At 36.3% G+C, this 115343-nt stretch carries 123 protein-coding genes, 1 riboswitch and 1 other annotated feature (1 of these 125 running past the window's edge); of the genes, 100 read left to right on the top strand and 23 right to left on the bottom strand.

Going from position 1 to position 115343, the window contains the following annotated elements:
- Positions 1-460: 460 nt before the first annotated feature.
- From ACFSUL_RS13265 to ACFSUL_RS13290, 6 genes are all read right to left on the bottom strand, one after another.
- Positions 461-568 (bottom strand): putative holin-like toxin, encoded by a 108-nt coding sequence (locus ACFSUL_RS13265; protein WP_377936156.1) that lies wholly within the window; start codon positions 566-568, stop codon positions 461-463.
- A 219-nt stretch (positions 569-787) separates the two neighbouring features.
- Positions 788-1102, bottom strand: a complete 315-nt coding sequence (locus tag ACFSUL_RS13270) for a DMT family transporter (RefSeq protein ID WP_377936158.1) — start codon at positions 1100-1102, stop codon at positions 788-790.
- Positions 1102-1431: a DMT family transporter gene (locus tag ACFSUL_RS13275; RefSeq protein WP_071411830.1), complete on the bottom strand. Its 330-nt coding sequence runs from the start codon at positions 1429-1431 to the stop codon at positions 1102-1104. The genes ACFSUL_RS13270 and ACFSUL_RS13275 overlap by 1 nt, the downstream gene beginning before the upstream one ends.
- A gap of 82 nt (positions 1432-1513) precedes the next feature.
- Positions 1514-2098, bottom strand: coding sequence for a TetR family transcriptional regulator (locus tag ACFSUL_RS13280; RefSeq protein WP_377936161.1), 585 nt, complete (start codon positions 2096-2098; stop codon positions 1514-1516).
- Positions 2099-2279: 181 nt separating this feature from the next.
- A complete protein-coding gene (locus ACFSUL_RS13285) occupies positions 2280-2708 on the bottom strand; it encodes a hypothetical protein (RefSeq protein WP_377937708.1) in 429 nt (142 codons plus the stop codon).
- Positions 2709-2759: 51 nt separating this feature from the next.
- The gene (locus ACFSUL_RS13290; RefSeq protein ID WP_377936163.1) at positions 2760-3764 is read right to left on the bottom strand and encodes a DUF3231 family protein; all 1005 of its coding nucleotides are present in this window, start codon (positions 3762-3764) and stop codon (positions 2760-2762) included.
- 641 nt (positions 3765-4405) lie between these two features.
- Between ACFSUL_RS13290 and ACFSUL_RS13295 the strand changes: the two genes are divergently transcribed.
- Both ACFSUL_RS13295 and ACFSUL_RS13300 read left to right on the top strand, forming a co-directional pair.
- Positions 4406-4708 carry an iron-sulfur cluster assembly accessory protein gene (locus ACFSUL_RS13295; protein WP_377936165.1) on the top strand — a complete coding sequence of 101 codons (303 nt, stop codon included), beginning with the start codon at positions 4406-4408 and terminating at the stop codon, positions 4706-4708.
- 546 nt (positions 4709-5254) lie between these two features.
- Positions 5255-5629, top strand: a complete 375-nt coding sequence (locus tag ACFSUL_RS13300; protein WP_377936167.1) for a nucleotide excision repair endonuclease — start codon at positions 5255-5257, stop codon at positions 5627-5629.
- A gap of 67 nt (positions 5630-5696) precedes the next feature.
- On the opposite strand, the gene ACFSUL_RS13305 is transcribed toward ACFSUL_RS13300, so the two are convergent.
- Entirely contained in the window at positions 5697-6899 is a 1203-nt protein-coding gene (locus tag ACFSUL_RS13305; protein WP_377936169.1) for a sialidase, read from the bottom strand.
- Positions 6900-7211: 312 nt separating this feature from the next.
- Here ACFSUL_RS13305 and ACFSUL_RS13310 point away from each other — a divergent pair, with 312 nt between their 5' ends.
- Positions 7212-7706 (top strand): flavin reductase family protein, encoded by a 495-nt coding sequence (locus ACFSUL_RS13310; RefSeq protein WP_377936171.1) that lies wholly within the window; start codon positions 7212-7214, stop codon positions 7704-7706.
- Between the two features lie 90 nt (positions 7707-7796).
- On the opposite strand, the gene ACFSUL_RS13315 is transcribed toward ACFSUL_RS13310, so the two are convergent.
- The 3 genes from ACFSUL_RS13315 to glcD form a co-directional block, all read right to left on the bottom strand.
- The gene (locus ACFSUL_RS13315; RefSeq protein WP_377936173.1) at positions 7797-8903 is read right to left on the bottom strand and encodes a CdaR family transcriptional regulator; all 1107 of its coding nucleotides are present in this window, start codon (positions 8901-8903) and stop codon (positions 7797-7799) included.
- Between the two features lie 110 nt (positions 8904-9013).
- Positions 9014-10345, bottom strand: a complete 1332-nt coding sequence (locus ACFSUL_RS13320; RefSeq protein ID WP_377936175.1) for a (Fe-S)-binding protein — start codon at positions 10343-10345, stop codon at positions 9014-9016.
- Positions 10342-11754, bottom strand: a complete 1413-nt coding sequence (glcD, locus tag ACFSUL_RS13325; protein WP_377936177.1) for a glycolate oxidase subunit GlcD — start codon at positions 11752-11754, stop codon at positions 10342-10344. Before glcD ends, ACFSUL_RS13320 begins: the two co-directional genes overlap by 4 nt.
- Before the next feature lie 219 nt (positions 11755-11973).
- Between glcD and ACFSUL_RS13330 the strand changes: the two genes are divergently transcribed.
- The 5 genes from ACFSUL_RS13330 to ACFSUL_RS13350 all read left to right on the top strand — a co-directional run bounded on the left by ACFSUL_RS13330 (position 11974) and on the right by ACFSUL_RS13350 (position 17620).
- Complete coding sequence (locus tag ACFSUL_RS13330; RefSeq protein WP_377936179.1) at positions 11974-12837, top strand: Cof-type HAD-IIB family hydrolase; 864 nt, start codon at positions 11974-11976, stop codon at positions 12835-12837.
- A 306-nt stretch (positions 12838-13143) separates the two neighbouring features.
- Positions 13144-14046, top strand: coding sequence for an N-acetylmuramic acid 6-phosphate etherase (gene murQ, locus ACFSUL_RS13335; RefSeq protein WP_377936181.1), 903 nt, complete (start codon positions 13144-13146; stop codon positions 14044-14046).
- A 307-nt stretch (positions 14047-14353) separates the two neighbouring features.
- Positions 14354-15217 carry a MurR/RpiR family transcriptional regulator gene (locus ACFSUL_RS13340; protein WP_377936183.1) on the top strand — a complete coding sequence of 288 codons (864 nt, stop codon included), beginning with the start codon at positions 14354-14356 and terminating at the stop codon, positions 15215-15217.
- Between the two features lie 37 nt (positions 15218-15254).
- Entirely contained in the window at positions 15255-16616 is a 1362-nt protein-coding gene (locus ACFSUL_RS13345; protein ID WP_377936185.1) for a PTS transporter subunit EIIC, read from the top strand.
- Positions 16613-17620, top strand: a complete 1008-nt coding sequence (locus ACFSUL_RS13350; RefSeq protein WP_377936187.1) for a MupG family TIM beta-alpha barrel fold protein — start codon at positions 16613-16615, stop codon at positions 17618-17620. Before ACFSUL_RS13345 ends, ACFSUL_RS13350 begins: the two co-directional genes overlap by 4 nt.
- Before the next feature lie 125 nt (positions 17621-17745).
- Here ACFSUL_RS13350 and ACFSUL_RS13355 read toward each other — a convergent pair whose 3' ends face one another.
- The 3 genes from ACFSUL_RS13355 to ACFSUL_RS13365 form a co-directional block, all read right to left on the bottom strand.
- Positions 17746-18444 carry a Dph6-related ATP pyrophosphatase gene (locus ACFSUL_RS13355; protein ID WP_377936189.1) on the bottom strand — a complete coding sequence of 233 codons (699 nt, stop codon included), beginning with the start codon at positions 18442-18444 and terminating at the stop codon, positions 17746-17748.
- A gap of 437 nt (positions 18445-18881) precedes the next feature.
- Entirely contained in the window at positions 18882-19766 is an 885-nt protein-coding gene (locus ACFSUL_RS13360) for a hydroxymethylglutaryl-CoA lyase (RefSeq protein WP_377936191.1), read from the bottom strand.
- Positions 19767-19885: 119 nt separating this feature from the next.
- Complete coding sequence (locus tag ACFSUL_RS13365; RefSeq protein ID WP_071411849.1) at positions 19886-20545, bottom strand: GntR family transcriptional regulator; 660 nt, start codon at positions 20543-20545, stop codon at positions 19886-19888.
- Between the two features lie 243 nt (positions 20546-20788).
- On the opposite strand from ACFSUL_RS13365, the gene ACFSUL_RS13370 reads away from it, so the two are divergent.
- The 6 genes from ACFSUL_RS13370 (at position 20789) to ACFSUL_RS13395 (ending at position 26573) form a co-directional block, all read left to right on the top strand.
- Positions 20789-21991, top strand: coding sequence for a CaiB/BaiF CoA transferase family protein (locus tag ACFSUL_RS13370; RefSeq protein WP_377936193.1), 1203 nt, complete (start codon positions 20789-20791; stop codon positions 21989-21991).
- Positions 21975-23435: a 3-isopropylmalate dehydratase large subunit gene (gene leuC / locus ACFSUL_RS13375; protein ID WP_377936195.1), complete on the top strand. Its 1461-nt coding sequence runs from the start codon at positions 21975-21977 to the stop codon at positions 23433-23435. Before ACFSUL_RS13370 ends, leuC begins: the two co-directional genes overlap by 17 nt.
- Positions 23435-24040, top strand: a complete 606-nt coding sequence (gene leuD, locus ACFSUL_RS13380) for a 3-isopropylmalate dehydratase small subunit (RefSeq protein ID WP_377936197.1) — start codon at positions 23435-23437, stop codon at positions 24038-24040. Before leuC ends, leuD begins: the two co-directional genes overlap by 1 nt.
- Before the next feature lie 66 nt (positions 24041-24106).
- Entirely contained in the window at positions 24107-24367 is a 261-nt protein-coding gene (locus ACFSUL_RS13385; RefSeq protein ID WP_377936199.1) for a hypothetical protein, read from the top strand.
- On the top strand, positions 24364-25878 hold the full coding sequence (locus ACFSUL_RS13390; protein ID WP_071411854.1) for a sodium:solute symporter family protein: 1515 nt from the start codon (positions 24364-24366) through the stop codon (positions 25876-25878). The genes ACFSUL_RS13385 and ACFSUL_RS13390 overlap by 4 nt, the downstream gene beginning before the upstream one ends.
- Before the next feature lie 98 nt (positions 25879-25976).
- Entirely contained in the window at positions 25977-26573 is a 597-nt protein-coding gene (locus ACFSUL_RS13395; RefSeq protein WP_377936202.1) for a flavin reductase family protein, read from the top strand.
- 619 nt (positions 26574-27192) lie between these two features.
- On the opposite strand, the gene ACFSUL_RS13400 is transcribed toward ACFSUL_RS13395, so the two are convergent.
- A complete protein-coding gene (locus ACFSUL_RS13400; RefSeq protein WP_377936204.1) occupies positions 27193-27558 on the bottom strand; it encodes a hypothetical protein in 366 nt (121 codons plus the stop codon).
- 890 nt (positions 27559-28448) lie between these two features.
- Between ACFSUL_RS13400 and ACFSUL_RS13405 the strand changes: the two genes are divergently transcribed.
- The 50 genes from ACFSUL_RS13405 to ACFSUL_RS13650 all read left to right on the top strand — a co-directional run bounded on the left by ACFSUL_RS13405 (position 28449) and on the right by ACFSUL_RS13650 (position 73712).
- A complete protein-coding gene (locus tag ACFSUL_RS13405; RefSeq protein WP_377936206.1) occupies positions 28449-30362 on the top strand; it encodes a PTS mannitol transporter subunit IICBA in 1914 nt (637 codons plus the stop codon).
- A 223-nt stretch (positions 30363-30585) separates the two neighbouring features.
- On the top strand, positions 30586-32673 hold the full coding sequence (locus ACFSUL_RS13410) for a BglG family transcription antiterminator (protein ID WP_377936208.1): 2088 nt from the start codon (positions 30586-30588) through the stop codon (positions 32671-32673).
- A 5-nt stretch (positions 32674-32678) separates the two neighbouring features.
- On the top strand, positions 32679-33821 hold the full coding sequence (locus ACFSUL_RS13415; RefSeq protein WP_071411859.1) for a mannitol-1-phosphate 5-dehydrogenase: 1143 nt from the start codon (positions 32679-32681) through the stop codon (positions 33819-33821).
- 278 nt (positions 33822-34099) lie between these two features.
- The gene (locus ACFSUL_RS13420; RefSeq protein WP_377936210.1) at positions 34100-34486 is read left to right on the top strand and encodes a DUF4181 domain-containing protein; all 387 of its coding nucleotides are present in this window, start codon (positions 34100-34102) and stop codon (positions 34484-34486) included.
- A gap of 799 nt (positions 34487-35285) precedes the next feature.
- Positions 35286-35840 (top strand): GNAT family N-acetyltransferase, encoded by a 555-nt coding sequence (locus tag ACFSUL_RS13425; protein ID WP_377936212.1) that lies wholly within the window; start codon positions 35286-35288, stop codon positions 35838-35840.
- Positions 35841-35863: 23 nt separating this feature from the next.
- Positions 35864-36457, top strand: coding sequence for a kinase (locus ACFSUL_RS13430; protein WP_377936214.1), 594 nt, complete (start codon positions 35864-35866; stop codon positions 36455-36457).
- Positions 36458-36498: 41 nt separating this feature from the next.
- Positions 36499-37380, top strand: a complete 882-nt coding sequence (locus ACFSUL_RS13435; protein ID WP_377936216.1) for a GNAT family N-acetyltransferase — start codon at positions 36499-36501, stop codon at positions 37378-37380.
- A gap of 75 nt (positions 37381-37455) precedes the next feature.
- Complete coding sequence (locus ACFSUL_RS13440; protein ID WP_377936218.1) at positions 37456-37983, top strand: DNA topology modulation protein FlaR; 528 nt, start codon at positions 37456-37458, stop codon at positions 37981-37983.
- A gap of 283 nt (positions 37984-38266) precedes the next feature.
- Positions 38267-38824, top strand: a complete 558-nt coding sequence (locus tag ACFSUL_RS13445; RefSeq protein WP_377936220.1) for a cysteine hydrolase family protein — start codon at positions 38267-38269, stop codon at positions 38822-38824.
- 806 nt (positions 38825-39630) lie between these two features.
- On the top strand, positions 39631-40836 hold the full coding sequence (locus ACFSUL_RS13450; protein ID WP_377936222.1) for an MFS transporter: 1206 nt from the start codon (positions 39631-39633) through the stop codon (positions 40834-40836).
- Between the two features lie 461 nt (positions 40837-41297).
- The gene (gene yiaA / locus ACFSUL_RS13455; protein ID WP_071411868.1) at positions 41298-41768 is read left to right on the top strand and encodes an inner membrane protein YiaA; all 471 of its coding nucleotides are present in this window, start codon (positions 41298-41300) and stop codon (positions 41766-41768) included.
- A 537-nt stretch (positions 41769-42305) separates the two neighbouring features.
- Positions 42306-43856: an IS1182 family transposase gene (locus ACFSUL_RS13460; RefSeq protein WP_377936225.1), complete on the top strand. Its 1551-nt coding sequence runs from the start codon at positions 42306-42308 to the stop codon at positions 43854-43856.
- A 345-nt stretch (positions 43857-44201) separates the two neighbouring features.
- Entirely contained in the window at positions 44202-45242 is a 1041-nt protein-coding gene (locus ACFSUL_RS13465; protein WP_377936227.1) for a putative glycoside hydrolase, read from the top strand.
- A 108-nt stretch (positions 45243-45350) separates the two neighbouring features.
- Complete coding sequence (locus ACFSUL_RS13470) at positions 45351-45539, top strand: hypothetical protein (RefSeq protein WP_377936229.1); 189 nt, start codon at positions 45351-45353, stop codon at positions 45537-45539.
- Between the two features lie 522 nt (positions 45540-46061).
- Positions 46062-46283, top strand: coding sequence for a DUF3951 domain-containing protein (locus ACFSUL_RS13475; protein ID WP_071411869.1), 222 nt, complete (start codon positions 46062-46064; stop codon positions 46281-46283).
- Positions 46284-46505: 222 nt separating this feature from the next.
- Positions 46506-46970 (top strand): GNAT family N-acetyltransferase, encoded by a 465-nt coding sequence (locus tag ACFSUL_RS13480; protein WP_377936232.1) that lies wholly within the window; start codon positions 46506-46508, stop codon positions 46968-46970.
- 120 nt (positions 46971-47090) lie between these two features.
- On the top strand, positions 47091-48170 hold the full coding sequence (locus tag ACFSUL_RS13485; RefSeq protein WP_377936234.1) for a site-2 protease family protein: 1080 nt from the start codon (positions 47091-47093) through the stop codon (positions 48168-48170).
- A 217-nt stretch (positions 48171-48387) separates the two neighbouring features.
- Positions 48388-49092 carry a UDP-N-acetylmuramyl pentapeptide phosphotransferase gene (locus tag ACFSUL_RS13490; RefSeq protein ID WP_377936236.1) on the top strand — a complete coding sequence of 235 codons (705 nt, stop codon included), beginning with the start codon at positions 48388-48390 and terminating at the stop codon, positions 49090-49092.
- 426 nt (positions 49093-49518) lie between these two features.
- A complete protein-coding gene (locus ACFSUL_RS13495) occupies positions 49519-49863 on the top strand; it encodes a hypothetical protein (protein WP_377936238.1) in 345 nt (114 codons plus the stop codon).
- A gap of 596 nt (positions 49864-50459) precedes the next feature.
- On the top strand, positions 50460-50918 hold the full coding sequence (locus tag ACFSUL_RS13500) for a DUF523 domain-containing protein (protein ID WP_377936240.1): 459 nt from the start codon (positions 50460-50462) through the stop codon (positions 50916-50918).
- 263 nt (positions 50919-51181) lie between these two features.
- On the top strand, positions 51182-51637 hold the full coding sequence (locus ACFSUL_RS13505; RefSeq protein ID WP_071411874.1) for a GNAT family N-acetyltransferase: 456 nt from the start codon (positions 51182-51184) through the stop codon (positions 51635-51637).
- 169 nt (positions 51638-51806) lie between these two features.
- Entirely contained in the window at positions 51807-52409 is a 603-nt protein-coding gene (locus tag ACFSUL_RS13510; RefSeq protein ID WP_377936242.1) for a hypothetical protein, read from the top strand.
- Positions 52410-52597: 188 nt separating this feature from the next.
- Positions 52598-52981 (top strand): VOC family protein, encoded by a 384-nt coding sequence (locus ACFSUL_RS13515; protein ID WP_377936244.1) that lies wholly within the window; start codon positions 52598-52600, stop codon positions 52979-52981.
- 152 nt (positions 52982-53133) lie between these two features.
- Positions 53134-53319, top strand: coding sequence for a hypothetical protein (locus tag ACFSUL_RS13520; protein ID WP_377936246.1), 186 nt, complete (start codon positions 53134-53136; stop codon positions 53317-53319).
- An 84-nt stretch (positions 53320-53403) separates the two neighbouring features.
- A complete protein-coding gene (locus ACFSUL_RS13525) occupies positions 53404-54246 on the top strand; it encodes an aminoglycoside adenylyltransferase domain-containing protein (RefSeq protein WP_377936248.1) in 843 nt (280 codons plus the stop codon).
- Positions 54247-54442: 196 nt separating this feature from the next.
- Positions 54443-54982, top strand: a complete 540-nt coding sequence (locus ACFSUL_RS13530) for a hypothetical protein (protein ID WP_377936250.1) — start codon at positions 54443-54445, stop codon at positions 54980-54982.
- A 207-nt stretch (positions 54983-55189) separates the two neighbouring features.
- Complete coding sequence (locus ACFSUL_RS13535; protein ID WP_071411880.1) at positions 55190-55750, top strand: GNAT family N-acetyltransferase; 561 nt, start codon at positions 55190-55192, stop codon at positions 55748-55750.
- 143 nt (positions 55751-55893) lie between these two features.
- Positions 55894-56103 carry a hypothetical protein gene (locus tag ACFSUL_RS13540; protein WP_071411881.1) on the top strand — a complete coding sequence of 70 codons (210 nt, stop codon included), beginning with the start codon at positions 55894-55896 and terminating at the stop codon, positions 56101-56103.
- A 128-nt stretch (positions 56104-56231) separates the two neighbouring features.
- Positions 56232-56552, top strand: coding sequence for a hypothetical protein (locus ACFSUL_RS13545; RefSeq protein ID WP_377936253.1), 321 nt, complete (start codon positions 56232-56234; stop codon positions 56550-56552).
- Positions 56553-56634: 82 nt separating this feature from the next.
- On the top strand, positions 56635-57108 hold the full coding sequence (locus tag ACFSUL_RS13550) for a VOC family protein (protein ID WP_071411883.1): 474 nt from the start codon (positions 56635-56637) through the stop codon (positions 57106-57108).
- A gap of 345 nt (positions 57109-57453) precedes the next feature.
- Positions 57454-57660, top strand: a complete 207-nt coding sequence (locus ACFSUL_RS13555; RefSeq protein WP_071411884.1) for a hypothetical protein — start codon at positions 57454-57456, stop codon at positions 57658-57660.
- 54 nt (positions 57661-57714) lie between these two features.
- A complete protein-coding gene (locus tag ACFSUL_RS13560) occupies positions 57715-57912 on the top strand; it encodes a hypothetical protein (protein ID WP_377936256.1) in 198 nt (65 codons plus the stop codon).
- A gap of 159 nt (positions 57913-58071) precedes the next feature.
- Positions 58072-58845, top strand: coding sequence for a TerC family protein (locus ACFSUL_RS13565; RefSeq protein ID WP_071411886.1), 774 nt, complete (start codon positions 58072-58074; stop codon positions 58843-58845).
- Positions 58846-59119: 274 nt separating this feature from the next.
- Complete coding sequence (locus tag ACFSUL_RS13570; protein WP_071411887.1) at positions 59120-59437, top strand: hypothetical protein; 318 nt, start codon at positions 59120-59122, stop codon at positions 59435-59437.
- A 169-nt stretch (positions 59438-59606) separates the two neighbouring features.
- Entirely contained in the window at positions 59607-60167 is a 561-nt protein-coding gene (locus ACFSUL_RS13575; protein ID WP_071411888.1) for a GNAT family N-acetyltransferase, read from the top strand.
- Between the two features lie 564 nt (positions 60168-60731).
- A complete protein-coding gene (locus ACFSUL_RS13580) occupies positions 60732-60983 on the top strand; it encodes a hypothetical protein (protein WP_377936259.1) in 252 nt (83 codons plus the stop codon).
- A 167-nt stretch (positions 60984-61150) separates the two neighbouring features.
- The gene (locus ACFSUL_RS13585; RefSeq protein WP_377936261.1) at positions 61151-61474 is read left to right on the top strand and encodes a hypothetical protein; all 324 of its coding nucleotides are present in this window, start codon (positions 61151-61153) and stop codon (positions 61472-61474) included.
- Positions 61475-61728: 254 nt separating this feature from the next.
- Positions 61729-62250, top strand: a complete 522-nt coding sequence (locus ACFSUL_RS13590; RefSeq protein ID WP_377936263.1) for a DUF5412 family protein — start codon at positions 61729-61731, stop codon at positions 62248-62250.
- A 49-nt stretch (positions 62251-62299) separates the two neighbouring features.
- Entirely contained in the window at positions 62300-62530 is a 231-nt protein-coding gene (locus ACFSUL_RS13595; RefSeq protein ID WP_071411892.1) for a hypothetical protein, read from the top strand.
- A 235-nt stretch (positions 62531-62765) separates the two neighbouring features.
- Entirely contained in the window at positions 62766-63257 is a 492-nt protein-coding gene (locus tag ACFSUL_RS13600) for a DUF4306 domain-containing protein (protein WP_071411893.1), read from the top strand.
- A gap of 620 nt (positions 63258-63877) precedes the next feature.
- Positions 63878-65509, top strand: a complete 1632-nt coding sequence (abc-f, locus tag ACFSUL_RS13605; RefSeq protein WP_377936266.1) for a ribosomal protection-like ABC-F family protein — start codon at positions 63878-63880, stop codon at positions 65507-65509.
- Positions 65510-65599: 90 nt separating this feature from the next.
- Positions 65600-65854 (top strand): hypothetical protein, encoded by a 255-nt coding sequence (locus ACFSUL_RS13610; protein WP_377936268.1) that lies wholly within the window; start codon positions 65600-65602, stop codon positions 65852-65854.
- Positions 65855-66483: 629 nt separating this feature from the next.
- Positions 66484-67029, top strand: a complete 546-nt coding sequence (locus ACFSUL_RS13615; RefSeq protein ID WP_084778284.1) for a MarR family transcriptional regulator — start codon at positions 66484-66486, stop codon at positions 67027-67029.
- A 19-nt stretch (positions 67030-67048) separates the two neighbouring features.
- Positions 67049-67271, top strand: a binding site (T-box leader).
- A gap of 46 nt (positions 67272-67317) precedes the next feature.
- Positions 67318-68562 (top strand): tyrosine--tRNA ligase, encoded by a 1245-nt coding sequence (gene tyrS, locus ACFSUL_RS13620; RefSeq protein ID WP_377936270.1) that lies wholly within the window; start codon positions 67318-67320, stop codon positions 68560-68562.
- A 676-nt stretch (positions 68563-69238) separates the two neighbouring features.
- A complete protein-coding gene (locus ACFSUL_RS13625) occupies positions 69239-69496 on the top strand; it encodes a hypothetical protein (protein WP_071411897.1) in 258 nt (85 codons plus the stop codon).
- Positions 69497-69837: 341 nt separating this feature from the next.
- Positions 69838-70872 carry a DUF2332 domain-containing protein gene (locus tag ACFSUL_RS13630; protein ID WP_377936272.1) on the top strand — a complete coding sequence of 345 codons (1035 nt, stop codon included), beginning with the start codon at positions 69838-69840 and terminating at the stop codon, positions 70870-70872.
- 75 nt (positions 70873-70947) lie between these two features.
- Complete coding sequence (locus ACFSUL_RS13635; RefSeq protein ID WP_377936274.1) at positions 70948-71244, top strand: hypothetical protein; 297 nt, start codon at positions 70948-70950, stop codon at positions 71242-71244.
- Between the two features lie 45 nt (positions 71245-71289).
- Positions 71290-71481 carry a hypothetical protein gene (locus ACFSUL_RS13640; RefSeq protein ID WP_377936276.1) on the top strand — a complete coding sequence of 64 codons (192 nt, stop codon included), beginning with the start codon at positions 71290-71292 and terminating at the stop codon, positions 71479-71481.
- 154 nt (positions 71482-71635) lie between these two features.
- Entirely contained in the window at positions 71636-72238 is a 603-nt protein-coding gene (locus ACFSUL_RS13645; protein ID WP_377936278.1) for a dihydrofolate reductase family protein, read from the top strand.
- A 238-nt stretch (positions 72239-72476) separates the two neighbouring features.
- Entirely contained in the window at positions 72477-73712 is a 1236-nt protein-coding gene (locus ACFSUL_RS13650; RefSeq protein ID WP_377936280.1) for an MFS transporter, read from the top strand.
- On the opposite strand, the gene ACFSUL_RS13655 is transcribed toward ACFSUL_RS13650, so the two are convergent.
- Positions 73650-74459, bottom strand: a complete 810-nt coding sequence (locus tag ACFSUL_RS13655; protein ID WP_377936282.1) for a helix-turn-helix transcriptional regulator — start codon at positions 74457-74459, stop codon at positions 73650-73652. The genes ACFSUL_RS13650 and ACFSUL_RS13655 overlap by 63 nt on opposite strands.
- 270 nt (positions 74460-74729) lie before the next feature.
- Here ACFSUL_RS13655 and ACFSUL_RS13660 point away from each other — a divergent pair, with 270 nt between their 5' ends.
- The 13 genes from ACFSUL_RS13660 to ACFSUL_RS13720 all read left to right on the top strand — a co-directional run bounded on the left by ACFSUL_RS13660 (position 74730) and on the right by ACFSUL_RS13720 (position 87291).
- On the top strand, positions 74730-75026 hold the full coding sequence (locus ACFSUL_RS13660) for a nucleotide pyrophosphohydrolase (RefSeq protein ID WP_377936284.1): 297 nt from the start codon (positions 74730-74732) through the stop codon (positions 75024-75026).
- A gap of 380 nt (positions 75027-75406) precedes the next feature.
- Positions 75407-76240 carry an MIP/aquaporin family protein gene (locus ACFSUL_RS13665; RefSeq protein WP_071411908.1) on the top strand — a complete coding sequence of 278 codons (834 nt, stop codon included), beginning with the start codon at positions 75407-75409 and terminating at the stop codon, positions 76238-76240.
- A gap of 25 nt (positions 76241-76265) precedes the next feature.
- On the top strand, positions 76266-77951 hold the full coding sequence (locus ACFSUL_RS13670) for a propanediol/glycerol family dehydratase large subunit (protein ID WP_377936287.1): 1686 nt from the start codon (positions 76266-76268) through the stop codon (positions 77949-77951).
- 19 nt (positions 77952-77970) lie between these two features.
- Entirely contained in the window at positions 77971-78558 is a 588-nt protein-coding gene (locus ACFSUL_RS13675) for a propanediol/glycerol family dehydratase medium subunit (protein WP_377936289.1), read from the top strand.
- A complete protein-coding gene (locus ACFSUL_RS13680; protein WP_071411911.1) occupies positions 78558-78980 on the top strand; it encodes a diol dehydratase small subunit in 423 nt (140 codons plus the stop codon). Before ACFSUL_RS13675 ends, ACFSUL_RS13680 begins: the two co-directional genes overlap by 1 nt.
- A gap of 2 nt (positions 78981-78982) precedes the next feature.
- On the top strand, positions 78983-80824 hold the full coding sequence (locus ACFSUL_RS13685; RefSeq protein WP_377936292.1) for a diol dehydratase reactivase subunit alpha: 1842 nt from the start codon (positions 78983-78985) through the stop codon (positions 80822-80824).
- Positions 80817-81131, top strand: coding sequence for a glycerol dehydratase reactivase beta/small subunit family protein (locus ACFSUL_RS13690; protein ID WP_377936293.1), 315 nt, complete (start codon positions 80817-80819; stop codon positions 81129-81131). Before ACFSUL_RS13685 ends, ACFSUL_RS13690 begins: the two co-directional genes overlap by 8 nt.
- A gap of 54 nt (positions 81132-81185) precedes the next feature.
- Entirely contained in the window at positions 81186-81611 is a 426-nt protein-coding gene (locus tag ACFSUL_RS13695) for a GlcG/HbpS family heme-binding protein (protein ID WP_377936295.1), read from the top strand.
- A 109-nt stretch (positions 81612-81720) separates the two neighbouring features.
- Positions 81721-83241 (top strand): aldehyde dehydrogenase, encoded by a 1521-nt coding sequence (gene adh, locus ACFSUL_RS13700; protein ID WP_377936297.1) that lies wholly within the window; start codon positions 81721-81723, stop codon positions 83239-83241.
- A 357-nt stretch (positions 83242-83598) separates the two neighbouring features.
- Positions 83599-84369 carry a response regulator transcription factor gene (locus ACFSUL_RS13705; protein ID WP_377936299.1) on the top strand — a complete coding sequence of 257 codons (771 nt, stop codon included), beginning with the start codon at positions 83599-83601 and terminating at the stop codon, positions 84367-84369.
- A 102-nt stretch (positions 84370-84471) separates the two neighbouring features.
- Positions 84472-85692 carry a sensor histidine kinase gene (locus ACFSUL_RS13710; protein WP_377936301.1) on the top strand — a complete coding sequence of 407 codons (1221 nt, stop codon included), beginning with the start codon at positions 84472-84474 and terminating at the stop codon, positions 85690-85692.
- Between the two features lie 896 nt (positions 85693-86588).
- Positions 86589-87008 (top strand): FosM family fosfomycin resistance protein, encoded by a 420-nt coding sequence (gene fosM / locus ACFSUL_RS13715; protein WP_377936303.1) that lies wholly within the window; start codon positions 86589-86591, stop codon positions 87006-87008.
- A 91-nt stretch (positions 87009-87099) separates the two neighbouring features.
- A complete protein-coding gene (locus ACFSUL_RS13720; RefSeq protein ID WP_377936305.1) occupies positions 87100-87291 on the top strand; it encodes a hypothetical protein in 192 nt (63 codons plus the stop codon).
- Positions 87292-87685: 394 nt separating this feature from the next.
- Here ACFSUL_RS13720 and ACFSUL_RS13725 read toward each other — a convergent pair whose 3' ends face one another.
- A complete protein-coding gene (locus ACFSUL_RS13725; RefSeq protein WP_377936307.1) occupies positions 87686-87871 on the bottom strand; it encodes a hypothetical protein in 186 nt (61 codons plus the stop codon).
- A 360-nt stretch (positions 87872-88231) separates the two neighbouring features.
- Positions 88232-88429, bottom strand: a complete 198-nt coding sequence (locus ACFSUL_RS13730; RefSeq protein ID WP_071411919.1) for a hypothetical protein — start codon at positions 88427-88429, stop codon at positions 88232-88234.
- Between the two features lie 570 nt (positions 88430-88999).
- Here ACFSUL_RS13730 and ACFSUL_RS13735 point away from each other — a divergent pair.
- From ACFSUL_RS13735 to ACFSUL_RS13825, 19 genes are all read left to right on the top strand, one after another.
- Positions 89000-89323: a hypothetical protein gene (locus ACFSUL_RS13735; protein ID WP_377936310.1), complete on the top strand. Its 324-nt coding sequence runs from the start codon at positions 89000-89002 to the stop codon at positions 89321-89323.
- Positions 89324-89511: 188 nt separating this feature from the next.
- The gene (locus ACFSUL_RS13740; protein ID WP_071411922.1) at positions 89512-89694 is read left to right on the top strand and encodes a hypothetical protein; all 183 of its coding nucleotides are present in this window, start codon (positions 89512-89514) and stop codon (positions 89692-89694) included.
- Positions 89695-89931: 237 nt separating this feature from the next.
- A complete protein-coding gene (locus tag ACFSUL_RS13745; protein WP_071411926.1) occupies positions 89932-90129 on the top strand; it encodes an ATPase in 198 nt (65 codons plus the stop codon).
- 157 nt (positions 90130-90286) lie between these two features.
- Positions 90287-91105, top strand: a complete 819-nt coding sequence (locus ACFSUL_RS13750; protein ID WP_377936313.1) for a GNAT family N-acetyltransferase — start codon at positions 90287-90289, stop codon at positions 91103-91105.
- 134 nt (positions 91106-91239) lie between these two features.
- The gene (locus ACFSUL_RS13755) at positions 91240-91587 is read left to right on the top strand and encodes a hypothetical protein (protein WP_377936315.1); all 348 of its coding nucleotides are present in this window, start codon (positions 91240-91242) and stop codon (positions 91585-91587) included.
- Between the two features lie 458 nt (positions 91588-92045).
- Positions 92046-92315: a GNAT family N-acetyltransferase gene (locus ACFSUL_RS13760; protein WP_377937709.1), complete on the top strand. Its 270-nt coding sequence runs from the start codon at positions 92046-92048 to the stop codon at positions 92313-92315.
- A gap of 144 nt (positions 92316-92459) precedes the next feature.
- Complete coding sequence (locus ACFSUL_RS13765) at positions 92460-92963, top strand: hypothetical protein (RefSeq protein WP_071411931.1); 504 nt, start codon at positions 92460-92462, stop codon at positions 92961-92963.
- A 167-nt stretch (positions 92964-93130) separates the two neighbouring features.
- Positions 93131-93550: a DUF4181 domain-containing protein gene (locus tag ACFSUL_RS13770; RefSeq protein WP_377936318.1), complete on the top strand. Its 420-nt coding sequence runs from the start codon at positions 93131-93133 to the stop codon at positions 93548-93550.
- A 107-nt stretch (positions 93551-93657) separates the two neighbouring features.
- The gene (locus tag ACFSUL_RS13775; protein WP_377936320.1) at positions 93658-94344 is read left to right on the top strand and encodes an alpha/beta fold hydrolase; all 687 of its coding nucleotides are present in this window, start codon (positions 93658-93660) and stop codon (positions 94342-94344) included.
- A gap of 193 nt (positions 94345-94537) precedes the next feature.
- Positions 94538-95083 carry a DinB family protein gene (locus ACFSUL_RS13780; RefSeq protein WP_377936322.1) on the top strand — a complete coding sequence of 182 codons (546 nt, stop codon included), beginning with the start codon at positions 94538-94540 and terminating at the stop codon, positions 95081-95083.
- Positions 95084-95207: 124 nt separating this feature from the next.
- The gene (locus tag ACFSUL_RS13785) at positions 95208-95489 is read left to right on the top strand and encodes a hypothetical protein (protein ID WP_377936324.1); all 282 of its coding nucleotides are present in this window, start codon (positions 95208-95210) and stop codon (positions 95487-95489) included.
- 252 nt (positions 95490-95741) lie between these two features.
- Positions 95742-96362, top strand: a complete 621-nt coding sequence (locus ACFSUL_RS13790; RefSeq protein ID WP_377936326.1) for an HAD family hydrolase — start codon at positions 95742-95744, stop codon at positions 96360-96362.
- 882 nt (positions 96363-97244) lie between these two features.
- A complete protein-coding gene (locus ACFSUL_RS13795) occupies positions 97245-97496 on the top strand; it encodes a metal-sensing transcriptional repressor (RefSeq protein ID WP_377937711.1) in 252 nt (83 codons plus the stop codon).
- A 13-nt stretch (positions 97497-97509) separates the two neighbouring features.
- Positions 97510-99894, top strand: a complete 2385-nt coding sequence (locus tag ACFSUL_RS13800) for a heavy metal translocating P-type ATPase (protein ID WP_377936328.1) — start codon at positions 97510-97512, stop codon at positions 99892-99894.
- Positions 99895-99923: 29 nt separating this feature from the next.
- Positions 99924-100130, top strand: coding sequence for a copper chaperone CopZ (copZ, locus tag ACFSUL_RS13805; RefSeq protein WP_084778295.1), 207 nt, complete (start codon positions 99924-99926; stop codon positions 100128-100130).
- A gap of 259 nt (positions 100131-100389) precedes the next feature.
- Positions 100390-101007, top strand: a complete 618-nt coding sequence (locus tag ACFSUL_RS13810; RefSeq protein ID WP_377936330.1) for a nitrite reductase — start codon at positions 100390-100392, stop codon at positions 101005-101007.
- A gap of 144 nt (positions 101008-101151) precedes the next feature.
- Complete coding sequence (locus tag ACFSUL_RS13815; RefSeq protein ID WP_377936332.1) at positions 101152-102579, top strand: MFS transporter; 1428 nt, start codon at positions 101152-101154, stop codon at positions 102577-102579.
- A 560-nt stretch (positions 102580-103139) separates the two neighbouring features.
- Positions 103140-103224: riboswitch (cyclic di-GMP riboswitch) on the top strand.
- A gap of 84 nt (positions 103225-103308) precedes the next feature.
- On the top strand, positions 103309-104691 hold the full coding sequence (locus ACFSUL_RS13820) for a DUF5667 domain-containing protein (protein WP_377936334.1): 1383 nt from the start codon (positions 103309-103311) through the stop codon (positions 104689-104691).
- 239 nt (positions 104692-104930) lie between these two features.
- Positions 104931-105590 (top strand): hypothetical protein, encoded by a 660-nt coding sequence (locus tag ACFSUL_RS13825; RefSeq protein ID WP_377936336.1) that lies wholly within the window; start codon positions 104931-104933, stop codon positions 105588-105590.
- 74 nt (positions 105591-105664) lie between these two features.
- Here the strand turns inward: ACFSUL_RS13825 and ACFSUL_RS13830 are convergent, their stop codons facing one another.
- A complete protein-coding gene (locus ACFSUL_RS13830; RefSeq protein ID WP_377936338.1) occupies positions 105665-106609 on the bottom strand; it encodes a hypothetical protein in 945 nt (314 codons plus the stop codon).
- A 689-nt stretch (positions 106610-107298) separates the two neighbouring features.
- Between ACFSUL_RS13830 and ACFSUL_RS13835 the strand changes: the two genes are divergently transcribed.
- Positions 107299-107724: an ATP-binding protein gene (locus ACFSUL_RS13835; protein ID WP_377936340.1), complete on the top strand. Its 426-nt coding sequence runs from the start codon at positions 107299-107301 to the stop codon at positions 107722-107724.
- 103 nt (positions 107725-107827) lie between these two features.
- The gene (locus tag ACFSUL_RS13840; RefSeq protein ID WP_377936342.1) at positions 107828-108136 is read left to right on the top strand and encodes a SpoIIE family protein phosphatase; all 309 of its coding nucleotides are present in this window, start codon (positions 107828-107830) and stop codon (positions 108134-108136) included.
- Between the two features lie 271 nt (positions 108137-108407).
- On the opposite strand, the gene ACFSUL_RS13845 is transcribed toward ACFSUL_RS13840, so the two are convergent.
- The 5 genes from ACFSUL_RS13845 to ACFSUL_RS13865 form a co-directional block, all read right to left on the bottom strand.
- Entirely contained in the window at positions 108408-108551 is a 144-nt protein-coding gene (locus ACFSUL_RS13845; RefSeq protein ID WP_377936344.1) for a hypothetical protein, read from the bottom strand.
- 99 nt (positions 108552-108650) lie between these two features.
- Positions 108651-109670, bottom strand: a complete 1020-nt coding sequence (locus ACFSUL_RS13850; protein ID WP_377936346.1) for a DUF3231 family protein — start codon at positions 109668-109670, stop codon at positions 108651-108653.
- 539 nt (positions 109671-110209) lie between these two features.
- Complete coding sequence (locus ACFSUL_RS13855) at positions 110210-110629, bottom strand: hypothetical protein (protein WP_377936348.1); 420 nt, start codon at positions 110627-110629, stop codon at positions 110210-110212.
- A 57-nt stretch (positions 110630-110686) separates the two neighbouring features.
- Entirely contained in the window at positions 110687-110902 is a 216-nt protein-coding gene (locus ACFSUL_RS13860) for a helix-turn-helix domain-containing protein (protein ID WP_377936350.1), read from the bottom strand.
- Between the two features lie 10 nt (positions 110903-110912).
- Positions 110913-111389 (bottom strand): DUF2975 domain-containing protein, encoded by a 477-nt coding sequence (locus tag ACFSUL_RS13865; RefSeq protein ID WP_377936352.1) that lies wholly within the window; start codon positions 111387-111389, stop codon positions 110913-110915.
- Positions 111390-112613: 1224 nt separating this feature from the next.
- Between ACFSUL_RS13865 and ppsA the strand changes: the two genes are divergently transcribed.
- The gene (gene ppsA, locus ACFSUL_RS13870; RefSeq protein ID WP_377936354.1) at positions 112614-115214 is read left to right on the top strand and encodes a phosphoenolpyruvate synthase; all 2601 of its coding nucleotides are present in this window, start codon (positions 112614-112616) and stop codon (positions 115212-115214) included.
- Positions 115215-115310: 96 nt separating this feature from the next.
- Positions 115311-115343: the 5' end (the start) of a class I SAM-dependent methyltransferase gene (locus tag ACFSUL_RS13875; RefSeq protein ID WP_071411961.1), read on the top strand. Its footprint extends 564 nt past the window's final position; the window shows 33 of its 597 coding nt (coding positions 1-33); the start codon lies at positions 115311-115313; the stop codon falls past the right edge of the window.

Below are 115343 nucleotides of genomic sequence, written 5' to 3' on the forward strand. Positions count from 1 at the left end.
GGGAAGGTTGCGTGTTTTATTTTGCCTTCTATTGTGTGTTAACCCCAACAAATATTATAGAGCCTATTTTTTTAATCTTACCAATTCACCATAAAAAGCCCCTGTTAGCTTGGTTACTATCCATTGTAATTATATTATCTTTGTTGAGTACCTTTGGAGTGAAAATCAGTGATATGAAATAGATAGGTTATTATTGATTAGGAGAAGGACAAATGCCATCTTTTTTATAGCGGTTTAGAATTAGAAGCAAGCGATTAAACGTAGTCAGGTAGACTTTTATGTTACTCTTTACCTCATCATTTCGTTTTAGTATAATGAAGGGGAACTTGAATAGTCTAGAAAAGAGAAGTTTTGGCGGGAACCAAAACTTCTCCACACATACAACAGCCTGCTAGATGAACAGCAGTCTAGCAAAGGATAAGTAAACCTACCCTCTAGTCGCCAAACTGAACAGGGTGGGTTACTTTTTTATTGTAAGAGCAATTATCGCGATTATTAATGTAATTACCGCTACAAATAAAGATCCGAATCCAATAACTATTTGGAACACATCACTTACAGCAACCATTTCAGCAACACCTCCTTCCATTGGAGGTGCCAGCTGCTGCCCACCCTGCTATGCTATTGTGCTTTTATTATAACATAAACAATACTAAATCAGGAACTAATGTTCGCATTTAGGCCTTCTGACCGATTTCTTTCTGCAGTTTGGTAATTTGGTATACTATTATTAATTTAATATAAAATGGGAATTACCAAAGGATAATGCTGCCCAATTTAATAAATTTTACGACGTCATCCTCAAACCAATAACCCCTACTAAAATAAGTGCAAGTGAGATAAATTGGGAAATGCTAAATCGTTCTTTAAACCATAGAATTCCGACTATCGTGATGCCGATACTGCCAACACCGGTCCATACTGCATATGCAACTCCAGCAGAGAGTACTTGCATCGCGCTCGCTAGACAGTAAAAGGAGAAGATAAATCCAACTGTCATTACGATGATTGGCCATTTTTTTCTTGTACCGTCCATGTATTTCATTGCAACCGTAGCAATAACTTCCTCCATGCCAGCTAAAAATAGTAGTCCCCAAACCATTACTGCTCACCTCTTGTTTTCTCGTTTTTCGTGAATGTTTTCATGCCGATGATTCCTGCTAATAAAACCATTAGAAAGAATAATTGACTAATAGAGTAGGGCTCACCTAAAAAGATTCCGACGAAATAAGTGCCAACTGTTCCAATCCCTACGAATACCGTGTAAGCTGCTGCGACAGGAATCGTTTTATAGGCACGAATGAGTAAAATGAAACTTATTAAAATTAAAACAATGGTCGTAACCCAGTCTAGAAGGGTGTCGGCATGTTTTAAACCGGAAGCCCAGATAATTTCTAAAATCCCAGCAATTATTACGAATAACCAATTCATATTTACACCTCTCACTAATTGAATGAACGTCAGTCATTTTTGAAACAAACAAAAAAGTATTGGAAAATCTCCAATAACTTCTTTATCCTCTAAATAGCGATCTTTTTATAAAATTAAATATTTCATTTTTGACTACATTCAAGCTATTATCCTGCTCGTGACTTATATAAAACCGCTCAGACGCATTTTCAATAAGGTTGATAATCGTTCTGGCCGTCCATTTTACATTAATATCGTTAATTATTTCATTGTTATGAATAGCTGTATTTATAATATCCTCAAGCCATTCATAATAAGGCTGGTAGATCGATTCCCATTTCTCCATGGAATAATCGATAGCAAGCCCGGAATAACAGAGGACAATAACGTCTTTGTACGCATCTGTTATCTTAAAGGTTTCATCAATCACTACTTCTAAAACGTCCCAAAAGGTTTCTTTTCCTTGAATCTCATCCTTAACTGCTTCAAGCGTTATTGTAAAGAGATTATCCGCAATCGCTGGTATTAAAGCCTTTTTGGAGGAGAAATATAAATAAAAAGTTCCTTGTGCAATCCCAGCCTTTTTTACGATAGCTGAAATCGATGTCTTATCAAGCCCTTTTTCAGAAATAACATCAATAGCGGCTTGTAAAATTTTATTATATTTATCATCAGAACTTCTTGCCATAGCGTTAATCCCTCTTTTCAAAATGAATGACTATCATTCATTTTAACGTACGGCATAAGAAAATTCAACAAAGAAGAGGTGCGAGGGGGGGAATCAGCAGAGAACTTTCACTTTATTATATTGGTTAGTTTTATCCTATTAACCATACAAACCATCCTTTTGATAGTAAAAGGATGGTTTGTTAAAACGTTTTATTTAAGCTTTTTTTAACAATCAATCCGATAATTACTCCAGGAAAAACAAACAACATTGGGAGCCAAACAGGACCCAATACCATTCCAAATATCGTTAAGTTAGATGAAAAGGTTAACCCGACAGTTACAAAAAAAGCAGTGAAAACATACGGGAGGTAAGAATTAGAATCTTTCCCTCCGCCTGCATCTTTAACGGCATCCCACATAGAAAAGAAGTACAAACAGGGATAAAACATCAACCACTGATAATTTGCCTGTTTTATTGCCTCACCAATTTCTCCATGAAAACTTAGGAGTATAATCTGGTTAAAATTAGCTTGTACATTAATTAAAAATTCCAGTATCAATAAAACTGCGCCTTTAAAATATTTTCCGTTTAAAAACTGCCCAAACCCAGGAAGGGCGATGCTCCACATTAGTTTTTCAATTATGCTCTTATTCACTCAACATATCCAGGAATTGTTTTACTACACTTCTTTAGCAATTTCTTTTCTATTAGGAGCAAGTGGGGGCTGTTCTAACCATTTATTTTGTACCATAAGGTTATACCATTTTTTAGTAACCATAAGATTTTTTAGAATAGTTTTTTCGTAGGCGGTTACAAGATCTGTTCGCATGGCTGATGCTAATCCAGCCCCATGATAGTTTTGTGCAGCTTGGAACAAGAAACCGATATGATACATCATTAACTTATCGGAAAAGGGAGCGTCTGTTGAAGCTGTCACTTCTGTTTCCCAAGATTTCGGAACTGGTAAGTTGTCTTTTTGCATGATTTTTGTAAAAGATTTTATTTGATCATCAGACGTTTTCTCAGAATCGGTTAGAAACTTTCTTACTTCTTTTGTTTGAGCGACTTGACTGAATGCGATAGAAAGAGTCTTAGCCATAATGCTTTTCTTTAGGTTGAAAGAAATACTAATGATTTCTGTCGCAGCTAAACGTCTCCCTTTTCCAAAAAAACCATCCGTAAAATCTTGACCAGAAATATATTCAGGGTTCTTGGCAGGATAAAATAAAGGGTCTCTTTGAAAACTTCCTTTCTCAAGCAATAACTCAATTGTTTGATGATACATCCTTTTCGCTTCGTTATCGCAGGAATCGTAAAAATCTCTTAAGTCTTTTCTAACAGAAACACCTAATGCAGTGCTGTGTCCTAGCAAACCATGCAACGTCATGATATGTAAATAATTCAGACAAAATATATCCGTGAACAATCTCTGTTTCCCTTTAAAGAGGTCGGATTCAGTAAATCCAATTGGAACTGGAAACCCCTCGTTCTCCATAAAAGTTGCTATTTGTTTCTTTTGCTTTGCAAATGTCTTAATAGCATCCTCAAAAATCGCTTTAATTTGCTCGTCTTCAATAATAGAGACCATATATCTATTTACTATATCTGTCGCAGTTCCATTTATATATTCTCCCCACAATGTTCCTATTTCGGAAGATGTGAGTTTTAATTTATTCTTTTCCACGCTATCACCTCTTGAATATTGTTTACCTACTTAGCAAGTACTATAAGTTTCTTTGAAGATGAAGAGAGCCTTTTGATTAGTTTTACTAAGAAGAACTCTATAAAGAAGATTAAAACTTACTAGAATAGAATGGCGAATTCACTAAAAAAGGCAAGCACAGTTCTATGCTTACCTTTTCTACAACAATGTGAATTAGACAATACTTGTAGAATACTTAATGCCTAAATAAAAGCTGGCATTCTTAACAAAAACTTTAATTTGTGGGTTGAATCACTAATTAAGAATGCAACTCTAATGCCTAAAGTAACTAAGCTTAAGAATAAGCTAAAAAGACTATTCAACGTATATCCCTCCACATTGAACTTTAGTGATAACACTAAAGTTATTGTTAACCTTGGGGAGAAATTTATTCTCATAATAAAACTACATAAGCACTAGAAGGTAAAGCTTAAGGCAATTTCTTAGACAGTTCTGCGGTAGGGGGGTATAATAAATCTACTTAAAAATATCTCAATTTCTTTTATATTTAAGTTGAGATATTAACTAAGTGTTTTAGATGAAAAAGTTCATTGTGTTGAATAATTTCTTTCTAAGTGGAAAAAATGGCTAACTATAGTAAATCAACGGATAGGGGAATTGCAATGAAATGTAAAATTAATCGCAATGCTGCGAAAGTGTTAAAAAAGATGCTAGAAACCGAAGAGGCAGAAGGTAAAATGATTCGCGTATTTGTATCAGAACACCATGGTGATCATGCCCATTATGATATTAAATTAGATACACCAACAGAAAATGATGAGATTGTAAAAACGGACAAAGATATTGACATTCTACTCGATAAACGAGACGCTTTTTTAGATGGCGTTTGGATTCAATACTTTTATGTTCCGCAAGAGGAAATGATTATTACGAATTCATCCATGGGACATCATCATCACCATTAAAAATACATGCATTTTCTTCTAGAAATAATGAAAAAAAAGTATTGTAGCGGGTAAACTAACTAAACACAAAACAGAACGAGCTTGAAAGTTAGGCTCGTTTTTTTTATTTTTAAGGAAATGATAAACTATTCGCATGTGGATAACTCAACATTCAAAGCGGTTTGTCTAGTTCCAGCGGCTAGCTCACTATGAAAAAGATGATTCCCCTCTAAAGGTAAAAAGCGCCTTTAGAGGGGGAATCCCTATTTTTTCGCGAGCTGATTAAGCCGCTTCCACTTTTGTTATTGGAGAAAGAATTTGAATAAATACAAAATAAATGGTTATAAGGAGAATAGATAGTAATAGCTTCGAATGTGTGATAGCATTAGTCTTTATCCTGCATTAACGGACAATAGATCCCTCGCTGTAAGACCCAGAGGAATTAAAGGGGATTATAGGTAGGGGATAACTGTTTGTAACTGCCCGATTGGTTCAACTAACAATCAGTAGAAAACCCACCCATTGATTGAAGTTTTACTTTATTAAAGAATGAGGACGTGACGATTTATGATAAACATTGACATACCTAAAGTGGATGTTTCCATTACAGAGAGAAAACAATCACGAAATGACGATGAGCCAGTAATAAAATCAATTGAAGGGTTCATTGATCTTCACAAAATTCCAAGAGACAAGGGCGGCATGATCTTGTTTTACAACATTAACGATGAACTTCTTTTTGTTGGGAAAGCAAGAAAACTAAGACAGCGCGTCAAAAAGCACCTTGAGGACAATGTGTCACCACTGAAAAATCACAGAGATGAAGTGTACAGAATTGATGTATGTTTCGTAGAAGAACCAATGGAAAGAGAAATTTACGAAACGTACATGATAAATGAACTTCAAGCAAAATATAATGTAGACAAAGTGTTTTATAAGTAAGAAAGAAAACGTGCCAGTTTCCATCAAGGAAACTGGCACGTTTTTATTATAGAAACAGGCTTTCACCTTATCGTACTTGGTATAAGTGGATAAGGTTTTGGTTTCGTCCTCTTGCAAATATGTCGGTACGGTTTGGTCCCCAGGACACTGCTGCAGGTGCTGACGTTAAGGTGTTGCCAATAGATTCCCAGTCTTGCCAACGAGACCCGTTCCATGTTCTTCTATAAAGCGTTTGATTTGATCCTTTTACAAATACTTGTAGTCGGTTTGGACGTGTAGAAGAAACGGTAGGTTTCGATGTTAGGGTTCCGCCAAGGCTTTCCCAATTACTCCAATTAGATCCATTCCACCATTTGTGAATTAACTCTTCATTTTGCCCTTTTGCAAAAACATCAATCCGATTAGGGCCCCAAGAGATTGCTGCAGGCGCTGACGCTAATGTGCCACCGAGATCTTCCCAATCTCCCCAACGAGACCCATTCCATGTTTTCTTATAAAGCCTTTGATTTGTTCCTCGAACAAACACATCAAGCTGATTTGGACGACGTGAAGAGACAGCAGGCCCACTTGTTAACGTTCCGCCAAGGTTTTCCCAATCACTCCAAGTGCTGCCATTCCACCATTTATGGTATAGGTTTCGGTTTGTTCCCCGAACAAAAACATCAATTCGGTTAGGTCCCCAAGATACTGCTGCAGGCGCTGATGTTAATGTACCGCCAAGGTTTTCCCAGTTACTCCAAGCGCGCCCATCCCACCACTTATGGTATAGGTTTTGCCCGGTTCCTCTTGCGAAAACATCAAGACGGTTTGGTTGCCAAGAAGCCACTGCTGGAGCAGATGTTAATGTGCCTCCTAAGTTTTCCCAAGACACTCCGCCTTGCCCAATTTGCCCATCATTTTTACCCATCTCATTTAAGATTAGTTGAATAACTCTTATTAATATCCGCTCTGCTACATTTTGTGGGACGTTAGATGCGTTGAACAAGAGGGTGAGCCACGGAATTCGTCTTTGGAATTGACGGTAAATTTGGTTAGCGGATTGGTTTGTATTTGCTTGGGTAAGTGTGTAGTTAACAACAAGAGAGAATAAATAATCAATGATGCCGCGATTTAGACCAGCTTGCTCTAACTGAGAATATAAATTATTATGCTCGGAACGAAGGATCTGCATCATTTCTTGGACACTTGGTTGCTGACGAACATGTATATAAGGCTGGTTATAATAGTTTACCGGAATAAACGGTTGTGCCTGATATGGATGTCTAAACATTTGCATACCTCCTCTATACTATAGAGTCAGCATATGCAAAATTGGGTGAAGTGGGGAATAAATAATGAAGAGACTTGGATGTCTGTTTAGAAAGGATATTTTTGCAAATCTTATTGTTTGTGAGGAATGGACTGTTCCTTTCCGCTCCAATTCACTCTATGTTTTTAAAAGCAATAATCTTTTAGCAAACAGCTATTCAAAAATGGAAAGCATCAAATTAATATGAAAATACTAAATTATGATACAATTAATTAGAAGTTATCGATAGTGATGTTTATTTTTATTTAACTGCATAGAAAGGTGTGTCAGAATATGGGCAACAGTACAAATGTTTCACGTTTTAAAGAAGTAATGGGGAATTATCCTACAGGGGTAACCGTCGTCACCACAGTCGATGAAAATGGTGTACCTTTAGGGCTTACCGTTAATTCATTTGCATCCGTGTCGATAGATCCACTGCTTATCCTATGGTCTATAGATAAAAATGTTTCGTCTTATGATGCTTTTATGAAAAATGATAAATTCGCCGTACACGTGTTAACGAGTGACCAAGGCGACATTTGTTCCCTATTTGCAATGAAAGGGAAGGACCGATTTAGTAATTGCAAATGGGAGCTATCCGAACACAATCTTCCTGTTATCGCAGAGGCTTCAGGTGTACTGCAATGTAAAAAATTTAAAACAGTTGACGCAGGGGACCACACCATTCTAATAGGGGAAGTAGTGGATATTCAAAGCGAAAACAAAGAACCACTTCTTTATCATAAAAGGAAGTTTGGGAAGATACCTGGGGAATTTTATCGTTAAACGACATTGTTGGAAAGTCACCGGTATAAAAAGCTTGTAGAGGGGGAGACCTGTTCTACAAGCTTTTTTATTTATAGCTAGTTTATCGCTCTAAATTTTTTCGTCTAAAATACATATGGCAAGATAAAGAATTAATAAATCCCGTATATTTGAAGTATTAAAACCAGTTATTTCGTTGATCTTTTTTAGGCGATAATGAAGCGTATTAATATGAATATGGAGAGATTCAGCTGTCTTTTTTAACGAGTGGTTTTGCTTAAATAGTTCTTTTAATGTTTCCATTAATTCTTTTTCTGTTAACGGTTCTATTGTTTTAGAAACAAACTCTTTTTTCGTTTCGGGCGAGAGATCGTCTATAATCATTTCCAGTGTTAAATCCTCGTCGAATATAAGTTTTTCTTCATTTTTAGCAGCTCTTAAAGCTCTTTCCGCCTGACGATAAGTTATAATCAATTTGGATGAATCAACTGCCTTTCCAACTCCAGCGGATATAGGCATTCCTAGTATGTATCCTAAAAAGTCGAAAAATTGGCTGATTTTCGTTCTTGGTACGGATGGAGATGTTTTAGATGACGCATCTAATAATAATACTACACGGTCATTTCCCCAGCGGATGATAAAATCTTGATCTCGTTTCTCCGCCCAAGAAAATAAATGATTCCAAACGACTCTGTTAACATATTCATGTTGTTGACTAAACTTTGCTATTACGACTTGCCTGGGGACTTCAAGGTTAATATTTAAAAGCTTTGCTCTTTCCATAAAAGAGGAATCCCATTCTATTTCCTGAAGCCAATCAAATAGAAAACCTTCGAGAGCGCGTGAATGCCAATCTATTTGTTCTGCATAATGGGCTTCGCTAATTAAAAGTTCGGTCATTTTACGAATGATTTCACCAAAGGGGGACACTTTTTCTGGGTTGCCCGTAATGCCAATGACTCCAATAACTTCTTGCTTGAAAAAAACAGGAAGATTAATTCCTGTCTTTACACCTTGGAGTTGTGCCTGTTTTTCTTTTGTAATAATCAGTTTATCTTTATTCTTGAATGTGAGTTTCGCACCTTCGTGATATTGCCCATTACGACTTATATCTGTGCTGGCAATAATGATACCTTCTGTATTGACTACAATAATATCTTCATTAAGGTATTTTCTTACTTCTGTTATAATTTTTTCTGCCAGTTCAGGTGTTAACATATTAACGTACCTCGCTTAATCTGCCGTTTTACATAAAATTTCTATCATTATAGGTTCATCTATTCATTTTTAACCAAAAAGAAAAACCGGTCAAGTACCGGTTTTTCGTTCTAGTCATTTTCTCCAACGGCTTCTAGCAAGAAATCGACGATATGAACAGCTCTCATTTTGTCCGATAACCCTTCACGCTCAATTCCGAGTTTCATTTGTAATAAACATCCAGGGTTCGCAGTGACAATCGTCGTTGCATGGGTTGCTTTTGTTTGAGTCATTTTATAATCAAGTATTTGCATCGACATTTCTGATTCGACAATATTATAAATACCTGCCGAACCACAGCAGCGATCGGCGTCCTTCATTTCCCTATATTCCACACCCTTGATTGCTTGCAGCAATACACGCGGAGCAGAGGAAGTTTTCTGGACATTGCGCAAATGGCAGGAATCCTGATACGTGATTACTTGATGGGGGAGTTCTAATGGTTGATTTTTATAAAAATCCAACTCGTAAAGAATTTGAGAAATATCCTTAATCTTTTCCGTAAAAGCTTTCGCGCGGTCTTTCCAGTCATCGTCATCTTTTAGAAGATGATCATAATCAACGAGAAAGGCCCCACATCCACCAGCATTCGTAATAATAAAGTCAACATTCAGCTCTTCAAATGCTTGAATATTCCGTTTGGCGAGATCCTTTGCCGACGCCTTTTCACCGCTATGACCATGAAGGGCCCCGCAGCATGCTTGATTTTTCGGAATGACAATTTCACAGCCAGCAAGTTGTAGCAGTTTCGTTGTTGAATTATTTGTTTCTAGGAACATTGTATCCATTAAACAGCCTGAGAAGAAGGCGACCCTTTTCTTTTGCGTTCCAAGTGGTGCAAGATAGTCGGGACGATTTTTCATTGCTTTCATCGTCGGAACTTGTGGAAGCACCTTTTCCATTGAGGATAAATTATCCGGTAGCAGCTTCATGAATCCTGTTTTTCGTGTTAATGTTTGTAAGCCTGAGCGCTGATAAAAGCCTAAAAGCCCTGTTGCCATTCTCATCCGGTCATGATGGGGGAAGAGCCCGTTAAAAACGGCATTTCGTACAAATTTTACAGGAATAGAATGTTTTTTATTTTGATGGATAATATCACGTGCTTCCTCAAGAAGATGCCCGTAATTCACACCAGATGGACAGACAGGCTCACATGCGCGGCAACCTAGACAAAGGTCAAGGGACCGCTCGACCTCTTCATCTGGTTCAATGATACCGTCAACGACTGCTTTCATTAACGCAATTCGGCCCCGGGGGGAATGTTCTTCCTTAAAGCCAGATTCGATATAGGTCGGGCATGTTGGTAAGCAAAAGCCGCAACGCATGCAATTTAGTAGTTCATCCTCATCCATCCGTTCTTTAAATTCTGTTTGGATTACTTGCTGTTCTTTCACTGTTGTCATTTTGCTACCACCACTCTTTTTCTGCTTTCTTTCGCGAAAACTTTGCCAGGATTCATAATATTGTTTGGGTCTAAGGCGGTTTTTATTGCTGTCATGGCAGCGATTCCTTCTTTTCCAAGTTTCCACTCAAGATAAGGTGCCTTCATCACACCAACGCCATGTTCTCCAGTAATCGTCCCGCCGAGGTCAATCGCTAATGCAAATATTTCAGCAAAAGCTTCTTCCACTCGTTCCATTTCTTCTTGATTCCTCGTATCCGTTAAACATGTTGGGTGAAGGTTCCCATCACCTGCATGCCCAAAGGTACAAATATCAAGTTTATATTTTTCCGCGATTTGATTAATTCCATTGACCATCTTGGCAATTTCAGAACGTGGGACTGTTGCATCCTCTAAAATAGTTGTTGGTTTTAACCTTGCCAGTGCAGAGAGGGCAGCACGTCTTGCCGTTGTTAATGCTTCTGCCTCTCCGGCAGATTTTGCAACTTGAACAGAGAAAGCGTCCTCTTGTTTACAAATATCCGCCATTTTTTGTATATCTTTTTCTACTACTTCAGGGGAACCATCTTGTTCAATTAAAAGTACTGCCTGGACATCGGTCGGTAATCCGATCTGAGCAAAGTCCTCTACAACTTTAAGTGTAGGCTGATCAAGGAATTCCATTGTTGTAGGAATAATTTTATTAGCAATGATTTTCGAAACGCTTCTAGCTGCTGCTTCAATATCTTGATAAAGGGCAAGCATCGTTTTCTTCGTTTCGGGCATTGGGATTAATTTTAATGTAGCTTCTGTAATCACGCCTAGTGTTCCTTCAGAGCCAACGTACAACCGAGTCAAATCGTATCCTGCAACATCTTTAGCAAGCTTTCCGCCTGTTCGGATAATGTCACCATTAGCAAGGACAATTTCAAGGGCAATAACATAATCACGTGTCACGCCATATTTTAATCCCCGCAGACCACCAGAATTTTCATTAATATTTCCACCAATTGTTGATATTTTCATAGAAGAAGGGTCTGGTGGATAAAATAAACCTTTTGCTTCGACTTCTTTAATCATATCGAGGGTAACGACACCGGGTTGCACCGTAACCGTTAAATTTTCCTCATCTAATTCTAAGATCTTGTTCATATGGCGAAAAAGAAGAACAAGTCCGCCTTCGATTGGACATGTACCTCCACATAGATTCGAACCAGAACCCCTTGGCACGATTGGAATTTTATACTGATTGCACAGTTTTACAATTTCAGAAACTTCCTTCGTGTTGCGGGGACTAATCACCGCGTCCGGCATTGACTGAAAGTTTGGTGTCGCATCATAAGAATAAACTAAACGTGTCGTTTTAGAATCCTCGTAGTTTTCGTTCCCAACAATCTCTATTAATTTTTCTTTTAGCTCGTTCGTTAACATAAGGCATCTCTCCTAATCTCGATAATTTAAGTATAAAAAAAGAAGGAGAGGTATTTCTATGGACTTACATACAAAAAATAGTTGAAATACAATTAAAATATTGTATATAAGTATAGTGAGTATGAAACTTATTGATAGTACAATGTTCATAAAGTTAGATTTATATTCATTAATTGGTGGAAGGAAGGGTATATATTAGTGGAGGGAGAAAAGGAGTAAATGGAATACAAATTATTAGCGCTTGATTTGGATGGAACGGTCCTTAATAGTAGAAAAGAAATCGATAAAGAAACAATAGAAGCAATTCACGAGTATAAACAGCATGGAGGAAGTGTTGTTATATGTAGCGGGAGGTCGCCGTTATCAACGAAATGGATATCGAAGACACTCGAATTGAACGAACCGATTATTGCTTACAATGGGGCTGTTATTCAGGAGGTTAACGGTGAGGTTCTCTATCAATCTACTTTTTCGCAAAAAGGAATTCAACTCTTTCTTGACGCCTGTCGGACGTTCAATGTATATGGGCATTTGTATGAGGGGGATACCTTATTAGTTCCAGAGAATAATGAGTGGAACGAGAATTGGATTGAAAATAACATTCCATCATTAAAGCTTTCCGGCGGAATTCAAGAAACATGTGAAGCATTTCGAAATCAGTGTCAGGTCAAATTAATTGATCCATTGGAGGAGTATATCGGGGAGAAAAAACCTTCCATTCTAAAATTTGCTGCATTTCGCAAAGAGGAAGGTAATTTTCAAGCCTTTACTACTCATCTCTCAAATGAAAAGGAAGAATTTGAAGTGAGTAGCTCTTTAAACTTTTCTAATTTAGAGATCTCTCCTGCCAAAACATCTAAAAGTACGTCATTAGAAAAGTTGACGAAACAACTTGGCATCGAGATGTCGGAGGTAGCGGCGATTGGTGATAATTTTAATGATTTGCACATGTTGTCGTCAGTAGGTTTAGGCGTTGCGATGGGCAATGCTCCGCAAGAGGTGAAGGAAGCTGCCAACATCGTTACATCGACAAATAACGAATTGGGTGTAGCAAAAGCAATCCATTCTATCATTGGAAACTAACATATAGCTTTGTTTAATTTCCTGGCTGTTTTCTAAAAGAAGGTTGTTGCTTTTAACAATCGTCGAAAATACAGAGTGGGTTAGAGCGGAAGGCAACGGTCCATTTCCCGCAAACACCAAACCTTACAAAAAAGCTAATTTCATAAGGGGAAGTCCCGTTACTTAAAGGTGACGGGCGTTCCTTTGTTTGTTTTGAAATAAAATTTTAAAATATATTAAAATATGTTGAACTTTTATTTCAGTCAAGTTATACTAAAAGCAGTTAAAGGAAAGAAAACAATGATCTTACAACATGGAGGATGAACAATGCAGCATAATTTGAAAGCGTTAACAACAGAATCGCGGAATGAGCGATCTATGCAAATTGATACTGCTCAGCCGATGGATATTTTACGAATCATGAATGAGGATGATAAAAAGATTGCCAAAGCGGTGGAGGATGTACTTCCTGATATAGAAGTTGCGGTTCAATATGTATTTGAATCATTTAAGCAAGGAGGAAGGCTCATCTATATTGGAGCTGGAACAAGCGGTCGATTAGGTGTGTTAGATGCAGTTGAATGCCCGCCGACTTTCAGTACGGACCCTGGCATGGTACAAGGAATCATGGCTGGCGGAGAAAATGCATTTGTTAAGGCGGTTGAAGGGGCAGAGGACAAACCGGAAGCCGGCGAAGAAGACTTAAGGAAAATTGGCTTAAGTGAAAAGGATACGGTAATTGGAATTGCCGCTAGTGGTAGAACTCCTTATGTGATTGGTGCACTCCAATACGCCCGCAGTGTTAAGGCGAAAGCGGTTGCGCTATCTTGTAATGAAAACGCGCTCATTAGCAAGGAGGCGGACCAAGCAATTGAGGTTGTTGTCGGACCAGAGGTATTAACAGGATCAACAAGGTTAAAAGCAGCTACCGCTCACAAAATGATTCTTAACATGATTTCGACTTCATCAATGATTTTACTTGGAAAAGCGTACGAAAATCTCATGATTGATGTTCATGTGAGCAATGAAAAATTAAAAGAACGCGCAATCAATATTATCATGAAGGTAACGGATGTCAGCTATGACCGAGCGCTAAAAGCACTAGAGGCTGCGGACCTTCAAGTGAAGATTGCTATCGTGATGATTAAAAAGAGTCTTACGAAAGAAGATGCAATTGCGCTTCTTGAACAATCCGATGGATATGTTCGCAAGGCCATTGAGACGGAGTAAATTCAGTGAATGGAAAAGGACGTTGAGCGTTAAGTAGTTTAGTTCTTGATGCCGATCAGTCAAAATTTAAGGCTGTTTTCTAAAAGTCTGTTGCTTTTGAAATGAGCTGGAAATACATTTTAAAAGCATTGAGCACCCTGAATACACGTAGACTCCCGTGGGAATAGTGGCCAAAGTGAGACCCCGCAGCGTAGCGAAGAGGCTCACGGGTCACCCGCGGAAAGCGAAGTGTATTCAGGCTGCGGGTTAAATAACAGTAATCTTTCCGAAAAGAGTCAAATGTAATGAAAAAGGTGGTGAGGTCAACATGATTACAGGCGGATTGAAAATCATTGAAAATATGTTAGGGCAGCTCCCAGAATCAGAACGGAAAATTGCTGAATACATTCTTGAATCTCCTTATGAAGTCGTAAATTGCACCGTTAGTGAATTAGCGACGAAGACACATTCAAGTGGTGCAGCTGTCATTCGACTTTGTAAATCACTTGGTTTTAAAGGGTTTCAAGATTTAAAGGTTCGAATTGTAAGCGATTTAGGGAAGCCGGTAGAACAGGGGTACAGAGATATTGAACAGGGAGAAAAGCCAGAGGACATTGTTCAAAAAACATTGAGCAATAGCATTCAAAGCTTGCGTGACTCGGCAGAAGTAATCCACTATGAAGAGCTAGAAAGAGTCGTTCAAGCTTTGCTAGCAGCCAAAAATATTCATCTTTTTGGTATTGGTGCTTCGCATATCATTGCCACCGATGCCCAGCAAAAGCTGCTTCGTATTAATAAGCCGGCCACTGCTTTTTCAGACACTCATTTAGTAGCGACTTTGATTGCGAACGCTGAGAAGGATGATGTTGTGTTTGCCATTTCCTTTTCAGGAGAAACACCAGAGGTTATCAATATTATGGCGCTGGCAAAGGAAAAAGGAATGAAAACGATTAGTTTGACAAAATATGGTCCGTCCTCGGTGGCTGCTTTAGCTGATATGAAATTATATACATCGTATTCAGCTGAAGCCCCTTTCCGAAGTGCCGCCACATCGTCTCGTTTAGCACAGCTCTTTATGATTGATATCTTGTTTTTAAGCATGGCAACCGAACAATATGGGGAAACCATCGATTACATTGATAAGACAAGAGGAGCTATACAATTTTTAAAAGATCAACCATCAAATAAATAGAGATTCCTATTTTAAAAATAATGGGGGGGAACCAAACATGGCTGGAGAAAATAAAGTCCTTGCTGAGAAAATATTAGAACAATTAGGTGGAGCGGCGAATATTGGGTCTTATACGCATTGTATGACTCGACTTCGCATCACTCCGAATGATGAGTCGCTTGTCAATAAAGCAGAAATTAAAAAAATTGATGGAGTTATCGGATTTGTTGAGGAAGAAACGCTGCAAATCATTCTTGGACCCGGGAAGGTAAACAAAGTAACCGAAGAGTTTGGGAAATTAATCGAATCATCAGGGGAAATTAATTTAAAAGATCGTGCAGCAGAAGTCAAAGGAGAATTAAAGAAAAAGAATGCGACGCCGTTTAAGCTATTTTTACGTAAAATTGCCAGTATCTTTATTCCGTTAATTCCTGCGCTTGTAGCGTCAGGATTAATTACAGGGATTTCAAAAGCGGTCATTCAGGCTGGTTGGCTATCCGGTGAATCACAACTCGCGACGGTTTTAACTGTTATTGGGGGAGGGCTATTTGCTTACCTTGGAATTTTGGTAGGGATTAATGCCGCCAAAGAATTTGGAGGTTCACCAGCATTAGGTGGTTTGGCTGGGATTTTAATTATTAATCCAGCGGTCGCTAATATTACGTTGTTTGGAGAAGAATTAATTCCCGGACGTGGTGGACTTATTGGAGTTCTGTTAGCAGCTATTTTTATTGCATTTGTTGAAAAACGAGTACGTAAATTTGTGCCTCAATCACTTGATATTATTGTAACACCTACGGTTGCCCTTTTAATTACTGGAATTTTAACATATTTAGTCTTTATGCCAGTTGGCGGATTTATTTCGGATATTATTACAAAAGGTTTACTTTCTGTTTTAGATATGGGTGGAGTTGTTGCAGGATTTGTTCTTGGATCGACTTTCTTACCATTAGTTGTAACAGGATTGCACCAAGGATTAACTCCTGTACATTTAGAGCTAATTAATACCATTGGTGATGATCCGTTGTTACCAATCTTGGCAATGGGTGGAGCAGCTCAAGTTGGTGCAGCATTTGCTATTTACCTTAAAACAAAGAAACCACGTCTTAAAAGAGCGATTGGTGGGGGACTACCATCTGGAATTTTAGGAATTGGTGAACCACTTATTTTTGGAGTGACGTTACCACTTGGACGTCCGTTCTTAACTGCATGTTTAGGAGCGGGAGTAGGTGGAGCTTTTCAAGCCTATTTTGATATCGCTACCATTGCAGTTGGTGTGTCTGGCTTACCACTTGCGTTCCTTGTTAACACAGGAGAAATTCTCCTTTATTTAATTGGTGTTCTTGTTGCTTATGTAGCCGGTTTCTTCTTTACTTACCTATTCGGGTTTAAAGATGAAATGGCAGGTGAATTTGATTGATTGGGATTTCATTTTATTTGAATGATCCAATGGCAGAAGAACGAATCATTCAAGCAGGAAAAATTGGTGTGAAGCGAGCGTTTACCTCGCTTCACATTCCTGAAGAATCAGGTGATCTAGCAGTCCGTGCGAAACGGTTATTGCAAGTAGCAAAGGATAATGGATTCGAAGTTTTTGCAGATGTTTCTTATCATACTCCTGCTCATTTAGGTATTTCTAGCCTATTTGAGTTGAAAGAGTTAGGCGTTACAGGCCTTCGGTTGGATGATTTCTTTGACCATGATCTTATTGTCCGGTTGGCAGATGAATACAAAATTGCGATCAATGCGAGTATTTTATTTGAAAAAGATATAGAGCGGCTTATATCTAGCGGATTGAAAACAGAGCAGTTAATTGGATGGCATAATTTTTATCCGCGACGAGAGACAGGGTTAAGTGAAGAATTTTTCCGTCAGCAAAATCAACTGTACAAGCGTTTTACTATCCCGATCAGTGCATATGTTCCTGGCGAAGGCGAGAAAAGAGGACCACTCTTTGAAGGATTGCCAACACTTGAACATCATCGAAATGTTGATCCATTCTTGGCGGCGCTAGAGCTGTTCCGAGAAGGGGTGGCAGATGTTTATATTGGAGACCCTGACCCTGGTAAAAGCTTACTAGAAAAGCTTGTGAAGTTTGACCAAGAAGGAATAATTACGATACGTACGGAAAGCGGATTTCATCATCATGGGAAGTTTCAGTTAAGGCTGGATCTTTCAAGAGATGTGCTTCGCTTCATGAATACAAGAACAAAAGATGCTGTCGAGCCTTCGCAAACAGGTAATCGAACAACTGGAACGATTACAATGGACAATGACCTGTATGGACGTTATCGTGGTGAAATCCAAATTACTTTACGTGATTTGCCTGCAGATGAGCGCGTCAATGTTATTGGCAAGGTGCGTGCGGACGATTTACCATTGCTATCGTATAGTAGACCAGGAATACTTGTTGAACTTGTTTGATGAGGAAAAATGTATACAAAAAAACTAATCCGTTGAATAATATGGATTAGTTTTTTGTATGTAAGGTAGGAAAGCTGAAATATTGCTGCCACCTTCAGTGTTTGAGCTTGTGTTAACCAAGAAACTTAGTCAGGGACCGATCTACTATTCTTGTCTTGGAGTTGATATTTTTTGAATTCCAACTTTTTCGTCGTTTCTAGTTCGATTATATCTGGGGCATCAAGAAGTATTTTTTGATTAAATAGCGGTCCGTCATAAACGAAAGTATGATATTCGCCCGACTCTCCCATTGGGCATAGATTCTGATTTTTGATGTCATGCAAAAAGGAATCATCAAGCTGTCTTCCAAGCCAAGATTCATCGAGTAGATCATCTCTGACACGAATTACTGTCGCTTTATACCCTGAATGGATGAACGTTTCTAACGCATTTAGCGCATCTTTCTCTTCCATCCATAGTGGATACACAGCTTCAAGTTCCGCTTCTGCAGCCACCTTTTCTCCCCAATCACGATGGCCATCTAAATATAGATCACCATACGCAATACCTGTAAGCTTATATTTTTCCTTATATTCCTTTAAGGAATGCACAAAGCTTTCCGTATAGTTTTCGAATGTGCAAGAGATAAAGTGAACAGGAATTCCTAATGCCTCACTTTGTAGCTTGAGCATTTCTAGTTTTTCACCATGTCCAAATGTTCTTCCTATCTCTTCAGGTACAGTCGTAACCAAGCAAGCAATCTCCATTCCTTGCTTTATCAAAACGTCCAGAGCAAGGCAACCATCTTTTCCTCCGCTCCAAGATAGAGCTAATCTTTTTTTCACTTTTATCCATCCTAACTTCTTATTTGTTTAAAGCTGTTTGTATGAAAAAAGTATGTTTAAGCATTGCAAAATCGTTTAGGCTAACCAAAATGAATTGATTCTATACCACTTTGGCACTAAACTTGCTTTTTTTATAGTAGATGATGGCGGCTTGGTTTCAGCCTTCATGTGAGTTTTTCGTAAAGATTGCTGTTGTTTAGCTGAAAACTAAGTTGGACCTACTGAGTTGATTGGAGCGGAGGGCACTTGACTCCTGCGGGAGGAGAGGAAAGTGGGAGACCACGCAGGCGAAGCCAAGGAGGCTCCCATTCCTCCCCGCGGAAAGCAAGTGCCCGTAGCGGAAATCAACGGGCTGAATTTATAAGTAAAAACAACAATCTATGAGAAAACAGCCTTATTTAAAGACCGTATTCAAAGCCGGTTCGTAAATACGAGTATTATGCAATACCCGCCTTCATTAACATCCCATCAAGCGGTCGGTCCATGTTCTTCTCCATCCATTTGGCGGTTTCAAGTAGCTGCTGTAGGTCGGAGTTTGTATTGACGCCCATGCCGTGGAACATATTAACCATGTCTTCTGTACAAACATTTCCAACTGCTTTCGGTGCAAATGGACAACCTCCCAAACCTGCAATGGAAGAATCGAATCTACGGACACCAGCTTGATAGCCTGCTAGAATATTAGCAAGGCCAAGACCACGTGTGTTGTGGAAATGAAGGCCGACTGATAAATCGCTTCCAAATGTATCGTTAAAAGACTCCATCACCTTTTGTACTTGGGTTGGATTCGCCATACCAGTAGTGTCTGCAAGTGTAATTTCAGAACAGCCAGCATCTAAAAACGTTTCTGCAACCTTTAAAACACGAGTTAATGGTACCTCTCCTTCAAAAGGGCATCCGAAAGCGGTACCGAGTACACCTGCTACGCCTTTGTTTGCTTCGACACCTTCTGTAATGACCTTCGATAACTCTTCGACAGCCTGTTCGACAGTCCTTTTTGCGTTTCGTAAGTTAAACGAATCACTTGTTGTCGTGACGACATGCAGAAAATCTACATCCGTTTTTAATGCTCGGTTAAGACCAGAACGGCTTAAAACAAGTCCACCATATCGAACATCTTGTCTTTTCGGGAGAAGTTTTAGTACATCTTCGGCATCTGCCATTTGTGGCACTACTTTCGGATTGACGAAGGAAACAGCTTCAATATTTCTTATTCCAGCATCAATTAACCGCTTAATCAAGTCTACTTTTGTTTCCGTCGGGATAATCTTGCATTCATTTTGCAGCCCATCACGTGGACCGACTTCACATATTTCAATCATTCTAACTCCTCCTTTTTTCATTTCATGGCTATAGAGTTGGAAGGGACATATAAAGTGGGAAGAGGTTTCTTCCACAACCTTTATCTCGGTTTTGCTAGACGAGTTGCGTAACCCAATGATTATTTTAATAGATGGCTATTCTTGATTTTTTCTAGATGTGTTAACACATGGTCACGCCCTTGATAAATGTGTTCGTGCATGGCTATTCGTGCACGATCAGGTTCCTTATTTTTAATGGCATTCAGAATAATTTTATGAACTTCGAGTGATTGATGTAATTGAAAATAGTTATACCAATAAAAAGAACGGAACACGATTGGAACGACTACTACTTTTGATATATGAAAATGAATGTGATCGTTTTTGGCGGCAGTAACAATAGCCTCATGAAATTGTTGGTTCACATCCACAATATCCGTAATACTATTAATATCTGCTTCGGTATATTCTGCTATTGCTTTTTCGTATAATACATTGGCTGTTTCCATTTTCTCTATATCTTCCGTTGTTCTATAAACCGCAGCTTGACTTGCAGCATATCCTTCGAGTAATGTTCTGAGATCATAAATCTGTCTAATATCTTCATTTGTAAACTGTCGCACGCTTACCCCACGTTTTAAAGGGACGACAAGCCCCTCTGCTTCTAGTTGTTTAATTGCTTCTCGTACAGGTGTCCTGCTCAAGTTTAATTCTTTGGCAAGTGATTCTTCGGCAAGTCTCATTCCGGGTGTGAATTTCCCATTAATGATGGAATCTTTTATAAAATTGTAAGCATCCATATAAACACCTCACCGCTATTGTATACAAAAGAGATTGCAGTATCAACAATATTCTGAAAATAACGGTAAATTTAGTTAAAAATAACGATTTATAAGGGAATTTTTAATTGGTTATTGACTTCTTGTATACAAACGATTAAATTTGTATACAAGATTAAGAAAATTTAGATTTGTATGTAAAAATACTATTGGAATCAACGACAAGTAGTCCATGTCATTACAAACTAAGAGGAGGTATTACATATGTCTGAAAATCGCTTACCTTTAGAAGACTTACGTGTGATTGAGCTAGGAACATTAATAGCAGGGCCATTCACCGGAAGATTACTCGCTGACTTTGGAGCAGAGGTCATTAAGGTAGAACCACCTGGAAAAGCAGATCCAATGAGAAGTTGGGGAAAAACAAAAGATGGTGTTGGCCTTTGGTGGCCGATTCAATCAAGAAATAAAAAATCAATTACGTTAAATTTACGGGAAGAAGCGGGGCAAGAAGTATTAAGAGAACTCGTAAAAGAAGCAGATATTATTATAGAGAACTTTCGCCCGGGAACGATGGAGAAATGGAACCTCTCTTATGAAACACTGTCTGAAATTAATCCAGGGTTAATTATGGTCCGAACTTCTGGTTTTGGACAAACAGGTCCGTATAAAGATCGAGCTGGATTTGGAAGTGTAGGAGAGGCGATCGGGGGCCTTCGCAATGTAACAGGATTTCCAGATCGACCGCCATCCCGAATAGGTGTATCTATTGGTGATACGCTAACAGCATTATTTGCCTCGATTGGTTGTTTAGTAGCTGTGCATGAAAGAGAGCAATCAGGAAAAGGACAAGTGGTCGATACGGCATTATATGAATCAGTATTTTCGATTATGGAAAGCATCATTCCTGATTATTTACTTGCTAGTTATGTAAGAGAGCGTATGGGGAATATTCTCCCTGGTGTAGCGCCATCGAATATTTATTTTACAAAAGATAAGACCTATATTGTCATCGGGGCTAATGCAGATGGTGTATTCCGAAGACTGGCAGAGGCAATGGAACAGCCAGAGTTAGCCGATGATCCACGATTCTCTACACATCATGCAAGAGGAGAGAATATGAAACTATTAGATTCTTTAATTGAGGAGTGGACAAAGTCTTTACCAGCGAAAGAGATACTCAAAATTCTTGAGGAAAAAGGAGTACCATCCGGATTAATGTATACAGCGAAAGAAATCCTAGAAGATCCGCACTACAAAGAACGTGAAATGATTATAAACGTAGACCATCCACAATTAGGGGATTTCCCAATGCCTGGAGTGGTTCCGAAATTAAGTCGTACACCAGGAAAAGTAAAAGAACCAGGAGCAGAAATAATGGGTAAACATAACGCAGAAATTTACGGAGAACTACTTGGATATAGCGAAGAAAGATTAGAAGAATTAGCGAATGCCAAAATCATATAAGAAAAATAAGGAGGGGAAAACAGTGGGGAAAACATTATATGAAAAGATTTGGGAGAAACATATTGTTCACGAAAAAGATAACCAGCCAGCAATTCTTTTTATTGACCTTCATTTAATTCATGAGGTAACATCTCCGCAAGCATTTGAAGGATTAAGAATAAATAGTCGTGGAGTGAGGCGACCAGATTTAACGTTAGCGACGATGGACCATAGTATTCCAACAACGGATCGCTCTTTACCGTTTAAAGATGAAGTGGCGAAGAAACAAGTAGATGCGTTAGAAAAAAACTGCAAAGAATTCGGTATCCAGTTATTTGACTTGAAAAGTCGCAACCAAGGAATTGTCCATGTTATTGCTCCAGAATTAGGCGTTACCCAGCCAGGTCAAACAATTGTGTGCGGGGATAGTCATACATCCACACACGGAGCATTTGGAGCACTAGCTTTTGGGATTGGAACGAGTGAAGTAGAACATGTTTTAGCAACGCAAACACTAAAACAATTCCAATCCAAAACATTAGCAATCAATATCGATGGAGCGCTTCCAAAAGGGACGACAGCAAAAGATTTAGTCCTTTCAATCATCGCAAAATTTGGACACGATTTTGCAACAGGCTACGTTATTGAATACCGTGGAGAAGCGATTAAAAATCTCTCCATGGAAGGAAGAATGACCGTCTGTAATATGACAATTGAAATGGGTGCAAGAGCCGGATTAATTGCACCGGATGAAAAGACATTTGCCTATCTAAAAGGGAAACAATACGCACCAAAAGGATCGGAGTGGGAGGAAGCGCTGACCGAGTGGAAGTCGTTATATTCCGACGAGGATGCGCAGTTTGATTTGTCGATTGATTTTGATGCATCAGAAGTGGAACCGCAAGTAACGTGGGGAACAAACCCTGGACAAGGTACAGGAATTACAGGATCCGTTCCAATACCAGAAGAACTGCCTGCTGATCAAAGAAAAGCAGCGGAAAAAGCGTTACAGTATATTGGATTACAACCGAATACTCGTATTACAGATATTGAGATAGACAAAGTCTTCATCGGATCGTGTACCAATAGTCGAATCGAGGACTTGCAAAGAGCGGCGAATATTGTAAAGGGATACAAAGTGGCGGAAAGTGTCAATGCTTTAATCGTTCCTGGTTCCCAACTTGTAAAACTTCAAGCGGAGCAAGAAGGACTAGATGAGATTTTCAAAGAGGCTGGTTTCGAATGGCGTGAAGCAGGGTGCAGCATGTGCCTTGGGATGAACGAAGATATTGTTTTACCGGGTGAACGTTGCGCTTCTACTTCTAATCGAAACTTTGAAGGAAGACAAGGAAGAATGGCTAGAACTCATTTAGTAAGTCCTGAAATGGCAGCGGCTGCCGCGATTAAAGGTCATTTTGTCGATGTTCGAACATGGAAAACGAAAGAGAGCGAGGGGGTAAAATAATGACTTCATCATTTGCAAAAGTGACAGGAACTGTTGCACCACTTGACGTAGCCAATGTTGATACAGATGCCATTATTCCAAAACAATTTCTAAAAAGGATCGAAAGAACAGGGTTTGGTCAGTTTCTCTTTTATGATTGGCGTTTTGAGGGGGAAAAGCTAAAAGAAGACTTTGTTCTTAACAAAGCAGAATATCGAGAGGCACCGATTTTACTGGCCCGTAAAAATTTTGGATGCGGCTCGTCACGGGAGCATGCTCCATGGGCGATCAATGACTTTGGTATCCAAGTAATTATTGCACCATCATATGCAGATATATTTTATAACAATTGTTTTAAGAATAAAGTATTACCGATTGTACTAAGTGAAGAAGAAGTGGAACAACTTTTCCAAAAAACAAACGAAAGTGGCTATCAATTAACGATTGATTTAGAGAATCAAAAAGTAGTAGATAATGCCGGTTTTCAAGCTGAATTTGGTGTAGATGAGTACCGAAAACAACTACTCTTACAAGGGTTAGATGAAGTTGGTGCTACACTACAATTCGAAGAAAACATTAACTCCTTTGAGAAAAGTCATAAAATCTATTATCAACTAGAAAAGTAACAAAAGGAAATTTTTGTGTCTTTTATTTTCTGAAAAGGTAGATAATTATGCAAGGGAGGAAGCGAAATGAAAACTGGGCAAATAAAGGAACCGATAAGGAAAAAGTGGATTTGGATTGTTCTTATTTTAAACATTCTAGCGATTGTTCCGTGGTATTTTCCCAAAAATGCTGTGGAACCGTTTATTCTAGGGTTTCCATTATGGGCATTTGTTTCTACTTTTTTCTCCATCGTATTCTGTGGAATTCTCAGCTGGCTTTGTATTAGTCAGTGGAATATCGTTGAGGAGCAGGAAGAAGCGGAAAGCGGGAAGGGGGATAAAGCGTGAGCGATTTAATTTTTGCTGGAATGGACGGAATTATTATTCTATCAGTCTTTGCGATTGTTATGCTTGTCATCGGTTATTTGTCTGGACGAGGAGAAAAGAACTTACACCATAGTTTATCTGGCTACTACTTGGCAGGAAAAAATTTAGGATTTATTGCATTGTTTTTCACGCTTTATGCAACACAATATAGTGGAAACACAATTGTAGGCTATGCACCATCAGCCTATCGAACAGGATTTTCGTGGCTCCAATCGGTATCATTTATGACAATTATTATCGGAGTCTACCTATTGTTTGCTCCAAGACTTTACGTTGTTTCCAAGCGCCAAAATTTTGTTACCCCAACAGATTGGCTCCAGTTTCGATTTAAGTCGAAAGCCGTCACGCTTCTTAGTATTTTCCTCATGTTATGGGGGTTAGGAAACTACTTACTAGAGCAATTAGTCGCGATTGGACAAGCTGCATCAGGAATGACTGGAGGTACTATCCCTTATCAAATTGCCGTTATTGTCTTTGTTGTTGTTATGTTAGTGTATGAATGGTTAGGTGGAATGAAAGCCGTTGCCTTCACGGATGTTATGCAAGGAGTTATCCTTATGATCGGTATTATCGTCTTTCTTATCGGAGGCTTGTACTTAGTTGGAGGAAGCTTTGCAGATGTTACCCATTACATTAATGAATTAGAACCTGTAAAAACAGCTGTACCTTCTGCTGAAGTATCAATTAACTGGTTTAGTATGCTGTTACTTGTCGGATTTGGTGCAAGTATTTATCCGCATGCGGTGCAAAGAATCTATTCTGCTCAAAGTGAAAAGACGTTGAAAAAGTCATTTTCCCGTATGGCATGGATGCCACCTATTACAACAGGACTTGTATTTTTAGTCGGACTTATCGGGATTATGCTGTTCCCTGGGCTTGATACATCAGGGTCTGAGCAATTAGTTGGACTAATGGCCAACGAAATTGCAGCGATTAATCCTTTTTATTATTGGGTAATGATTATCTTCTTCGGTGGAATTGTAGCAGCTATCGTTTCCACTGCTGATTCCGTACTGTTGAGTTTTTCTTCCTTATTATCAAATGATGTGTACGGAAAATTTATTAATCCTAATGCTACAGAACATAAAAAAGTAATGGTAGGGAAAGTAGGCGGAATTGTTGCAGTCATCTTATTACTATGGCTTGCTTGGAATCCTCCTGGTACATTGTATGAGATTTTCGTGTTAAAGTTTGAATTGTTAGTACAAGTATTCCCTGCCTTTGTCCTTGGCCTGTATTGGAAACGCTTAAATGGAAGAGCAGTCTTTTGGGGAATGCTGATTGGTGCCATTTTAGCAGGAATTCTTACCTTTACGGGGTACAAAACAATTTATGGAATCCACGGTGGCGTCATCGGCCTTGCTTTAAACTTTGTCATTTGTGTCGGTGGATCCTTACTTACCCCATCTGTTAAGCAAAGTCGAAAGCAGGAAGAAGACCTTGCGTCATTGGACATTGATGTAAAAGCGTGATGGAATTGTGAAAGAGGTTTTGTCCAGATTTTGTGACAGTCAAGGATGATCCAATCACACCAATCTAATGAAAAAAGAAACAAAGGAGATTTCTACAGATGGAATTTAATCCAACCGAATTAGCAGAAAAAGAAGTATACAAACTATTATCCGGGTCGGTTGTTCCTCGACCGATTGCCTGGGTTTCCACGATTTCAGAAGAAGGAGTGCTCAATCTAGCTCCCTACAGTTTTTTTACAGTAGCGTCAAGAAACCCGCCGATGCTTTGCATTTCCGTCGGCCCGGGAGTAGGGGAGCGAGAAGGTACGGTAAAAGATACACTTACTAATATTCGTTCACAAAAACAATTTGTTATCAATGTCGTCAAATCATCTCTTGGAAACGAAATGCAAAAAAGCTCAGAAAATCTACCGAGCAATGTTGATGAATTTGAAGCGGCTGGCCTTACTCCTATTGATAGCAGTGTTGTCAAACCGAAACGTGTGAAAGAAGCACCTATTCAAATGGAATGCGAGCTAGAGCAAATTGTTCCACTCGGGAGCGACCATTTAATCATTGGAAAAATGGTTCGCTACCACATCGAAGAAGACTATTATTTAGGAAACTATAAAATAAATCTTGAAAAACTGCAGCCGCTAGGGAGACTTGCTGGAAACTTTAGTGAGAATAAGGAGTTTTTTAAGCTACCAAGGTAAGTAGTAGACGTTGCGTTTACCATACTAAAATTTTGTTCTTAGGTAGGGGCTGAATTCAATAGTTTTATACTATTAATACTAATAAAAAAGCTTGTAGAGAGTATGGTACTGTTCTACAAGCTTTTTTATACAGGGGATTTAGGCAATAAATATTAAAATGATTTTCTCCATTCTTCCATTTCTTCTTGACCAAGGTCTGTCCTTTTCGGCGTTAGCTCTGCCGCTAAATCTTCTTTTACCATTTCTATTGCACTATTCTTCTATCCTTGATTTCTCGTTGTCCTTTTATTGCGTTGATTTGGTAGCTTCAAAATTAGTTCTGCTTCATCATTTGCTAAATAGATTAAACGTGGCTGTAAGCAGATACATAATGGTAAAAGCACCCAATAAATATGCGCCTAGATAGAGTATCATTTCCATCAAGTATCCTCCTCATTTCCCTTTTCTTGCAGCGAAACGACTACTGCAAGAAAAGGATAGTTGTGTGATCACTTGTAAAGGACAAAGGATCATTATTGGAGTAAAGCTGCTCACAGACAATTGCTTTGTCAAAGTTTCAGGTCGTTTACTAGGTAGTAAGTATTTGGAAAGCCAATAAGCATTTCCTCTTTTTTTATAATCAGTTAGTAGATTCTTCTGTATTTGCATCACTACCAGCCGGTTCCTCTGTATTCACATCACCACTAGTAGGTTCTTCTGTATCCGTACCTCCACTGGCAGGTTCTTCTGTGTTCACATCGCCACTAGCAGGCTCTTCTGTATCCGTACCTCCACTGGCGGGTTCTTCTGTGTTCACATCGCCATTAGCAGGCTCTTCTGTATCCATACCGCCACTAGCAGGTTCCTCCGTATTCACATCACCATTAACAGGTTCTTCTTGAGGATTTACGTCTTGTTCTTGGATGTCTTCACCATTGCTACACGCGGCTGCAAGCACCAAAGCAAATGCCGGAACTGTTAGTTTCCAAAGTCGTTTCATTTTCATTTTTAAGTCCTCCTCTTAATTATCTTCTTAATAGTAATGATCCTAGGAATCTAATGACAGGGAGTTCAACTCCTTCCCTAAAAGCTAAAGCCATTATAAACAAGCTATTTTGAAAAAAGTGTCGAGAAATTAGATATTACTACGGTTTAAAAGAACTGTTAATTTCCTTTAATAAAAGAAAAAAACCAAGCATTTCATTACTGTCTGATGTCAAAAATGAAGGGGGATATCGTTTTTTATAAAGAGTATTACATCCATAATAAGTTTTGGCGTGTAGGTGTCGGGGCCTGGGTGTCAGACCCAAATAGGGGAAAGCGTGCCAGACCCCTGGGTGTCAGACCCAAATAGTAGGAAAAGAGCCAGACCCCTGGGTGTCAGACCCAAATAGGGGGAAAGGAGCCAGACCCCCGGGTGTCAGACCCAAATAGGGGGAAAGGAGTCAGACCCCTGGGTGTCAGACCCAAATAGGGGGAAAGGAGCCAGACCCCCGGGTGTCAGACCCAAATAAGGGAAAGCGTGCCAGACCCTCGGGTGTCAGACCCAAATAGGGGGAAAGGAGCCAGACCCCCGGGTGCCAGACCCAAACAGGAGAAAAGGAGCCAGACCCCCGGGTGCCAGACCCAAACAGGAGAAAAAGAGCCAGACCCCCGGGTGCCAGACCCAAATAGGTAGAGAAGAGCCAGCCCCAAACAAGTTTATTGTTTTTCTTTCCGGAACATAAGCAATAATCATATAGAAGAATGAGGGTAAGCTAATGGAGAAACTATAGGTTTGTCATCATGTGTGCGACAAAGTTAGTTTTCGATAAGCTTGAAGAAGGTATTATTCGTATTTTATGATGGAAAAGCCTTGTAGATATTTCGTATTTTTTTAGTGAAAGGAAGTTTAAAATGGCTCAATCAAATATAAAAGTTGGGGTACAGAAGTTTGGTAACTTCTTAAGTTCGATGGTAATGCCAAACATTGGTGCTTTTATTGCATGGGGATTAATTACGGCATTGTTTATTCCAACAGGCTTCTTCCCAAATGAAAGCCTTGCCAAATTAGTTGGTCCAATGGTGACGTACTTATTGCCTCTATTAATTGGTTATACTGGTGGTAAACTTGTTGCCGATCAACGTGGAGGTGTCGTAGGGGCAATTGCTACGATGGGTGTTATTATCGGTGCACCGGACACGCCAATGTTCTTAGGTGCAATGATTATGGGGCCACTTGGTGGTTACGTAATTAAGAAGTTTGACCAAGCAATTGAGGGAAAAGTTAAATCTGGATTCGAAATGCTTGTTAACAATTTTTCTGCTGGTATTCTTGGTGGAATCCTTGCGATACTATCTTTCCTAGCTGTTGGTCCAGCGGTGGATGGATTTACGAACTGGTTAGTAGCAGGAGTAGATTGGTTAATAGCAGCAGGACTATTGCCATTAACGAGTATCCTGATCGAACCTGCAAAAATTTTATTTTTAAATAATGCAATTAACCATGGTGTACTATCACCAATCGGTTTAGAGCAAGTTCAAGATGCTGGTAAGTCAGTCCTATTCTTATTGGAAGCAAACCCAGGACCTGGTCTTGGTGTGTTATTAGCGTTTACCTTATTTGGAAAAGGTACTGCGAAGCAATCAGCACCTGGAGCGGGAATTATTCATTTCTTTGGTGGGATTCATGAAATTTACTTCCCGTATGTGTTAATGCGTCCAATGCTGTTCGTTTCTGTTATTGTAGGGGGAATGAGTGGTGTATTCACGCTAGTACTATTAGGTGGAGGTTTGGCTGCTCCAGCATCTCCAGGTAGTATTTTAGCGATTGCAGCGGTTACTCCTCCAGAAGGAAGTGCTTATTTAGCTAACTTTGCTGCTGTCATAGTAGCGACTGTAGTATCGTTTGTTATTTCTGCATTCGTACTAAAAACAGGTAAACAAAAAGATGAAAATATTGAAGAAGCTGCTGAAAAAATGCAAGCAATGAAAGGCAAGAAAAGTTCTGTAGCTGGTTCATTCGCTTCTAATTCAGGTACTTTACCAGAAAACGTAAGCAAGATTGTGTTTGCTTGTGATGCTGGTATGGGTTCAAGTGCGATGGGTGCTTCACTTCTTCGTAAAAAAGTGAAAGAAGCTGGTTTAGAAGGAGTTTCTGTTACGAATACAGCGATTAGTAATTTACCGAGTGACACACAGGTTGTTATTACGCAAGAAGAATTAACACCACGTGCGAAAGGAAAATTACCTAATGCTTACCACATTTCAGTAGATAACTTCCTATCAAGTCCTGAATACGATAAACTAATTGATAGCTTACAAAATGGTGTATCAGAAGAACTGACAGAAGTGGTAGAAGAAACGCAAGCAGATGTAACAGGTGCGGACCATAACCATGATGACGATGATTTATTACGAGAAGAAAATATTTTCCTTAATAAAGAATTTGCGAACAAAGAAGAAGCGATTCGTTTTGCTGGGGAAGCACTCGTAAAAGCAGGATATGTAGAAGAAAGCTATGTAGATGCTATGGTGGAACGTGATAATATCACAACTACTTACATGGGGAATAATGTTGCGATTCCACATGGTACAGAAGAAGCGAAAAAAGCGGTTATCCGTTCTGGTTTTACCGTAATTCAAGTGCCAAATGGTGTTGAATTTGATGGCGAAGAGACAAAATTGATCTTCGGTATTGCTGGTAAAGACGGTACCCATTTAGAGATTCTTTCGAACATTGCTGTTATTTGTTCAGAAATGGATAATATCGAACAGATGGTACAAGCCAAAACGGCAAAAGAATTAAAAGATATTATTAATAGTCATTAAGTGTGAAGGAGTAGACCGAAAAGTGCAAGTGGCTCGGTCAGCTCGTAATGAAAATAGAGATTCCCCTAAAAGGACGCCTTTTGCCCTTATAGGGGAATCCTCTTTTTCATAGCGGGCTAGCCACTGGAACTAGACAAAGGACAGGTGAACTGCCCTGCTATTCCGTTATTTTTTTTCGTAGGTAAAAAATAGAGCATCAATATAAAAGAAATGGGTGTAAGGTATGTTTATTACATCAAGGGAAAAGTTCATCATTGACTTGATTGTTAAGACAGCTGGTAAGCATACGGTTCATTCGCTTTCAGCTTTTCTTAATGTAAGCGTGAGAACCGTTCAGCGCGATTTAAAGGCTGTTGAAAAAATATTAAGCCAGTTCCAGTTACAACTTAATCGAAATACCAATGATGGTCTAATTATTGATGGGAAAAATGAGCATATTTTTAAACTTATTCAACAATTATCGAATGTTCACCCTACTAATGAAACACCAGAAGAAAGAAAGTTACAGTTGCTCATTAAATTGTTACATGAAGGAACATCTTTTAAGACACAGGTGCTAGCGAGACAGTTAGGGGTTAGTATCACCACATTAACTGCCTATTTAGATGATTTAACAAACTGGTTGAACAATTTCTCTATCACATTGACGAGGAAAAGAGGAGTTGGAGTAGAGCTTATCGGGGAAGAAGCGAATAGACGAAAAGCTCTCGCCAACTATTTTCTTGTTCATTTTCACGAGGAGTTAATGGAAAGCTTGTATTTATTGCAAAAGGGGAATCAAGTAAAGGGAAACGTCCTTGGGTATTTTCCTCCTCACTATCTTCTGAAGATTGATGAATTGGTCAATAACACAATTGACAGAGGACAAACAAGATTAGCGGACAGTGATTATTTAGGACTGATCGTACATATTTGTATAACGGTTCAGCGGACAGAAAATAATTTTGTTTTACAACAAGAAGCCGAAATAACAACGGAATTTATTACGGAATTTCAGTTGATGGAACAGTTATGTGAGGATGTAAAGAAGGCTCTAGGTGTACCAATTAGTATAGATGATATTCGCTTTCTGACGGTTATCTTGAAAGGATCGAAACTGCAGGCGGCGGGTTCGGTTGATTATGACAGTATTATGTTAGGACAGATTATTAAGAATGTCATCCAACATGTTTCTGCGCAACTGCATGTCGACTTGTCGAAAGACTTTTCGTTATTTCAAGGATTGCTTGCCCATATGGAGCCGTCTATCTTTCGGTTGAAGCAACAAATGGGATTATTTAATCCATTAACAGGGGAGATTAAGAAAAAGTATCCTTTTTTATTTATGGCTGTGAAAAATAGCCTGCAAAAAGAGTTTACAGATATTACATTCCCGGATGATGAGATTGCTTTTATTGTTCTCCATTTTGGTTCTGCATTATTAATGAATGAAGAACGAGCAAATATCCATGCCGTTGTCGTTTGTCCGACGGGGATTGGCACATCCAAAATGCTAGCAAGCCGGATTCAAAAAGAAATTATGGAAATCAATACAGTGGAAATCAAATCAATCAAAGACTTTGAATTAGCGAATATTCATCAATATGATGTTATTATTTCGACTGTAAGATTACCTTTTGCGGATGTGGATTATATCTTGGTAACACCACTTTTGAGTGACGAGGATATCGTAACGATTCGTAGTTTCCTACAAAGTAATCTGCAAGAGTTAACTAGTCGGAAACAATATCTTAACCCGGTAAGCGAAAAGGATGTTGTTTCTAGAAAAGAGAAGCCAAACGTAAAAGATGTTTTGCAAGAAATAAAAGATGTTCAAACTAGTATGGAAGCAATTCTACATAATCTACGTGTGTATCAGAAAACAAATGCTCCTAATCATTATCAAGTTTTAACGGAAATGGTAGAGAAATTAGAGCAAGACCACTTAGTAACGGATGCAACACAAGTAATGAAACAATTACAAGAACGGGAGAAAAAAGGTGGTCTCGGTATCCCGAAAACAAACATGGGATTATATCATTGTCGCGATGCTAGTATTAAAGGGTTAATATTTCAAGTTTCTCATTTAGATGAGCCTTGTATGGTTAAGGGAATGGATGGTCGAGACGTTCCGATGAAAAATCTTCTCTTGATGCTTGCGCCAGTGAATTTGAGTTTGCGAGAGCAAGAAATATTGAGTCTCATTAGCACAAGTTTAATCGAGACAGATGAAGCGATTATGATCTTTTCATCTTCTAATGAAGCAATGATTCGTAAAAAAATAGAAGATTTATTTTTAGAATACCTTCAAAATAATTTGATAAAGGAATGATAAGAATGAAACAAACAGTTCATTTTGGAGCCGGGAATATTGGTAGAGGTTTTATTGGAGCTTTATTTTCTGAGTCAGGATACCATGTAACATTCGTCGATATTGCAGAGCAAATCATCAATCAATTAAATGAAGAAAAAAGCTACAAAGTAAAATTAGCTACAGATCAAGAAGAAACAACAACAATCACGAATGTTTCTGGTTTAAATAATATGACGCAAGAAGCTGAAGTCATTGAAAAAATCAAAGAAGCAACATATCTAACAACTGCTATTGGACCGAACATTTTACCAAGAATTGCTCCACTAATTGCTCGTGGTTTGGCAGAGCGTGTGAAAACAACAGATGAGAAAATCTATGTCATTGCATGTGAAAATCAAATAAGTGCAACAGATATTTTAAAGCAACACATTCTAGACAACCTAGATGAAGATACAAAAGGAAAATTAGATGGTAGAGTATATTTCTTTAATTCTGCTGTCGATCGTATTGTTCCAATTCAAGAAAATCAAGGATCACTAGATGTATTGGTTGAGCCTTATTTTGAATGGGTGGTTGAAACAAAAGAAAGCATTCCTCCAATTGAAGGAATGAAAATAGTAGAAGAATTGGCTCCATTTATCGAAAGAAAATTATTTACGGTTAATACTGGCCATGCTGTCATTGCGTATCTTGGTTACCTTGGTGGTAAATCGACTATTGATAAAACATTAGCGGATGAAACAATTGCGGCTCAAGTTCAAGAGACGTTGAAAGAGACTGGTGACTACTTAGTAAAACGATATAATTTAGATAAAGAAGAGCATCTGAAGTATATCGAAAAAATTATCGAGCGCTTTAAAAACGCCTATTTAAATGATGGCGTAACAAGAGTAGGTCGAGCACCTATGCGTAAACTAGGACCAGAAGACAGATTAGTTCGTCCTGCAACAGAAGCACAAAAAGCAGGATTATCCTATGAAAACCTAGCGAAAGCAATTGCTGCCGCACTACTATTTGATTATCAAGAAGACGAGGAAGCAGTGAAACTTCAAGCGATGATTAAAGAAAATGGTGTTGCAAGCGTATTGAAGGAAGTAAGTGGCTTAGAGGAAGATAGTGAGATCACGCAAGAAGTGATTCGTCAGTATGAAATGTTAAAAAAATAATGTGAATAAATGTAAAATCGAGTGTGGAATTTTCTGCACTCGGTTTTTTTATTTGTAATTATTGTTGGTTCCGTCCTTCATTTTAGGTTTTGTAGAGGGAACTAGTTTTCAAAGATAGTTGTCAGTTTACTGTAAGGGTCACCTGAATGGAATGATAAAGTTCACAGGAATTTATTTATTTACTGCTATCCCGGTCGGTAAAATAAAAATCTACTGATCTGACAAATGAATTGTTATTTAATGCTAAAATAGTAAATAGGTAGAAAGGAGTTCGGGTGATGTTTTTTATCAAACTAGTTGGAATTTTTATTGTTGTTGTTATTTTGGGAGTTTTATTGGATAAATTACTGAGGAAATCATTAAAAATAGAGACGCCAAAAGGTAAGATATACGAACATGTTAATACCTTTCATAAATGGGGAGAAAGGTTGGTTATCACTCTTTTTCTCATTATTGTCGCTTATGCATCATTTTCCAGAGAACCAATAATAGAAATAAAATATATATTCTTTATCTTTTATCTAGTCCTGTATAGTTTTAGAGCTTGGATGGAATGGAAGTATACAAAAAATGAAAAAGAATACATAATTACAATATATTCTATAGGACTTTTCCTTTTCTTTATATTGATATTAGTTTGGTTGGAAAAAATAGAGTTTTTGTAGGGAGAGGTCGTGTCCAAATTCACGCCTGTAGAGATCCTGTAGGACTTATTAGAACATTCTACTTGAGGCAGGAAGCCCCCTCCTTTCATTTCAAGATCATTCACGCTTTAAAGTAGAGTAATACAATAAGAAAAATGATTAGTCCTATCGTGAAAATTGACCCAATACTTGCACTGTATACCAAATAAACTTTCACATGAAGAATAACATGAACAATAAGAATTATAAGCAAGCAAAAAAGAGAAAAGATTACGAAATGTACATTCTTTCTATTCCTATACAAAAAATCAGCACCTTATAGACATATAGTAGACATCAAAAATTGTTTATACTATTACTCCTTATATATTTTCCTTTAGGCTATATTATTCATGGAATTTCCTTTAATTTGTTGTCTAAAAGGTTGTTACTTTTAACAATAAATAAAAACTCAGAGTGGATTGAAGCGGAAAGGAACAGTCCATTTCCCATAGATAACATACTTTACGAAAATAGCCCTCCTTTACTAACCAGCGTCAATAGTTTAACAAGAAAAAATATACTATTAATAATATAGAGTTAGCCCTCGAATGCTTGTTTTATCTTCTTAACATACTCGTTCAAGCTGCGATCTTGCTATGTTATTCTCCCCGAAAACAAAACTACTTCCGTATGTTGCAGGTCTTCTTTTTTGCCATCACTTTTAGAAATTTCTGATTTAATGAGTGGGATATTATGTTAACATTGATGTGAATATATGGAACGAATAGAACAGAAAAGCTGAATAGGCTATTGAGTAGACATGTAGGGGGACAGGCAATTGAAAATAGAACAATTACCGAGAGTACAATTGAGAGAATTAACTCTTGATGATGTAGAAGACCGTTATCAATGGTGTTTGGATAAAGAAGTAACAAGACATCTTAATATGCCAGAAAAGTATCCACCATTTAGCCGTGAAGAAACGCAAAATTGGATAAAAATGTGTATGAATCGAACAAATGGATATGAACAAAAAGCAATTTTAACAGAGAAGGGAAAGCATATAGGGTGGATTGATTTAAAGAACATCGATAAATTAAATAAACATGCTGAATTAGGAATAGCGATTGGTGATAAAAATTATTGGGGCAAAGGGTATGGATTATCTGCTATGAAAGAAATGCTTGCCTGGGGGTTTAACGAATTAGAACTTAACAAGATTTGGCTAAGGGTAGAAGTCGATAACGAAAAGGCAATTAAGTCCTATAAACGAATAGGTTATGTTGATGAAGGAATTTTAAGACAAGACCGACGAAGGAATGGAGAATTTGTTGATCGTTTAAGAATGAGTATTCTTAAAAGTGAATTCTTTAGGGGAAATCAACAAGAATAAATCTTTATAATGGGGGGAGATTTTTGGAAGATAGCATTCTCACTTTAGTAGAAAAAATTCCACAACTGGAAAACGGGAATAGGGTTATTCTTGGAATTGATGGCTTAAGTCGCTCAGGTAAAACGACGTTTGCCAATAAAGTAAAGCAAGCACTACAGGAAAAGAATGTTCCATTACAGATTTTTCACATAGATGACTATATCGTGGAAAGAAAAAGGCGTTATAACACGGAAAATGAAGAGTGGTTTGAATACTATAACCTACAATGGGATGTAGAATGGTTAAAGAATAACTTTTTCCAAAAGCTAAAAATATCTAACGAACTACATCTACCAACTTACGATGATCACTCAGACACACATAGAGTGAAATCCGTTACTCTACCTAAAACGTGTTTCATTATAGTGGAAGGTGTTTTTTTACAACGAAGCGAATGGAAACGTTTCTATGATTTTATGCTTTATATCGATTGCCCGAGAGAAAAAAGATTTAATCGTGAAAGCGTTGGTACGCAGAGTAATATGGAGAAATTTAAAAATAGATACTGGAAGGCAGAAGATTATTATATCAAGACTGAAGATCCAATGAAACAAGCTGATTTGGTTCTTCGAAATTAGATTAGTAGGTTTGTAAAGGGGAAAACTTAAGGAGAGAAAAAATGAATGGGTTAACACTTTTGAAAGATTATAAAAGTAATGAGAAATTAAGAAAAAGTTTCAATGAACTTGCTACTTCGGTTTTTGGGATTAATTTTGAAGAGTGGTACCAAAAAGGATATTGGAATAACCGCTATATTCCGTTTTCTTATGTGGACGGGACTAAAGTAGTGGCTAATGTTTCCGTCAATATTTTAGATTTTGTTATAGATAGTGAGAGAAAGAAAGCGATACAGATTGGTACGGTAATGACACATCCTGACTACCGAAATCGCGGCCTTTCAAGAAGCCTAATGAATAAGGTTTTAGAAGCGTACGAGAATAATTATGATTTTATGTACTTGTTTGCCAATCAAAATGTTTTAGAGTTTTATCCTAAATTCGGGTTTACATCAGTTAAGGAATATCAGTTTTCAATGGAATATTCACCGAGTCAATCAGATTTGACAGGCATTCATAAACTCGATGGTAATAAGATGGAGGACCTTCAGTTTATTTATAAATTTGCATCCGAAAGAATACCTGTTTCTCAAGCATTTGGTACGCAAAATTCTCAAGGGCTTCTAATGTTTTATTGTGTATATGTCTTTCCCAATACTATTTACTACTTAGAGAAGGAAGAGGCAATTGTCATTTTTGAGCAAGAAGATAAGCAGCTAAACATCTTTGATATTGTTAGTAAAAGAGAAGTTAAGATAGATACTATTCTTGCAAAGATTACTAATAGCGATAGTAATAAAATTGTCTTTCACTATACACCTGACTATAAAGGGCTAGATATACAAAGTGATATTTTTAATGGTGATGATGTATTATTCGTAAAAACAAAAGCGAATAACCAGTTTCCATTACAAATTAAACATCCTCTTACTTCCCGAGCATAAACGGTTTAAATACGTGAAATATTACACTTGAACAATGGAGTAGATACAAAGTTACAATGTCCGGAGTGGGGTAATTTGGAAAAAAGAATACCTAGAAAAATACATATTATTGGTTCGGTGGGAAGTGGAAAAACAACTTTGGCAAAAGAATTATCTTCAACGTTTACTATTCCATTTCATGAATTAGATAACGTTGTTTGGATAAGGCATAAGTCGGGCGATATAAGAAGGACTGAGAAAGAGAGAAAAGAATACTTGAATACAATTATTCAATCTGAACGTTGGATTATAGAGGGTGTTCACCATGACGATTGGGTTGCTGATAGTTTTAGAAACGCAGATTTGATTATCTTCTTAGATACAAAGTATTCAATAAGAATATATCGAATAATAAAGAGATTTTTGTTTCAAAAACTTCTGTTAGAGAAGTCAAATTACAAGCCGACAATGAAGATTTTTTTCAAAATGTTTAAATGGAATAAGTATTTTGAAGATGTAGGGAAACCTAATTTTTTTAATGAATTTGGAGTATATCGTAATAAGTTATTAGTTGCAAATAACAAAAGAAGTATTACACGTTACTTTAACGGGTGCAAAGACTGATTTCTATATTCATTTAGGATAAAAATAATAAAATTTGAGGTGGACTGTATAAAAAGTTTGATGCTCAAGCTGCAAAAATCATAGAAGGTATTATTCAAGACAAAGAAAATGTGTTAAAATAAAATTGTCTAAAAATTGTGAATGTTAGTTTGTAGACGAAGTTTGGTTAGGAGGTAGATAGTATGATTAACAAAAAATATACTGACGTAAAAAATACCAAGGGGAATACGTCTAAATAAATTAATTATATAGCGATTCCCCACATTTGAAAGGGGAAAATCATTTGAATCAAACATTGTTAATTATTGATGCTCAGCAAGAATTAATGGACGGAAATCAAGAAGAGAGTGCGGTTTTTCATAAAGAACAGCTTATTAGGAATATCAATTTAGTGATTGAAAAAGCAAGAAAATCCAATGTTCCCGTTGTCTTTGTAAGGGATCTGGAAGTTGCTGAAGGGAATGGGGCAGGGTTTCAAGTTCACGATGAAATTAATGTGCCTATGGATGCAACGTTTATCGATAAAATTGCAACGAATTCCTTCCACGGGACGGGACTTCTAAATCATTTAAAATCTCAAGCTATTGATCATGTTGTCATTATGGGTTGTGCAACACAACACTGCATAGATAGTGCAGTCAGAACAGCCACGATGAGTGGTTTAGATGTGACATTAGTCGGTGATGGACATTCAACAACGGACAGCGATATTCTAAGTGCAGAACAAATTATAAGGCATCATAATGAAACGCTTCACGGTCATTACAATGTTGAGCACTTTTCAATTGTCAGAAATGCAGAGGAAGATTTGTTTCATTCAACTCATGATTCATATAGGTAATGTTATATAGAAATATATACCAAAGATCTGACAATCTTATTAAGAACGAAATCCCAATTTCTTCGTTACAATACCAAGAAATTGGGATTTTTTAAGCGGGATTGCTGAAATAGGCTTAGAATAAATGGCCAAATTCAAGGACAAGTTAACATTCTTTTATTGAACGTATTGGGTTAACGGACAGCAGTTTAATTAAAAAAGATAGGAAATTAATAGTAAAGAAGGATTTAGTGGAGAAATATGGTATAATTTAAAAGTCTGAAAATTCATTCGTATAATTTGTAAATGATACTTCTGAATGTCCAACGGATTTTTACGAGTATGGGATAGAGTGTTCAGCACATAACGAAGCTTTTAAGTCACTTCAAAAATCATTACTTGTAGATGCTGGAATTTGCATACTGTCCGATGGAAATAGAGAAAAATTTGAACTTCAACCAGAGTTTTATGAGAAGGAATTAAAAATTGTGGGTTCGAGTGATGGCTTAGATTATAAAAACACTCTAAATGGTATTTTGAAAATATAAAACAGAATGGATCCCAGTTAAGCAATATATTTGAATTAAAAATAAGTAAACAAGAAGTCAATGCTTTGAGGATTTAAGTGAAGGAAAAGTTCACCCGTTAAAAGTCTTGGTAGAGTACTGATAGTAAAGCGATGATGTAGTAATGCTTAGTAAAAAAAATTAAGATAAATCTTGATCCCCCAGGTTTATCTGCAATATGGAAGGAGTAAAAATGAACAGTCCAATCTAAAAATCCCCTTATTAATTTGAGTTAGTTATCAAAATAATGGGGGATAAATCATGAAACCGAATAAAAATCTCTCTTTATTACTGTGCGGGCAGTCACTTGCGAATATTGGTGATGTTCTATATGTGGTAAGTATAATTAGTACGATTTTTGTTTTAACAGGTTCAGCAACTGCAGCATCTTTTGTTCCATTTACTATTACTTCATCCATGTTTGTATCCAGTTTAGTAACGCCGCTTTTAATGGGGAAAGTAAATTTAAAGTGGTTGATGGCTGGATCGCAAATAGGAAAAACCGTTTTGCTTATTCTTTTGGGATTTATGTTAGCGGGAATAACAACGTCTAATTATTATAGGATGTTTCTAATGATGGGGTTAATTGCCTTTCTTGACGGCTGTGCAAACCCGGTAAGGCAAACATTAATTCCGCATTATGTGACGCCTGAAAAATTAGTTCAAGCGAATGGGATTGCTGAAACCGTAACGCAAGTGATTCAAGCGGCTATGTGGTTTGTAGGTAGTTTATTCTTAATGTTTATGAGTTCACAACAACTTATTTGGTTAGTTGGATGTTTGTTCGTTGTGGCAAGTATTCTACTATGCTATTTAGAAAATGTAGATCATAAACCAACTGAGCAAAAAGGAAAGGTAGAACTGATCAAAGAAGGGTGGAGAACTTTAGCAAATACTCCAGTTTTGAAAAAAATTGCTTGGGTAGACTTTTTTGAAACTATTGCAGGAACAGTATGGATTGCTGCAATTTTATACGTATTCGTGAGCGATGCTTTACAGGTAAATCAAAAATGGTGGGGGTTTATTAATGGAGCCTTCTTTTTAGGGTTGATCATAGGAAGTATTTATTGCGTTACGTGCTCTTCTTTTATTGAAAAAAGATTAGGCAATTTTATTTTTGTTGGTTCACTAGCTGGATTCTTTGTTACAGTATTATTCAGCATAAATAGTATTCCCATCATCGCGTTATTGTTGTCTCTATTTGTTGGCATTTCTGCGCAAATAAAAAACATTCCGCAACAAACAATTATCCAAACAAGTGTCTCAAAAGAGCATTTAGCAACAGTTTATACATCTTTAGGTGCTATTGAAACAGGGGTTTTTGGTATTGGTTCTCTTGCTATGGGGATACTCGCAGACTTTTTAGGAATTAGGTTTGTCTTTATCCTTTCAGGGCTACTGCTTGCCCTCGTGAGTATCGTTGTATTCAAAAACAAAAACTTATTTGTTAGAAATGTAATGGAATAAAAGAAGGAGGAGTATAATGGTTACTTAACGGTAACGGTTATACTCCTTCTTTTTCTGTACTAGATTGTGGAGAATTTCACCTAAACGGTAACGCTACCGAGAGGGCCCAGCTACTAATTGGTGGCTTTTCTTATTTAGCTAAGGATGTTTTCGTAAAGAGTGTTACTTTTCAGCTGAAAACTAAGTTGGACCTACTGAGTTGATTGGAGCGGAGTCTTGTGCCCGTAGCGGAAATCAACGGGTAAAATTCATAAGTAAAAACAACAATCTCTAAGAAAAGAGCTTTAGCTAAAAAGCAGGGGGATTTGGCTAGTCGTTAGTACAGAAATCTTGATTGGAAATTAAGGATAAATTTATCTATCATTTGTAAAAGATTTCTATATAATAGATATAGATAGGAGCACTGCAGTGTATCTTCGGTGCTCCATTTTATTAGATAAAAAGGTGGAGGGGAAAATGGAATGTCTAATGATAATGAGGTTTTATTAGATAAAGGAAAACAAAATAATTCAAAAATGAAAACAGAAAGGAAAGAGGGAGAACCGACCTCAGCCTTCAAAGGGGCTTCTTGGGGAGCGTTGTTAGTAGGTGTTACGGCTTATCTTATTGGTTTGTTTAACGCATCGATGCAATTGAACGAAAAAGGATATTATTTTGCCATTTTAGTATTCGGACTTTATTCAGCAGTATCTTTACAAAAAGCAGTAAGAGATAAAGAGGAAGGAATACCAGTCACTACTATCTATTATGGTATTAGTTGGTTTGCACTTATTGTCTCTATTTCACTAATGGCTATTGGCTTATACAATGCAGGAAGTATTGTTTTAAGCGAAAAGGGATTTTATGGTATGTCGTTTGTTCTTAGTTTATTTGCTGCCGTAACAGTTCAAAAAAATATTAGAGATACACAGAAGGCGAAAGAAAGAGGTTGAGTTATTTTCCGCTAATGTAACGGAGGCTTAGTCAAGTGTTTGTCGGCAACGGTATTTTGTGAACAAAAGACAGTAGAATATAGTTTGGCTTGATCCACTATTGGGTGCCGAAGTTTAAGAGTGGAGCTGTCATTATGGCAGCTTTTTTATTGTACGAACGACGCGATTTAGTGGAAGAAGAGTTATTAATTTTGGCTCTTTTCGTAAAGGTTGCAGCTTTTTAGTGGAAATCAACAGGCAAAATTTATAAGTGAAAACAATAGTCTCTAAGAAAAGAGCCTTTCTAAAAGACGTTAGTTAAGTGTTGTAAGCAGTAACTTTTATGAGAGAATGTTTATACTGCACAACAAAATAAAGAATAATGAAAAAAGGCTGTCAGAAGTTATTTTTTCTGGAGGGACAAGGTGACAGGTTGAGACCACTGAAAAACAACCCCTAAATATTGTAAAATCCTTAAAAAAAAAAGAAAACCCTCCTAAATTTGATATAATTGAATCGACCAAGAACCAATTAATCAAAGAAGGAAGGTTTTCTTTTATGCTTAAAGACAAAGATATGCAATTAAGCATCTACTCCGTATTATATAATAAAATCCCCGATAATCATACGCTCAAGGTACTGAAAGATGAAGTGGACTTTAGCTTTATCAATGCAGCACTTGAACAAACTTATTGTAAGTATTATGGCAGACCAGCCAAAGAACCCGAACTTATGGTTAAGCTGTTAGTACTCCAACATCTTTATAATCTATCAGATGAGAAAGTTGTTTTAGATGCTTCATTAAATCTTGCTTACATGTATTTCTTGGGGATAAATCCAGACGATGACCTCCCTCACCCAAGCCTTTTAACAAAATTCCGTAAAAACAAATTAGAAGGAAACCTGACGGTTGATGAAGTCATCGCTGAAGTCGTTAGACAATGTGTGGGAAAAGGAATCCTAGAAGGATCTGGGATTAGCATTGATACGACTCATACAGAAGCCAACACATTTAAGTGTACTGCCGAAAGAGTCATGAAGCGTTTAGCGAAAAAAATCTTTAAAACGGTGGAGAAGGAATGCGGAGAAGTTCCAGAGGAAATAAACCAAGAAATTCCTAACTATAAAGAGATAGAGAATCATAAAGAAGCCAAAGCAACCATGAAATCCTACCTTGAAGAAACCATTCAAAAAATAGAAGAAACGGTTACCGTAGTAAATACACCAAAAGTGACGGAACTACTAGAGAATGCGAAATCGATTATTGATGATCCTAAATTTATGGAGCAAAAAGGTGTCCGTTCCATCGTAGACCAAGACGCTAGAGTTGGACATAAAAGTAAGACTTCCCATTTCTTCGGTTATAAAACGGAATTTATGATCACAACGGAAGATCGAATCATCACCGCTGTTCATGTGGACAATGGAGCCTATGTGGATGGAAGTAAGTTTGAAGAGTTATTAGAGTTAACGAAAAAAAGTGGTGTAAAGATAGGGAAAGTATTTGGGGATAAAGCTTATTTTAGAAAACCGATACTCGATAAAATCAAAGAAGCAGAAGCCAAAGCATACATACCTGTAAGTGAGATGGCTTACAAGGTTGATGAAGATCTATTTGGCTACATTAAAGACTCAGACGAATGGTTCTGTGTACAGGGGAATCACACCGTTCGCAAGTATCACAAGAAAGGGAGAAACAGAGAATCTTATCGATACTACTTCGAAAAGGAACAATGCCGAAATTGTCCCATAAGGAACGCTTGTATTTCGGGGAAGACCGTGGGTAAAGTAATGGAAGTTGGTATCAATACCCCGGAATTTTATGGATACAGCCAGGAACAAAAAAAGGAAGAATTTAAAATGGAATACAAGAAAAGAGCTTGCCAGGAATGGAAAAATGGTGAGATGAAGAATTTTCATAGGCTAGGTCGTGCCAAAGGGTACGGTCTAAAAAGCATGGCCTTACAAGCCAAGTTAACTGCATTAGCAGTAAATTTAAAGAGGATAGCAGCAATACTATCCTCTAAGAAAGGAGCTTATTTTGTTTCCATTACCATTGTACAGAATTTTTTAGCTGGAAATTGTGAAATTCGTAAAATGTGTGCTTAGCAGGCGATAAAAAAGCTACTTTTTCAGTGGTCTCTGACAGGTTTACTGTCCCAATCTTCGGTTTTCCAACTTCTACTTGCGGATTATATTTCACCTTAAATCGTTGTACATACACCACGATAACAAGAGATCTTCTAACAGGTTTAGTGGGACGATGAACCTGTCCTATGTCCCCACGTTAATACTACTAATGAGGTAAATCATTATAAAGCATGCGAATGGAAATATTGAAGTCTTAAATGATTTTTTTGGTTCATTTCCTAAAGTTACATGGTATAAAAAAAACAACAAAATTAAAAATTAATCTTAAGGTTGTATTTAGTTTAAAACCAAAGGAGAATGTCTATGTATAAGGTCTTTACAATACTTTCCTTATTATTGATTTTTAATTTAAGCTCCCCATATTCAAATTCCCAGGCAGAAACAACGAAAGGCATTTACTTGACGGCAAACTCAATCAGTACCGAAGCGAAATTTAATCATTTCGTAAATTTGATTATGCGTACAGGGCTAAACACAGTAGTCATCGATGTGAAAAATGATGAAGGAATGGTTACGTACGATTCAAACCTTCCTTTCGTTAATCAGGTGCAAAGTGACAAAGGTGCCCCAATAAAAAATTTATCTTCCATTATACAAAAACTAAAAGATAAAAATATTTATACGATCGCTAGAATTGTCGTGTTTAAAGACCCATATCTTGCAAAAAACAAACCAGAATGGGCAATAAAGAGAAAAAACCAAACTTTATGGAAAGATGCAAAAGGAATAATGTGGATTGATCCTTATCGAAAAGAAGTTTGGGATTATTCAATCTCTATAGCAAGAGAAGTAGCACAGTTAGGTTTTGATGAAATTCAATGGGATTATGTCCGCTTCCCTGATTATAAAAACATAGACAATGAAGTTTCCTTTCCATATGCTAAAGAGCGGTCAAAGGAAGAAGCAATAGAGGGATTTTTAAAATATGCCTATTCAACATTAAAAAATAAAAACCTCACTATTTCTGCCGATGTATTTGGATTAACAACAACAGCTAAAGATGATATGGGCATTGGACAAAAGTGGGAAAGGATTACGCAACATGTTGATGTCATTTCTCCTATGATGTATCCCTCTCATTACGCTAATGGCGCTTATGGTATTGCTAATCCAGAAAACAACCCTTATCAGTTAATTAAAGAAGGGCTTAAGGATGCGATTGAAAAAAACAATAATGTGAAATCAAAAGGGAAGCCGGCAGCTAAAATAAGACCTTGGTATCAGGATTTCGATAAGAAGATTCCTTATGATTTAACGCAAGTTCAAGAACAAATTAACGCTGGAAAAGAGCTCGGAATAGGTGACTATTTACTATGGAATGCACGAAATGAATACTCATTTTAAACGAAACGAAGTCCTAAAAGTCCGTTAACCATACTTTTGGGACTTATGGAAGGAAATCGGTAGAAAAATTCATATGACAGGACAGGCTGTTGAGAGTCGCATAAAAAAATGGAAGATAGCGACATCATTCAAGCTTATTCTATCGTGATTAATGAATTGAAGATGGGGATTCCTTATACAGCCTTTGTCTTCTTTTTTATGAATACTCATAGGCATGATGATTTATTGAAATTTATTGATATTCGTAGTGAAATCACCGAAGTGTATCGTGTTTTAGAGATGCTTGTTATGTTTTGAAGCTAGCGGTTGGCTCACAAGATGCTTTAAATAATTTATTAAATAATTTATTGAGATATGGAAACAATCAGCTTTATTTGTCTATTAAGGCAGTTAAAAAACGTTATAATGCCACATTAGTATCTGGCGAATAATGTTTTTCTTGTCATCATGTATGAATGTAAAGAGTGTTACTAAATTATGTATAAAAAGCCCTAGCTTGGTGAATTTTGTGTCCGAGCTAGGGCTTTTTAGAGCAGAGTTGGGGGAGGGGAGCGTGCAAGGAGATTGTTCTTTGTTAACTTTATGAAGTATTACACTTAAAATAATGGGTGCTTGAGTCAAACAAGAAGATCGTCAGTCGTGGCAATCTTTTTTTGGAATTTTATGTTAAAGTTAGTGTAGAATCATTGTATGAACGAACCGGAATAGTTGAAGAAGGCTTGGGGCAGAAATGGTACTCTATCAAAATATAAATTTTGAAACTAATAGTAATTTCAAGACGTAATAATATATACCATAAATATAATTAAGGAGTATCTTATGCAAGTCTTCATGTTATTAGTTTCATTTTTTACATTAGCAGTGGTCTGTTTGATAGGACTTGTTGTTTATAAAATAATAAAAAATAAAACATTTCCTGATAATTACTATACACCATTTGATTATATAACGACTCAAGTGCCGACTGAGTTCCATGAAGAAAAAGAAGAGGAAAAAGAAAAAGATGATGAATTTGGTGATGATAAAAATAAAAACAAATAGAAAGGACAATGATTTAAAACCGTAAAGGTATCTAGGAATATATCTCTATTCACCAACTGATGAAGTAAATAATTTCACGACTACCAGTACGTTTTATCATTTAGCAGAAGGCCAAAAATGTATTGGAACTATTGAAGAGTTAGTGGAAATAGTCTCATCAAACTAAGTGTCGTTAAACTAAAAGGGGTTTGGTAAAGGGACGAACGATCCGGGGGTGCTAAAGTGAAATTTGAGAAAATTGATATAAAGAAACATCGAGATGAAGTAGTCAAATTTCGGAAAGACTCCTTTAAAGTAAGTTTTGGAGATACTTCTGGATTTGGTGAAGAAGAGGAATACCTGCATTGGTTAGATGAAAAAATAAGAGATTTTCCAAAAGGCATTGTTTTAGTTGAGGAAGATGGTAAATATATAGGACAACTGGAATTAACCATTCGTCAATACGAAAGTAGAGAGATTGGTTATGTGAATCTTTACTATTTGATACCTGAAATGCGTGGAAAGGGTAAAGGAAAAGAGTTACATAATTATGCGAAGCAGTTTTTTCAAAACAATAAAGTTAGTGAGTATCACTTAAGAGTTTCCCCGTCGAATACAGCTGCAATTAAGTTTTATCTTAAAGTCGGAATGAAGGAATTTGGTCCGGAGGTTGATGGGAAAGTTATTAGGATGAAGGGTTATTTATAAAATTTCTTATTGTGCTAACGGGTTCTTGTGAAAATAAGGGATTGTATCCTTGTTCAATTAACTGGCAGAATAATTCAATGAAAAAATTATATATAAACCATATAGAGAGAAGAGATAGAAATGAAGGGCATTTTAACACCTAAATGGGTATCGTTCTTTGTAGTTCTTTTGATGTTGATAGGATTGTACTTCGAGGGCACACATGATACGACAGCAATGATTTTGAGTCTTGTGTTAGCGATGTGGCTAGCCATTGCATTACATGAACTCGGACATATTGTTTTTGGAAAATTAAGTGGGTTTGAATTTTTTTTCTATATAGTAGGACCAATCCAAATCGAGAAATATACAAATGGCATCCAATTGAAAGAAAATAAAAATTGGTTATTTTTTGGTGGAGTTTCTATGATGACACCACCTATACAAATAAGTAAAGAAACAATTATTAAAAAATGGTCAATGTTTGCAGCTGGTGGTCCTTTTTTGTCTCTATTACTAGGAACTATTAGCTATATTTTATATGAACAATTTTCTTACGTGTTTCTAATCTATTTTGCAATAATGAATGGTGCTATTTTTCTTGCGACAATTTTGCCAATTAAAACTAGTAGAACGGATGGTTATGTTTTGCTTTCTTTACTGAAAAATAACGATGAATCTACCAAACTAATAGAAAATTTGCTTATAGGTAGGGAATTGCTCAGTAAAAGAATACCAACTGAATGGGATTATGAATTTATTCAGTTAGCAAAAGGAAAGGTGGCTAGTATTGAACATTTACAGTATGCGATGATGGTATATTATTTTGAAAACGAAAAAAATGGATTTCAATCTGCCGTTAAAGCGATGACAGAATATAGTAAAATACCTGTGACAAAGAAGAATAAATTTGAATTGGCTTTCCTCATTCATATGCAACAACTGTCACACTTCTTACAGGATGATGTTCAAGTGGAACAAATCGAACATTGTCAAACTTTCCTAACTAGTATTGAACCCGTATCTTTTTATAGAGGAAAGGCAATGGTTGCGTATCTCCAAAATGATAAAGACGTAGCTTTAAAACATATAAAAAAAGTGAAAAAGATCATTGAACAAAACGAAGCATTATATGGATTTTTTAAAGTAGAAAAAACGTTAACTAAGCTTGTTGAAGAAAAGATATCTAATAATGATAAAAGAAAAGAGGCGGTTAATTGATAGGTTGATTAGGAAGGAAAGTGAATAGTTTCCCTTAAAGTAAAGGGTGCAAAAAGTAACGATGATAACTAGATTTTAATAGTAAGATGGGAGGGAAACTATTGAACATAGATACCGATTCTCTTGCAATCTTTATAATTATGTGGGGAATACCAACTTTTATATCCAAATACTAAACTTTGGGGCAGTTTTAAAGAGTTAATGGGGAGGGGAAAGTTTGTTATATTTAGCTTTATTTATTGGTACGATGTTACTTGTAGTTACAACTAAACTCACTCAATTTTTAAAGTTATCGGGCATTTGGGTGTTGCTTGGCCAAATTAGTGCATCACTAATCATTATAATGGTTGGCAATCTTGAAATTAGTTATATTAAGCAAATTGAATTAGGGTATATAACAATTCCATTTTCTTTATTGTTTCTTATAGGTTTTACAAATGTGATGAATATGGAAAAAGAGCAAACTCCTTTAATATTGTTGTTACCATGTGTTTCTTTCGTTAGTCTTTCCATATCGGCTTTCATCATGGGATATTCATTTGTATCAATAACGGGAATTTGGGCTAGTTTAATAATTATGTTTGTTCTGCTATATAGCTATTTTTCGGGTAAAGTATTTGTAGGAAGAACACTTACTACGTCAATAGGTTTTATAATAGCTGTACTTTCATTAGCTCTTTTTAAAACATCCGTTGTAACAATGTATATTCCGGTATTTACGTTAGCACTCCCATTCGCTTTATATTATTTAATTCAAAATAAATTTACAACCGTACAATCAATTACAATTAGTTCCTTAATGGCTGTTTTTTTTAGTGTATTAATGTTTGTAGTTCCTTTTAATACACTATGGTATCTTATTGTTGGATTAACGGTTCTTTTGGTTATCATGCAATTATCTCGTAGATACCGTTTTATTTAGAAAATAATTTCTATTACCGAATGTTAAGGGGGATTTAGTGACAAAAACTAAATCCCTTCTTCCTGATTAACAAAAAATAACAATTAGAACAATAATCGTAATGTGTATAGGAGGTAGAACAATAGCACCGTTTTTAAATTTAAATTCCATTCTGTGTTCCTCCCTTTTTTATAGTCTATCAATATTTATGGTAAAATTGTAAAAAAATGTACTTGAACCCTTTCAGGTAGATTCGGTTTATTCGTAGGATCTCAAGTCACTTGAATAATAATGGATGAATGGAATGAATAGTGGTAACCGAGGCTGAGGCTACATGAAAGCATGCGGTAATAGAAGAGTGAATAAAAACTGTAGGGGGCGCTTCTGTAAGAGGCAGGCACATTTTTTCATTAAAGAAGCAGTTACGATAAGATGGGAGGAAAATTATTGAACATAGATACCGATTCTCTTGCAATCTTTATAATTATGTGGGGAATACCAACTTTTATGGTTGTTAGAGGTTACTTAAAAATGAATGCTGATGACAGAAAATCAGCGTTCAATGATTTTAAGTCACGCCGTTTTATTTTTACAATTGGACTTATGGTAATGGGCGCTTTTTTCGCACATTTAGGGACTCTATTCGCTATAAGGGTAATGGAAGTAATTGGACTTGCTTTCTTTGCTTTAGGAGGAGTCTTTTCAATATTTGATATGTGGAAGAAAAATAAGATCAAAAGTGTATTTATACTTGTTTTAGTAGCATCTGTCATTTTGGTAGGTATTATTTAATTTTACTGTGTCAATGGGGGCAATATTTTTAGCACATGTTGCCATACTAGAGGGGCTTTTGGGTATTGAATGAAAGACGCAGTATTCTTTCATAAGGTCATTTAGTTTAATGTGCTAAAACTATTATTTTTATAAGAGAGGTGTATTTATGAAAGATATTCCTAAGTTTCGTATATATATAAATTTCTTTATAGTGTTTATTGCTTTTTTCCAAGCGTATAACAACTGGGGAGACAAAGTGGCATTATCTTACTTCTTTCTAATAGGGGGAGTAGTAATATTAATCCTTAACTTTATTGCATTATATAACTCATCGAAAAACAGGGATAAATCTCATAGTTAGCTATAATAAATGACTCCATTAAACTTCCGGCTTTAGGTTCTTTCATTTTAAAAGCAAGATTACTAGGAATTATAGTTAGGCTTCTGCAAATGTTACAGATTAACCCTTTTATTACGTAATAGACTAAATGCTGCGCAGTAAATCATTTTACTTCTTTGACTTGGTGAAAGAAGATAATTGTGTTAACGAAGCAGGTTGAATAAATTTTTGATGAAATTTATTAAGAAAGATTTATGTTGAAGGGGGAAGAAATATGATATTGGTGAGTTCCTGCTTAGCGGGATTGACGGTGAGATATAACGGCACGCACAGTTTAAATAATGAAATAAATAAACTTGTAGAAGAAAATAAAGCTATTACAATATGTCCAGAATTACTAGGTGGATTTTCAATTCCAAGAGAACCTGCTGAAATAATAGGTGGAAACGGAGATGATGTACTCGATGAAAAGGCTAAAGTAGTTGAGAAATCAGGGAAAGATGTCACAGAACTTTACATAAAAGGAGCTTATGCTACACTCGAAAAAGCTCTAGAAATAAATGCGACTATAGTGGTTCTCAAGGAAAATAGCCCATCCTGCGGCAGTTTAAAGATTTATAACGGCAAATTCATTGGTGAAAAAATTGAGGGGATGGGTGTAACTTCTGCTTTATTAAAAAGAAATGGATTAAGAGTAATTTCAGAAGAACAATTTGCTGAAACCTATCTTTAGTTGCTAGCTTCAATCATTTTTACAGCTGAAATTAGTAGCGGCTGTTTTCTTCCAAATACCCTTTGAGTAGAAAAATGTTACATCTGTTTTCAAAGGAAAGTTTGTGAAAGAATATACGTAAACTAGTGAGTGCGATTACTCAATTGAGCAGTTGCTCTTTCACGAATGGGGTAGTAGCGTTGAAGAAGAAATAAGGATACACAAGAGGAAGTACCCACAGAAATGTAGTAAAGATCTTTAAAATGATTAGGGGGAAAACATATATGTATCAGTATTTTAATGGACTTGTTATTAGAGAAGGTACAGAAGGAGTTCCTGCTGAATATGTTGAGGAATTGTTTAAAGATGCAGGGTGGGCAAAAACTACACCAAATTGGCAGAAAGAAAAATTCACTCTAATTTTTAAAAATTCAACTTGGGCCTTTACTGTTTGGGATAACGATCAAATGATTGGGATGGTAAGAGTTCTTTCAGATAAAATAATGGCTGCTACTATTATGGATTTAGTAGTGCTATCCCAATATCGTGGAAAAGGAATCGGTCAAAGATTAGTAGAGTTATGTGTTCAAAAACTTCCACACGGTGACTGGTTTGCTCATACTTCTTCAAATAATTTTAGTTTTTATGAAAAATGTGGCTTTGAGGTAAGGGATTTATCTGAAAATGGAACTTGTGCTTATTATGGATACATCCAAGCAAGAAAAGAAGGACATAGGTAATGGCTGTTACGTCGAAGTGAGTGCAAGGGTTAGGGCTATCACGGTAGTCTTTTTCTTATTATACGAACGTGAGTAGGTTACTTTAAAAAATATTGATTAAACATTAGTATTATCCTTTAAAGGGAAATTTAGTTTACTACGATAGGAAGTCATCAGGGAGGAGTTTACAATGAAAATAAAAATTATTTCTGGAGTTCTTGGGCTAGCTTTAGTGATAGGAGGATCATACGCAGTTTATTCGTATAACGATGATAAAGTAGAGGCAGTTTCAACTCAAGAAGTTCATAAAGTAAGCCAGGCAGAATCCAATAAAGCAGCAAAAGTAGAAGTTCATAAAGTTAGCCAAGCTGAATTAGATAAAGCAGCAAAAGACATGGGAGAAATGAAGAAGGATGATGACTTCTACTACGCAATGATAACCTTAGCTCTCCAGAAGCTTGAGTTTAAAGGAGAAGATGAAAGCTACCATCTTCGAGGAACGCCTGATGTCAAAAGACTTCAGGTTAATCGAGCTAATCTTCAATATTTAAAAAACAGAGCAGTCGAAATAAAGGCAGCTCAACCTTATCAGAAAATCTTAGATAAATGGATAGAAGGAGACTTCTCTAATATATCAAATGACTATCTGACAATTAGAAATATAAAAGATGACCAATTACAACCAAGTGAAAGTCCAGTATTGAAAGTAAGAACAGCTGAAGAGGAAGAGAAATACATCAAGCATTTCTTTGGTGACGAGGGATTACAGATTAATAAAAAAGATTGGCAATAAGTTATACAGATAGGCTTTGGGTTCTCCCAAGGCTTATTTTTTAATGTTTCTGAAGTTTTCGATTTTATATAGCGAACATTTGGAATATTATGTTAGGATTAATATATTGATTATGAACAACCGTTCTTAAATTGTCGGTGAAGAGAATGTAAATAAGCAGTGTACAAAAAATGGAGGGGACTTTTAAATTGGAATTAACGCATACACGGTTACTCGTAGATGATTATAAAAAGTGTTTTCTATTTTATAGGGATGTTTTAGGATTTGACGTTTCTTGGGGAGATGAAACTTCTTTGTACGGTCAATTCAAAGTTGGAAACTCCTATTTGGGGATATTCGAAAGAAAACAAATGGATGAAGCATTAGGGTATGAATATACTCCTGCCGACATGAATGTTGATAAAACAGCTTTAATTTTTAAAGTGGATGATGTAGAAGAAAAATATTTAGAATTAAAGGATAAAGTTGACTTTATTAGTAAACCACAGGAACAAGTGAGGTGGGGTCTTAAGGTTGCACATTTTCGAGATCCAGATGGTTCACTCATAGAAATTTATGAAAATCTTGAGTAGTACAAACAAGGTGTTGATTTTATAGTGGGAAAGCTTTGTCCTTTTTCAACAATGAACCCTTCCTTGTTAAGCTAACGGATGTTTAGTTAAATTTTACACTTTATCCCCTTTAAAGGGAAGAGACTTAATGTGAGGTAAACGGAGGGGAAAAAATGAATTGGCCAGTATTAAAAGATTTAAAAACAATGCTTGGTTTTACCATATCTTTTTTATTAGGAGTAACTGCAATAGTATTAGCAATAAACAGTAATCATTACTGGGTGATTTTTGTTGTCGTCGCGCTAATTTTGACGGTTATGAGTGTGGTAAGAGCAGACAAAATATATAAGGAAAATTAATAACAATTAAAATCGTTTCCTTGGAACTTTAATTCATTTAAGTCGTAAAAATGATAAAAATCTAATGTAAGGTGGTTAAACGCAATGAGACGAATTCCACTTATCGTACAAGAGGTTTTAAACGAGTACATTGGCTTATTGAATGAACGTATACCCAATACAATGGAAGGGTTATATATACACGGTTCCATTGCATTGGATGCCTATGTTAATAATTCAAGTGATATTGATTTTATTACTATCACAAACCGCCGTTTGACAGAGGAAGAAGTAGCAATTTTGTCTGATATCCATGAAACAATTGCAAGTAAATATAAAAAGCCTGAAATGGATGGAGTATATATTTTATGGGAAGATCTAGGTGGACTGTACGCTAGTGCTAATGAAAATAACATCAATTATCCTTATTATAACAGCGGTAAAATGAACCTCGGTGCTTATTTTAACTTCAATCCTATCACTTGGTCGCAGTTGAAGAAAAATGGAATAACTCTTATAGGACCAGAACCTGCGACATTTAGATTTGAAATCAAACCAGAACAACTTACTTCATATGTACTTGAAAATATGAATACCTATTGGGCAGGTAGAGTTCAATGGATAGAGAACTCAGTTGAAGAAATTCTTAATATACCGACAGAAGATATAGAGCTGGAAATAGAATGGTCCATTCTTGGATTGTTGCGTCAATACTACACATTAAAGGAACACGACATAATTTCAAAGCGCGGCGCAGGTGAATATGGACTGCTACATATCCCAAAAGAGTGGCATAACATTATTAAAGAAGCAATAAATATTCGCAAAGGTGTAAAGGGAGAAATATTTAACTCAGATGAGGAGAGAGTGGATGCTGCTTTAAAATTTTCCAAGTATTTAATTAGTTTTTGTAATAGTACCTTCTCCCATAATAAAATAACTTCTTAAACAGACGGGTGAGTAGATCGTCAAAATAGCGAGCAAGGCATCAGTATAAATGAGAAAGAAATTTCACATATACTCCTGCTTATTAAAGGGAGTCAGTAGTTGAGCAAAATGCGAAAAATTCTGAAACCCCTTCTTAGTTAATGCGTAGTAGTTAAGGAGCGTTTAGATGAATAAGCATTATAAAGGGGGGAGAGATATGAGAAAAGGTAGGACTTCGTGTATCGGTGGCTTAATCCCGAAATTTATAGTTTTCGCTATTGTTTTAATGTTAATGGTAGGTTGCTCACATTCCGGCTCTAGCTCAAAGGATAGTGATGAAAATGTGAAAACAATCCAAATTTATTTGGAAAAGGAGTTCACAGGACCTAATGAGGAACTAAGAAAAGTTCTTGAGCAAGATGATCCATATCCACCTGAGTTAGAAGCATATCTAGAAGAAAACTATAAGCCTCTAGTTTCGGACTTGGAAGACATTGTGAATGCCAATTATGTATTGGCATTTCTAAGATTTGCGTATGAAAATGGATATCAATTACAGCCAATAAATATTGACATACAAAAGATAAAAAACACTCAAAATAATGCCTACAATTATGAAGTCAAAGTAGAATACAGCAAAGATAGTGAAACAAACACAGCTACTATCACGGGAAGAGTTAACCTTAATGACAATGGCAAAATCTCCACAATTCGAAATATGGACGATGATGGATTATTAGAAAAAATGAGAAAGTAAAGATGAGAAAGCTAGTGGAGCCTATTCAAATAATAGGCGCGTTCTTGCAACAATAGCTGGAACGCTTTTTTATTTTTTCCTAAACAAAAGGAACGGTTCATTACCTACAAGCAGCATTAAATTTAGAGCAGAAGAGTTCTTCGACTAATGTGGGTAGGTTATCTCAACTAATGCGAAAGACAAGCGTTATCAAAAGGAGTTGTTAACATGATTGGACATAAAAAATTTCCTGATTTAGAAACAGACAGGCTAATTTTGCGAAACGTGGGCAATGAGGATATTGATTTTATTTATCAACTTTTCAGCAATGAAAAGGTATGTGAATTTTTATATGATGAAGAATTATTTACGACTAAAAATGATGCAATTGAATTTATTGAATGGAATTCAAAACCTGAAGAAAAAGGATATAATCGATGGGTGTTGGTCACCAAAGATGATAATCATCAACAAATTGGTACGTGTGGATATGATTGTTGGGACAGAACGAACAATATAGCGGAGATAGGTTATGACTTATGGCACGAATATTGGGGACAAGGATATATGAAAGAGGCATTGATAAGTGCAATTGAAAGCGGCTTTAATAATATGGCACTAAATAGAATTAATGCATATGTCGCTTTAGGAAATATCAATTCTATGAAACTATTAGAAAGACTTGGATTTAAGAATGAAGGAGTTTATAGAGATAAACATTTATTCAGAGGTAAGTATTATGACCATTACTCTTTTTCTCTATTAAAAAGAGACTGGAACCAATTCTAAAGTTAATGTAACAGTTCAGCTAACGAACACGTTAAGTGTGTGGATAATTGTACTCAGAGTAAAAAGTATTGGAAAAAGAAAGCTTACTAAGTAAAGGCCAATCAAATGGATTAATATGACTATGGATTTAAGAAGGAGTACGCATGAAATTTAAAAAGTCAACACTAACAAAAAAACTAGCAATAACTATTTCAGCTGTTTTGGTAGTAACAGGTTTTCTATTCATTTCCGAAGCTTATTTTAGCTATTCGGAAGTCAGAAATATGACGGATGAATGTTACGATAATGGTGGGTTGCCTAAAATTGAAAAATCTGGATTAAGTGTAGAATACTTTTCTTGTAATAGGAACTAATTGTTCCGTTACGTTCTTTTTTGGTGGAGTTGTTTCGACATTCCTAAAAAGATCAAATGGTTTAACCGAAATTTTGCTAAAAACGGAAAGGAGTAATAGTGCAATTTAACGTAAAAAAGGAGACTACAATGAAAATAAATTTACTAATTTTTATCATTTCCGTAAAAGAACAAAAAGAGAACGGTATACAAGAAGCAATGATGAAAACAATTGAATCTACTATTCGTCCGGTTAAAGGGGACATAATAGATGATCCGGGATTCGATCCAGGATTTCATAATGGCTATGAAGTTGTAAAAGTCACAATTAATTATGCTTCAAATGAATGCTTTGTTTCCTTACGTCCACTTGTGTTAGAAGAGGAAGAAATCAAGATAGAAACCTACATAGAGAAACTTGAGGCACACGGTTGGCATATTGTCTCAAAAGAAGCATTGGAAAATAGGTAAAAGGTGAAAACTTTCTTAAAGTAATGTACTTAAAAGTCAGGGCGCAGACGTTGGATAACGATTTTTAGGGAGAGATTTCAAAATGATTAAAGGTTTATATGAAGCGCATTTACCAGTGAGTGACCTCAATAGTTCTATTGAGTTTTATAAGGGACTTGGTTTGGAGTTTGATCATAAAGTCGAGGATAGATTAGCTTTTTTATGGATTGAAAAGGGGAAAAGTTGGCTTGGTCTATGGAATACCGATAAAGTAGAAACGGAATATCATCCCTCTATTAGACATGTGGCTTTCGAGGTCTCTTTAGAAGACTTAAAAGACTCAGTTGCTTGGCTAGAAAATAAAGGTTACACACCAAGAAGGGCATTTGGTTTTGAACCTACTGAACCTTTCGTAATGCCCAATCCTAATGGGAATTTTGGACATGCTAAAATTCACTTTAATGACCCCGATGGTAATAGCTTAGAATTCATTTGTAAGGTTGGTAATCCTAAAAATCTAACAGATAGAATGTACTTAAGTGAATGGGAAAAATTAAGTGGGTTAACTGTTAACTAACTGATTTTATATATTAGTTCCATTTGATAGGCTGTTTTCTAAAAGATTGTTGTTTTTAACAACAATTGAAAACATAGAGTGGATTGGAACGGAAGGCACTTGCCTGCAGCGGAAAGGAACGGTCCATTACCCACAAACAACAAACTTTACGAAAACAACCATTTAATAAGTCCTTTTTGAAGTAGTTTGTACAAAAAAACATCAGTAATCAGTTTTAAACAAACGGGTGCAATTCCGCAGCGTGAATTGCGCTTTTTTAGGGTCAGTTAATGGAATAACCATTGTTTGAAATTTTGAAACTTTTTCCTGTTTTTAAACGTATAAACAAGGTAAGAGGTGATGAAAATGTCAGGATTCTTTTTACTTGTTTTACTTTCCATTGTTACAGCCCTTATCGCTATTGGTGTATCCAAACCGTCAAATCGTCGTTATACAGGGGGAAACAGTCATTCCACCTATTACAGTGGAGACTATAATAACTCACATAACTGTGATAGCTTTGGAGGAGATTTTGGCGGAGGAGATGGCGGTGGTTGTGGAGGAGGCGACTAAGCCTCTTTTTTGGTAAACTGTTGGATAAGATTGGATGACTATGTGGGGGAATACATGAAAATAATGCGTAAATATCTGTATAGTTTGTATTTCGTAGTGGTTTATATTATCTACGTTTTGTTCGATTATTTTAGAGATGGAGTGTTCCATTTAGTAGCGAACGGTGTACAGTCTTTATTTTTAGTTTTATTCTTTATTTTTTTCGATTGGGCACTCAATGATAAGAAGAAAGAGAATAACAAAGCTGATTGAATTTAGAAGGAAGCGTTAACGTTTAATGGCTATAGGGTAGTGATTCTTCAATTAAATGGTCGCTTTTCGATTCTTTAGGAATACCTGTTACTTAATAGGAAAATCTATAATTAGCGAAACTTTTACATAACATTTCAGTTATAGAAAGGGGAGAAGTAGATGGAGTCAATATGGCTAGAGTATGCTTGGGCCTTGTTAGTTCTAATTGGATTGGAAGGATTGTTATCGGCTGACAATGCCCTTGTACTAGCAGTTATAGCCAAGCATTTACCCGAAGAACAGAAAAAAAGAGCTATAAATTACGGAATCCTTATGGCCTTTGCTTTTAGGTTTGCTGCACTTTTTGCAATTTCTTTTATAGCGGACGTCTGGCAGATACAGGCGATAGGAGCGGCTTATCTTCTTTACCTAGGATTAAAGCATGTCATTCAAGCACGATTCGGGAAAGAAAATAAGAATATTCATAAGGATGATGAAAAAGAATCCGCTGGTAAAGGTTTCTGGCCTACAGTAGGGAAGATCGCATTAGCTGATCTCGCTTTTGCAATTGATTCGATTTTAGCTGCGGTTGCTCTTGCTCTCGGTCTTCCAGATTCACCGCTAGACGATTTCGGTGGTATGGATGGAGGGCAATTTATTGTTGTTCTTCTTGGAGGTATTGCGGGCCTTATCTTAATTAAGTTTGCAGCAACATGGTTTGTGAAGCTTCTTGAAAAACGCCCAGCGTTGGAAACAACAGCGTATGCAATTGTTGCGTGGGTCGGTGTTAAACTGGCTGTCATTACCCTTGCACATGAGGATATAGGTATCTTAGATCATGATTTTCCTCATAGTACGACTTGGACGCTGATTTTCTATGGAGTATTAGTGGCTATTGCTTTAATCGGTTGGTTTGCACCTGGTAAAAAGTCAGGACAAAAAGATGAATCCTAAAGGTTGTTTTTATCAAGTTGGTTATTGGTGGGGAATGGCCTGTTCCTTTCCGCTCTAATCCACTCTATGTTTTGGATTATTGTTAAAAGCAACACTCTTTAAAAAATAGTCACTCTAAAAGATTACAAAGCTGTTTTTAATTTGCGTTTAATAAATAGTTAATGTGTGAGTTAATTCAAAAGGATTAACTCACGTTTTTTGGTATTAGCGGTGTAGTTTAATGGAATAAACAATGAGTATGTATGTTATCGTTGATTTGTACAGGGGGATTTATATGAAAGAGATTTTACTGTTTTTGTCTTTTGTATTAACGATTTATGTCATATTAAAAAACAGAAAAGTTTTGAATGGACTGCTGAAAGAACTGTCCAGCGTCCAGATTTTAGGTGTAGCTATTTCTTATATTGTTACAATCACTATAGCGTTTATTTTTATCTACTACGGTGGGAATTGGATCGCAGGATATTTTCCAAATATGGTTGTGAGCTATATAATCCAACTCATAGTAGTTTGTATAACACTATATTTATGTGGAAGTATTCTAAGCAAAGTACTACAAAAAACTACTAAGGGAGTTCTTCCAATGAAGTAAAGGGAAATTCTCTGTTAAAGTAACGGGTGAGATGCTGGAATAACAATAGTATTGGGTTCTTTGTTCGACGAACGCAAACAATTTACTTGAAAAACAGTGACATCATTTTTAGCCAGGTAGAAGCGTGTAACTCTACAGAAAATAAATACTATTTAGGGAGAGGGCTATTATGGTAGGAGTAAATGCATTTCCTATACTCAGAACAGATAGATTAATTTTAAGACAAGTAACCAAAGAGGATGCTAGCAGTCTTTTAAACTATTTATCTAATGAGGATGTAATGAAGCACATTGGATTAGAACCATTCAAGTCCATTGATGATGCATTGGATGAAATTTCGTGGTATCAATCAATATTCGAAAAGAAAACAGGGATAAGATGGGGGATTACATTAAAGGACCAGGGGGAAGTAATTGGTAGCTGTGGTTTTCTAAACTTGGTCTCCAAGCATTATCGTTCTGAAGTTGGTATTGAGTTAAGCGAAGAACACTGGGGAAAGGGAATAGCCAGCGAGGCTTTGGAAGCTGTTATTAAGTATGGATTCGAACAGATGAATTTACAACGGATTGAAGCGTTAATAGAACCGCCTAATTTACCGTCCCAAAAATTAGTAGAAAGACAGGGGTTTATCCGAGAAGGACTTTTGAGAAGTTATGAGTTTACTGTTGGAAAATTTGATGATTTATATATGTATTCATTGTTAAAGCAAGACTTCAATATAAAACAATAATTTGAGTATGTGAATTAGTATGCTTAAAGTAAGGGTGCTTATTTAAAATCTCCTTGTTCAACAAAAGAAGCATGGCCGTTGAACAAGGACTTTTTTGCAGTTTAGTCGGGTTGTAATTAAAGGCTCTTTTCTCATAGATTGTTGTTTTTACTTATACATTTAGCCCGTTGATTTCCGCTACGGGCACTTGCTTTCCACGGGGAGGAATGGGAGCCTCCTCGGCTTCGCCTGCGGGGTCTCCCACTTCCCTCTCTTCCCGTAGGAGTCAAGTACCCTCCGCTCCAATCAACTCAGTTGGTGAAACGTAGTTTTCAGTTGAAAAGCAACAATCTTTTAGAAAACAGCCTAATTAAAAGAGGGAATGTAAATCACTTAATAGTTCTTTCATTTTACTCTTCCTGTGAAATTTCGTGCTGGGTGTAAGAGCTAAAAAAGCAGATCGTCTATAGTGGCGGCCTGTTTTTTTTGCTATTCTTCGAAAAGTGGCAATTTTTATAACGGAAAATTGGGATATTATGTTAACATTGATTCGTGTAGACCTCGAGATCAAAAGGGGGGAAGGTATTGTCCATATTTGGAAAAATAAACGCAATTATTGCTGTCGTGGCAATAGGTGCCAGCTTCTATCACTTTTTCATTGATAGTATGGAGGTATCTATGAATATAGTTCTATCATTTTTAGCTTTCATGTACTTACTGTTTGGAATAGAAGGTGTCAAAGATAAAGATAGAGACAAGAAACCCGCTTATACCTACTTAGTTGTTGCCTTGGTTTTATTTTCAGGACTGATAATGGAGTTGTTTAAAATCCTTTAATACTTAGGGATGAATTTGAATGGATAGCTTAATTTAATCCAATCTTTAGTAAGCAATTGGTAGCGAGTATTCAATTAAGCAGTTGCTCTTTCGTTAATTCGTAGTGTAATGGGAGTGAAGGATACGTCTTTTTTGCTGACACTATGTGTAGAAAAGGGGATGAAAAAATGTATAGCACAGAAACCCTACCCAATTGGTTTTGGCTTGTTTATTATTTATCGCTACTTTTAACAATAGGGACGGGGATCTTTAGTATTCTGCTAAAGAAGAATGTATGGATGTCTATCATAGCAGTAGTTGTAACGGTTTCTATTCCAATAGTTGGTTTTGTAAACGGTATGGAAAGAGAAGAGGGACAAAACGAACTTGATCAATTAATACTTAATTTGCAACAAGGTTCTATTTGGGCTATTTATATAGTATTAGGCTATATATTTTTACTTGTTTGGTGGTTTTTTTTCTTCAGTAATAAAAAGAAAAGTCTGAAGTAACTTACTAAACTATCAGACGCATTTGTACTATAAATGGGGCTGCTTTTTTATTAAGGCTCTTTTCTTATCGGTTGTTGTTTTTACTTATAAATTTAGCCCGTTGATTTCCACTACGGGCACTAGACTTCTCGGGGAGGAATGGTTCTCTGTCCACAAACATCAAGCTTTACGAAAAGAGCCTTTATTAACGAGGCAGTTTTGAAGAAATGAATTTAGGTAATAAGTTATGAGGAATTCAATGAGGTGGTGCTTTCTTGGAAAGAAAATATAACTTTTGGGCATTTTTATTATGTTTATTTTGCTTAGTACTTTCTTTACATTCCTTATATGCCGCTATATATCAAGAGTGGTCAGTAGCGCCACCTATTTTTATTTTATTAGTAATAGCTATCGTGGCTTTTGTTTCAGGGATTATTGGCTTTAAAAGTAAAAGGAATGGATTATCAAAATTAAGAAGTTGGTTGACTGTGACTATTTCATTTTCTCTTTCGGCAGTTCTTCTGTTGGGGCTAGTCGTGAATACATTTACGAGAGAGCTAATTAAAACAACACAATCCGCCGATACTGACTATACAATTAATCTATACACTGTAAATGGCGGAGCAGCAACATCTATTGGAGTAGTAGGGGTAGTAGATGGTCCGCTTTGGTTTAAGAAAAATATTTATCGGGATAACAATATGCACAAAGCTGATGTGGAATGGACAAATAACCATATCATCACAATTAATAATCATACTTTGAACTTAAAAGAAGGGGAAGTATTTTCGGATTAAATAAAGAAGTAGCTTCGTTAAGCAGTAATGTTTTTGGGGAGGTAATACGTTGAAGAAATATTTTGTGTTTTTATCTGTAATAGTAGTAGGGGTTTCATTATACGGACTTATAACTAATAAAGACGCACTCTTACCTTATGCACTATTAGGGTTAGGAATAGTAACGCTTATTTCTGGAATAAGAGAAGTAAAACAGAAGCAGGAAATGGCATTGGGCATTGTAAATATTTTTACTTCATCGATTGCCTTTTGTTGGGTTCTTTTCTTGGTTTTTATATAGTTTACAGAGTATCGTGATGGATTCTTGATTATCTATGAATATAATTCTTTCACTCTTAGTTTTAATGTACTTTACTGTTTGGAATAGACGGTGTCAAAGATAAAGACAAGAAACCTACTTAGTTGTTGCTTTTAACAACAGTTGAAAACATAGAGTGGATTGGAGCGGAAGAGAACGGCTCCCTACCACAAACACCAAACTTTACGAAAATATCCAAAAAGAAAGAAGGGATCCGATGATTAAATATATATTCCAATATTTATTAGCTTCAGCGCTGTTACTTTTTTCAACATTTGCTGCTTGGTATGAAGGAAGTGAAATAAGAGATAACCCTTGGGAATGGAAATATTCTGCCTTTTTTTCAAAGATGTTTAATGGAGAAATTACCAATAGTGCTGATATATCACAATTAGACCATTTTATATATGCAGCTAAATTCAGCCCAATATACCCAACATTCATTATAGTAAGCCTTTCTTATATTTTGATTCTTAGTTTGTATTTGCTACTGAAACGTTATAAAAGAAGTTTAATTGTATTACTGTTTTCTTTTGGGATTTTGTATTTATTATTAGGGGGAATAGTGGCTGACTCTCCAACAATAGGAGGAAAGTATTTTATGTCAGTTTTTATAGCTATTGGCATTCTAAATTTTATAATGTCATTTTTATTCTATCTAAAGTTTAGAAGGAATGGAAAGGTTGTTAGTTCTTCGCTGTTAAACTAACTGGGGTATTTCTACTCTAAGTGGGATGCTTTCATATGATTTTTAGCAATTTACCAAAAAAAGTCTCTCTCTTCAGGCGTGTGAAGGGTATAGTCCACTGGTAAGGTGGAGATGAATTTTGGTGGGGGTTATACTAAAAGGCTCTTTTCTCATAGAGTGTTGTTTTTACTTATACATTCAGCCCGTTGCTTTCCGTTAAAAAGCAACAATCATTACGAAAACGGCTTATTAAAAAGCCTCACATAACCACTTACTTTTACAGCTAATTTTATGCTATACTGATTTTACTAATATGAGAAGGGATGATGGGTGGACGATGATTAACTAATCTTATTTTTAAAATTTGAAATTGCATATTTCAAATCATACGAAATAGGATTAGTCTGCCTTTTTTCTCTCATTTGTGGAGCTATTAATAAAAATAGTTTATTTGGTCCTGCATTAACGGATAGTAAACTCTCTCGCCAAAGGCTTTAGGAATTGGAGAAGCATAGGTGGGGGGAAAACTGCCCATAAATGCCTGATTGAATTTTCACTTTATTATGTAATGGTACGGCTAATCCTTCCAACTAAACTGGGAGGATTTTTTTATTCTCCCTTTAAAGAGAGGGATCGATTATATGAAAGAACTAGTAAAATTAAACAATATTAGCTACGAAATAGTGGACCAACACGTTTTTAAAGGTGCAAATGCTACTGTTCAGCAAGGAGATATCATCGGTATCATTGGCAAAAATGGTGCTGGTAAATCAACGCTGTTACAATTAATGAACAATGACTTAGTTCCGACACAAGGGCAAATACAATGGCTACAGCGAGAGTTGAACATTTTTATGGTTGAACAAGAAACGGAGTCGCATTCTTCCGAGGATAAGCTCCCTTCTGAAGTCAAATTATTAGAGAAATGGCATGTGCCAACCAATGACTTCTCGCAATTGAGTGGTGGAGAAAAACTGAAAGCACGACTTGCAGAAGGTTTTTCAAAAGAGGCGGACCTTTTATTATTAGATGAACCGACAAACCATCTCGATGAGCAAAGTTTAGAGTTGCTAAAAAGCCAATTTAAGAATTATAAAGGAACGATAATTTTTGTTTCGCACGATCGTTATTTTTTAGACGCCGTTGCAACAAAAATATGGGCGATTGAAGGAAAAAAACTGATGGAACACAAAGGGAATTATTCTAGCTATATGGAGGTTCGCAAACAGAAAAGACTTACTCAGCAACGTGAATATGAAAAACAGCAAAAAATGATAGAACAAATTGAAGGGCAAATGAATGAGCTCACTTCTTGGTCGACAAAAGCTCATGCACAGTCGACGAAACAGGATGGATTTAAAGAATATTATCGCGTAAAAGCGAAGCGGACGGATGCACAAGTAAAATCTAAACAAAAGCGTCTGGAAAAAGAGCTTGAAAAAGCAAAAGTGGAACGTGTTGAGCCAGAATATACTGTACGCTTTTCCATTCAAGCAACTAACAAAGTCGGAAAACGATTTTTAGAAGTGAAGAAATTAACAAAGTCTTTTGGCGGACGAACACTATTTAAAAACGTTAATTTTACGATTCAACATGGGGAGAAGGTTTCCATAGTAGGTCCAAATGGTAGTGGAAAGACGACATTATTAAAAGTACTTGTTGGGATTGAGCCAGCTGAAGGCGATGTATGGATTTCCCCATCTGCAAAAATTGGCTATTTAACGCAAGAAGTATTTGATTTACCACTTGACCAAACACCTGAGCAGCTTTTTCATAAAGAAACATTTGAGGAGAGAGGGAAAGTCCAAACGCTCATGAAGCATTTAGGGTTTATGGCGTCTCAATGGACAGAACCGATTCGGAATATGAGCATGGGAGAGCGTGTTAAGTGCAAGTTAATGGCATATATAATAGAAGAAAAAGATGTGCTTATTTTGGATGAGCCGACGAATCATCTCGACTTAGCTTCACGTGAACAACTGGAAGATACGTTAGCGCAGTATAATGGAACGCTAATCGTCGTTTCACATGATCGCTATTTTCTCGAAAAAACAACGGATAGTAAACTCGTTATTTCGAACAATCGTATACAAAAACAATGGAAAGAAGCAACGCCAAAAAGAGATGACCAAGATGAATTACGTTTAAAGCTTGAAACAGAGAGACAAGAAATTTTAGGGAAACTTAGCTTCATGACACCAAATGATGAAGCGTACAAAGAACTTGATAAGAAATTTATAGAGCTTACCAAACGGATAAAGGAACTTTCGTGATGAATAGACTACAGTAAACCTTATCTATCCGTAAAAGTACGTGATAAAATATAATAAAGAAATTAAGATTGATACAAAGGAGGTTTAATTATGGCTATAAATAATGAAAAATTAGTTGAAATGGTAAAGAAACTACCACAATCTGCTAAAAAATCAGCATATGATTATTTGAAATTTTTAACTATAAGTCATATTCGCCCGGATTGGGATGAAATTAGTGAATTGACACCAGATGAAACCCCTTTGAGTGAAGAAGAAGAACGTCAACTAAAGCATAACTCGGAGTTTGTGTCCTGGGAGGAAGCCATGAATGAGCTTAACTTACCAGCTGACACTCAGTCGTGAATCAATTAAATTTCTAAAAAAACAAGAAAAATCTGTTCAATTAAGAATAAGCAAGGCTTTAAAAGGACTGACCATATAACCGCCTATAGGTGATATAAAACCGTTAAAGGGTAAAAAGGGAATATTAAGATTAAGGGTTGGAACATACAGAACTATATTTGAAATTAACCATAGTGAGAAAATAGTTTATATACTAACTATTGATAATCGTGGAGATGTATATAAATAATCTAAAAAGACCATTAACAATTTAATTGTAGTGGTCTTTTTACTTTGCACACTTGCTTCCCGAAAAAATCTGTAGAAAATTATACATGAAATGACTTAGGTAGAGATTTAACTAATAGGGCATTGATTTTAGGTTGGTGGTAAAAATAAAGTACATAATATTCAGTAAATCCGAAACCTTTTCGGTTAGGATTTCGTAGGAAAGTTATTGAGGGAGGGGTTTTGGTGGAAGGGTCATTGGCGGGACGATTATATCAGCTATCGTAATGGCAATAATAGTATGGGGTGCGAGTATAATTAGTTCCTTTTCATATAGTTAAAGAAGAAAGAATGAAAAGCTACCACATTCTCTTTTTGTATTGCAAAGATATATCTTTTTTGCTAATATCGTTTCAAAGCTAATGATTACGAAAATTCAAAGAGAGGTGGTTGTCATTCATTCCTTTAATGATGACGGGGAATTGTTATCTGACGAGAAAGATACAATGAACCTTTTAGCTAAGCTTCCTTTGGATTCACTTGATTTAGATGCTATTTCAGTTGTTACGAATATTTATAGAGTGGCTCAAGGACTAAGAAACAAAATGGAGCGTGAAGTTTTATCGGAGTTTGGGCTATCTTGGACTTCCTTTTCATTGCTTTATGATCTATGGATTTGGAAATCGATAGAAACAAAAAAGTTAGCAAAGTCGGCTGGAGTTACAAAAGCAACGATAAGCAATGTTACAAAAACATTGGAACGAAAAGAACTTTGTTATCGAAAAGTTGATAACAGGGATAGACGAATCACTTACGTTGCGATAACGGATAAGGGAAAAGAAGTGATGGAAAGATTATATCCTCCATTTCATAAAGGGGAAGTGGAAATTGTTTCAGGACTAACTGTGGATGAGCAAAAAAATACTTCGAAGTTACTTAGAACGATAATTAGAGAGAATAACTTTTAATGAACAATAATAAAATAGTTGTAAAGTGATGACAGGACATTCAGTAGTAGTTATCTCACTGCATACAGAGAGTCGATGGGTGGTGCGAATCGGCGCAAAGATAAATACGAATTACATTCCTTGAGCTTTCTTTGTGAACGAAAATATAGCAAAGAACGGACGAGCCGTTAATCGTTGAGTGGGAGGATTAAATCCTTCAATTAGGGTGGTACCGCGTGCAAAAGTTAAACCACGTCCCTTTTTCTTAGGGATGTGGTTTTTTTATATTTATTTTTAGGAGGAAAGAGAATGAGTGATTTTATTAAACAATTAAATGAGGAACAACTAACAGAAGTAAAGAGACAAATGACCATTTACAGCCAAGGTGTTCAAGAAATTATTCCAACCGAAGAATTAAAAAACAAGGTAGCAAAGTCAATAATAGAGAATAAACCACTTAAGATAAAATTAGGATTAGACCCTTCTGCTCCAGATGTACACCTTGGACATACCGTGGTTCTTAACAAGATGAGGCAGTTTCAGGAGAATGGTCATATTATCCAACTCATTATTGGCGATTTCACTGGGAAAATTGGGGATCCAACAGGTAAATCAGTGGCAAGAAAACAATTAACCGACGAAGAAGTAAAGCATAATGCGAAAACATACTTCGAGCAATTTGCAAAGGTAATCGACATGGAAAAGGTTGAACTACATTATAACTCCAAATGGTTGTCTACATTAAATTTTGAAGATGTCATCCAACTTGCAGGAAAAATAACAGTAGCACGCCTATTAGAACGAGATGATTTTGAAGAACGAATTGCTTCTGGCAAGGCTATTTCCCTACACGAATTCTTTTACCCTTTAATGCAAGGATATGATTCTGTAAAGTTAGAATGTGATATTGAACTTGGTGGAACAGACCAGCATTTCAATATTTTAATGGGAAGGCACTTTCAAGAGAGATTTGGAAAAGAAAAGCAAGTGGCTTTGTTAATGCCATTATTAGAAGGGCTTGACGGTGTTGATAAAATGTCTAAATCAAAGAACAACTACATCGGTATTGACGAAAGCCCGCAAGAAATGTACGGGAAAGCAATGTCAATCCCTGATGAATTAATGGTTAAATACTTTGAACTAATAACAGATTTTACTCCAGAACAAATTCAAAAAGTAAAAGAGGACCTTAAAACAGGTGTATTGCACCCGAGGGATGCAAAGATGTTATTGGGGAAAACAATTGTTAGAATGTACCACGGGATGGAAGCAGCAAGCAAAGCAGAGCAGCATTTCGTCTCTGTTTTCCAACGAGGTACATTACCTGACGAGATTCCAGAAGTGAAGTGGAACGGAAATGTTGACACACCAGTTATTAATTTACTTGTTGATTTACAATTATTAAACTCAAAAAGTGAAGCCCGAAGAATGATTGAAAATAGAGGAGTAAAAATAAATGGAGACAGGGTTGAGGATACCAATTTAAAAGTAGCTATTACTGATGGCTTAATAATACAAGTTGGTAAACGAAAGTTTGTAAAGATAAAAAGGTAATGAACTTAATGTTGTACCTTTAGGATATCGTTTATTCAACTAAGGGGACAAGAGGTAGAAAAGAGGCTGGGACAAATGTGCTCTAGGTGAATAAAAATTCGAACTAATTCTTTCATTTGAAGGGAAATTAGTTCGGATTTTTTTATAAGTCTTCATAAAACTTGTTGTTCTTTTTAACTTGTTCTAGCTGTTGATTGGAGTGCAAGACGAAGACTCCTGCGGGAAAAGCGGAACAGGTGAGACCCCGCAAGAGCGCAGCGCATGTTTAGCTCCAGTGGCTAACTCGCTATGAAAAAGATGAAATACCCTAAAGGCAAAAAGCGCCTTTTGGGTATTTCCCTATTTTCTTCACGAGCTGACCAAGCCACTTCCGCTTTTCTCGGAGGCTCACCGACCGCCCGCGGAAAGCGAAGTCTTGACACGGAAATCAACAGCGGTGTGTAACAGCGATTACGAAATAATTTAATCTGATATTATTCGTCTTTAGGGGATAGTATGTTAGTTATGTCCCAACCTCTTTCAATTTTACGGAAAATAATTGGGATATTATGTTAGAATTGGAATGTAAGATCCTTCGTTAAAGGGGTAGTGGTGTTTAACAAGGGAGGGTTTACTGATTTTGGATTATAAAAAAATAAATATATGAATCTATCTGAGACAGAAGGGAGATAAAAAAATGAATAAAAATACTATATGGTCTTTCGTACACATTGTAATTTTTCTTATACTCTTCCTCTTAATGACCAGTGGGATTTCTCTCGGATCCTTTGGAAGAGTGATGATTATATGGATGGTATTATCACCGATTTTTGGTTTTGTTCACGCTCTTAAAGGTGGGAATTGGATAAAGTGGGTATTAATGAGCTTGAATATTATTGCTTTTATTATAATTCTTTCTTTACTTCTCTTAGGGTTTGGAATGGGAGAAGCATAATCAATATTACGCTAAACCGTGCTTATCTTTAGTAATGTAAATACTCCTTTTTCAACGAAAGAAACAGAATAGTTGCGGAAGAAGATTCGTAGTTTAGCTATAGTAACACTAACTTGTTTATCATTGCACTAGCGATTTTGGGTATTGGTCGCCAAAAAAGTAAAGTAGGTTAACGATAGATTTTTCGCTGCATAGTTTATGTCTTCTACTGTCTTGACGATGCATATTAACTTTTTGTATGTATTTGGCACTTTTGTGGGGCTGTTATTAAACCAAGGGGAATAGTGAGTTGGTGGAGAAAATATATATAGCATCTTTTTTTTACAGATGGGGGAGTTCTTATGCTGGATAAGGAAGTTTTGTCTCAGAGTTTTTTGACCTTTGCCAGAGATGAGTGTAAAGGCTCTAGCTTATTATATGAATATTTGTCATTAGAAATATCGAGGGAAGATACTCTTCTAGATTTATGCAAAAATGCAAGTAACGGACAGCCTGTTCCCAATCTACTTTTTGGTGCAGTACATTACCTTTTACTAAAAGGAACCGACCACAAGTTAAAAGAATATTACCCTAGTATCGTAAATAAGGTTAAGCCATATGAGGAATCATTTAAATACTTTAAAGCTTTTTGTAGTGAATACCATAATGAAATTAGATCCATTCTTAAAACAAGGCTTGTTCAAACGAATGAGGTTCGAAGATGTGCATACCTTTATCCAGCTTTTTGTTATATCTACGAAAAGACTAAAAAACCATTGGCACTCATAGAAATTGGAACTAGTTCGGGATTGCAGCTTCTATGGGATAAGTATTCATATTCATACGGGTCAAATGAGATGTATGGAAATAAAGAATCTAAACTGAACATTACTGCAAAGATAGTGGGAGAAAATACTCCACGTCTACATTCAACTCCGCCTCCAGTTTCAACGAGGATTGGTTTGGATCTAAATACGATTGATTTAAATGATGAGGAGGAGAAGTTGTGGCTTAAATCTTTAATATGGCCTGAGCATAAAGAGAGACTATCGATGTTTGAACATGCTATCAATTACATCAAGGAGTATCCAGTTCATTTGATTGAAGGGGATGGGATTAGCTTACTAGCTGAATATAGTGATAGGATCCTAGAAGACAGTGTAATTTGTATTTTTCATACTCACGTAGCCAACCAAATGTCATTAGAGACAAAAAAACAGCTTCTACGTACTGTCAAATCTATTGGTAATGACCGAGATGTCTTTCATATTTACAATAACATGCAAGACAGAAATTTACACCTCGATTATTATGTAGATGGTGTGGAAAGCAACCAAATGATTGCTGAAACAGATGGTCACGGTAGATGGTTTAAATGGTTATGTAACAGTGAATAAACATTCTGAAATACAAACTAAAAGGGAAAAGAGTGTTCCGATTTTAGAAATGGGTCTTTTAAAAAGGTGGGATGTATGTTGGATGACTCCAATTTAAACATTATTGTTGGATTTATATTACCAATGTTATTAATAGTGGGTTCGGTTTATTGGACGATAAAAATTTCTTATTCAAAACGATTTATACCGGCTATTATGCTTATTTTACTAGCTATTTTCGTTTTTTTACTCCCGCTAATTTTTGCTTCTTTTGATGTTATGGAGGGGGATTTTGGTATAGCAATTACAAGTATATATTTTTCTATTGCACTTTTATTTGGTTCTTTAGTAAACCTTATAGTGATTTTCACTTTAAAGAGAAGTAGGACCTAATTTACTTTAACAGAAGCGTACTTTTTTGGGGGTTCCCTTGCTTTTTTGGAGGTGGTTGAGTTTAATAAAAAGGTAAGAGTGATGGTTGGATTAGTTGGTTGCTTCCTTCTATGCATGAATGGACTATATCATTTAACGACTGGGAGCTTATGGTTCGTTCCTATAATACTTGCAATTGGTGGCTTTATTGGATGTATCGAAGGAATTATTGAATGGAGAAAAATGGACGTTTTTTAGTGGGCGATTGCTGAACAAGAAGCAGTCGCTTTTTATGTGAAGGGGCAGCATTCGTTGAATAACAACCGTAACGTTATTCACGAAATAAATGCAGCAAGTAATAAAAAACTTATCAGGAGAAACAATATCTAAATAAGTAAATGGAGGAAGAATTATGTCTAATAACGTAAGACCAAGAAGAATAATTTTAGATTTAGCAGTTACTTTAGATGGTTTTATTGAAGGGGAAAATGGGGAAGTTGATTGGTGCATCATGGATTCGGAGATGGGGTTTATTCATTTCTTAAATCAAATTGATACTATCTTATATGGAAGAAAAAGCTACGACTTATGGGGACAATTTACTCCAGGAATGGAAGATTCGGATACGGAAAAAGAAATGTGGGAATTAGTCCATAGTAAAGAGAAATATGTGTTTTCTAGAACGAAAAAAGGGACTAATAATCAAGCAACATTCATAAATGATAATATTCTTGAAGAAGTGAATAAATTAAAGAATAAGCCTGGTAAAGACATCTGGCTATATGGTGGAGCAAGTCTTATTACAAATTTTATCAACTTAGGGCTTGTTGATGAATTTAGATTATCTGTTCATCCTGTTATTTTAGGAGAAGGAAAACCGTTGTTTACTGATATAAAACAAAGGATGAATTTAAAATTGGTTAATACAAGAACATTCTCCTCTGGAGTTGTGCAACTAATCTATCGCACGAATGGAATTAATAATATTGTAGATTCCAAAGATGAAATAAAATAAAGTCATTAGGAAATTCTCGGTAGTAATTGTTCTTCTTCAAGCAATCGCTTTTTTATTGAAATAAAATGGTAGCACATTATTTCCAGCATCGCCGTTTAGCGGAACAAAATCAGTAAAATAAACACGGATTAGAAAACATTATATATTCCAAGCTTACGAGATATTGCTTTTCATTATAGCAATAATCAAGCAGACGGTTACTTCCTTTTTTTCTATAATTGCCCATGAGGTGATTAGAGTGTTTAAAACGGTATGGAAAAACAAGAATATAAGGAACTATTTGCTTGGTGGAGGTATCTCTAGGCTTGGGGATGTTTTGTCAGGAATGGCTTTTCTCTTTTTGGCTTATGATCTAACAGGTTCTAAGGTCCATACAACGGGAATGGCTATTGCCGAGACCTTCCCTTATTTATTGTTTGGTCTCATTGGGGGAGTTATGGCAGATTGGCTGCCGAAGAAAAAGTTGTTGATCGTGTTAGATATTATTCGAATTCCGTTGCTGTTCTCTATTGTATGTTTATACTACTTTGATTTGCTTTCTTATTTTTACTTGTTAGTCGTGAGTTTTCTCATTCAAACCATTGGTTGCTTTTTTAATCCAACGCATCGAACGGTGTTGCCATTAATAACAAAAGAAGAAGAAAGAACGGAAGCAAATAGCTTACATGACACCTTATTAAGAGGGGTGACTGTTTTAAGTCCCTTTTTATCTGTCTGGCTTTTGAGAAGTTACGGTGCAATCCATTTCTTCACTTTTGATGCGTTATCGTATGCAGTTAGTGCCTACTACATTTCCCGGGTAAATATAAAGGAAAAGCAACAAGTCATCAATAAGTCATGGAAAAAAGTGTTTCGTTCTATTGGAGAATTTGCTTCTTGGGCGAAAGCACACGCTACGATTAGGCAACTTTTTCTTTTTACATTCATGACGGTGTTTTTTAACACGTGGGTATGGGAAGTGGGACTTTTACTTGCATTAACGGAAATGAGTTCAAAAAGTGAAGAACTGTATAGTATTATACAAGGAATATTTGGAGGAGTAGTGATACTAACCAATATCATTCTCCCCATTTTCTTTAAAAAAATGACGCTTCTACTCTATCTTGTTGGGGCAGCTATTTGGGGAGTTGGAATAACTTACTATGGACTGTTTTATAGTATTGAACACTTTTTTATTGGTTGCGCAATAGTAGGGATTGGATTACCAATAGCTGGTCTATCACGCATTTACCTTATTCAATCACTTGTACCGGAAGAGAAAATGGGAAGAGCATTTAGCACAAATTCTGTTTTATTATATCTTTCCAATACAGTTTCTTTAGTAATCTACGGATCTCTCGTATCCATCATTTCCATCCAACAATTAATGATTATTAGCGGTATCCTTATTGTGCTAACAAGTGTTATAGGGTTAACTGTTGCTATGAATAAAGCGAAATTCCGTCGGCGTTTTACGATACACTTTTTTAAATAAATGGTTGTAGCTAGAAACACTTGTAAACCCATGTTCAAGAGCAATTGTTAAAATTGATTGATTCGTGAATAGAAGTGCTCTCTGTGTTTTAAATAAACGATATAACTGAAGCCAGGAATATGGAGAAAGTCCCGTTTCTTTTTTGAAAAGGTGAGCAAACTGATATTTCCCCATTCTTGCGATTGTAGACATCTGATCCAATGTCCACTCTTCTTGATAGCTTTCCTTTAGCGCATTTATAACATCATTTATATTTTCCTTGCTTATGATGGTAGGAAACTGACTTTGATGGGAACCTGCACCGTATTGAAGCATTAAGATCGAAACTTGCGTTAAACTATTTTCAAGGAAGAGTTGATTAGGCATTGGATTAGCATCTTCGTTCATTATTAAAAAATCCCTAATAAATGATGTCCATTGAATAATTTGGGGATGTCGATAAGAAAGTAACGAAAACTCTGGCTCTAACAGTTTAATTCCTAACTGCTCTGCCGTTTTTTGAAGTAAGGATGGTTGTATTTCAACAAGAAATTTTTCCCTCGTTGCCTTTAGTTGTTTATGTTCTTCATTTGGATTAAAAATAACGAATTCATTTTCACCGATAGAAATATCGCCTTTATTTAGCTGATATTCTGTTTTGCCAAACGGAGAAAAAATAAGTTTATAGGTAGCATCGCTTCTCCAGTCTCGTTCATCTAAGTGATGGTGACGTTTGAGAAGAAGGCCATCACGGTTGTTTACGATCATTTTCATTCTCCTTATTTACTAGAAATTCAATTGGAATTTTACTTTATCATACTATTTTACTTTATTCCTAAGATGACTATTCTTGAACGTTACGTATCCTTCATTTTTCTTCAAACACCTCTAATGAAAACAACACCCCTAATTGTTAATTCAACACTTTGTTTATTCTTCCTTCATAAGAAACAATAAATTTTTGTCGTTCTTTCCCACGGGTAACTTTGTTGTTTTGATAGAATAGTAGAGTAACCTACATAGATTGGAGATGGGACCATGAAGGAAATGTATCAAGAAATCATAAAATTTAGGGACGAGCGTGGCTGGAAGGGAAACCACAATGTAAAGGACCTCGCGATTTCCATTTCTTTAGAGGCAAGTGAACTACTAGAAAACTTCCAATGGAAAAGTAGTGAAGAAGCCATAAAAGATACCCCGCAAAACATGAAAGAAGAAATGGCAGACGTACTCATTTACTTAATTCAAATGGCCGATAAGTTAGATGTTGATTTGGAAAAAGAAGTATTTGAAAAGTTAAAGAAGAATGCGTTGAAGTATCCTGTGGAATCGTAAAGAAAAGGAACAATTATTTTTTAGAGAAAAGCTGAGCTCCTGTAAAAGGGAATTCAGCTTTTTTATGTGACAAAACAAAAACAGTAAAAGGTTTTATGTATGAAAATTAAAGGAGGAATGTTCGTAAGTAGTATTCTCTTTTAAAATTCCCTTATTAGGAAAATCCAGATGAGGCTCTCAGTAGAAATGCTTTAAGAATATTCCAAATATGTTCAATTACAGAGAGATTATACTAATAACATGGTATTTATAATCCTAAATAGCGAGAGAAAAGTAATTAAAATCCAAAACAATGTAATTTTTCTTTAAAGACAAAGGTGAAAACTAATAATAGACTTAATATATGGATTATTCAGAAAAATGGGAAAGGAGGTTGGTTAGTGAAGACACCAAAAGGAGAAGTGATTGCCGAGTTTATTGGGAGCTTTCTTCTTATCTTTATTGGAGCTGGATGTGTAGCTAGTTTAGTACTTAATGGCAGTGCGTTTGGAATGTGGGAGATTTCTATTATATGGGGACTAGGAATTGCATTAGCTCTCTATATGACAGCAGCCATTTCAGGTGCTCATATTAATCCGGCTGTAACTCTTTCTTTAGCACTATATCGTAAATTTCCTTGGGCAAAGTTCTTTCCCTATGTTTGTGCCCAGTTAGCTGGAACATTTACAGGAGCAGCTGTTGTTTATTTATTGTACTTTCAAGCATTTTCATCCTATCAAAAGTCCAATGGAATCTTGATTGGGAGTAAAGAAAGTCAAGAACTTGCAAGTATTTTTGCTACTTATCCAGCTCCCTATTTAAATTGGCTGAGTGCTGGACTAATTGAAATGGCTATTACAGCAGTGTTAATTGCAGGCATTCTTTCTTTTATTGATGAACGAAATGCATTTGCTCCCCCAAAATTTTTATTTCCCCTGGCCGTAGGACTCCTCGTGGCCATACTAGGAGGAGCATTTGGTAGCTTAACTGGATTTGCAATGAATCCAGCAAGAGATTTTGGACCAAGACTTTTCACTTTTATTGCAGGGTGGGGAAAAGTAGCGCTACCAGCAACTGATTTTTACTTTTTAATCCCGATTATTGCCCCTTTGATAGGAGCGGTTATTGGTGGAGCAGCATATGACCGCCTCATTTCTAAATATTTGCCTAACGAAGAGAAAAATCCCGAAGAACTTGTAGTAGATGCTAAGGAGCAGGACAGTCAGATTGTCTAATAAAAATAGTAAAGGAGTTGTTTCTTTGAAAAATTCAACAGTAACGTCAAAACGTTCCAAACGATTTCAGGTACTAGAGGATCGTCCAGTTAACAAAGATGGATTTGTGCAGGAGTGGCCAGAACAAGGATTTGTCGCAATGTCTAGTCCGCATGATCCAACACCCTCTCTTGTCATAAAAGAAGGAAAGATAGTGGAATTAGATGGAAAGCCTCGTGAGGAATTTGATATGCTTGATCAATTTATTGCAGACTATACGATTGATGTTTCTGTAGCTGAAAAGGTTATGAAAATGGATAGTGTAGAGATTGCAAGAAAACTAGTGGATATTAATGTATCCCGTACGGAGGTATTAAACGTTGTAAAAGGGATGACACCAGCCAAAGTTGTGGAAGTGCTGAATCAGCTAAATGTAGTAGAGATGATGATGGCTCTTCAAAAAATGAGAGCAAGAAAGAAACCATCTAATCAATGTCATGTTACGAATGTTCGGGATAACCCTGTTCTTATGGCTGCAGATGCTGCAGAAGCAGGAATTCGTGGGTTTGATGAGCAGGAAACAACCGTTGGAATTGTTCGTTATGCCCCTTTTAATGCACTAGCTCTTCTTGTAGGGTCGCAAACTGCTAGAAAAGGAATATTAACACAGGATGCTCTGGAGGAAGCGACGGAGCTACGTCTAGCAATGTTAGGCCTTACCACATACGCTGAAACAATTTCTATATATGGAACGGAATCTGTTTTTATGGACGGAGATGACACACCTTGGTCCAAGTCGTTTCTTGCTTCTGCTTATGCTTCCCGTGGGGCAAAAATGCGTTTTACGTCAGGAACTGGATCAGAGGTTCAAATGGCGGGTGCAGAAGGGAAATCGATGCTTTATTTGGAAGTACGTTGTGTCATGATGGCTAAAGGAGCTGGTGTTCAAGGTTTACAAAACGGCTCTATTAGTTGTATTGGTATACCAGCTTCCGTACCTAGTGGGATTCGAGCCGTGCTTGCTGAAAACCTAGCAACAACTATGTTTGATCTAGAAGTTGCTTCTGGCAATGACCAAACCTTTTCTCATTCAGAAATTCGCCGAAGTGCAAAAATGCTTTGTCAAATGCTTCCTGGAACAGACTTTATTTTTTCTGGTTTCAGTGCAGTACCAAACAGTGATGATATGTTTGCAGGCTCGAATATGGATTCTTCCGATTTAGACGATTACTTAGTTATCCAGAGAGATATGATGGTGGATGGTGGATTAAAGCCAGTTGAAGAAGAGGAAGTAATCGAAGTTCGTTATAAGGCAGCAAAAGCGATGCAGGCTATCTTTGAAGAATTAGGTTTCCCTCAGATTACAGAGGAAGAAGTGGAAGCAGCCACCTATGCGAATGGCAGTGAAGACATGCCAAAACGAAATGTAGTGGAAGATTTGAAAGCAGCTCAAAGAATATTAGAGGAAGGAATAACTGGCTTTGATATTTCGCTTGTTTTGTCCAAAAAGGGCTATAAAGAAACGGCTGAACGAATTTTTGATATGTTAAAACATAAAGTAGCTGGGGATTATCTACACACGTCGGCGATTATTGATTCCGATAATATTGTTATTAGTGCAGTAAATAATGAAAACGATTACAATGGTCCAGGGACAGGTTATCGTCTTGAAGGGAAACGATGGGAAGAAATAAAAAATATTAGACAAGCGATTAGCCCTAATGATTATTAAATAAGAAAGGGGAGACAACATGGCTGTCGAGACATTCACTATTGAGATGAATTTAATTGATCGAGAAGTAGCTAAATCGAGCTCAAATGCTAAAGAGGTTGTTATCGCTATTTCTCCTGCTTTTGGTAGAGAGCTTAGCAAAACCATTATAAAAGTAGATCATGCATTAGTGTTAAGAGAAATTGTTTCGGGGATTGAAGAACAAGGAGGAATTCCTCGGATTATTCGTAGTTATCAGACGTCGGACTTAGCTTTTATGGGACATCAAGCAGCCAAGTTAAGTGGATCTGGTATCGGGGTTGGCCTACAGTCTAGGGGAACAACAGTTATTCATCAAAAAGACCTCGATCCTTTGAGTAACCTTGAATTATTCCCACAGTCGCCATCTATGACTTTAGAAACATACCGTGCAATTGGTAGAAATGCCGCTCTTTATGCACTAGGTCAAAGTGTCGATCCTGTCCCATCTGTCAATGATCAGATGGCAAGGCCAAGATTTCAAGCGATTGCTGCTATTTTATATTTAAGAGAGGCAGAGCATGTTGTAAAAAATAAAAAGCCGATGGAAGTTGAGTGGAATTTTTCTATTAAAGAAGGGGGCAAATAATGAGTAAATTAACACGAGCAGATTATCCTCTTGGACAAAAAAGAGCAGATTTAATTTATACTCCTACCAAAAAGTCATATGAAGAATTAACACTAGATGCCGCAATAAAAGGAGAGATTTCAAGCAGCGACCTCCGAATTAGTCCTGAAACCTTACGGATGCATGCTGAAATCTCAGAAAGCCTTCAGAGAGAGCAATTGGGGCAAAATTTCCGCCGAGCTGCCGAACTCATTAAAATTTCAGATGAAAGAATACTTGAAATTTATAACGCGCTTAGACCAAATCGTTCAACAAAAGAAGAGTTGTTAGCCATTGCAGACGAGTTGGAAAATGAATATGAAGCTGTTGAAAATGCAAAGTTAGTGCTTGAAGCAGCGGAAGTCTATGAAAGACGGGGGATTTTGCGACAAGAAGGAGAGTAGTGATGAGGAAACAAATAATTGCTGGAATTGATATTGGAAACTCAACGACGGAAATAGCGATTGCGGAAGTCAATGAGGAGAGAGAAACCAACTTTTTATCACAGCACCTCGTCCCTACCACCGGAGTAAAGGGGACGGTTGATAATATCAAAGGTATTTCCGTTTGCTTAAAAGAGGCTGCGGCAAAAGCTGGTATAGAGCTTTCACATATTGATTGTATTCGTATTAATGATGCTGTACCAGTAATTGGAGACTTGGCGATGGATTTAATTAGTGAAACGGTCATTACAGAATCTTCTATGATTGGTCATAACCCTGATACCCCAGGAGGAGCGGGACTTGGGGTAGGGGTGACTATCTTAATTGATCAATTACCTGAGGTACAAAGTACAGACAGCTATATCGTCGTTGTACCAAAGGCTTTTGATTATGAATGGGTAGCTCATATTATCAATAAAGCAGTTACAAGGGGAGTATCGGTAAAAGGGGCTATTGTTCAAAAAGATGACGGGACTCTTATTCATAACCGTTTAGATAAGAAAATTCCAATCGTAGATGAAGTATCGATGATTGAAAAAGTTCCTCTTCAAAAGCTTGCTGCTGTGGAAGTGGCTTTACCAGGTCATGTTATTCGGATGTTGAGTAATCCCTACGGACTAGCTACAGTTTTTCACTTGAGTCCAAAAGAGACAAAACAAATTGCAGCGGTTTCTAAATCTTTAGTGGGAAACCGTTCTGCTGTAGTTATTAGAACACCGGAAGGAGAGATAGTGGAAAGGAAAATTGAAGCCGGAAGTATGTCCCTTATTGGAGAAACAAACCAAGCTAAAATTTCTATTAATGATGGTGCCCTAGCCATTATGGAAGCCTATAAAAAAATAGGGGAATTAAAAGATGTACAAGGAGAAACAGGGACAAACGTAGGTGGAATGTTGAACGGGCTAAGGCAGGATTTAGCTGATTTAACTGGTCAAGAGATGAACGATATTTATATAACCGACTTGTTAGCTGTAGATGCAGGGATCCCTACTTCCATCAGCGGAGCGATGGCAGGAGAGCTAGCGATGGAACAAGGTGTGGCGCTTGCTTCAATGGTTAAAACAGAGAAAGTGTCTATTCAGAAGGTGTCCAATCTTTTAGAAGAACAGCTGGAAATTCCAGTAGAAGTCGGTGGAGTGGAGGCCGAAATGGCTATAATAGGTGCTCTAACTACACCAGGAACGGAACGACCAATTGTTATTTTAGATATGGGCGGAGGTTCAACAGATGCTGCCACTATTGATAAAAAAGGAAATATCAACAGCAGTCACTTGGCAGGGGCGGGAGATATGGTAACGTTGCTCATTAATTCTGAACTTGCACTTCAAGACCTTGAATTAGCTGAAAAAATTAAAAAGTACCCACTGGGGAAGGTCCTTAGTTTATTTCATATGCAACTTGAAGATGGAACAATCTTTTTCTCAGAAACACCATTCCCTCCCTATACTTATGGGAAGGTAGTGATTCGAGAAGAAGAAGGGGTAACACCTCTTCCTATTAGAACATCACTTGAAAAGGTCCGGTTAATCCGCCGAGAATCTAAAAGGAAGGTATTTGTCACAAATGCATTAAGGGCTTTGGAGAGGGTTACTCCAACTCGAAATATAAGGCATATTTCCTTCGTTGTTATGCTTGGTGGCTCTGCTTTAGATTTTGAAATTCCTCAAATGATTTCGGAAGAGTTAGCGAAATATTCCATTGTTGCCGGTTTCGCAAATATAAGGGGAAGTGAAGGACCACGCAATGCAGTCGCAACAGGGTTAATTCTTTCATCTAAGGTGGAAAAAGGAGCCATTTATGGATAATAAGCGTGTTTTTATACCTATTCTTTACGATAGCTATGTTGGAGAGGACAATCTAAAAGAAGTCTGTGCCGGACTTGAGGAAGAGAGCGTTCCTTATTTACTGAAACAAACAGACACAGTCACAGAAGCAAGTATTCCCATCCCTCTTGAAGTGAAAATAGTAGTGAAACGTGATGTGTTGAAGATTTATCATGCGAAGATTCCTTCTGGAGATCCTTATATTATAGAAAAAAGCGGAAATGAAAGATTAATAGGGAAAAATGCAGCAAGAATTGTCAAAGGTTTACCTCTTGTTGTAGAGAAGTAGACTAAATCTATAAAAAGGCTTCCCTGACTAAAAAAATCCACTTAGGAGGGTATTATGAAGCAACTTAACCTATCTTTAGCGAAAAATATGATAGAAAAAGCAGAGAAAAAGGCACAAGAAATTGGTGTACCCATGGTTATTACGATTCTTGATGACGGCGGAAATTTGATTGCAAGCCATCGAATGGACGATGCCTTATTAGTAAGTGTCGATATATCACAAAATAAAGCATGGACATCCGTTGCATTTAAAATGCCTACAGAAAATCTTGCTGAAGTAGGGGCACCAGGAGGGGAACTTTTTGGGGTTCATACGACGAATAATGGAAGAGTAGTCTTGTTTGGTGGCGGTATTCCATTGAGGGTGAGTGGAGAAATTATTGGCGGTGTAGGTGTTAGCGGTGGATCAGTCGAGCAAGATATTCAAGTGGCAGAAGCAGCAGTAGCAGAAATTGCAAATTTGGAACATCAATCATTATAAGCTAGATAATCCAAAAGAATAGATTAACAGGAAGATGTAGTTAGCGGTATCCATTATTAAAGAGAGAGCGTATAGAAAGTCTATTAATATACTAAGGGGGACAATTAAAATGACGTATAAACAGCCAAATCAACCGGGTGCTAAGGTTCATTTTAAGGAGCGTTATGAGAATTTTATCAACGGGGAGTGGACAGCACCTGTTAAGGGTGAGTATTTTGATAATGTAACGCCTGTAACAGGGAAACCTTTCTGCCAGGTTGCACGTTCTACGAAGGAAGATATTGAGATTGCACTTGATGCTGCACATGCAGCGAAAGCTTCGTGGGGGAAAACATCCGTTACAGAGCGCGCAAATATTTTAAATAAAATTGCCGATCGCATTGAAGAAAACTTAGAAATGCTTGCCGTTGCCGAAACATGGGAAAACGGAAAGGCAGTTCGGGAAACGTTAAATGCGGATTTACCGCTTGCTGTCGATCACTTCCGCTATTTTGCTGGAGCGATTCGTGCCCAAGAAGGTTCTATCGGACAAATTGATAACGATACCGTTGCCTATCATTTTCATGAGCCGATCGGAGTTGTTGGTCAAATTATTCCATGGAACTTCCCAATTTTAATGGGAGTGTGGAAGTTAGCACCAGCTCTTGCGGCAGGAAACTGTGTTGTATTAAAACCAGCAGAACAAACACCCGCGAGTATTCTCGTTTTGGTAGAATTGATCCAAGATTTATTGCCAAAAGGTGTTCTGAATGTTGTAAATGGATTTGGAGTAGAAGCAGGAAAACCGCTTGCGTCCAACCCACGAGTAAACAAAGTGGCATTTACAGGTGAGACAACAACAGGGCGTCTTATCATGCAATATGCTTCACAAAATCTCATTCCAGTAACATTAGAATTAGGTGGAAAATCACCAAATATTTTCTTTGAAGATGTGATGGATGAAGACGATGAATTTTTAGATAAAGCCATTGAAGGTTTTGTTATGTTTGCTCTTAACCAAGGGGAAGTATGTACGTGTCCGTCAAGAGCTCTCGTTCATGAGTCTATTTACGATCGTTTTATGGAAAAAGCAATTGAACGTGTAAAAGCAATTAAAGCTGGCAATCCATTGGATCCAAACGTGATGATGGGTGCACAAGCCTCTAATGAACAAATGGAGAAAATTCTTTCCTATATTGATATTGGTAAACAAGAAGGAGCAGAGTGCTTAGTTGGAGGTGCACGTAACACGCTTGAGGGTGATTTAGCTGAGGGGTATTATGTCCAACCGACCGTCTTTAAGGGAGATAATAAAATGCGTATTTTCCAAGAAGAGATTTTTGGACCTGTTCTATCCGTTACAACGTTTAAAACAGAAGAAGAAGCGCTTGAAATTGCTAATGACACGCTATACGGATTAGGTGCTGGTGTGTGGTCTCGTAATATGAACACAGCGTATCGCTTCGGACGTGAAATTGAAGCAGGTCGTGTCTGGACAAATTGTTATCACCAATATCCTGCACACGCAGCATTTGGGGGCTACAAAATGTCTGGTGTCGGACGTGAGAACCATAAAATGATGCTTGATCATTATCAGCAGACAAAGAACTTGCTTGTAAGCTACAGTCCTCAAAAATTAGGATTCTTTTAAAAAATAGCGAGCGGAAAACGGTAGAAAGTATTTTGCTCCGCATTAACGAGAAGTAAAATCCATACTGATTGAAGTTGACTTTATATTAAGTTTGTCCTTCCTTACGAATTGTCTAGAATACTCTAAGGGAGGACTTTTTACATTGCGTTCATCCAAAAGGGATGTTTCTAGTAGAACGATCATATCGGTACTAGAAACATAGTAGTATAGCAAGTTTAAGTTAATAGAATATAAAATAAGCTCAAGTAGTAAGGTCACTGATAGGATGCAATGGCAAGTATAAAAAGAAAAATGAAAGGGTTCTCATATAAACTTAACTTATAATCGTATATAATTATAAGTGGAGGTGTTCGGGTATTGAAGGTATTGATTGTTGATGATGAACCATTAGAGAGAGAAGTGTTAATGGATATTGCGAAAAAGAGTGATTTAGGAATTGTGGAGTGTATAGAAGCGGAAAATGGAGCTGACGCTGTTGAAACCATAAATAAAGGCTGCATTGATATCGTAGTGATGGATATAAGAATGCCGGTGATGGATGGGATTACAGCTGCAAAATTAATGAAACAAGACTTTCCTAGTCTAAAAATCGTATTTTTAACAGCCTATAATGAGTTCGACTATGCATTGCAAACAATAAAAATAGGGGTAGAAGACTTTTTATTAAAACCAGTCCGACCGGAAGAATTTATCCAAACTTTAGAAAAAGTAACGACAAATCTAGAAACGGATTCAGTAGATAGGAAATTGCCCCCCCAATCAAACAGTATGGTAGATTCAGTCATCGAGTATATAGATGAACATTTAGAAGATAAGTTGACATTACAACAACTAGCAGACTATGTTTATCTTCACCCCCAATACCTTAGCCGTCTATTTAAACAAGAAAAAGGAATAACGATTACAGAGTTTATTACAATGAAACGTATCGAGAAAGCAAAAAGTTTATTAATAAGCACACAAGAGTCTATTACTGATATTAGTGAAAAATGTGGTTTTACCGATCTTAACTATTTTTCTAGAGTCTTTAGTAAAATAGAGGGGATCTCTCCCAAAAAGTATAGACAGTACGAACAAACGTTAAGAAAAGAAAAGAAAAATCAACACTATTTCAACAGAATTATGTAGTATAGCGTGAAGAAACCAAAGTGCTCTCGATAGAAGGACCTTGAACATTACACCTTTCTATAAATAAATCTGAATATTCAGCTAACTGGAGGGTTAATCACAATGAAAAAATTATCTGATTTGGTAGATATAAAAAAACTTCAAGAAATACAAGATAAGTTTGCGGATGCTACCAATGTTGCAGTCCTTATTTGTGATGCTAATGGTGTTCCGCTAACTAAAGCAAGTAACTTTACTAGTTTTTGCACCTACGTTCGTTCTTCTTCGGAAGGATTAAGACGTTGTATTCTTTCAGATGAAAATGTTGGTAAGATGGCAGCAGCCAACAAACGCCCCGTTATTCATCGTTGTCATGCTGGTTTAGTAGATTTTGCTGCTCCCATTATTCTGAGAGAAGAATATTTAGGATCGATACTTTGTGGACAAGTAGTAATGGAAGAACACGAGCTAGAGAGCATTGAAGATAATAGAATGAACTTATTGGAACTAGATCTACATCAAACTGAATTAGCTTCTCAATTTAAGAAGCTAAAACACAAACGTAAAAGTCATGTCAAAGCTATTGCAGATCTTCTTTTTGTTACTGCAAATCATATTGTAGAAATTGGCGATGCTTATTTGACCAAAGAAGAATTAGCTAATAAAAACGAAAAGTTAATAAAAGAATTACAGCTTCGTTCTCTTTTAGAAAAGAACTTAAAGGAAACACAACTTAAAGTTCTTCAATCCCAAGTGAATCCCCACTTTTTGTTTAACACGTTGAACACTATTTCCCGTATTGCTTACCTTGAACAGGCGGAGCAATCTCAACATGTTACCTATTTACTAGCAAAGATTTTAAGGTACAGCCTAAGAAACATTGACCAACTCGTTTCCTTAGAGGAGGAAATGGACCATGTCCGAAGTTATATGGTCATCCAACAGACCCGTTATCGTGACAAAATTGATATGACAGTTGAAATAGATAAAAACTTAAAACAAAAAAATATACCTATCTTTACGATACAACCAATTGTAGAAAATGCAATTGTTCATGGATTTGAGCCAGCTGGAAAGCCTATTAACGTTTCTATAAAAGTTTATAAGGAAAAGGAGAAAATGAAAATAGATATTTTTGATGACGGAGTTGGTATAGAAGAGGCCCCTTCTACTACGCATTCCTTATTCCCTACCTCAAAACAAAAAAGCCATACGACAGGTATAGGCTTAGAAAATGTCGATAAGCGTATAAAACACTACTTTGGTAATCAGTGGGGAATAACTAAAATAAAAAGGAGAGAGTGCGGAGGTACATTGGTTCAAATCGATTTCCCAATAAAGTAACTATTCTCAAACGATAAATAAACCACTTATCCGGAATATTTACAGCCTTGTCTAGAAAATAAACACTAATTTAAATAAAACAGAGATAGCTAAAAGGTTAGGATGTGGAAATTCCATGATCCATAAGCATATCCAAACTGCGTTTGATAAAATAAGAAAATTAGAAAGTGTTTCTTGAATAAAGAGTTTCGAGAATGTCCATCCTTTGTATTCTGTGTTAGGATGGAAGCGATGGAAAATTGAAAAAATTACAAAGGAACAAGAGCGTTAGCTGAAGATAGATGCTACTCGTTCTTATACATACTTACGACGCTGTTCAAGGGGGGGAAAGAAAATAGTAAATGTACCAAACTTTTCAGAGGTAAAGAAACTAAAACTATTTGTTCATGCATTGTTAATAGGCGTTTTATTAACTTTAGTTAGTCTAATTGTTAATGATGTTATTTCAATAGTTTTTCATAAAAGAATTACATTGAATTTATTTTTTATTAATTTAATAGTAGTTTTTTGGATTTTGCGAGCAATGCAAAATATAAACTACCAAAAATGATGAATTTGTGTTTAGTAAAATAAAGTGTCTTCCTATTGAAGAGACGTATTAGCACAACAACGGAGATCGTCAATAGGGCGGTCTTTTTTAATGGAACAGCATAATTCAAATACTGTTAAACCTTCACTCAACATGACATATTAGATTTTGTTATATTCATAGTTGAATTGGTCCCATGTGATTTCAAGCCCTGGTGGATAAAGTTAGTGTTCTCCTCTTCCTGATAGGTATATTTACGGCGAATTAGCGCACTGATTTTCGCAACAAGGGTATCCAGTCCAAAGAGATTTTGGGAAAAATAGCTTACTTAAACGAAAGATACTAATTTTTTGAGGTGATAAAGGTGTTGATAAAAGGGCTTAATCATTTTTTGTTCTCAGTATCTAATTTAGAAAAGTCTATTGAGTTTTACAAAAATGTATTTGATGCTAAATTGTTAGTAAAGGGTAGAAGCACTGCCTATTTTGATTTAAATGGAATGTGGCTTGCTCTCAATGTGGAGAAAGATATACCTCGTAATGAAATAAACCAATCATACACACATATCGCTTTTTCCATTGAAGAAGCAGACTTTAATAAAATGTACGAGAAACTAAGCGGATTGAATGTGAAGATCTTGTCAGGTCGCCCGAGGGATGAGAGAGATAAAAAGTCTATTTACTTTACTGATCCAGATGGTCATAAATTTGAATTTCATACAGGCACATTGCAAGATAGATTGGATTATTACAAACAAGAGAAACCACATATGGAATTTTTCGATTAGAAGGATTTTTCCATTTACCTGCCCCATCTGTTGAACCTATTGTACGAAAGTAGCGGGTTAGGAAAATAATTCGCAAAAAAAGGGATAGAAAATGGATTTATTATTTTGGATAACTGTTGGTTTCATCATAATCGGATTTGGTGTTCTCATTTTTATAAAAAGAAATATGGAAAGGAACAAAAGTTCAACTCCCCAATCTGTAGTTTGGTGGATAGTGGGAACCACCGTTTGGGGAGTAGTGCGTATGATTCTTATTGTGTGGTGGTTTAATAACGCTTTTTAGAGGGAAGTAGTTCATTTTTGTGAAGAAATTTACGTAAACAAACGGCTAATGATAAAGCAAATCGCAACAAATAAAAGGAGGGAACTGTAATTAAACACTTTAAAAATAAGTTATATTGGATACTCATGCCCCCATTTTTATTAACTACAATATTATTGATTATCTTTCTACCTAACGAATATAAGCAATATTCATTTTTAGCAATTATCGCCTTTTGGATTGTATATTATAGCTGGAATATTTACGCAAAAAAGAAGAAAAACCGTAAAAATGTTGAGAAGGCTTATTAAGTTAAGGGTGCTTTTCTTAAAATAGGGATTATACCATTGTTCTGCTGAAGTAGCAGAATAGTTAAATATCAGCACACGATTAAAGTCCCTTTTATAGAGGGGTCCTATGTTTTTGGCTCACGATGTTTATATTTAATTCGTTTGATTGTAGGAAAATCTTTAATTTCTTCACGACCTATTAAATATGGATGGATACCGAATGTTAAAGTATCTGTACCGAGTGTTTCATGGTTTTTTAGATCCCCTTTATAAACATTAACCGTTACTTTAACAACCCTTGTTCTTTCCATTTGTCAAAATACTTTTGATAACCCATTTCCTCCGAAGTCATAGTGTATTGCGTATTTTCCAATTTAAAAGTATGAGGTCCAGACAAGGCTTCATAGCTTGGATTTCCTTCTACATCTCCGAAGAGCGTTTCAAATGTATTCACATCCACCGAATGTGTTGTTCCAGTCTCGTCAGTTAATCAACCTCTCCCTGTTCTGTATGCCCCTTACACATCAAACCTGCTTTATTTAAAGGCAAATACAATTGATTCATACACAATCTCTACTCCTCTTAAAAATTCATTAGCTATTTCCTTCAATAGGAAAAGTGCGTTCTCTTCCTTGAAGGAATGCACCTAATACTTAAAAACGAAGTAATTACTATTCATTGGCTTTATCCTTCGCTTTTTTAATATACATCATTATTCCAGATACAATAAGTACCCCTATGAGGCATACTACAATTACACTAACCAAAAGTTGCCAATCTACCTCCTCATTTCTCCATAAACTCATTGTGAATACTGCTATAATGACACCAATAATCCACGTTATACAAAATTTTAATGTGCTTTTCACTATTACCCCTCCAAATACTTGAAGTGATTTATACCCTGTAAATGAATTAGGCTTCTGTTACGTTTCAATATTTCAATAATTTTTTTCTTACTCCACTAACCTACCTCGTACTTTCAGTGCAATGTTTCACCATCTTTATATTCTTTTTAACATAAAACCCCAATAAACCTTTCGAAAATAGGAAAAATTCATTATTAGCATTAGAAATAACGTTTAAAATAACATATAGCATTTAACACTCGTTTTAACACATTAATTGCAAGCTGTACATAAATCTATGTACCTTCGTTAAAAAGGTTGCTATTTGTAATGTAAATTCAAGTGTTCAAAACTAATAAATGTTGTCATATCAATAAAATAGGAGTACGAAACGCTATGCAATTTGTACTCCTATTTAGTGTGTTATTTATTGTTTTCTCTCCCAGAACTGAACCCATTGTTCCGCTAAAGACACAGGATTGTTAAAGAAATAGATATACTCTCTGCTTTTTTTAGCTTACATTTTTCGGAAAATTTGAAACCTTAAGGAGATATAGTACGTAAATAAATGGTATATAGGAGGGGGAATTAATGAGGAAAGCTTTTGTAGTTATTGTAACGATGTTAATAGAGGGTGGCTTATTATGGGGTGTATCTGAGATTTTCCAATGGAACCTGATGGAGATATTATTTTTAGGTGGATTATTGATATTCGGGGTAATATGGCTATTTGTGTTTTATACCAATCAAATACATAACGAAATAAATGTAGGTGCAAAAGGCTGGACTGGACAGGATGCTGGGGGAATAAAACTATTCCAATTTCGTTTATCGCCCATTACTTTAGGAATTGTCTTGTTTATGGTGTTAAGTTTCTGTTTGACTATCTTTTACTACGCTGATTATTTTATCTAAACTTGAAAATAGTTGATTTATTTATTAGATCATGGCTGTTTTCGCAAAGTTTGTTGTTTTCGGCGGTAGACAATGGACCGTTCCTTTCCGCTACAATCAACTCAGTAGATCTAACCTAGTTATTAGCTAAAAAGCAACAATCTTTACGAAAGCAGCCTATAAATAAAATGCATGAAAGGAGTTCAAATATGGCTAGTTCCTTTTTATTTATTATTGCCATGGCATCTATAGTTATATGGATTGTGCAATCCCAAGAGCTTATGAAATCTTCAAAAGAACAGGATGGAGGCAAAATAGTAATTTTAACATCAGCAGGTACCTTATTAACAGTAGTTCTGACTATTTCACTTTTTCAAAATATCCCGTTTTAAAAATAGTAGCATATAAAATAATGATGTGAAGAAATGTACTCGAAGTAACCGGATGTTAGTTGAGTAGCAATCAAATAGTTATTTTAAGGTGCTTTAATTATTTTCTTGACTCTTAATAAAATCTCCTCATTGGGGTGGTTAGAGTGGTTATTTATGGTTTCTTATGACTTAACCTAGACTAAGGAAAAAATCAATATTCTTCTGTTAAACGAGTACATTAGCTGAGGAGGTGGAGGTGTGAGCAAGTCCTTTTGGATCCCGTTAATAGCATCATTTGGAACAATAATACTACTTTATATAATAGGCTTTATTGCGGATATAGATATTTTTGTATTTAAAATATCCCCTTCGTATACTGAGATTTCTTTCTTGCCAATCATTATTGGTTTTTTGGTAGGAATTATTAGTGAACGAATGATAAAATACAAATCTTAAAAAATAGGAATACTAATTTTTTCTTGTGTGAACGGAGGTTTTTCTTAAAATAGGAAGTGTCCTCTTGTTCAACTAAAGGGACAGGGTCAGTTTAAGAAGAGGATATAGTTGTCGCAATGTTAAATGTACAAATTATATATAGTTGGAGAGTGACAATGTGAGCTTAGTTGTGAATAGAGAATTAGCTGTTCAGTTGGAGGATTCAGAAATTGAAACTTTGAGTTCTCGACTAACAGCAATTCAAAAAATGCAAGGGAACCCAATGAGTGTAGAAATGCAAAAGTTTGGGAACGCAACAGCATTTTCGGTAAAGAACATACCAGGTCCATCTTTCAATACGGTAAAAGGGTTAAGAGAAGGCGATGAAAAACAAATAGATAAGATAATAGATTTTTACAAGCAAAAAGAGATCCCAGTTCGCTTTGAACTAACTCCCGCTCATACTTCTTCAGAATTACTAACCTGCCTAAGTGAAGCTGGTTATTATCATAATGATTTTCATACAACTCTTTATGCTTCACTCTCTAATGACTTAGAAACGAGTTATGAATTAAATGAACCAAAAATCACGATCCGCGAGTTAAAAAGAAACGAATTTACTACTTTTGCGGAAATCTACACAAAAGGTTTCCAAATGCCAACATTTTTAAAAAGTGGAGTAGCACAAAACAATGAAATACTGTATAACATTAAAAATTGGACATTTTATCTAGCAAGCTATGAAAATGAACCTGTTGGGATAGGAACTTTGTTTATAAAAGGCCGTACAGCTACTCTAGCCGCTGCGGCAACTTTACCGAATATAAGAAATAAAGGAATCCAAAGTGCATTAATAAAGCATCGTATCTACCAAGCAAGTTTACAGAAATGTAATTTAATTGTGGGACAAGCAAAATTTGGCTCCGTCAGTCAAAATAATATGGAAAGAGCGGGATTGAATATAGCTTATACAAAGGCAATATGGATTAAAAAGTAAGATCGTTATTCAAGGGGGCAATTCTTCAATAAACAGGGGTAGCTCTTTTTCTTATAGAAGTAAAGTAAGCAGATTAGTCGAACGAAGAAATCATAATTCAGATTATAGATTTAGTACAATCGAGCAGGAAATGGGTGTCTCATTTGTTAAATAAAAAAAGGATAGTTGTAACAGGAATTATTATGGTTGTATTTCTAATAGCTATTATGGTCCTTACTACTCCTAATAAGGATGAATTTAATAGAAGGGTATTAAAGGAGAATGGAATTGTTTGTGTCGATGAAGGTAGGAATGAAGGGTGTACAAAAGACAATCAGCTAATATGGAGTAGTTCTTCTCATTTCAAAGATGTTGGCATTTTTGCCTCTTATGAAAAGAACTTTGAATTTGAGAACGGTAAGCAAATAACTTCTAGAACCCTTGGCATTTTCAGTAATCTTTTTACGATGAAGGATGGAAAAGTTTGGGGGATATTAAACTAAGAGTATTATTAAACAAATGAAGTGCGATTGCTGAACTACGAGCAATCGTTTTTTACTAACGAGATAGGATTGTTAAAAAAGGGGAAATACAAACTGAGATACTGGAAAGATTTAAATTATAAAGAAAGAGCATTAAGACTGTTTTATCCTACCGTTATCCCTGCATTAGCTATATTAGTACCTGACTTCCCTGTTGGACTTTATGTGGTTGGTATTGTTGCAATGTGTGTAGGTATAGCATATAACTTTATAAAGCATTTAAGTTATAAAAGATAAACTATTATTCCATTAAGGGTGAGATTGCTGAACAAGGAGTAGTCACTTTTTACTAACGGGAGACTAGTGAAACATTTTAGAAGTTAATTCGTAAATGTAGTAATAGATTTTGAGGAAGTAAGAAAATAGAAATTCAAGCCAAAGCATTTGATGAAGATGGAGTCTTAGGAATAGTAACGGAAATTGGTTACTGGTTGGGAGATAGATTCATAGGAAAAGGATTGGCAACAAAGGCAGTAAAACAATTTATTGACCATTCATTTAATGATTTAGATTTGAGAAAAATTGAAATAAACGTTGCAAGTGAAAATTTAAAAAGTAGGGCAATACCAGAAAGACTTGGCTTTACACAAGAAGGCACTATTCGTAATTATGAATACTTAAATGGTGCGTATCACGATAGGGTCATCTATGGTTTATTAAAAGAAGAGTGGAATTTAACGGATATTTAATTCAGTTCTTATTGATCTAACCGGTGCAAAAGCTGAAGATCGTCCAATTAATCTCCAGCTTTTCTTTATTCCATAATCGGTCAGTGTTGTTGGAAATTGAAACTAAACTGTGCCGTAAATGTAAGTTATTTAAGGGGGACGAGTATGAAGAGGATAATTATTTTATTATGTAGTTTATTGATGGTGGCTTGCTCCAATCAGCACACCTTTGATCTGCCTTTAAATGAATATCCTCAAACTTTTCACCAAGAAGTCAGTAAGTTGCCGAAAGATATTCAAGAAAAAATGAAGGTGCCAACAAAATTTCCATTTGAGGTAAAGTTCTTCAGGTTTTCTGTATCACCTGAAGTGAAGAATGGAAGTGTCTTATTTACCTCTGTGGAGTACGAACCTGTTGATGCGGAACTTAGCGATAAGATAAATATGACTATTACCACATACTATGATGATGAACTTAGTACAGGTGAAACCATCGAGTTAAGTGATGGAACAGAAGTAGTTATTAAAAATAATAGGGAAGAATTAAAAGAAATAGAGTGGTCTGACCAAAAGAATGTCCGACACACTTTAGCAGTAATGCACAAAGATATTGACATTAGTATTGAACAACTCAAGAATATGGCTAATTCAATAAAAGAGGTAAAATAATTCAAAAATATAGCGAAGATAATAATGTCTTCTTCAATTAAAGGGAATTTTTCTTAAAATAGGAATTGTACCTTTTTCCGCTAAAGAAGCGGGATTGTTGAAAGGAAGCCAAACTATTTAACTGGGAAATTCTAATATGTGTTAGTAAGGGGGGGGGAAGCCGTTTTATGAGTGACTTTTGGTTGAAATTTTTTCTGTTTTTATTGATTTATGGACTACTGATATTTTTCTTTAATAGGGTAATGAGAAAGTGGTTTAAAGTTAAAAAGAAGAAGCTGTCCTCATATAACCATTTAAATAAAAAACATAAAAACGTAGATTGGATTATTAGGATCACTTTCGTTATCTTAATAATCGTTGGAGGTTTTTATAACGCTATTCAGAATCCACTAGAGAGGATTTGGTTCTTAGAAACTCATATCGTGGTTTTTGCGTTCATTCTTGCATCTGAAACGGTTAGAGCTGTTATGGAGAAAAGATATGCAGAAAATAGAAATGATTATAAATATACACTTTCTCAGTTAGGCTTTATTTCATTGTCATTACTATTAATCTTTACCACTAATTTTTTTGGCGTATTTAATTGACTAAATATTCTTAATGGGAATTTCGTAAAATAACCTGTTCTGTTAAAGGAGGAGGTTAGTATAAGAAGAACTATGTTATATGTATTGATATGTAAGGGGAGATATTTATGGGGAGATTATATTTTTTACACGGATTTATGGGGACAAGTGGGTCACACTTTTCAAGTCAAATATCATCTTTAGAAGAAAACAATGAACTTATCTTACTTGATTTACCTGGGCATGGTAATTCAGAAGAGATGGCTATGGATGATTATTTTGAAAATGCTTTACAATGGGTAATATCACAAATCAAACAACGAGGACAAGGATATATTGTCGGTCTTTCTTTAGGAGCATCATTAGCCGTTCATATTGCTAAGAGAGAGCCTAGTTTAGTAAAAGGTATTATATTAACTGGTTACTCACCGTTTATACCAGATGAATTAAAGGATATTATGGAAAATCAATATGATTACTTTTTAAACATTGAAGAAAATGATATAAACATCGCAAACCATTTTAAAAATGTTCACGGTGAAAAATGGTTTGATACGTTGAAAAAGGTTCTTTATACTATGACATTTAATTACCCTTCAATTACAGATAAAGATTTGGAAAATTTAATAGTTCCAACATTAGTGTTAAATGGTAGTAAAGATTTTCACGAGGTTGAGGCAGCAACTTACATAAAAGGGAAAAATAAAGAGATTGAAATTGGATTAATTCCAAATGCGGGGCATACAGCAAATATTGACCAACCAGATGTTTATAATCTTTTAGTTAAAGAATTTATAAATATTACAATGAACTAAGGTTAATCTTTTTCAAGTAACGAGTGCTTGAGTTAAACAAGATGATCGTCAGTCGCGGCGATCCTTTTTCTTTTGGATTTAAAAAAGGTAGTTGGGATTTTATGTTAAAATTAGCATGGGATCATTGTACGAATGAAGTAGGATTTTTTAATAAAAAGGTATATTTTATATGGTAATTAAGGGGGGAGTGATCATGGACACATTTAATAAATTTGAAGAACATAAGACATTTAAAATTGGGGATATTCATGGATATTCACCACAAATAGGGCAGTTGGTTTCTATGATGAATTATGCTAGGTTTACGACATTAAATGCTATCAAAGGATTAACGGTTAAACAATTGGATTATTTGCCAAATAAAGATGGTAATTCAATTGGTGCATTATTGTTACATATGGCTGCTGTTGAATTTGGATTCCAAGTTGAGCTATTCGATAAGAGAAAGCCTAATCAACAAGAGAGTGAAGAATGGGGAGCTGCTTATCAACTTGGTGACTTAGGAAGAAATCAGATTAAAGGTAATCCCTTAGCGTTTTATATTGGGAAATTGGAAAAGGTTCGTAGTAGAACCTTAGAAGAGTTTAAAAAAAGAAATGACGAGTGGTTATACGAAGAAGCAATTTGGGATAACAATTTATCTAATAATTATTTTATATGGTTCCATACCTTCGAAGATGAAGTCAACCATAGAGGACAAATTAGGCTGTTAAAAAAGATGCTACCGTCTCACTTATAAATTGATTGGGGTGATGATGGAATAATTTGATTTTTTAACAAATATGTAGCCTTACTGAAACAACAGTACTGTTCTTTTGTTCTTGAAGTATAGGAATGGTGAAGCTACAAATTTGGAGGGAATTATGAAGAATTTATATCGTTACGGGTTTCTTATATTCACAACAAGCCTTACCATAATAGGATTTTTAAGACTACTAAATAGTGTTGAAAATGGTCAAGATTCGGCAAATGAATACCTACGTTCAATGGGTGGAAGTATGGACTCAAGTAATTTCCGAATTATAACGGAAGGGTATATCCTATCTAATATCACATTAGGTGGAATTATGTTTTTTGTAGGACTTACATTTTTTTGTGTTTCTGTTTACAAACTCTTTAAAGATTTTAACGAACGAGGTGCTTGAGTTAAACAATAAACGCACTGACCTTTTAAGGTGAACCAACTGAATAACCGAAGTCTTAGACTCTTTATTTTTCGCTGTTTTTTAAAAGATTATCGCTTTTAACAACAGTTGAAAATACAGAGTGGATTGGAGCGGAAAGGAACTGACCATTCCCCACAAACAACCAACTTTATGAAAATAGCCCTATTTTTCCCAACAACCGGACGAACTAAACTTTTTATAAAAACAGAAATTGAGAGGAGAGAGTTAATAATGGATAGTATTATTTTTGATTTAGATGGAACATTATGGGACCCTACAGATACTGTGTCGATTGCGTGGAATAAAGTAATGAAGCAAAATAAGCAAGTAAAAAACGAAATAACGAAGAGAGACCTTAAAGGTACAATGGGTCTCCAGGTGAAAGAAATAGGTGAAAAACTGTTTCCTTACTTAGATGAGGAAACACGAGAAAAGCTATTAAGCGATTGTTGTGGAGTGGAGAACCAATATTTAAGCGAGCAAGGTGGTAGTTTGTATGAAAATATGGAAGAGGTCCTAAAAGCCTTATCACAAAAATATAAGCTTTATATAGTAAGTAATTGTCAAGATGGATATATTGAAGCTTTTTATAAGTATCACAAACTAGATAAATATTTTTTAGATTATGAGAATCCGGGAAGAACAGGCCTTTCAAAAGGGGAAAATATAAGGTTAATCATAGAAAGAAATAATTTAACAGGCCCCGTCTATATTGGAGATACTGAAGGTGACCATAAAGCAGCAAAGTATGCTGAAATTCCTTTTGTCTACGCAAGGTATGGATTTGGAGAAGTGAAAGATTATGATTATGCCATCGATACATTTAGTGAACTATTAGAAATGTTTAAGTAGTTTAATGGCACAACGGGCGAGTACTTTTTGTAAATAAAATTAAGTTGAGAATAGCTACGGAACAAGATCTTGATAAAACATCGAAATTTGATAAAAAAGTGCTGTGCTTATTAAAGTAGTGTGTAGCGATGGTGCAGGGCCATGTGCATAACAATACTAAATATTTGTTTCACAAACGTCTGCCATCTGAAGTATTATTTTTGGAGATGACAAACAAAGATGCAAGGAGAAACAAGACTACCTAGAAGCGGAAAAAAGTTTGTGCTATTTTTAGATATATGTAAATGCGTAAAACACAGCCGACAAATTTGTGTCTAGTGCAAAGTGTTCCTCAAAAATAAAACTTCTTATATAGCCGGCTGATTTTATTAAAAAATCAACCGGCTTTTTAGTGCCATAAAAGCGTAAGTGTTGAACCAATAATTGCGATTGCTGAAGAAAAAGGCAGTCGCTTTCTTCTTGCTAAAGTTACTAATTTTGTTTCCACCATGTTTTTAACATCCTGTTCTAAATCGAATCGTTATATTAGGGGAATTTAAACCGGTAAAATTAGTTATGGAAGAAAGGAAAACTAGTAGTTGAATATCTTTTAACTAGGCTGTTTTCGTAAAGTTTGTTGCTTTTTAACGGAAATCAACGGGCTAAATGTATAAGTAAAAACAACAATCTACGAGAAAAGAGCCTTTAACTATTAATAAGGACAACCCCATTACATACACTATGGGGGTATTGCTGTAAATTACAACGTACATTTGTAACTTTCCACGCTTGACATTTTATACTGTAGGGGGGTATAGTATATTTATAAAAGAAAAGGAAGTGATTCGTTTGGAAGAAAAATGCTTACATGATCACCCGAGTACACCGAGAACTAAAGAGGAAATGGATAAAATTATAAACCGCTTAAAACGAATAGAAGGTCAAGTTCGTGGTGTACAGAAAATGGTAGAAGATGATCGATATTGTATAGATATTTTAGTTCAGATTAGTGCGATTCAATCTGCATTAAAAAGCGTAGGGTTCTCTGTAACTGAACGGCATATAAACCATTGTGTTAGTGATGCCATATTGAAAGGGGAAGGGAAAGAATCTATTGAAGAATTAATGAATGTCATGAAGCAGTTTTCCAAGTAAGGGGGGGTATATGATGGGTGATGAAAGACATGTAACACTTGGTGTAACAGGAATGACCTGTGCAGCCTGTTCTAATCGAATTGAGAAGGTTTTAAATAAAATGGATGGAGTAGAAGCCCAAGTCAATTTAACAACGGAAAAGGCCACGGTAGACTACAATCCAGAAAAAACGACGATTGAAGATATTACAAAAAAAATAGAAAATATAGGGTACGGTGTTCGAACGGAAAAAGCAGAATTTGATGTCTTTGGGATGACCTGTGCAGCTTGTTCTACCCGAATTGAAAAGGTGTTAAATAAACAAGAAGGCGTATCATTAGCTACTGTAAATTTAACTACGGAAAATGCTTCTATTGAATATAATCCTGCATTCGTTGATCAACATGCTTTGATTGAGAAAATACGTAAGCTTGGATATGATGCGAAACCAAAGGCTGAATCCGAAGATAAACAAACATATAAAGAAAAGGAACTGCAACAAAAGAAGACGAAGCTGATCATTTCAGCAGTTTTATCTGCTCCATTATTAGTAACGATGCTCGTTCATTTATTTAACATGAATATACCGGATGTATTTATGAATCCATGGTTCCAATTTGCTTTAGCAACACCAGTTCAATTTATTATTGGATGGCAATTTTATGTTGGTGCATATAAAAACCTGAAAAATGGTGGAGCTAACATGGATGTGCTAGTTGCATTAGGTACTAGTGCTGCTTATTTTTATAGTTTATACGAAGCACTTAAGACAATTGGTAACCCTGGATATATGCCACATTTATATTTTGAAACGAGTGCTGTTTTAGTCACACTAATTTTATTTGGTAAATATTTAGAAACAAAAGCCAAGAGTCAAACAACGAACGCTATATCTAAATTGCTCCATTTACAAGCAAAAGAAGCCCGAGTGATTAGAGATGGTAATGAAATAATGATTCCGGTTGAAGAAGTAATAGTGGGGGATCATTTAATCGTAAAACCAGGTGAAAAGATACCCGTAGATGGTATAGTCGTTAAAGGGAGAACATCTGTAGATGAATCTATGCTAACAGGTGAATCAATCCCTATTGAAAAGGAATCGGGCGCAAAATTGATTGGTTCTACTATTAATAAAAATGGTTCGATTGAAATGCAAGCAACAAAGGTTGGGAAAGATACGGCACTTGCATCCATTATAAAAGTAGTGGAAGAAGCACAAGGATCAAAAGCACCTATTCAACGTTTAGCTGATGTTATTTCCGGTTATTTCGTGCCGATTGTAGTCGGTATTGCACTTGTAACCTTTGTTATCTGGATTGCTTTTGTAGAGCCTGGTCAATTTGAAGCCGCATTGGTTGCAGCAATAGCTGTACTTGTCATTGCTTGTCCGTGTGCGCTTGGGTTAGCCACTCCCACTTCCATTATGGTTGGAACAGGAAAAGCTGCGGAAAGTGGAATATTATTCAAAGGTGGAGAACACCTAGAAGGAACACATCAATTACAAGCAATCGTTCTTGATAAGACTGGAACAATCACAAAAGGAAAACCAGAAGTAACTGATTTTTCTGGTGATGAAGAAGCATTACAATTATTGGCTAGTGCAGAAAAAGGATCAGAACACCCACTTGCGGAAGCGATCGTGACATACGCAACAGAAAATGATATTGATTTTGTAGATGTAGACGATTTCACCGCTATACCCGGTCATGGTATCAAAGCAACAATCTCTGGAAAACAGATTGTTGTTGGAAATCGAAAGTTAATGCAAAATCATCAAGTGGAGATGGAAGGTTTTGAAGAAGAGTTAGTTGATTATGAAACAAATGGTAAAACAGCCATGTTAATCGCCATTGATGGTAAGTATCGTGGAATTGTTGCGGTTGCAGACACTATTAAAGAAACAGCACCTGAAGCTATTAAGCAATTAAAAGAATTGGGAATTGAAGTTATCATGTTAACTGGGGATAACGAAAGAACGGCACATGCTATTGCCAAACAAGTAGGAATTGATCAAGTGATTGCCCAAGTATTACCTGAAGAGAAATCAGATAAAGTAAAAGAAATTCAGTCGCAAGGTAAAAAGGTAGCAATGGTTGGTGATGGTGTGAATGATGCACCTGCATTAGTTACTGCAGATATTGGGATTGCGATTGGAACTGGAACCGAAGTGGCAATTGAAGCGGCTGACGTGACGATTCTTGGTGGCGAACTATTGCTTATACCGAAAGCAATTAAAATCAGTCATGCAACTATTCGAAATATCCGTCAAAATCTTTTCTGGGCCTTTGGATACAATACAGCAGGAATTCCAATTGCAGCAATTGGATTACTTGCGCCCTGGATTGCTGGTGCAGCCATGGCATTGAGTTCAGTTAGTGTTGTTTCTAATTCACTTCGCTTAAAACGAGCAAAATTATAAAAACATGATTTTAAAGGAGGTGAAAGATCATGGAAAAAACATTAAGCGTTCAAGGTATGTCATGCGGTCATTGCAAAATGTCAGTTGAAGGTGCATTAAAAAATTTAGATGGCGTTTCAGCAGCTGAAGTTAATTTAGAAGCGGGTAAAGTGGACGTCACCTATGATGACACAAAAGTTACTTTTGATGCTATGAAAGAAGCTATTGAAGACCAAGGTTATGATGTTGAGGCTTAATAAAGGAAAATTCACCTTTGAGGGTGTGTCACTGTGCAAGTCACGTGCACACTCTCTAGGATTTAAGCTTCGGGCCTATCAAAGTAAAAAATATTAATGAAATAAGGGATATATTAAATATAGATATCTAGTATTACATAACTTGCTCTTTTGGAGAGCAAGTATATTTTTAACCATTTAATATACCTAACCGGGGTATAGTAATATATTGAGGGGGTCAAATGAAATTAAGGTATTAAAAAAGGGAGGGGGAATTAAGTTGGAGAACAATGCTAACAAAATTAAAATCGCCGTAAATGGAGGAATTGGATTTGGAGCAAAACTCAACTCAAAACAACTTCTTACGATCTCAAAATATATGAACGAAGATGATGAGCTTGAGTTAACTACATTCCAACAACTCTATATAGAAATCACGGAAGATAGAAAAGAAGAAATCCTAGAAGAATTCCAAAGTGTTGGATTAGCGTGTTATCCAGTAGGAAATTTCGTAAAGAGTTTAAAAACCTGTAACTTTTGTAAAGGGGAAGAAAGAGAAGGTATGCCGGTAGCCAAAGAGGTAAATCGTCGTGTAGCAGGAAAACCCGTGCCTTTTACCCTAAAGATTGCTTATACAGGTTGCCCTATTGGTTGTGGGGAGCCGATGTTAAGTGACATCGGTATTATGAAGTTTAAAGATCATTTTAATTTATATGTTGGAGGAAAAGCAAAAGGGAAAGATGCTGAGGTCAGTTCCTTGCTGAAGGAGAATCTAGCACCAGAAGAATTATATGATGCAGTAGAAAAGATTATAGATGTATATTCACTGATGGGGAAAAAGCGGGAGACATTCTATAAATTTGTGAAACGAATAGGTAGAAATCAATTAATAGATTAATATAAAATTCTCAGTTTTGTTGTTGTATTTTTATCAAGTGATTTAAGAAACCTAGCAACCTTGCCTTTCACGGAAACAAAAAGTGTTAGCTCGACATTTAAAGAGTTAGTCAAAATTAATTATTAAATAGGAGGAAACAAATTTATGTCAACACGTACTCAGGCGATTGCGCAACCTGACCCAAAGCGTTGGAAGGCACTTGCTTTGTTATGCTTTGCGAATTTCCTTGTTATGATGGATACCGCAATTATACAGGTTGCTTTGCCGTCCATCAAATCTGCATTAGGCTATACGGAGGCAAATTTACAATGGGTTATGAATGCCTTTCTTATTTTGTTTGGTGGGCTGCTGCTATTGGGAGGAAGATTGTCCGATTTGTTCGGCCACCGACGCATTTTTATGTTGGGGGTTTCAATCTTAACAGTATCTTCTTTATTCGCAGGCCTAGCGTGGAACCAAATGGCACTTAACATAGCAAGAGCAATCCAAGGTGCTGGTTCAGCTTTGATTGCCCCAGCCGCACTTTCAATTATTATGCTTTTATTTAAGTCTAATAAGAAGGAAATGGGTAAGGCACTTGCATTCTGGGGTCTGTCTGGGGCAGCAGGGGGTTCCATTGGTATAGTTTTTGGAGGTGTCTTTACACAGTTACTCAGCTGGAGATGGACCCTATTATTCTATGTTCCTGTTGGTATTCTCGTTTTGATATTGGCCCCAAAGCTCCTCCAAAAAGGTATGAGAAAAATGGGGCGTATTGATTACGCAGGCGCTATTTCCGTTACAGCAGCATTGATACTGATTGTTTACGGCATCGTAACCGCAGAACAACATGGTTGGCAAACGCTTTTTACTATATTACCTTTAGCTATTGGATCCGTTTTGTTCATCATCTTTATCCTTATTCAAGTTTTTAGAAATGAACCACTCGTGCCGCTTAGCATCTTTAAGACCACAAACTTGGCAGCGGGTAATGTTTCGCTTATCTTGTTATCAGCATCTTGGTTTCCGCTTATTTATTTCCTTATTCTATATCTACAACAGGTATTGGAATATGAACCTTTCATGGCTGCAATGGGCATGTTACCGGCACCGGTGCTGATGGCCATTTTCATGATTTTACTCGCTGAAAAACTAATGGCGAAAATGGGTATGAAGGTTACTATGTTCATTGGATTTATTATACTTGGCTTTTCGGCACTCTTGTTTGCCGGGAATACTGTTGATGGAAATTATTGGAGTGATGTGTTTATTGCTCTATTACTGGCCGCTCTCGGCAATGCCCTTGCCTATCTACCTGCAACCACGGCAGCTGTATCGGAGGCTAAATCAGAAGAGTCTGGTCTTGCATCTGGTTTATATAACACGACGTATCAAGTTGGATCGGCTGTTGGTTTGGCGATCATGGTTTCCGTTGCAGCAGCAACTGCCACTAGTATATCAGGGGAGCCGATAGTTGCTCTAAACGAGGGATATCAACAAGCATTCTTCTGGTGTGGTATAGTGGCTTTTGTAGGTGCTATAGTGGCGTTATTATTTGTCCGTACACCGAGGCAAAGAGAAACGAATGGTTAAATGAATTAATTTAAGTAATAGTCTATTGTGTAAATCAATACCCAAGAAAAATATGCTGGAGATTATTATAGTACTATCTAAAAATAGGTAAAGACAATTTTACAACTATAATATTTTGCAAAACAGGCAGAAATTTCAGTTTTTCTGCCTGTTTTAATTCTTAAAATTAAGTAGGATTTTCCATCTGATTTGTAAATGATTTCACTTAAACTCCCTCAGATAGATTCGATTTACTCGTAAATGCTTGCTTATTTGCAGGGTTTTAAGCTGCTTGTAAGAACAATAACGGATGAATGGAATGAGCATTGATAACTAATGCTATTGGATGCAAGAGTTGAAGATCAATAAGTGAATCTGCAGCTCGTTTTCTTATTGTACTAATGTAAGCAGAAAAATTGAATAAGAAACAATAGGAGTGAAGAATAGTAGTGTGGATACTTATCTTGGGACCGAGAACCTGAAGTATTATTTTGGCAAAAAATAATAGTATTCATTCTTTGATTTTTAATGTATATTTATTTTAGATTATGATGAACGAAAAAATTGAGTTATCGTTCCTCATTTGAAAAGGGCAAATCTACCGAAAGATAGAGACGCAAAGTCACAGATCTAAGGTGTCTTAACTAGGATGGCTGGGCTACCAAATGAAGAATGGAGAAAAGCCTCAAGTTTAATAGAGTTAATTCAAGATTCTTCCTTTACAAAAAATGTTTTGGAGGGATATTTTTTATGTCAAAAAAGTATATTTCATGTAACAAAAACGTCCGCAATGTTCTTGTTACAAGTGTTGTTGCTGCGGTTTTCACTTTTTCTTTAGGAACTGGACAGGCTTTTGCGAATAATGATGAGACACAAACAGATTCTCAAATAGAAGAAACAGTTCCACAAGACCAAACAAAAGATACAACAACTGATTCAACAGTTCAGCCATCAAATCAAGAAGGTGAAACAATCGATTCAATAACCGAAGATGGAGAAACTGAAAGTACAGATGAAGAGGTTACAGAAGAACAACCAACAGAAGAATTAATGGAAGAAGAGACGGAAGAAAATTCGGAAATGGAAGAGGATACGCCTTCACTTCTACCTGGTGACTTCTTTTACTTCGCGAAAAAACTAATGGAAAATGTTCAGCTTGCTTTAACATTCGATGAAGTAAAAGAGGCTGAATTGTTTATTTCTTTTGCTGAAGAAAGGATTAAAGAAGCAGAAGCGTTACTTGCTCAAGGTGAGGAAGAGTTGGCAAACGAAGTGCTTCAACAGGCTATTGAACAACAAGAATTAGCATTAGCAAAGTACGAAGAGTCTTCTTCCGAGACGGATCCTGCTACTGAAGAATCAACAGAAGTAGTTAGTGGTGATATTGCACAAGAACAGACCCCAGCTGATACAATCCGTGCTGAATTTGAGGAAAAATTTGCTGCAAACATTCTTGCTTTACAAGCAGCTCTCGAAAAGGTTGAGAATCCTACGGCGAAAGAAGCTCTTCAAAAAAATATTGTCAAAGCACAAGAAAAGTTTGAAGAGAAGGTTAATAAAAAGTTAGCCAAACTAGAAAAGAAAGAGCAAAAGGCTGATAAGAAACGTGCTGAACTCGAAGCAAAATTAGCATCTGGTAAAATGGATGAAGAAGAATACAACGAAGAACTGACGGAACTTGACAAAGAGTTAGCAGAAGAAAAAACAGAAGTCGTTAAAGAAATCAATGAGGAAGCTGATGAAGCTGTAGAAGATGTTCTTGAAAAAGTAAACGATAAAGATAAAAACGAAGGCAAGAAAGAAAATGAGTCTGTAAAGAAACAAGAAGAAGCACGTAAACAGGCTGAAGAAAAACAGCATGAGGCTGCAATGAAACAAGAGGAAGCACGTGAAAAGGCTGAAGAAAAACAGCGTGAGGCTGCAATGAAACAAGAGGAAGCACGTAAAAAAGCTGAAGAAAAACAGCGCGAAGAGTCGCAACAACGTGCTGAAAAAGAACGTGAAAAAGTGAAGAAGCAAGAAGAGAAAGCAAAGGAACAAGCCAAGAAAGCCGAAGAAAAACAGCGTGAAGAATCCAAACAACGTGCTGAAAAAGAGCGTAAAGCTAAAGAGAAAAATAAAGACGAAGAGTAACATCGAGAAAGAGTAGGGAGTCAGAACCTACTCTTTTTGTTTTGTCTAAATTGAAGAATTATTTGTTCGATTATCTTCCTTTTTTCCTATAATTGAAAAATAAATTCGGATAATAAATTGTTTATTACTAACACTCTCTTTAAGAATACAATTTATAAATCCTTTCCATACCAAAAATACACACATCTGTTTATTCCCTAAGCAAAAAGGAAAACCTTAGAACAAAAGGGAGTGAACCGATGGATACACTATTATTCTTTATGTATATGGTAGCTTATCTAGCCCTCTTTACTTGGGGCATATTCTTAGCCAAAAACAACCGTTGGCTCACGGCATCCAATGTAGTGTTGCTCGTAGTAGCCGGATTACTATATGATAACGCAATTGTCGCAGTTGGTCGCTATATTGGAGAAGGAAGCATCCTCAAAAATTTAAACATCGCTAGGTTTTGGGTCCATGCCTTTTTTACGCCATTACTCGTGCTCTTTGCTTGGAACACACTAAAACGAGCTGATATAAAATGGGCACAGAAAAATTGGGTGAAATATGGGTCGGTCTGCGTTTTCCTTTGCCTCGTTATTCTTGAACTATTCACTGAAACATTAGGACTAAAAGTCGAAGCAAAATGGGAATACGGTGTATTAAGCTACGACAGCATCGAAAAAGCAACAAGTCCACCAATTATGGTAATAATCGTTACAGCAGTTCTTCTCCTCACGTCATTAATAATATGGTGGAAACAAAAATGGATTTGGTTTTTCATTGGAACACTCATGATGACAATTGGTAGTGCGGTTCCGATCCCAGTGAAGAGTGGTGCAGTTGTAAACGGATTTGAATTGGTGTTGATTATTTCACTTATGGCAACGAAATATTTTCAAAATCAGCTGGATAGGTAAACTAGGATCTTCTTATCAAGTTTTATATTTTTAATATAAGAAGATTGCCGTTATCTGGCTGATGAAGAACTTCTTTAAAACGAAAACAGCGCCTTCCCTAAATCCAAGCTATAGGGAACCTCATCCTCAAAATTCTCCTCACTAATCTCCATCTCGCGTAACTCTTCAAAATAAAGCTGATCAAACTTTTTATTCAAAATGCCGTAAAAATAGGCAATTGGTTTTTTGATGGATTTTGATAATTTTAGCTTATTTATCATTTGTTTAAAGGAGTTGATGGCGATACCTAGGACTTGGTCTTTCTCGTTTTCGCGATTATTATGGTAAGCGGCTATTTTAGCCATTTTCCAATATTCTTCAATCGTTTTTGCCTCATCAAAAAAGCATTTCACTAGTTGACGAAAAGCTGGAGGGACTTCATCACTTGTAAAAGTGTGATCTAGCTCTTTGATGGTTGGTGATTTTTCAGTAGTAATAGCTGCTTGTTGCTTGTCATCATTTGTCACTATGTCCTTGATGTCATGTGAAACAGTAGTATCTAGAGAAATGTTATCAAGCTCGTTGTCCTTACGTTTTTTACTCATTTGATTTTTAGTTTTAAGAAGATTACTAGTTTTATGGTGGTTCAACTTTTCGTCAGTAGGTAGTTCATTTATAGGAAAACGATTAAAAATATAAAGATTACTAGACTGTGATCCGTTGTTTCTTTCTGTTTCATGAACCGTGAAGATACCTAATTTTTTTGCTTTACCAATCATTCTTTTAAAGCTGGAACGAGAGATACCGTTATCGTGATATTCTTCATGAATAGCTTTTAACACCGTGCCAATCTTCGCGTTGCAAACACCAGGAAATTTCGCAGAAAAGCGAACCAACCGTTTTAACCCCACTAATTCAGCTTTTGTAAACTCTTTTTTATACTCTACCATCCACATTTCCATATGATTATTAAATTCTTTTAAACTGGAAAACTGTGAATACTGTTTAAATGCTTCTATATCACCAGATTTTATATTCATCCTTTTGCACCACCCTTTCACTGCCTATATAGGGAGGGAAGAGTGAAAAGGACACCGTAGGAAGGACTTAGATGTGACAGAAATGTGAACGTTATGCTTAGCAATAGGAATAAGGCAAACTAGAGTACCAAATTAGAGATTTCTGTGTTTTAGACATCGAGGCCAGTTAACAAAAAAACCAATAGTAGTTTCAATACAGAATTTCCTACGGTAACTGCAAGAAAAAGGGTATGAGCGATAAAATGGGAAAAAGTTTATAAATTATGCCCAAATCAACAGGTAAAACGAAATATCCTTTATAATAGTTTTTTATAGTCTAAAAGCACTTGTGTGATATCTGTCACTACGTAAATAGTCCTATTAATCTATGATTGTATTATTAACATGTTCATAATACAATCTAGTAGCTTGCTAGTTCATCGCAAGTTCCATGGAGGAAATGGTGAAGCGTCATTCATCAGACGCTAGAATACAACAATCAGGGATTTAAACTCGGGGGAGGTGTAAACTTGATTACTATAACTATTGGTAAGGAATGGATCATTAATAGGAATATTCCTTGCCACCGGCTGGCTCTAATAGGGCACCTTAAGTTGCTTTACGCTATAGGTGTATGGCAGGAAAGCCTCCTATCCTGATTGTGAGACGACGATAAGAATTTACTAGTTTTTAGTAATTAGGGACAGTTAATGGATGATGAAACGTTAGTAGGGTTCAGTAGTATACATTCCATGAAAATTCAATCAACAGATGATGTAATGAATGCGATGAATTATACAGAGCATTTGGCGGAAAGCTTAGGCTTTTTGCTAGAGGTTCAACTTCGATTATGTTTAGTAACAGAAGAAGCACTCGTCAATGCGATGGAATATGGGACAACAGAGGAACAACAATTTGTCGAAATAAAGTGGCAAAGTACAGCTACTAGTTTGGTAATGAAAGTGAAACAGAAGGGGAATTCGTTTCCGTTAGAAATAAATGAAAACATAAACTATGGCTCGCGTGGTAGAGGATTACAACTCATTTTGTCTATTATGGACGAAGTTTGGCTTACAGCCGAAGAAGGTCATATTACTTTATGTATGGAAAAAAATATAAATGGAAATTTAGGTTGAGGGAGATAAGTATACGATGTTAAGAAAAGTAAATGACTTCACTCGAGTACTTCGCTGGGGAGAAAACATTACATTAAAAAATGCACAACAATTTCGTTGAGGCGTGGAAGAATTAATTGGTTACCCTGAGAAAGGATGTATCCCACTCGGAGTGCTTCCAGAAATAGATGTTGAAACAGGAGCTCTACAGTATACAGGAGAGACAAAAATTGTTTTATACACAGATGGAATTTTTGACGATGAAAAGTACATAACAAGCGAAAATATTGAGAACTTAAAAACACTTATAATAGAAAATCAGAAGGTAGAAGCGGATGATCTTCTGGATAGGATTATCGCCAAATCTTCTAATAAGGCTGGTTCAGTAGAGTTCCATGATGATGTAACCATTATTGCAGCCACAATTTATTGAGTTATAACAGAGACCTTTCTATACTATGGATAAAGGCAAACTAACCGAAAGATGGGACTGTAAATCTGACAAATTTATCCTGCGTTAATGGGCAGTAATATCCCCACTTCAAGGCTTGAGGAATTGGAGAAGCATAGGTGGGGCAAGAACTTACATACGTTAATACGTGCAAGCTTTAATTAAGGTTCCATGAAAATAAACAATTGGCTTTTTTCGGCTTTCGTTCATGTCAGCTTGTTGACCATTTGTTTGAAAGAGTTCACTGCAATACTTAAAAATTGCTCTTTTCATTGAAAAATGCCATAAGGTTTAGACCCGAGTACATTACCAGTTGACCATTATAAAATGGACCAAATCCAGGTAAAACAAATGACCATAACAAAGCTGACCAAGGGGATTTATATCTACTTTTCATCGTAAAATTCCCCCATATCTCCTTCTACATCAGACTTATCTCGATTAACTAATGATCGTTGTAAAGAAAAAGGGAAGGTAAATGACCTCCCTTTTGAAATTAGTTATTAAGATTAGCGTTGGCTAACTCATCTCTGTCTGATGCTATTGGGGGCTGTTCTAACCATTTATTATTTATCATGATATTGGAGCCATCCTCAGAATATAGCTGGATTTCTACCATCAATCTGTTATACATAATGCCTATATCTACTCTAGGACTTTGAGCAATACCTGTCCCATAATACCCAATACTCAACCCAATTAAGGCTGTTGTAAAGAACATCATTAGTTTATCGGAAAAAGTATAAACAGTGCTATTCGTGATTTCTGTTGCCCAAGTTGTGGGAACTGGAAGATAACTTTCTTCAAATTTCTTCCCAAATAATTTAGTGTGCTTTTTGGCAATTTCAATTCCTCTAATAAAGAATTGTTTTACTTGTTTATCCTGGGCAACTTGGCAAAACCCTGCTAGAGTAGCTGCCCCAAAAGCATTTCTTTGAATATTTGCAAATATATTGGATATTTCAGATGCTACTAATGGTCTTTTTTCCCCAATAATATCCCATACAAAACGCTGCTCTTTCACAAAATCTGCTTTTTCTAAATTCGGCAAATACGGAGACCTTATATAAAGTCCCTTAGACAAAAGCAAGTCTTTCGATTTTTTAAACAGTTGCATAGTCTCAGACATACATTCCGTATAATAATCTGTAATGTCAGCTCTGGTGGATCCTGACAAACTTGCTGCGTAAGTTGTCAGCCCCACCATTGACATTTGATGAATAAAGTTTAATACATAATTGTCGGAATATAATCTAGGAGCGGTTAGATCGACATCTTCCTCTATTTTAAAACCATGAGGGATTGCATGTTTTTCCTCAGTAAAAAGAGAAGTTAGTTTTTCTATATGTTTTTTGGAGAGTTCTAAAGCGTATTCAATGACAGATTTAATCTCTGCATCTTCCGCTTTTTCTAAAAAATATGTAAGAATACACATACTTCCGCTATCATTTAAATATTGTGCCCAAAGTTGGGAAACTTCCATTGATGTTAGCCTTATCTGTTTTTCATTCTCCATTATAATCCTCCAAGTGAAAAGATATTATAGTTTATTTTCTCATCCTATCCGCCTTCTTATGTATGTTTAATAAACTTAGGCTCTTTTCTCAGAGATTGTTGTTTTTACTTATGAATTTTGCCCGTTGATTTCCGCTACGGGCACAAGACTCCTCGGGGAGGAATGGGAGCCTGCTCAGCTTTGCCGTTACCCCTTGTCCGTAACTAATCGTCCTCTCAAGGATGGGAATTTTTCCTCGAATCATCTCTACAACATTACTTGTGGGTCTGATGCTGATCTTCCCAAACAGAGTAGCGACATATTCATCTGACTGAATAGATAAGTTCAAGTGTTTCCTATTAGGTTAACTGGTGCTTTAATTGAATAAGAAAATAAAAAAGAAACGCTCAGAGCTAAGCTCTCAGCGTTGTTCTATACCAATTATAATGTAACTTTACTGGTTAATTCGGTTGCTAAATCTATTGTGGCTTACTCTTCTATTTGTAATTTTGTACTCCAAAACCGAATTCGTTATTCGTACTAGTACAGTCATTCACCACTCATTCTACTCTTTTTAAAACAGCATTATTTATTGATTCACCAGTAAGTTCAAAGAATACTTCCTTATTATTGACTAACGCAAGTGTAACTTTTTTGTTTATTTGTACTATATCTTGTTTATCGTTTAAAATTCCAACTTCTACCTCGATTTCTTTTCCATCTAAAGCAACGTCCTCTTGTAGAAGTTCAAATCGAAGTGACTGTCCTTTCTCCACTTTAGAGCCATCAGCGTTCACAATACTTGGTGAATGGTTCAATATTTTTGCTTCGAGTCCATAAAAATCAAAATCAGCGTTGTTTTTTATAGTGATAATCATATTATTCTCATTCGGTTCGATAGGAGTACTAGAATAACCTGTACAAGCCGATAAAAAAATAAGTAGAAAACTTGTCAGTAGCAATACTAATAATTTTTTCATTTTCCCATCCCCTTTTTATGATTAAATTCGTTAATGGAACAAGCGGTCTCTTTATCCTTAATTGTCCTCGTCCTGTTTGTATTCTAAAATATCTCCAGGCTGACATTCTAGCGCTTTACAAATCGCCTCTAAAGTTGATAATCGAATCGCTTTTGCTTTTCCATTTTTCAATATAGAAAGATTCGCCATCGTGATTCCAACCTTTTCGGATAGTTCCGTAACGCTCATTTTCCTTTTAGCTAACATCACATCAATATTGATTATAATTGCCATTGTTTTCACCTCAGACCGTTAAATCATTTTCAGATTTTATAGTAATTGCTTCTTGTAAAAGTCTTTGAAGAACGGCAGCGAATACTGCGATTACCATTGAAGCTAGTATTGGGACCATTCCGACTATGATGAGACCTGGTGCATCGTCTAGATCTGCGACGAGAAAAACAAATGGCAGAATTACCACATACAAGCCACTGATCGTGATTGCACAGAATTTGATATTCCTTAGAGCTTTAACGGACAATTCAGAGAAAGCTTGGTTCTTGTCAATATAGCTTAAAAGTTTGAAAGCCTGATACAATGCAATACAAAACGGTATTACTGATACATACATACCGATTACAATGGGATATAGCATATGGGCGTAATCGGGATTTGCTGGATTATTAGCTAACCAAGGCAAGCCAAATGCACACAAAGCAAGAACTGGAGTTCCAATAAGAAAAACAGCTATTTTTAAAAAGATTGTTGAACCTCGTTTCATAAAAAGCACCTCATTTATTTATTTTCAAACTGATTATAATACAATTTTTATCGTTTTACAATAAATTTTTATTTATTTAGAAGGTATTTTTGTTGTTAAGTGAATATTGGTTTTAAACAAAAAATCTTTTTGTAAGGCTGTTTTCTCATAGGTTGTTGTTTTTACTTATACATTCAGCCCGTTGATTTCCGCTACGGGCACTTGCTTTCCGCGGGGAGGAAGGAGAGCCTCCTCAGCTTCGCCTGCGGGGTCTCTCCCTTTCCTCTCTTCCCGCAGGAGTCAAGTGCCCTCCGCTCCAATCAACTCAGTGGGTTAAACTTAGTTCTCCGTTAAAAAACAACAACTTTTATGAAAACAGCCTTTTGTAAACTTTGTTGCTATTTATTTCCCTAGAAGTAGCTCTGTTTTATTAGTGTGGATGCTTGATTGTAATAAGGGAATTCGCTCCCTTTCTGCGGACGAACTGTCAAGCCTCGTCGTTTCTGCGGAGTCTTGCCAAGTCCATTTTTCCGTAGGAGCCTTGTCATGATAACTTTTTCCGAGGGAGTCTCACAAATCCCCTTACAATCATTAAGAGTTTCCGTTAACAGGGCAAAAAGTAAAATAGATGGAGAAGCAACAACCTTTTAGAAAACATCCTAAAAAAGTAAAAAAGCATTCCTCTTTACAAGGAAATGCTTTATAAAACTTAAAACTATTCAATTTATTCCCTAAATGGCATGAATATATTTTTGGCACTTATGCAGAGGGGATTTTTTTATTGAAGTAAAGTCGCAGGTTTGGTTAATAGGAGATTGATATCTTCTAATTAATACAAGGTATTTTGGAGAAGATAAACAGGTTAGGTGGAAAGAAGTTGAATTTAACGATATTCATTGTGAGGGAAAAGGTATATGAGCTACTTCGAGGGGATGGAGCGGTTGATTAGGTTACTATCCGGTAAGGTCTAGTTATTTTTTGAAAACGGGACTCTCCCTGAGTTAATTATAGCATATAAAAAATGGTCAATATAGACTATTTATTCCCCTTTGTTACTGCTAAAATGCAATAGGACTTTGATTAGGCTTGGTGAAGGGGGGGAAATAGATTAAGGCTGTTTTTCATAAAGGTTGTTGTTTTTCAACGGAAATCAACAGGCTGAATGTATAAGTAAAAACAGCAATCTATAAGAAAGAGCCTATATCAAGAAACTTAAAGAAATAAAATGGTTAGGAGAGATGTGGAATGAGTTCTTTGGTTCTCGGTTTTCAGGAAATGGATAAAACACAGCTTTTGCTTGTTGGTGGAAAAGGGGTAAATTTAGGGGAATTATCCAAAATTCAAGGAATACAAGTACCAGAAGGGTTTTGTGTTACAACAGAGGGATATCAAAAAGCCATCGAACAAAACGAAGTGTTTCAGGCATTGTTGGAGCAATTAACATTGCTAAAAGTAGAGGATCGAGATCAAATTAGTGAAATCAGCAGGAAGATCCGACAAACCATTATGGATGTAGAAATTCCTTCTGATGTTGCGGGCGCAGTTGCTCACTATCTCTCCCAGTTTGGCGATGAACATGCTTATGCAGTGCGTTCTAGTGCGACTGCGGAAGATTTGCCACACGCCTCTTTTGCTGGTCAACACGACACTTATTTAAATGTCATCGGCATCGATTCCATCTTGCAGCATATCAGCAAATGCTGGGCTTCCCTATTTACAGATCGTGCGATAAGCTACCGTATGCAAAATGGGTTTGACCACAGCCAAGTTTATTTATCCGTTATCGTTCAAAAGATGGTTTTCCCACAGGCTTCAGGAATTTTATTTACCGCTGATCCAATTACTTCTAACCGAAAGCTACTATCAATTGATGCCAGTTTTGGACTTGGCGAAGCACTGGTCTCAGGCTTAGTCTCTGCCGATTGTTATAAAGTGCAGGAAAATAAAATCGTTGATAAAAGGATAGCAACAAAAAAATTGGCTATCTATGGACAAAAAGGAGGCGGAACAGAAACCAAGCAGATCGATTCGGATCAGCAAAAGACACAAACACTTACCGATCAACAGATTTTACAACTAGCACGCATTGGAAGACAGGTCGAAGCTTATTTTGGTAGTCCACAAGATATCGAATGGTGTTTAGTGGAGGATACATTTTATATCGTCCAAAGTCGTCCAATCACTACTCTTTTCCCTATCCCTGAAGCGAATGACGAAGAAAACCATGTTTATGTATCTGTTGGTCATCAACAAATGATGACAGATTCTATGAAACCATTGGGATTGTCTTTTTGGCTATTAACGACTCCGGCGCCTATGCGTAAAGCTGGTGGAAGGTTGTTTGTTGATGTCACGCACCAACTTGCTTCCCCTGTTAGTAGAAACGTTTTATTAAGTGCTATGGGACAACACGATCCGCTCATGAAAGACGCACTTATGAACATCATGGAGCGTGGAGATTTTATAAAATCGTTACCAAGTGATTCTAAAGCACCGAGTCCTAAAAGAGGCAATACAGATATGCTGGAACAAATCGAAAACAATCCATCAATCGTTTCTGATTTGATTAAGCGTAGTCAAACATCGATAGAAGAGTTAAAACAAAACATCCAAACGAAATCAGGACCGGATTTATTTGATTTCATTCGAGAAGATATCCAACAATTAAAAAAGATTTTATTTGACCCACAAAGCTCGGCTGTCATTATGGCGGCACAGGATGCTTCAGCATGGATCAATGAAAACATAGAGAAGTGGCTAGGTGAAAAAAACGTAGCAGACACGCTTTCTCAATCTGTACCAAACAATATTACTTCGGAAATGGGGCTTGAGCTTTTGGAGGTCGCAGATGTGATTCGTCCTTATCCAGAAGTAATTGATTATTTACAACATGTAAAAGAGGATAACTTTTTAGATGAACTGCTTACGTTTGAAGGTGGAAAAGAAACCCGAGATGCCATACTTGCTTACCTTACCAAATATGGAATGCGGTGTGCAGGAGAAATTGATATCACGAAAACTCGTTGGAGCGAAAAACCAAGTACACTTGTCCCGATAATTCTTGGTAACATCAAAAACGTTGAACCTAATGGTGGCAAGCGCAAATTCGAGCAAGGGCGGCGTGTTGCTTTGGAAAAAGAACAAGAATTAGTAGACCGATTGAAGCAATTACCGGATGGTGAACAAAAAGCCAAAGAAACAAAACGAATGATCAACCGAATACGGAATTTCAGCGGGTTTAGGGAATATCCAAAATACAGCATGATTCATCGCTACTTCGTTTATAAGCAGGCTTTACTAAAAGAGGCCGAAACCCTCGTACAAGCGGGCGTTATGTATGAAAAAGAAGATAGTTACTATCTCACTTTTGAAGAACTTCATGAAGTCGTACGCACTAGTAAACTGGATTACCAAATCATCAGCAAACGAAAAGAAGACTACAAATTATATGAAAAACTAACGCCTCCACGTGTTATTACGTCTGATGGTGAAATTATTACAGGTGCGTACAAACGAGAAAATCTCCCAGCTAAAGCGATTGTAGGCCTACCTGTTTCTTCCGGAGTTATAGAGGGACGAGCACGTGTCATTTTAAACATGGAAGATGCTGACTTAGAAGATGGAGATATATTAGTTACTTCCTTTACTGACCCTAGCTGGACACCGTTGTTCGTATCGATAAAAGGTCTAGTCACCGAAGTTGGTGGACTGATGACCCATGGAGCAGTTATCGCACGTGAGTATGGCTTACCAGCAGTTGTTGGCGTGGAAAATGCTACTAAGCTGATAAAAGACGGGCAACGAATTCGCGTGCATGGAACAGAAGGGTATATCGAAATAGTGTAGTTGTTGAATACTTTAGAGAATCGTACCTTAAGGTTTTGGTTTTTGCTATAATGACGACTATGTAGCTTTCATTTTTAATAACTAGGGGAGTGGAATATGGAAACGAACGTTTTTGAAGAGATGGCAAAA

This window comes from Bacillus seohaeanensis (genome assembly GCF_042684945.1).
GTDB classification, from domain to species: domain Bacteria; phylum Bacillota; class Bacilli; order Bacillales; family Bacillaceae_B; genus Rossellomorea; species Rossellomorea seohaeanensis.

Bases quoted from the DNA above. Each gene is read 5' to 3' on its own strand.
- ppsA (WP_377936354.1), top strand. From the start codon at position 112,614: ATGAGTTCTTTGGTTCTCGGTTTTCAGGAAATGGATAAAACACAGCTT.
- ACFSUL_RS13320 (WP_377936175.1), bottom strand. From the start codon at position 10,345: ATGACAACAGTGAAAGAACAGCAAGTAATCCAAACAGAATTTAAAGAA.
- ACFSUL_RS13815 (WP_377936332.1), top strand. From the start codon at position 101,152: ATGTCAACACGTACTCAGGCGATTGCGCAACCTGACCCAAAGCGTTGG.
- tyrS (WP_377936270.1), top strand. From the start codon at position 67,318: ATGAGTGATTTTATTAAACAATTAAATGAGGAACAACTAACAGAAGTA.
- ACFSUL_RS13565 (WP_071411886.1), top strand. From the start codon at position 58,072: ATGGAGTCAATATGGCTAGAGTATGCTTGGGCCTTGTTAGTTCTAATT.
- ACFSUL_RS13865 (WP_377936352.1), bottom strand. From the start codon at position 111,389: ATGAAACGAGGTTCAACAATCTTTTTAAAAATAGCTGTTTTTCTTATT.
- ACFSUL_RS13710 (WP_377936301.1), top strand. From the start codon at position 84,472: ATGAAAAAATTATCTGATTTGGTAGATATAAAAAAACTTCAAGAAATA.
- ACFSUL_RS13830 (WP_377936338.1), bottom strand. From the start codon at position 106,609: ATGAATATAAAATCTGGTGATATAGAAGCATTTAAACAGTATTCACAG.
- leuD (WP_377936197.1), top strand. From the start codon at position 23,435: ATGACTTCATCATTTGCAAAAGTGACAGGAACTGTTGCACCACTTGAC.
- ACFSUL_RS13370 (WP_377936193.1), top strand. From the start codon at position 20,789: ATGTCTGAAAATCGCTTACCTTTAGAAGACTTACGTGTGATTGAGCTA.
- ACFSUL_RS13790 (WP_377936326.1), top strand. From the start codon at position 95,742: ATGGATAGTATTATTTTTGATTTAGATGGAACATTATGGGACCCTACA.
- ACFSUL_RS13655 (WP_377936282.1), bottom strand. From the start codon at position 74,459: ATGATCGTAAACAACCGTGATGGCCTTCTTCTCAAACGTCACCATCAC.
- ACFSUL_RS13395 (WP_377936202.1), top strand. From the start codon at position 25,977: ATGGAATTTAATCCAACCGAATTAGCAGAAAAAGAAGTATACAAACTA.
- ACFSUL_RS13330 (WP_377936179.1), top strand. From the start codon at position 11,974: ATGGAATACAAATTATTAGCGCTTGATTTGGATGGAACGGTCCTTAAT.
- copZ (WP_084778295.1), top strand. From the start codon at position 99,924: ATGGAAAAAACATTAAGCGTTCAAGGTATGTCATGCGGTCATTGCAAA.
- ACFSUL_RS13845 (WP_377936344.1), bottom strand. From the start codon at position 108,551: ATGAAAAGTAGATATAAATCCCCTTGGTCAGCTTTGTTATGGTCATTT.
- ACFSUL_RS13410 (WP_377936208.1), top strand. From the start codon at position 30,586: ATGTTTATTACATCAAGGGAAAAGTTCATCATTGACTTGATTGTTAAG.
- ACFSUL_RS13860 (WP_377936350.1), bottom strand. From the start codon at position 110,902: ATGGCAATTATAATCAATATTGATGTGATGTTAGCTAAAAGGAAAATG.
- ACFSUL_RS13460 (WP_377936225.1), top strand. From the start codon at position 42,306: ATGCTTAAAGACAAAGATATGCAATTAAGCATCTACTCCGTATTATAT.
- leuC (WP_377936195.1), top strand. From the start codon at position 21,975: ATGCCAAAATCATATAAGAAAAATAAGGAGGGGAAAACAGTGGGGAAA.
- ACFSUL_RS13695 (WP_377936295.1), top strand. From the start codon at position 81,186: ATGAAGCAACTTAACCTATCTTTAGCGAAAAATATGATAGAAAAAGCA.
- ACFSUL_RS13360 (WP_377936191.1), bottom strand. From the start codon at position 19,766: ATGATTGAAATATGTGAAGTCGGTCCACGTGATGGGCTGCAAAATGAA.
- ACFSUL_RS13720 (WP_377936305.1), top strand. From the start codon at position 87,100: ATGGATTTATTATTTTGGATAACTGTTGGTTTCATCATAATCGGATTT.
- ACFSUL_RS13270 (WP_377936158.1), bottom strand. From the start codon at position 1,102: ATGGTTTGGGGACTACTATTTTTAGCTGGCATGGAGGAAGTTATTGCT.
- ACFSUL_RS13635 (WP_377936274.1), top strand. From the start codon at position 70,948: ATGTTGGATGACTCCAATTTAAACATTATTGTTGGATTTATATTACCA.
- ACFSUL_RS13735 (WP_377936310.1), top strand. From the start codon at position 89,000: ATGAGGAAAGCTTTTGTAGTTATTGTAACGATGTTAATAGAGGGTGGC.
- ACFSUL_RS13540 (WP_071411881.1), top strand. From the start codon at position 55,894: ATGAAATTTAAAAAGTCAACACTAACAAAAAAACTAGCAATAACTATT.
- ACFSUL_RS13555 (WP_071411884.1), top strand. From the start codon at position 57,454: ATGTCAGGATTCTTTTTACTTGTTTTACTTTCCATTGTTACAGCCCTT.
- ACFSUL_RS13725 (WP_377936307.1), bottom strand. From the start codon at position 87,871: ATGGAAAGAACAAGGGTTGTTAAAGTAACGGTTAATGTTTATAAAGGG.
- ACFSUL_RS13275 (WP_071411830.1), bottom strand. From the start codon at position 1,431: ATGAATTGGTTATTCGTAATAATTGCTGGGATTTTAGAAATTATCTGG.
- ACFSUL_RS13405 (WP_377936206.1), top strand. From the start codon at position 28,449: ATGGCTCAATCAAATATAAAAGTTGGGGTACAGAAGTTTGGTAACTTC.
- ACFSUL_RS13660 (WP_377936284.1), top strand. From the start codon at position 74,730: ATGAAGGAAATGTATCAAGAAATCATAAAATTTAGGGACGAGCGTGGC.
- ACFSUL_RS13680 (WP_071411911.1), top strand. From the start codon at position 78,558: ATGAGTAAATTAACACGAGCAGATTATCCTCTTGGACAAAAAAGAGCA.
- ACFSUL_RS13825 (WP_377936336.1), top strand. From the start codon at position 104,931: ATGGATACACTATTATTCTTTATGTATATGGTAGCTTATCTAGCCCTC.
- ACFSUL_RS13345 (WP_377936185.1), top strand. From the start codon at position 15,255: ATGGCTGGAGAAAATAAAGTCCTTGCTGAGAAAATATTAGAACAATTA.
- ACFSUL_RS13280 (WP_377936161.1), bottom strand. From the start codon at position 2,098: ATGGCAAGAAGTTCTGATGATAAATATAATAAAATTTTACAAGCCGCT.
- ACFSUL_RS13575 (WP_071411888.1), top strand. From the start codon at position 59,607: ATGGTAGGAGTAAATGCATTTCCTATACTCAGAACAGATAGATTAATT.
- ACFSUL_RS13435 (WP_377936216.1), top strand. From the start codon at position 36,499: ATGAATGGGTTAACACTTTTGAAAGATTATAAAAGTAATGAGAAATTA.
- ACFSUL_RS13740 (WP_071411922.1), top strand. From the start codon at position 89,512: ATGGCTAGTTCCTTTTTATTTATTATTGCCATGGCATCTATAGTTATA.
- ACFSUL_RS13545 (WP_377936253.1), top strand. From the start codon at position 56,232: ATGAAAATAAATTTACTAATTTTTATCATTTCCGTAAAAGAACAAAAA.
- adh (WP_377936297.1), top strand. From the start codon at position 81,721: ATGACGTATAAACAGCCAAATCAACCGGGTGCTAAGGTTCATTTTAAG.
- ACFSUL_RS13400 (WP_377936204.1), bottom strand. From the start codon at position 27,558: ATGAAAATGAAACGACTTTGGAAACTAACAGTTCCGGCATTTGCTTTG.
- ACFSUL_RS13520 (WP_377936246.1), top strand. From the start codon at position 53,134: ATGAATTGGCCAGTATTAAAAGATTTAAAAACAATGCTTGGTTTTACC.
- ACFSUL_RS13315 (WP_377936173.1), bottom strand. From the start codon at position 8,903: ATGTTAACACCTGAACTGGCAGAAAAAATTATAACAGAAGTAAGAAAA.
- ACFSUL_RS13690 (WP_377936293.1), top strand. From the start codon at position 80,817: ATGGATAATAAGCGTGTTTTTATACCTATTCTTTACGATAGCTATGTT.
- ACFSUL_RS13765 (WP_071411931.1), top strand. From the start codon at position 92,460: ATGAAGAGGATAATTATTTTATTATGTAGTTTATTGATGGTGGCTTGC.
- ACFSUL_RS13285 (WP_377937708.1), bottom strand. From the start codon at position 2,708: ATGTGGAGCATCGCCCTTCCTGGGTTTGGGCAGTTTTTAAACGGAAAA.
- ACFSUL_RS13835 (WP_377936340.1), top strand. From the start codon at position 107,299: ATGGATGATGAAACGTTAGTAGGGTTCAGTAGTATACATTCCATGAAA.
- ACFSUL_RS13505 (WP_071411874.1), top strand. From the start codon at position 51,182: ATGTATCAGTATTTTAATGGACTTGTTATTAGAGAAGGTACAGAAGGA.
- ACFSUL_RS13305 (WP_377936169.1), bottom strand. From the start codon at position 6,899: ATGTTTAGACATCCATATCAGGCACAACCGTTTATTCCGGTAAACTAT.
- ACFSUL_RS13300 (WP_377936167.1), top strand. From the start codon at position 5,255: ATGATAAACATTGACATACCTAAAGTGGATGTTTCCATTACAGAGAGA.
- ACFSUL_RS13850 (WP_377936346.1), bottom strand. From the start codon at position 109,670: ATGGAGAATGAAAAACAGATAAGGCTAACATCAATGGAAGTTTCCCAA.
- ACFSUL_RS13615 (WP_084778284.1), top strand. From the start codon at position 66,484: ATGATTACGAAAATTCAAAGAGAGGTGGTTGTCATTCATTCCTTTAAT.
- glcD (WP_377936177.1), bottom strand. From the start codon at position 11,754: ATGTTAACGAACGAGCTAAAAGAAAAATTAATAGAGATTGTTGGGAAC.
- ACFSUL_RS13530 (WP_377936250.1), top strand. From the start codon at position 54,443: ATGAGAAAAGGTAGGACTTCGTGTATCGGTGGCTTAATCCCGAAATTT.
- ACFSUL_RS13450 (WP_377936222.1), top strand. From the start codon at position 39,631: ATGAAACCGAATAAAAATCTCTCTTTATTACTGTGCGGGCAGTCACTT.
- ACFSUL_RS13465 (WP_377936227.1), top strand. From the start codon at position 44,202: ATGTATAAGGTCTTTACAATACTTTCCTTATTATTGATTTTTAATTTA.
- ACFSUL_RS13295 (WP_377936165.1), top strand. From the start codon at position 4,406: ATGAAATGTAAAATTAATCGCAATGCTGCGAAAGTGTTAAAAAAGATG.
- murQ (WP_377936181.1), top strand. From the start codon at position 13,144: ATGCAGCATAATTTGAAAGCGTTAACAACAGAATCGCGGAATGAGCGA.
- ACFSUL_RS13500 (WP_377936240.1), top strand. From the start codon at position 50,460: ATGATATTGGTGAGTTCCTGCTTAGCGGGATTGACGGTGAGATATAAC.
- ACFSUL_RS13685 (WP_377936292.1), top strand. From the start codon at position 78,983: ATGAGGAAACAAATAATTGCTGGAATTGATATTGGAAACTCAACGACG.
- ACFSUL_RS13800 (WP_377936328.1), top strand. From the start codon at position 97,510: ATGGGTGATGAAAGACATGTAACACTTGGTGTAACAGGAATGACCTGT.
- ACFSUL_RS13420 (WP_377936210.1), top strand. From the start codon at position 34,100: ATGTTTTTTATCAAACTAGTTGGAATTTTTATTGTTGTTGTTATTTTG.
- ACFSUL_RS13470 (WP_377936229.1), top strand. From the start codon at position 45,351: ATGGAAGATAGCGACATCATTCAAGCTTATTCTATCGTGATTAATGAA.
- ACFSUL_RS13550 (WP_071411883.1), top strand. From the start codon at position 56,635: ATGATTAAAGGTTTATATGAAGCGCATTTACCAGTGAGTGACCTCAAT.
- ACFSUL_RS13535 (WP_071411880.1), top strand. From the start codon at position 55,190: ATGATTGGACATAAAAAATTTCCTGATTTAGAAACAGACAGGCTAATT.
- ACFSUL_RS13340 (WP_377936183.1), top strand. From the start codon at position 14,354: ATGATTACAGGCGGATTGAAAATCATTGAAAATATGTTAGGGCAGCTC.
- ACFSUL_RS13775 (WP_377936320.1), top strand. From the start codon at position 93,658: ATGGGGAGATTATATTTTTTACACGGATTTATGGGGACAAGTGGGTCA.
- ACFSUL_RS13415 (WP_071411859.1), top strand. From the start codon at position 32,679: ATGAAACAAACAGTTCATTTTGGAGCCGGGAATATTGGTAGAGGTTTT.
- ACFSUL_RS13795 (WP_377937711.1), top strand. From the start codon at position 97,245: ATGGATAAAATTATAAACCGCTTAAAACGAATAGAAGGTCAAGTTCGT.
- ACFSUL_RS13610 (WP_377936268.1), top strand. From the start codon at position 65,600: ATGGCTATAAATAATGAAAAATTAGTTGAAATGGTAAAGAAACTACCA.
- ACFSUL_RS13625 (WP_071411897.1), top strand. From the start codon at position 69,239: ATGAATAAAAATACTATATGGTCTTTCGTACACATTGTAATTTTTCTT.
- ACFSUL_RS13780 (WP_377936322.1), top strand. From the start codon at position 94,538: ATGGACACATTTAATAAATTTGAAGAACATAAGACATTTAAAATTGGG.
- ACFSUL_RS13385 (WP_377936199.1), top strand. From the start codon at position 24,107: ATGAAAACTGGGCAAATAAAGGAACCGATAAGGAAAAAGTGGATTTGG.
- ACFSUL_RS13645 (WP_377936278.1), top strand. From the start codon at position 71,636: ATGTCTAATAACGTAAGACCAAGAAGAATAATTTTAGATTTAGCAGTT.
- ACFSUL_RS13475 (WP_071411869.1), top strand. From the start codon at position 46,062: ATGCAAGTCTTCATGTTATTAGTTTCATTTTTTACATTAGCAGTGGTC.
- ACFSUL_RS13485 (WP_377936234.1), top strand. From the start codon at position 47,091: ATGAAGGGCATTTTAACACCTAAATGGGTATCGTTCTTTGTAGTTCTT.
- ACFSUL_RS13630 (WP_377936272.1), top strand. From the start codon at position 69,838: ATGCTGGATAAGGAAGTTTTGTCTCAGAGTTTTTTGACCTTTGCCAGA.
- ACFSUL_RS13855 (WP_377936348.1), bottom strand. From the start codon at position 110,629: ATGAAAAAATTATTAGTATTGCTACTGACAAGTTTTCTACTTATTTTT.
- yiaA (WP_071411868.1), top strand. From the start codon at position 41,298: ATGTCTAATGATAATGAGGTTTTATTAGATAAAGGAAAACAAAATAAT.
- ACFSUL_RS13365 (WP_071411849.1), bottom strand. From the start codon at position 20,545: ATGGATGCTTACAATTTTATAAAAGATTCCATCATTAATGGGAAATTC.
- ACFSUL_RS13570 (WP_071411887.1), top strand. From the start codon at position 59,120: ATGAAAGAGATTTTACTGTTTTTGTCTTTTGTATTAACGATTTATGTC.
- ACFSUL_RS13675 (WP_377936289.1), top strand. From the start codon at position 77,971: ATGGCTGTCGAGACATTCACTATTGAGATGAATTTAATTGATCGAGAA.
- ACFSUL_RS13820 (WP_377936334.1), top strand. From the start codon at position 103,309: ATGTCAAAAAAGTATATTTCATGTAACAAAAACGTCCGCAATGTTCTT.
- ACFSUL_RS13510 (WP_377936242.1), top strand. From the start codon at position 51,807: ATGAAAATAAAAATTATTTCTGGAGTTCTTGGGCTAGCTTTAGTGATA.
- ACFSUL_RS13585 (WP_377936261.1), top strand. From the start codon at position 61,151: ATGTATAGCACAGAAACCCTACCCAATTGGTTTTGGCTTGTTTATTAT.
- ACFSUL_RS13525 (WP_377936248.1), top strand. From the start codon at position 53,404: ATGAGACGAATTCCACTTATCGTACAAGAGGTTTTAAACGAGTACATT.
- ACFSUL_RS13560 (WP_377936256.1), top strand. From the start codon at position 57,715: ATGAAAATAATGCGTAAATATCTGTATAGTTTGTATTTCGTAGTGGTT.
- ACFSUL_RS13265 (WP_377936156.1), bottom strand. From the start codon at position 568: ATGGTTGCTGTAAGTGATGTGTTCCAAATAGTTATTGGATTCGGATCT.
- ACFSUL_RS13785 (WP_377936324.1), top strand. From the start codon at position 95,208: ATGAAGAATTTATATCGTTACGGGTTTCTTATATTCACAACAAGCCTT.
- ACFSUL_RS13310 (WP_377936171.1), top strand. From the start codon at position 7,212: ATGGGCAACAGTACAAATGTTTCACGTTTTAAAGAAGTAATGGGGAAT.
- ACFSUL_RS13600 (WP_071411893.1), top strand. From the start codon at position 62,766: ATGATTAAATATATATTCCAATATTTATTAGCTTCAGCGCTGTTACTT.
- ACFSUL_RS13770 (WP_377936318.1), top strand. From the start codon at position 93,131: ATGAGTGACTTTTGGTTGAAATTTTTTCTGTTTTTATTGATTTATGGA.
- abc-f (WP_377936266.1), top strand. From the start codon at position 63,878: ATGAAAGAACTAGTAAAATTAAACAATATTAGCTACGAAATAGTGGAC.